Genomic DNA, 111,850 nt, shown 5'->3' with positions numbered 1-111,850 from the left:
GAGCGCGGGCCCATAGGCGAGCGCGCCGATCATCTTCGGCTGCGCGAAACCTTCGACGGTCAGCTCGCCGGCCTTGATCGACGGATCGTGCAGGAATACGCGACCTGCTTCAAACACGCGAACGCGGTCCGCCGCGCGACGGTTCAGATTCGTGCGCAACACATGAATCAGGCTGCCGAACAACGTCGTGCGCATCACCGACAGCTGGCTCGCGATCGGGTTGATCAGACGCACGGGGTTGCTGTTGCCTGCGAAGTCCTGCTCCCACTCCGCGTCGACGAAGCTGAAGTTCACCGTTTCCGCGTAGTCGCGCGCGGCGAGCGCATGACGGATCGCGTGGATGGAGCGTTGCGTCTCGTTGGTCGCGCGCATTTCGCTGGTCGCGACCGGCGGGCGCGCCGGAATCTTTTCGAAGCCGTGGATACGCGCGACCTCTTCGATCAGGTCCTCTTCGATTTCGATATCGAAGCGGTACGACGGCGGCATCACCGAGAACGTATCGCCGTCACGCTCGAACGAGAGGCCGAGGCGCGTGAAGATCTGCGCGATTTCATCGACACCGATCGCGACGCCGATGATGCGGTTCGCGCGCGAAACGCGCATCTTCACGGGCGCGCGCTTCGGGACGTTGACGATCTGATCGTCGACCGGACCCGCTTCGCCGCCGCAGATGTCGAGGATCAGCTGCGTGATGCGCTCGATATGATCGACGGTCGTCGCGTAGTCGACGCCGCGCTCGAAGCGATGGCCTGCATCGGTCGAAAAGTTGTACTTGCGCGAGCGACCACGAATGCTGTCGGGCCACCAGAAGGCGGCCTCGAGATAGATGTGGGTGGTGTCGAGCGTGACCGCGGTGCTGTCGCCGCCCATGATGCCCGCGAGGCTTTCGATATGCTGCTCGTCGGCGATCACGCCGACCGTTTCGTCGAGCTCGACCGTGTTCCCGTTCAGCAGCTTCAGCGTTTCGCCCTTGCGGCCCCAGCGTACGTCCATGCCGCCGTGGATCTTGTCGAGATCGAACACGTGCGACGGACGCCCCAGCTCGAGCATCACATAGTTCGAGATGTCGACGAGCGCGGAAATGCTGCGCTGGCCGGAGCGCTCGAGACGCTCGACCATCCATTGCGGCGACTTCGCGCGCGCATTGACGCCGCGGATCACGCGGCCCGAGAAACGGCCGCACAGATCGGGCGCGGAGATTTTCACGGGCAGCGTTTCGTTGAGCGCGACCGGAGCCGGCTTGATTTCGAGCGGACGCAGCGGCGCTCCGGTAATCGCCGACGTTTCTCGCGCGACGCCGAATACCGACAGACAGTCGGCCTTGTTCGGCGTCAGCTTGATTTCAAAAACGGTGTCGTCGAGATTGAGCGTGTCGCGGATGTCCTGGCCGATCGGCGTGTCTTCCGGCAGGATCATCAGACCGCTGTGATCTTCGGAGAGCTTCAGCTCGCGCGCCGAGCACAGCATGCCCTGGCTTTCCACGCCGCGCAGCTTCGACAGCTTGATCGCGAACGGTGCGCCGCCCTCTTCGGCCGGCGGCAGTTGCGCGCCGACCAGCGCGACCGGCACCTTGATGCCGGGCGCAACATTCGGCGCGCCGCACACGATGTTGAGCGTCGCGCCGGTGCCAGCTTCGACCTGACACACGTTGAGCTTGTCCGCATCCGGGTGCTTGACGACTTCCAGCACCTGGCCGACGACGATCTTCGAGGTCGGCGGCGCGGCCGTCCGCAGGTCTTCGACTTCGAGACCCGCCATCGTCAACGCGTGCGACAGCTCGTCGGTGGTCAGTTGCGGATCGACAAAAGTTCTGAGCCAGGATTCCGGAAATTGCATGGTTCTGTGTACGTTGTGATCAGGTTAGGTCCACGTCCGGCAGATGCTTCGTAAAGCCCGGTGGTCTTGCGCCGGTTCAGCGAGCTCTCCCGGGGACGCTCGCAGCGCGCACCAGGTGCGCTGTCGCGATTTATGCTTCGTCGCGCTCGCGCGCGCCGGGTCACGCGAATTGACGCAGGAAACGCAGGTCGTTTTCGAAAAACAGGCGCAGGTCCTGCACGCCGTAACGCAGCATCGTGAGACGCTCGAGGCCACTGCCGAAAGCGAAGCCGATGTAGCGCTCCGGGTCGAGACCCATGTTGCGGATCACAGTCGGATGCACCTGGCCGGAGCCCGAAATTTCGAGCCACTTGCCCGCGTTCTTGCCCGTTTCGAACTGCATGTCGATCTCGGCCGACGGTTCGGTGAACGGGAAATACGACGGACGAAAGCGCACGAGAATGTCGTCGCGCTCGAAGAATTTCTTCAGGAAGTCGGTATAGACGCCCTTCAGGTCCGCGAAGCTGATGTTCTCGTCAATCCACAGGCCTTCGACCTGGTTGAACATCGGCGAATGCGTCGCGTCGCTATCCACGCGATACGTGCGGCCCGGCACGATCACCTTGATCGGCGGCGTGTTGGTGCGCGCGTAGCGCACCTGCATCGGGCTCGTATGCGTGCGCAGCAGCAGCGGGCGGCCGTCGGCATCCTTGCCGTCGACGTAGAAGGTGTCCTGCATCGAACGCGCCGGATGGTTTTCCGGGCTGTTCAGCGAGGTGAAGTTGTACCAGTCGGTTTCGATCTCGGGACCGTCGGCCACGTCGAATCCGATCGTACGGAAAATCTGTTCGACGCGCTCCCAGGTGCGCATCACCGGGTGCAGGCTACCTGCATTGGCGCCGCGGCCCGGCAGCGTGACGTCGATCGCTTCAGCAGCGAGACGCTGGTTCAGAAGTGCGTCGGCGAGCGCCTGACGACGTGCCGTCAGCGCGGCCTCGACCTGTTGCTTGACGAGGTTGATCCGTGCGCCTTCGGTCTTGCGCGTTTCGGGATCGAGTTTGCCAAGGCCCTTCAACAGCTCGGTCAGCGCACCCGCCTTACCGAGAAAGCGCGCTTTCTCGTTCTCGAGGGTGGTGACGTCGGGGGCTTCTGCGAAGGCTTTTTGCGCGTCGGCGACAATCTGGTCCAGATCCATTGATCCCATCATTTCAACGTCAGTGTTCTATCGAAACAAAACTGGTTCTACCAACAAAAACGGGGCTCGGTGAGGAGCCCCGTTTTTGTTGCAGCGTCACCGAGACTACCGGATGTTCGCTGCAACGAACCACGCAGTTTTAATTGCCAGAAGCGCAATCAGGCTGCAACGGCGGCTTTCACCTGCTGAACGATCGCAGCAAAAGCAGCCTTGTCGAACACAGCCATGTCGGCCAGCACCTTACGGTCCAGTTCGATCGATGCCTTCTTCAGGCCGTTGATGAACACGCTGTACGTCATGTCGTGCTGACGCACCGCCGCGTTGATACGCGTGATCCACAGTGCGCGGAACACACGCTTCTTGTTGCGGCGGTCGCGGTAGGCGTATTGGCCTGCGCGCATGACCGCCTGCTTGGCGATGCGATAGACGTTATTGCGACGGCCGCGGTAACCCTTGGCCAGCTTGATGATCTTCTTGTGACGGGCCCGTGCGGTAACCCCACGTTTTACTCGAGGCATGTTTCGCTCCTATGAGTGTCGGTTAAGGGTTAAGCGAACGGCAGCATTGCGCGAACGGAGTTCAGATCGGAATCATGAACTGCCGTGGAGCCGCGCAGATGGCGTTTGTTCTTGGTGGTCTTCTTGGTAAGAATGTGACGCTTGAAGGCCTGACCGCGCTTGACGGTACCGCCCGGACGCACCACGAAGCGCTTTGCAGCGCTCTTCTTGGTCTTCATCTTCGGCATGACAACTCCATTATTAGATGGACATGGGTGTGCGGTCGGCCAGATGGCCATTTCCCGCCCTTCGAAACCCATTCCACTTGGTATGCAGACCGCCGATACCGCCAGCGGCCGCTTTTCGGGAACCACTGCGCACTTGCATGCGCGACGTTCCGAAACCTTCCGACACCAAGCCGGACACCCAGCACAGCATCAAACAACCTTGCGCCGCCGGAGCGCGCGCCACATGGCACGCCGTCGCTCCGGCCAACTGCTTCGCGCTTACTTCTTTTTCTTCGGAGCGAGCACCATGATCATCTGGCGCCCTTCCATTTTCGGCATCTGCTCGACCTGACCGACTTCGTCGAGGTCGGTGCGCAGGCGTTCGAGCATGCGCATGCCGATTTCCTGGTGAGCCATTTCGCGGCCCCGGAAACGCAACGTGATTTTCGTCTTGTCGCCGTCTTCGAGGAAGCGGACGAGGTTGCGCAGCTTGACGTTGTAATCACCGTCGTCGGTACCTGGGCGGAATTTGACTTCCTTGACCTGGATGACCTTCTGCTTGAGCTTGGCCTCGTGTTGCTTCTTCGCTTCCTGGTACTTGAACTTGCCGTAGTCCATCAAGCGGCAAACCGGCGGAACCGCTTGCGGAGCGATTTCGACCAGATCTACGTCCTGCTGTTCCGACATGCGGAACGCATCAGCGAGTTTCACGATGCCGAGCGGTTCGTTCTCGACGCCGACCAGTCGCACCTCGGGTGCTGTAATTTCACCGTTGATGCGGTGCGCAGACTTATCAGTAGCGATGTTACGTTTCCTCTAAAAATTAAAAAAAACGAGCCGGGTACCAAGTGGCTCAGTTGAACGACTGCACGTCCTGGCGCAGACGCTCAATGAAGGCGTCAACAGGCATTACACCCATATCGACACCACCACGGGCACGCACGGCTACCGTTTGCGCTTCACGCTCCTTGTCGCCGACCACCAACAGGTAGGGGACCTTTTCCAGCGTGTGCTCGCGTATTTTATAGCTAATCTTCTCGTTGCGCAAATCGGCCTCGACTCTAACCCCTTGTTTTTGCAACGATTGGGCTAGCGCCTGCGCGTATTCGGCCTGACTTTCCGCAATATTCATCACTACGACCTGCATCGGCGCGAGCCAAGCGGGCATTGCACCAGCATGGTGCTCGATCAGAATCCCGAGGAAACGCTCCATCGATCCGACGATCGCCCGGTGCAGCATGATCGGGCGACGGCGACTGTTGTCTTCGGCAACGTATTCGGCACCCAGCCGCTCCGGCAACACCATGTCGAGCTGCAGCGTACCGCACTGCCACGAGCGGCCGAGCGCGTCCTTGATGTGATACTCGACCTTCGGGCCGTAGAATGCACCCTCGCCGGGCAACTCTTCCCACGTGACGCCGCAGGCCGTCAGCGCATCGCGCAGTCCCTGCTCCGCGCGATCCCAAGTTTCGTCGGTGCCGGCGCGCGCATCCGGGCGCAGTGACAGCTTGATCTCGACGCTATCAAAGCCGAAGTCTCGGTAGACGCTCATTGCCAGCGTGTTGAACGCGATCGATTCGCTGATGAACTGATCTTCGGTACAGAAAATATGCGCGTCGTCCTGCACGAAGCCGCGCACACGCATCAGTCCATGCAGCGCGCCCGACGATTCGTTGCGATGGCACGAACCGAACTCCGCGTAACGCAGCGGCAGATCGCGATACGAGCGCAGACCGTGATTGAACACCTGCACGTGACCGGGGCAGTTCATCGGCTTGATCGCGTAGTCACGCTTTTCCGATTCCGTCGTGAACATGTTTTCACGATAGTTCTGCCAGTGGCCCGAAGCTTCCCACAGCGAGCGGTCCATGATCAATGGCGTCTTGATTTCTAGGTAGCCGGCGTCGTTCACGCGACGGCGCATGTACTGCTCGACTTGCTGCCACAGCGTCCAGCCGCGCGGATGCCAGAACACCATGCCCGGCGACTCGTCCTGCATGTGGAACAGGTCGAGCTGCTTACCAAGCTTGCGATGGTCGCGCTTCTCGGCTTCTTCGAGCATGTGGAGATACGCTTCCTGGTCTTCCTTCTTCGTCCAGGCCGTGCCGTAAATGCGCTGCAGTTGCTCGTTCTTCGAGTCGCCACGCCAGTACGCGCCCGCGACTTTCATCAGCTTGAAGACCTTCAGCTTGCCGGTGGACGGCACGTGGGGGCCGCGGCACAGGTCCGTGAAGCCGCCATGCGAGTACAGTTTGATTTCGTCGCTAGCGGGGATCGATTCGATGATCTCGGCCTTGTACTTTTCACCGATGCTCTTGAAGTACTCGACCGCTTCGTCGCGGGACACCACGCGACGCGACACCGGCTCATCCCTCTTCGAGAGTTCCTGCATGCATTTTTCGATCTTTTCGAGATCTTCCGGCGTGAAAGGACGGTTATAGGAGAAGTCGTAATAGAAACCGTTGTCGATGACCGGGCCGATCGTGACCTGCGCTTCCGGGTACAGATCCTTCACCGCGTACGCGAGCAGGTGCGCCGTCGAGTGGCGGATGATATCGAGACCGTCTGCGTCCTTCTCCGTGACGATGGCGAGCGCCACGTCGTGATCGATCAGCATGGACGTATCGACCAGCTCCCCGTCGATCTTGCCGCCGAGCGCGGCTTTCGCGAGACCGGGGCCGATCGAGGCGGCCACTTCGGCGACGGTCACCGGATGCTCGTACTGTCGAACAGAACCGTCAGGCAAACGTATCGAAACCATTGCGTTCTCCGTGGTGCCGACCGGCGGCGGCACATACAACCAGGGTCAAAAAGATAAAAAAAATGCGGCCCCGCTTTCGAGGGGCCGCATTCACATTTTATGCAAACTTCACTGGCGAAAGTGGTCCTCGACTAGCGTCGTTCCGAAGTGGTTTCGGTCAACGTTCGCGGTGTCATAACCGTATTCGCCTTTTTGCGCTCAAAGCGCTTACTGCAGTTTGCGAAACCCCAGCGAGGCCGGAATTTCATTTTCGTTGGTAGGCTCGATTGGACTCGAACCAACGACCCCCACCATGTCAAGGTGGTGCTCTAACCAGCTGAGCTACGAGCCTGAAGAGACGAGATTATATGGGGTATAGCGCGGCTTGGCAAGTACTTTTATGCAGCGACTTTAGTCCGTCGCGCCACTAGCGGGGCTTTTTCCAACCGCCCGCGCCTCAGTTCTTGCGCGTCGCGCGCACGACACCCGTGATCTCGCCCAGCAGCGTGCACGCGCGCTGAATCTGCGCGGAGCTCGACACCTCGACGGTAAATTGCATGAACGCGGCATTGCGGCGCGATTGCGTCTTTACGCCGATCACGTTCATCTTTTCCCGCGCGAATACTTCGGAGATATCGCGCAGCAGACCTTGCCGGTCCGTCGCCTCGATGCTGAGGTCGACCGGGTAGACGGAATGGCCGCGGCCGCTCATCACGTCCGCCGACCACGCCGTCTGAAGCACGCGCTCCGGCGCGCGCTCCGCCATCCGGCGGAACGTCGCGCAGTCGCTGCGATGAACCGACATGCCCTTGCCTCGCGTAACGAATCCGCAGATGTCGTCGGGCGGCGCCGGCCGGCAGCAGCGCGCGAGCTGGGTGAGCAACGCATCGACGCCGACCACCAGCACCCCCGTGGATGCGCCGCGCGCGACGCTCGCGCCGCTGCTGCGTTTCTCGAACTTCTCCGGCGCATCGACCTCGGGCTCGGGCGGCGGCGCATCGTGCAACGCCTGCTCGACGAGCCTCAGACTGAACTCCTCCTTGCCGACCACGGAGAACAGGTCGTCGGTGGTCTTGAAACCGAGCCGCGCGGCCAGTTGATCGAGATTGACCGAGGTCTTGCCTTCGCGCTGCAGGGTTTTTTCAACCATCGCGCGACCGTTCGCGATGTGCTCCTGTAACTCCACCGCGTTGAACCATGCGCGCACCTTCTGCCGCGCGCGCGGGCTTTGCAGATAGCCAAGTTGCGGATTAAGCCAGTCGCGCGACGGACCGCCCTCCTTCACCGCCACGATCTCGACCGTCTGGCCGTTCTGCAGCGGCGTGTTGAGCGGCACCATCGCGCCGTCGACGCGCGCGCCGCGGCAACGATGCCCAAGCTCGCTGTGCAGGTGAAACGCGAAGTCGATCGGCGTCGCGCCGTGCGGCAACGGAATCACGCGCGCCTGCGGCGTCAGCACGTAGATGTGATCGTCGTCGAGCGTGGCCTGGCGCAACTGCTCCCACGGCTGTGCCGAGCCCGCTTCGCCATGCTCGCCCTCGGAGACTTCGTCCTTCCACGCGAGCAACTGTCGCAGCCAGGCGATCTTCTCGTCGTATTTCTCGCTCGCGGTGAACGTGCCGCCATAGCCGCGCGCACCCGCTTCCTTGTAGCGCCAGTGCGCGGCCACGCCGTATTCGGCGAAGCGATGCATTTCCTGCGTGCGGATCTGCACTTCGAACGCGCGGCCGTCGTCGCCGATCACGACGGTGTGCAGCGACTTGTAGCCGTTCGGCTTCGGCCGGGAGATGTAATCGTCGAACTCCTTCGGCACCGGCTGCCACAGGTTGTGCACGATGCCGAGCACGGTGTAGCAGTCCTTGATGTCCGGCACGATCACGCGAAACGCGCGCACGTCGTACAACTCGGCGAAGTCCAGCTCCTTGCCGCGCATCTTGCGCCAGATGCTGTAGATATGCTTCGGCCGACCGCTCACTTCCGCGCGGATATGCGCGGCGGCCAGCTCCTGCTGCAGGCGTTCGATCGCCTGCGCGACATAGCTCTCGCGCTCGACGCGCTTCTCGTCGAGCAGTTTCGCGATGCGCTTGTAGGTGTCCGGCTCCTCGAAACGGAACGCGAGGTCCTCGAGCTCCCACTTCAATTGCCAGATGCCGAGGCGGTTCGCGAGCGGCGCGTAGATATCGAGCGTTTCGCGTGCGACGTCGGGCGACGGCGTGAGCTTCGCGGCCGCGTAATAACGCAGCGTTTGCAGCCGCGACGCGAGGCGGATCAGCACGACGCGAATGTCCTGCGCGAACGCGAGCAGCATTTTGCGCAGCGCCTCGACCTGCACGCGGCGCGCAGCCTGCGCGTCACGCCCGGCCTCGGGCATCGCGTTTTGCGCCGCGCGCAAACTGACCGTGCCGAGCCGCAGCAGCTTGCGTACGTCGCCGACCAGTTGGGCGACTTCTTCGCCGAAGTCGTCGGCGATCACGCGCTCCGGATCGCGCAGATGCGGTGTCAGCGCAAACAGCGCAGCGGCCAGCACCGCCGGCGGATCGACGTTGAGCTTGCGCATGATCGACGCGGTGCCCGCCGCGTGATCCGCGAGCAATTCGCCCGACGACAGCCGCACCTCGCCCGCATGTTCGCGCACGAACGCCATCGCTTCGTCGAAGGAACGATGGGGATGAGGCGCGCTCGGAACGGTATCGGTGTTCATGGTGCGACGGCCCGCCGGGCCAGACGATTCAACGGAAAATCAACCACGGTGCTGCCGGACGGCCGCGACTCAGTTGCGCTGCGCCGCGATCACGACGATTTCGACGAGGCACTTCGGATTCGCAAGCTTTGCCTCGACGGTCGCGCGCGGCGGCGTGTCGCCCTGCGCGACCCACTCGTCCCACACGGCGTTCATGCCGGCGAAATGCGCCATGTCCGAGATATAGATCTGCACCGACAGCAACAGCGACTTGTCGCTGTTCGCTTCGGCGAGCAGACGGTCGATGTGGCCGAGCACTTCGCGCGTCTGGCCGGCGATGTCCTGATCGTCGTCTTCGGCGATCTGACCCGCGAGGTACACGGTGCCGTTGTGCACGGCCATTTCCGAGAGACGCTTGCCGACGTGATAACGAATGACTGCCATGAAAAGTCCTGAGCTGAGGGGTTAATCGAACTACGTCCCACACGACACTGCCGATGAAATCGTCATGCGGAACTCAATATTATGACGCGTTCGCGGCCTGACCGATGAAGAACTCCCTCGCGAGCGCGATCTGGTCCGCCGCCAGGAACGCCGGCGCATGCCCGACGCCGGCGATCTCCACGCTCGATGCGGCACGCGCGGTCGACACCATCTTCGCGACCGTTTCACGCGACAGCAAATCCGACTGCTCGCCGCGCACCACCAGCACCGGCCCCTGGAACGACGCGAGCGAATGCCACAGCGCCGCCTCGCCGAGCTTCGCCGCTTCCTCGGTGACCGCCGCGAACGGCTGCGCGATGCGCGGGTCATAGCGCAGCACCCATGCGCCGTCCTCTTCGCGCAGCAACGGCGTATTGATTTCGCGCCATTCGTCCGGAGTCAGCGGTCCGAAGCTCTGCGCGAGCTGCGCGGCATAGTCAATGCCCTGCTGCAGCGTTTCGAAGCGTGCGGGCTTGCTAAGGTAATCGCCGATGCGCTTGACCGCGACCGACTCCAGATGCGGCCCGACGTCGTTCAGCAGCAGCTTGCGGATCGGCGTGTCCGGCAGGCCGGCGAGCCCCATGCCGATCAGGCCGCCCATCGAGGTGCCGAACCAGTCGACGGTGTCGACGTCGAGCCGCGCGATCAGTGTGACCATGTCGGCGACGTACTGCGGCACCGCGTATAAGTTGGGGTTCGCGAGCCACGACGACAAGCCCCGGCCAACCACGTCCGGGCACACCACGCGATAGGTGTCCGCGAAGTTGGCGGCGAGGCGGTCGAAATCGCGCCCCGATCGCGTGAGTCCGTGCACGCACAGCAACACGCGCGGATTGTCCGGGTCGCCCCACTCGGTATAGGCGACGCGATGCAGGCCGGCAGCGCTCGCGCACCGCACGTAACGTTGACGCGGCGCGGGCCGCCCGATGGTGGAAGCGGAAGTCGTTGCGGTCATCTGGTGTCCTTGCAAAGACGCTGCGGATTGGGCTGCGAATGATTGTAAACCGCTTCGTCGCCCGGCAAGCATCGGCCAGAAGGCTTAGGAAGGTCGATCCAACCGTCCGGCGCATCCGCCGCCGCGCGCCAAAAACAGAACGGGCGAGACTCACGTCTCGCCCGTCCGGAACACACCGTTGCCGCCGCGCGGTCGCGCCGACGCGCGCAGCGGTGTTTCAAGCCGCGTCAGCTCACCGCGCTCACATCGAGCGGCGCGCCGGTTTTCGCCTTGATTTCGTCGACGCTCACACCCGGCGCGAGTTCGGTCACTTTCAAGCCGTTTTCGGTCACTTCGATCACGCCGAGATCGGTAATGATCTCGTCGACCACACCCACGCCCGTCAGCGGCAGCGTGCATTCTTCGAGGATCTTGTGCTGATCGCCCTTCGCGACGTGCTCCATCAGCACGACCACGCGCTTGACGCCCGCGACCAGGTCCATCGCGCCGCCCATGCCCTTGATCATCTTGCCCGGGATCATCCAGTTCGCGAGATCGCCCTTCCTGCTGATCTGCATCGCACCGAGAATCGCGAGATTGATGTGGCCGCCGCGAATCATCGCGAACGAATCCGCCGAAGAGAAAATCGACGAACCGGGCAGCGTCGTCACCGTTTGCTTGCCGGCATTGATCAGGTCGGCGTCGACTTCGTCTTCGGTCGGCGACGGGCCGATACCGAGCAGACCGTTCTCCGACTGCAGCCACACTTCGACGCCCGCCGGCACGTGGTTCGCGACCAGCGTCGGCAAGCCGATGCCGAGGTTCACGTAAAAGCCGTCCTGCAGTTCCTTCGCCGCGCGCGCGGCCATTTCGTCACGAGTCCATGCCATGATCAGTCTCCTTTCGCGCGGACGACGCGTTGTTCGATGCGTTTTTCCGGATGCGCATTCAGCACGATGCGCTGCACGAAGATGCCAGGCGTATGGATCGCGTCCGGATCGAGCTCGCCCACTTCGACGATCTCTTCGACTTCCGCGACGGTGATGCGGCCCGCCATCGCGCACATCGGATTGAAGTTGCGCGCGGTGCGGCGATAGATCAGGTTGCCGGCCTTGTCGGCCTTCCATGCCTTGACGAGCGCGACATCGGCGGTCAGCGAATGTTCGAGCACGTAGTGGTTCTCGCCGAACTGGCGGGTTTCCTTGCCCTCGGCGATCTGCGTGCCGTAGCCGGTGTTCGTGAAAAACGCCGGGATGCCCGAGCCGCCCGCGCGCAGCTTCTCGGCGAGCGTGCCTTGCGGCGTGAATTCGAGCTCGAGTTCGCCGGCCAGGTACTGGCGTTCGAACTCCTTGTTTTCGCCGACGTACGACGAGATCATTTTCTTGATCTGACGCGTCTCGAGCAGCAGGCCGAGGCCGAAACCGTCGACGCCCGCGTTGTTGCTGATGCAGGTGATGCCCTGCACCTTCGAATCGCGCAGCGCTGCGATCAGCGCCTCAGGAATGCCGCACAGCCCGAAGCCGCCGACGGCGAACGTCTGCCCGTCCTTGACGATGTCCTTCAGCGCCTCGGCGGCGCCTGGATAGACCTTGTTCATCTGTATGTCCCTTCCTCTATGGAAACCCGAAACGTGTACGCAGGCCGCCGGATCATTGCGGCTGATATCGCAACGGGCGAACTTCACGTCGCCTCACGATACCGCTACGTCATTCTAGTCATCCGCGGCTTGAGCCGCGTTGTCATCCGCCCGAAAGAGTACGCTGGGCCCGCCATGCGGCACAATACGCAAAAATACATAAGTACTTGCCTCCCGCCCATGCCCGCCCTGGATTACCGCACTGCGTTTCACCTCGCGCCGATCGGACTCGTGCTGTCCCGCGAGCGGACCATCGAAGACTGCAACGACGAGCTAGCGTCGATATTCGGCTACGCGCGCGACGCGCTGATCGGTCAGTCGTTCCAGGTGTTGTATCCATCGGCGGATGAGTTCGAGCGGATCGGGGCGCGCATTCCGCCGATCATGACCGCGCAAGGCAGCTACGCGGACGACCGGATCATGAAGCGCGCGAACGGCGAGCTGTTCTGGTGTCACGTGACGGGCCGCGCGCAGCAGCGCACCGACCCGCACGCGGCGGGTGTCTGGACCTTCGAGGATTTGAGCGCAACCCGGCGGGTCGCGGTGGAACTGACGCCACGCGAGCGCGAAATCGCCGCGCAACTGGTGACGGGCAAGACCAGCAAGCAGATCGGCCGCGTGCTCGACATCAGCCCGCGCACGGTCGACGTCTACCGCGCGCGGCTCATGCGCAAATACGATACGGGCAATGCGACCGAGCTGTTGCAGCGGCTGCTCGGGGATTGAGAGAGGGCGTTTGAAGCGCGCGACAGCGCTGTCAAGCCGCGCGCTCAGGCCGCCTTGACGAGCGCCGCGCTCTCAATGGCCGCGCGCAGTACGTCAGGCACCGGCACCGACTTGCCCGCCGCGTAGTCGATCCACACGCATCGCGCGGCGCCTCGCGCATAGAGCGTATCCGGCTCATCGGCGCGCAGGAGCTCGAAAGCCGTATCGAAGCTGCTGCGCCCCGGTGTCGCCACCGACATCCGGCCGATCACGTCGCCCGGATAGTGCAGCTGCTTCAGAAACTCCATCGACGCATTGACGATCACCGGCCCCTGCCCGTGCGCGCGCTGGCCGACAAAGTCCATGTGCTCGAACCAGGAAATCCGCACCTGCTCCATGTAGCGGAAATAAACCGTGTTGTTGACGTGACCGAAGGCGTCCATGTCGCCCCAGCGGATCGGCATCGTCATTTCGAAAACTGCGTGAAAATCGCTCATTCCGTACTTCCGTTCTTCCTTTTTCTGCCTGACCTTTGAAACTTTGGACGACCCGCTCACGCGAGTCCGAAGCCGTCGTCGGCGACGATCACCGAGCCGTTGATGAACTGCGATTCATCCGCCGCGAGCAGCAGGAGCAGCCCATCGAGATCCTCCGGCTTGCCGACCCGATGACGCGGCAGCATCGCCACGAGTTTCTGGCCCTGATCGGTCGACCAGTGGTGATGGTTGATCTCGGTGTCGATATACCCGGGGCAGATCGCGTTCACATTGATGCCATGCTTGCCCCACTCGAGCGCCATCGCCTTCGTCATGTGGACGACCGCGGCCTTGCTCATCGAATACAGGCCGATTTGCGGCAGCACGCGCAAGCCCGCCATCGACGCGATGTTGATGATCCGGTACGACGGCTTCTGCGCGTTGTTGCCGCGCATGATCATGCGCTTGGCGACTTCCTGCGCCACGAAAAACGCGCCGCGCGTATTCGTGTCGAACACGTATTCGAAGTCCGCCGGCGTGACCTCGGACAGCTTCTGCGTGGTCGACACGCCCGAGTTGTTGACCAGGATATCGATGGTGCCAGCCTCGGTCTCCGCATGCGCGACCGCCGACTTGATGCTCTGATAGTCGGTCACGTCGAGCGACACGACGTGCGCGGCGCCGCCGGACGCCTCGATTTCCGCGCGCAGCTCCTTGAGCCGCTCGGTACGTCGGCTCGCCAGCACGACCTTCGCGCCCGCCTGCGACAGCACCTGCGCGAAGCGCTTGCCCAGCCCGCTCGAGGCGCCCGTAATCAGCGCGACCTTGCCTTCCAGATTGATCGAACGGCCCATTGTCTTTCCTTGTTCGGTTGTGGTGACAACTGCGGTTGACGGGTTCGGTAGGACCCGACTCAGGGTCTATACCGTATCATGAAATAGTACGGTCGTGCTAATCTGCGGATTTCGGGTTGCGGCGCGGGAATCGATCGCCCACAATACGAACCCGAAAAAAGCATTCTAACGGTAAGAGGAGCATCAATGACCCCCGCAAGTCTCATTGAGCAGTACGGCCCGCGCGAGTCGATGGAGTATGACGTCGTCATCGTCGGCGGCGGCCCTGCGGGCCTGTCGGCGGCCATTCGCCTGAAGCAGCGCGCCGCCGAACGAGGCGCTGACATTGGCGTGTGCGTACTCGAAAAAGGCTCTGAGATCGGGGCCCATATTCTGTCGGGCGCGGTGATGGACCCGCGCGCGCTGACCGAGCTGATCCCGGACTGGAAGGAAAAAGGCGCGCCGCTGACGGTCGACGTGACCGAAGACCGCTTCCTGTTCCTGACGGAAACCGGTTCGAAGAGCGTGCCGACCTGGGCGCTGCCGGACAATTTCAAGAACCACGGCAACTACGTGATCAGCCTCGCGAACGTGACGCGCTGGCTGGGTCAGCAGGCCGAGGCGCTCGGCGTCGAGATTTTCCCGGGCTTTCCGGCGGCCGAAGTGCTGTACAACGACGACGGCTCGGTCAAGGGCGTCGCGACCGGCAACCTCGGCATCGGCAAGGACGGCGAACCGACCGGGAACTTCCAGCTCGGCATGGAGCTGCACGCGAACTACACGCTGTTCTGCGAAGGCGCGCGCGGCCACCTCGGCCGCCAGCTGAACGAGAAGTTCAAGCTGCGCGACGGCGTCGATCCGCAGGTCTACGGCATCGGTATCAAGGAGCTGTGGGAGATCGATCCCGCCAGGCACAAGCCGGGTCTGGTGATGCACACGGCCGGCTGGCCGCTCGAAAACGACACCTACGGCGGCTCGTTCCTCTACCACATGGACAACAACCAGGTCGTGGTCGGCTTCGTGGTCGGCCTCGGCTATTCGAATCCGTATCTGTCGCCGTTCGAGGAATTCCAGCGCTACAAGACGCATCCGGCGATCCGCGCGATTCTCGAAGGCGGCAAGCGCGTGTCCTACGGCGCGCGCGCGATCACCGCGGGCGGCCTGATGTCGTTGCCGAAGCTGGTGTTCCCGGGCGGTGCGCTGGTCGGCGACGACGCGGGCTTCCTGAACGCGTCGCGCATCAAGGGTTCGCACGCCGCGATCAAGACCGGCATGCTCGCCGCCGATGCCGCGTTCGACGCCGTGCAGGCCGGCCGTCAGTCGGACGAACTGAGCGCCTACCCGGAAGCGTTCAAGACGTCGTGGCTCTACACCGAGCTGTATCGCGCGCGTAACTTCAAGCAGTGGATGAGCAAGGGTCTCTACCTTGGCACGCTGATGGTCGGTCTCGAGCAGAAGCTGCTCGGCGGCAACGTGCCGTGGACGCTGCATCATCAGCATTCCGATCACGAGATGCTGAAGCCGGCTTCGCAGTGCAAGCCGATTACGTATCCGAAGCCGGACGGCAAGCTGACGTTCGATCGGCTGTCCTCGGTGTTCATCTCGAACACGAATCACGAGGAAAATCAGCCGGCGCACCTGACGCTGAAGGATCCGACCGTGCCGGTCAACGTGAACTGGCAGACCTACGCGGGACCGGAGGCGCGTTATTGCCCCGCTGCAGTGTACGAGTTCGTGAAGAACGACGATGGCAGCGAGCGGCTCGTCATCAATGCGCAGAACTGCGTGCACTGCAAGACCTGCGATATCAAGGACCCGACGCAGAATATCGTGTGGGTCACGCCGGAAGGCGGTGGCGGTCCGAACTATCCGAATATGTGATGGATGTGCCGTCTGCCTGTGCGGCGCTGCGCGATAACCGGCAGCGTCGCGCAGGCAAATTCCGATAGCGCGCTCGCGCTTTCGTCTGCGCGCATTCTTGCGCGTTTCGTTGGTCCCCTTCCCTATTCTTTTTTATGGCGGCTCGTTGGCCGCCAATCGCGGGACCGCGTCAGGGTTACGGCGCGCTCGCCGCGATCTTCGGCGTGCTCACCGCCACATCGCCGCATTGCGCGCGATGGCGCAGCGCGTGATCGATCAGCACGAGCGCAAGCATCGACTCGGCGATCGGCGTCGCACGAATGCCGACGCAGGGGTCGTGCCGCCCGAAGGTCTCGACGATCGCGGGGTTCCCCGCCTTGTCGATCGAACGGCGCGGCGTGCGAATGCTCGACGTCGGCTTGATCGCGATCGACACCGTGATGTCCTGCCCCGTCGAAATACCGCCGAGCACACCGCCCGCGTGATTGCCGACGAAACCTTCCGGCGTCAGCTCGTCGCCATGCACCGAGCCGCGTTGCGCGACGCTCGCGAAGCCGGCGCCGATCTCGACGCCCTTCACCGCGTTGATGCCCATCATCGCGTGCGCGATGTCGGCGTCGAGGCGGTCGAACAGCGGCTCGCCGAGGCCGACCGGCGCACCGGAGGCAACCACGTTGATGCGCGCGCCGATCGAATCACCGTCCTTGCGCAGCGCGTCCATATACGCCTCGAGTTGCGGAACGATCTCCGCATTCGGCACGAAAAACGGGTTTTCGCGCACCTGCGCCCAATCGACGAACGGCACGTCGATCTCGCCGAGCGCGGCCATATAGCCGCGAATTTCGGTGCCGAACTTCTCGCGCAGCCACTTCTTCGCGACCGCGCCCGCCGCGACCGCCGGCGCCGTCAGCCGTGCCGACGAGCGGCCGCCACCGCGGTAATCGCGAATGCCGTACTTTTGCCAGTACGTGTAGTCGGCGTGGCCGGGGCGGAACGTTTCCGCGATGTTGCCGTAGTCCTTGCTGCGCTGGTCGGTATTGCGGATCAGCAGCGCAATTGGCGCGCCGGTGGTTTGACCTTCGAACACGCCCGAGAGGATCTCGACCTTGTCTTCTTCCTGGCGCTGCGTCACGTGGCGCGACGTGCCCGGCTTGCGGCGATCGAGTTCGAACTGGATGTCGGCTTCGTTGAGCGCCATGCCCGGCGGGCAGCCGTCGATCACGCAGCCGATAGCGGGGCCGTGCGATTCGCCGAAGGTCGTGACAGTGAAAAGCGTACCGAGCGTGTTGCCGGACATGAGCGTCGTCCAAAGAAATACGGGGAGAACGCTATTATGCCAGTCCGCTCGTCTCGAAGCCGGGCCTGGCGACGGCGATGGCCGATCGGCCAGGGCGCACTCGGCCGAAAGCGGGTGATGGTGGGCGAGCCCGCCATCTCGGCGTCCGCGCACCGGCCCACGGCTACTTGCGGGCGCCGCGCAGCTCGGTCACGATCCGCTGCAGCGTCTCCGGCGTCGCGAGCGCCGGGTCGATCGGCTCGCCGACGGCGAGGCTCAGCCGGCTCATCACACCTTTGCTGATCGGCCGCGGCCAGGTTGCGTCCACCGCGCGCGAAAACACGCTGCCCCACAGCCCGCGCAGCGCCATCGGAATGACGGGCGCCGGCGTCCGCCTGACGATCTCGGCGACGCCGTGGCGAAACGGATTCAGCTCGCCGGTACGCGTCAGCTTCCCTTCGGGAAAGATACAGACGAGCTCGCCGTCCGCGAGCGCCTGCGCGCACAGGTCGTACGCACGCGCGAGCAGCGCCGCGTCCTGATGCGCGGACGCGATCGGAATCGCCTTCGCGTGCCGGAACAGCCAGCCGACGAACGGCGAGCGGAAGATCTGGTGGTCCATCACGAAGCGGATCGGCCGCGGGCTTTCGGCCATGATGACGATCGCATCGACGAAACTGACGTGGTTGCACACGAGCACCGCCGCGCCCTGCTCCGGAATCCGCTCCGCGTGCACGAGCCGGATCCGGTAGAACGTATGCACGAGCAGCCACGCGATGAAGCGCAGCAGGAACTCCGGCACGAGCGAATAGATGTAGCCCGCGACGACCACATTCAGAAGCGCGGTGACGAGGAAGATCGCCGGAATACTGAAGCCCGCGGCGGTCAGGCCCACCGCCATCAGCGCCGACACGATCATGAACAGCGAATTGAGGATGTTGTTCGCGGCGATGATGCGCGCGCGATGGCTCGGCTGACTACGACTCTGGATCAGCGCATACAGCGGCACGCTGTAAAAGCCGCCGAACATCGCGAGCAGGAACAGATCGGCGAGCACGCGCCAATGCGCTAGCCGCGCGAGAAATTCGCCAACGCTGAGCAGATGCCCCGCCGGCGGCAGCGCGTGGCTCGCGAAAAAAAGATCGATCGCGAACACGCTCATGCCGATCGAGCCGAGCGGCACGAGGCCGACTTCGATCCGCCGCTTCGAGAGCCGTTCACACAACAGCGAGCCGATGCCGATGCCGATCGAAAACGTGGCGAGCAGCACGGTCACGACGTCGGGATCGGCGGACAGCACGTCCTTCGCGAAGTTGAAGAACGACGCGAGGAACGTCGCGCCGACGAACCACAGCCACGAAATGCCGAGCAGACCAAGAAACACCGTGCGGTTTTCGCGCGCGAGCTTCAGATTGCGCCACGTTTCGCTGACCGGGTTCCAGTTGATGCGCAACCCGGGCTGCGGCGCGGGCGTAGCCGGCACGAAGCCCGACACGGCGCGCCCGATCAGCGCGATCGCGATACACGCGCAAGCGAGCACCACCGCGCCATGCTCGGCGAACCCCGCGCCCGCGCCGCCGACGATCGTGCCGATCAGGATCGCGACGAAGGTGCCCATCTCGACCATGCCATTGCCGCCGACCAGCTCCGCCTGCGACAGATGCTGCGGCAGATACGAGTACTTGACCGGCCCGAATACCGTCGAATGCACGCCCATCAGGAACGTGCACAGGTACAGCAACGGCGCGCCATGCAGCCAGAACCCCGCGCCGCCGACCAGCATCACCGCGATCTCGAAGGTCTTGACGAGGCGCGTGAGCAACGCTTTGTCGTACTTGTCCGCGATCTGGCCGGAAGTGGCCGAAAACAGCACGAAAGGCAGAATGAAAATCGCGGAGATCAGGAACGCCGCGGTTTTCGGGTCGACGCCCGAAAACCGCGCCGCCTGATACGTGACGAGCGACGTGAAGCCGATCTTGAACACGTTGTCGTTCATCGCGCCGAGAAACTGTGTCCAGAAGAACGGCGCGAAGCGGCGCTGGCCGAGCAGGCGGAACTGGGATTCGTGCGCTTCGTGCGCGCGAGCGGCGCGGCGGGCAGCGGGCAACGGACGATCGTTCATGAAGTCAGGAGAACGGCGCGGAAAAATGGCGATGACGCGGGCGGCACGGCCGGCAAGCGGATCGCCGCGACTCGCGCACGCGGCTGCCGCAATCCGTCCGCACCAGCTCCAGACACAAAAAAAGCGCCCGCTTGCGCGCGCGCCCTGTCGGCGGATTCGCGCTCGCGGCGACGGCCGGAGCGCGACCTTCGAGCCACGCGCATCAACGCGCCGGCTGCTGGTCCTGTCCTTCCTGCTCTTCCGGCCAGTCGCGGATATAGGCCTTTAGCATGCGGTTCTCGAACCCCTGCTCCTCGACCACCGCCTTCGCGACGTCGTAAAACGAGATGACGCCCATCAGCGTGCGGCTTTCCATGACGGGCAGATAGCGCACGTGATGCTCGAGCATCATGCGGCGCACTTCGTTGACGTCGGTTTCGGGCGTGCAGGTGAGCGGATGGTCGTCCATCACCTTGCGGATCGTCGAGGTGCCGACGCTGCCGCCGTTCTCGCTCAAGGTCAGAATGATTTCGCGAAACGTCAGCATGCCGACGAGGTCGCCGTACTCCATCACGACGAGCGAGCCGATGTCGTGCTCGGCCATGGTATTGACGGCGTCATGCAGCGTGGTATCCGGCGTGACCGTAAAAAGGGTATTGCCCTTGACTTTAAGAATGTCGCTGACTCGCATGATCTATCTCCTGATACCGCCAATCTTGCAGTGCATGAAATGTTTTTTCGATCCTATCGGAAAGGCCCATAAAAGGAAAGCGGCCCGCCAGCCAAGGCGCGGCGGGCTTCGGAGACTCGAATTCGTCTGACTTCCAGATTGCGAGCATGCCCCGCTCCCGGCACGAGCCGCAGGAACCCGCGGGAAAACCGCGCTTGAAGCGGCGCGCGCCAATGGTAGGATGGCCGCCCACCCCGATCTTTCGCGAGGCCGCTCGCGGCCCGCCGCCCACGATGTCCGCCAACCGTTTCGATACGCTTGTGCTGCACGCCGGCGCAGCCCCCGACCCTGCCACCGGCGCGCGCGCGACGCCGATCTACCAGACCACGTCGTTTTCGTTCCGCGACTCGGATCATGCCGCCGCGCTGTTCAACATGGAGCGCGCCGGCCACGTCTACTCGCGCATCTCGAATCCGACCGTCGCCGTGTTCGAGGAGCGCGTCGCCGCGCTCGAAAACGGCGCCGGCGCGATCGGCACCGCGAGCGGCCAGGCCGCGCTGCATCTGGCGATCGCGACGCTGATGGGCGCGGGTTCGCACATCGTCGCGTCGAGCGCGCTGTACGGCGGCTCGCACAATCTGCTGCATTACACGCTGCGACGCTTCGGTATCGAGACGACCTTCGTCAAGCCCGGCGACCTCGACGCGTGGCGCGCCGCGCTGCGCCCCAACACGCGCCTGCTATTCGGCGAAACGCTCGGCAATCCGGGCCTCGACGTGCTCGACATCGCCGCACTCGCACAGATCGCGCACGCGCACCGCCTGCCGTTGCTGGTCGACTCGACCTTCACGACGCCCTACCTGCTGCGCCCCTTCGAGCACGGCGCCGACCTCGTCTACCACTCGGCGACCAAGTTTCTCGGCGGCCACGGCACGACGATCGGCGGGGTGCTGGTCGACGGCGGCACGTTCGACTTCGAGGCTTCCGGCCGCTTTCCCGAATTTACCGAGCCGTACGACGGTTTCCACGGCATGGTATTCGCCGAGGAAAGCACCGTCGCGCCGTTCCTGCTGCGCGCGCGTCGGGAAGGCTTGCGCGACTTCGGCGCGTGCCTGCATCCGCAGGCCGCGTGGCAGCTGCTGCAAGGCATCGAGACACTGCCGTTGCGCATGGAGCGTCACGTCGTCAACACACGGCGCGTGGTCGAGTTTCTCGCCGGTCATGCGGCGGTCGAATCGGTCGCCTATCCCGAGTTGCCGACGCATCCCGACCACGCGCTCGCCAGGCGGCTGCTACCGCGCGGCGCGGGCGCCGTGTTCAGCTTCAACCTGCGCGGCGACCGCGCGGCCGGGCGCGCCTTCATCGAAGCGCTCACGCTCTTCTCGCACCTCGCGAACGTCGGCGACGCGCGCTCGCTGGTGATTCACCCGGCATCGACGACGCACTTCCGCATGGATGCCGCCGCGCTCGCCGCGGCCGGTATCACCGAAGGCACGATCCGCCTGTCGATCGGGCTCGAAGATCCGGATGACCTGATCGACGATCTCAAGCGCGCGCTGAAGGCCGCGCAAAAAACCGCGCAAGCGGCGAGCGGCGGTCGTACCGCAACGCCGAGCAGCGCCTCGCAACAGACCGCCACTGCCGCGCCCGCCGCCACGAGCACCCCTGCCCGCCCGGAGTCCGCATGATCGTCACCGTTCAAGGCAAACCGGCCTACGCCTACACCGGCGGCAAACCCTTCGACGCGAGCCTGCCAACCGGCGTGTTCATCCACGGTGCCGAGCACGATCACAGCGTGTGGGCGCTGCAAAGCCGCTACTTCGCGCATCACGGCTTCGGCGTGCTCGCGGTCGATCTGCCGGGCCACCGACGCAGCGCCGGCCCCGCGCTCGCCAGCATCGCCGCGCTGGCCGACTGGCTCGCTGCGCTGCTCGACGCCGTGGGCGTCACGCGTGCGTTCGTCGCCGGTCACAGCATGGGCTCGCTGATCGCGCTCGACTTCGCCGGCCGCTATCCGCAGCGCGCAACGCATCTTGCGCTGCTCGCCACCGCGCTGCCGATGACGGTCTCCGACGCGCTGCTCGACGCCGCGCTCAATCGCGAGCCCGAGGCAATCGCCATGGTCAACCAGTGGTCGCATTCGACGCTCGCCGCGAAGCCCTCGTGCCCCGGCCCCGGTTTCTGGCTGCACGGCATGAACCAGCGGCTGATGGAGCACGTGTCCGCCAGCGGCGAGCCGCATCTGTTCCACACCGACTTCACCGCCTGCCATACCTATGCGGACGGCCACGCTCGCGCGGCGCAGGTGCGTTGCGCCACGCGCCTGATCGTTGGCCGGCGCGATGCGATGACGCCGCCGCGCGCGGCGAAAGCGCTTGCCGATGCGCTCGCGCAGGCGGGCACGCCGGTCGACACCGTCACGCTCGATGCGGGCCACGCGTTGATGACCGAGCAACCCGACGCGACGCTCGATGCGCTCTATGGCTTCGCTTCGCGGCCGCCGCACGAAGCGCGCTGATGGGGCGCGCGATGGCCGCTCGCCGCGCGCCTCGGTGCTCCGCGGGCGGCCGTCGGGAATGCCGTTGCGAATGCCGTTGCGAATCGCCACCGAATCACTACCGAACGACCACGATACCCACGCCGAACCCGCCGCGCCATCTGCCGAATGGCCAGGTTGCGCCAGGCAGGCGATCGCCGGAGAATGATTGAAGCTGTCTTTCTCAGCCTCGGGAGGCCGTCATGGCTCATACAGCACATACCGATCGCTTCGCGAACTTCGCGGAGTTTTATCCGTACTACCTGAGCGAGCATCGCAATCTCGTGTCGCGGCGGCTGCATTTCGTCGGCTCGCTCGGCGTCATTGGCTGCCTCGCGATGGCGCTCGCCACCGGCGACTGGCTATGGTTGCCGGCGGCCGTGGTGTGCGGCTACGGCTTCGCGTGGGTCGGCCATTTCTTCTTCGAAAAGAACCGGCCTGCCACCTTCCGTCATCCGTTTTACAGCCTGATGGGCGACTGGGTGATGTTCAAGGACATCTGCGTGGGGAAGATCTCGTTGTAGTTTTATCGGGGCGGCTCGAAGTCTGGCCGCCCTATCACGCTGCCTGGTGCGGCATCGAAGCCGCCGCGCGCTCGCCATCGCCGGGTCGCGCCGCCCGTGCCGCCGCGCGCGAGGCGAGCAACGCGGCGAGCGTCACCTTCAGCTGGTCGTTGTCGAGCGCGGCGAGCAGCATGCCGCCGTCCACGCATGTGGAGTCGAGTTCGAGCTGATACGTAAGCTCCGCGCGGTCGATCACGAACAGGTCGTACAGGCGCTGCACGGTCACCTGCGCCGGGTTCGCGAGGAGCACGAAGTGCGGGCCGGTATGGTCCTCCTCCAGCCGCGCGATCCACTCGATCTCCTCGAGACGCTGCAACAGCATCAGCGTCGTATCCTTGTCGCGGCGAAGCATCCGGGCAAGCTCGGGCATCGTGTAGCCGCGTCTGCCACCCTCACGCGCTTCGCACAGCCGCGCGAGCAATTCGAGCGAATCGAACAGATTGCTGCCATAGAACACCGGGCGGTGAAACTGACCGATGCGAATCGCCGGCAACGCCGATGCGATCATCGCGCCGGTCAGCGTGATGAACCAGCACAGGTACATCCACAACAGGAACAGCGGCACCGCTGCGAACGCGCCGTACACCGCCGTATAGGTCGGAATACGGCGCACGTAGTAGCCGAAGCCGCGCTTGGCGAGCTCGAACGCGACCGCGGCGATCACGCCGCCGACCACCGCGTCGCGCCATTCGACACGGCAGTTCGGCAGATAGACGTAAAGGATCGTGAACGCGAGCATCGTGAACGGCAGCGAGGCGCTCGCGAGCGCCCATTCGATCAGCGGTGTGATGCGCTGCGCGGCGCTAAACGACATCGATTGCGTGAACACATACGACGAGATGGACAGGCTCACGCCGATCAGGATCGGACCGAGCGTGATGATCGCCCAGTACACGAGAATGCGCTGCGCGACGGGCCGCGCCTTGCGCACGCGCCAGATCACATTGAACGCGGACTCGACGGTCATCATCGTCATCACCGCGGTGACGAACAGGATGATCATGCCGATCGTGGTCAGCCCTTTGGCCTTCGATGCGAACTGGTTCAGATACTTGAAGATCTGATCGTTCAGTTGCGCGGGCATCAGGTGGTCGGCAAGAAAAAACTGCAGCGACGCCTGGAACGAGCTGAAGATCGGAAACGCGGTGAACAGCGCAAACGCGACGGTGGCGAGCGGCACGAGCGCGAGCATCGTCGTGAACGTCAGGCTGCCCGCGACCTGCGGAATCCGGTCCTCGCCGATGCGTTGCGCCGCGAATTGCGCGAGCCGTTTGAGCGTGTCGAGATCGAAACGCACCCTAACCAACAAACCTGCCTCCTTGCTTGCTGAACCATCAGACCGGGACTGCGGGAACTCCGCGCGGCGTTTGGCCGAAGCTGCTGGCCGAACGGCTATGAGCGGCCTGTGCAACTGACCGAACCCCTATAATACCCGTTCAATGATGAGGCCTATGAAAGACATTCTCGTGCTTTATTACAGCCGTCACGGCGCCACCCGCGAGCTCGCGCTGGCGATCGCGCACGGCGTCGACAGCGTCCCCGGCATGCAGGCGCGCGTGCGCACCGTGCCGGCGGTTTCCACGGTTTGCGAGGCGAGCGAGCCGGACATTCCCGCCGAAGGACCACCGTACGTCGAGCTGCGCGATCTCGAAGAATGCGCGGGCCTCGCGCTCGGTTCGCCGACCCGCTTCGGCAACATGGCTGCCGCGCTCAAATACTTTCTCGACGGCACCACGCCGCAGTGGCTATCCGGTGCACTGTCGGGCAAGCCGGCCTGCGTGTTCACGTCGACCGGCAGCCTGCACGGCGGCCAGGAATCCACGCTGCTGTCGATGATGCTGCCGCTGCTCCATCACGGCATGCTGATCGTCGGCATTCCATACACGGAGAGCGCGCTGTCCACCACGCAGACCGGCGGCACGCCGTACGGCGCGTCGCATTACGCGCGCGCGGGCACGACCGGCCATGGCATCTCCGCCGACGAACGGACGCTGGCGATTGCGCTTGGTGCGCGCGTTGGGCGCACGGCGGCGTCGATGTCCGAAAGGCCGTGAGCGTAAAGCCGTGAACGAACCGGATCCGCAACCCACCGAACGCGACGACGCCCGTCGTGACGCGGGTGGCGCTGAACTCGCGGCCACGAATTCCGGGGGCCACGCGAACGCGGCGCCCGCAAGCCTCGCGGCCAACGCGTCGGCATCTACAATCGTCGTGCCCGTGCAACCCAAAGCTGCCGCTGCGCTCGTCGCCGCTTTCACACTGGTCTCGATGATCGTGCTTGCCGTCGCATGGGAATGGTGGCTCGCGCCGTTGCGCTCTGGCGGCTCGCTGCTCGTGCTGAAAGCGTTGCCGCTACTCTGCGCGTTGCCGGGCGTGTGGCGACGTCGGCTTTACACGATGCAATGGGCGTCGATGCTGATCCTGCTGTATTTCGCCGAAGGCGTCGTGCGTGGCTGGAGCGATCATGGCTTGAGCGCGCGGCTCGGCTGGCTTCAAGCGGCGCTCGCCATGATCTTCTTCACCTGCGCACTCGCGTATGTCGGACCGTTCAAGCGCGCGGCGAAACGAGCCGCGAAGCAGGCTGCAAAGCAAGCCGCCAGCGAACCGATCCCGCCCGCCTGACGCCCAGGCCCCAACACCGTCAACCGATCCACATGACCCACACCGCTTTTCTCGCCGCCTGCCGCGACGCCATCGGCGCGACTTACGTACTGACGGATTCGCACGACACCGCTCCCTTTCTGACCGACTGGCGCCGCCGCTACACCGGCGCGGCCTGCGCGGTGCTGTGCCCGGCCACGTCCGCGGAAGCCGCCGCGCTCGTCAGGCTCGCGGTCGAACATTGCGTCGCGCTGGTGCCGCAGGGCGGCAACACCGGCCTCGCGGGCGGCGCGACACCCGACGCGAGCGGCGCGCAGGCGGTCATCAGCCTGCGCCGCCTGAATCGCGTGCGCGACATCGATCCGCACAACAACACGATCACGGTCGAAGCCGGCGTGATCCTCGCCGACGTGCAGAAGCACGCCGAAGCGGCCGGGCGTCTGTTTGCGCTGAGCCTCGCCGCCGAAGGCAGCTGCACGATCGGCGGCAATCTGTCGACCAATGCGGGCGGCACCGGCGTGCTGCGCTATGGCAACTCGCGCGAGCTATGCCTCGGCCTCGAAGTGGTGACGCCGCAAGGCGAACTGTGGGACGGCTTGCGCGGGCTGCGCAAGGACAACACCGGCTACGATCTGCGGGACCTGTTCATCGGCGCGGAAGGCACGCTCGGCCTGATCACCGCGGCGGTGCTCAAGCTGCATCCGCAGCCGGCCGCGCGCGTCACCGCGCTCGCCGCGCTCGCATCGCCGCATGCGGCGCTCGATTTTCTCGCGCTCACGCAACGCGTCGCCGGGCCGCTCCTGACCGGCTTCGAACTGATGTCGGATTTCTGCCTGCGCCTCGTCGGCCGGCATTTCGAGCAGATGCGTTATCCGTTCGCCGAACCGCATGCGCAGGTCGTGCTGCTCGAACTGTCGGACAGCGAAAGCGAAGTGCACGCGCGCACGCTGTTCGAGGGGCTGATGGAAACCGCGCTCGAACAAGGTCTCGTGGAAGACGCCGTGGTGGCGGAAAACCTCGCGCAGTCTCGCGCGTTCTGGAATCTGCGCGAGCACATTCCTCTCGCCCAGGCCGAGGAGGGCCTGAACATCAAGCACGACATCGCGGTGCCGATTTCACGCATCGGCCACTTCATCGAAACGACCGATGCGGCAATCGCGCAAGCCGCGCCGGGCGCGCGCATGGTCACGTTCGGCCATCTCGGCGACGGCAATCTGCACTACAACGTGCAGGCGCCCGAGGGCGTCGATGCGAAGGCGTTTCTGCGGCAGTACCAGATCCCGATCAACCGGATCGTCTACGACAGCGTCGATGCGCATCGCGGCAGCATCAGCGCGGAACACGGACTCGGCCAGTTGAAGATCGACGAAGCCGCCCGCTACAAGCAGGACGTCGAGGTGCGGATGATGCGCGCGATCAAGCAGGCGCTCGATCCGCTGAACCTGATGAATCCGGGCAAGGTGCTACGCTAATATCTGAAGCCTGCGCGATCCGGCGCGCAGGCGTTTTGCAGGAGTCGCGTCCGTGAAGATTCGCGTGCTGTCCGATCTGCATCTGGAAAACGACGAGCCTGAACTGATCCCGCATGCGCAGGCGGATCTCGTGGTGCTGGCGGGCGACATCCACAATCATGCGGCCGGCCCGCGCTGGGCCGCGCAGGCGTTCGACGACGCGGTGCCGGTCGTCTACGTGCCGGGCAATCACGAGTACTACGACGGTGAATTCGGCGCGCTGGAGAGCGCGATGCTCGACGCGGCCGCGCAGGTCGACAACGTGCATCTGCTGAACAACGCCGCGCTGGTCGACAGCCAGGGCCGCTGGCGCGTGCTCGGCACGACGTTGTGGACCGACTTCGCGCTGTACGGCGCCACACCGGATGCAATCGAGGAATCGATCGTCGCCGCGCGCCGGGTCATGCTCGACTATCGCGGGCTGATCCAGATGAACTGGCCGCACGACGCGCGCGACGCCGCGCGCGACTTCACGCCCGCCGATTCGCTCGCGCTGCACCAGCATGCGCGCGCGTGGCTCGAAAGCGAGCTTGCCAAACCGTTCGCCGGCCAAACGATCGTGGTCACGCATCACGCGCCGCATCGGCTGAGCCTGGCCGGGCGTTTTGCCGAAGACCGCGTGTCGGCGGGCTTCGTCAACCATCTGCCCGAGCTCGTGCGCGCGCCTGTCGCGTTGTGGATTCATGGCCACACGCATACGTCGTTCGACTACGTGGTGGACGGCACCCGCGTCGTGTGCAATCCGCGCGGCTATTTCGACCGGCGCACGCGCGAGTGGGAAAATCCGCTGTTTGCGTGGGACAAGGTCGTCGAGATCTAGCGGGTGCGGGCCTCTTGCATCAGATCAACCCGCCGCCGCTCACCGCTCACCGCTCGCGCCGCGGCGCATCCTTTGACTCGACCTCGACCGGCACGAGCTGCGGCTGCTGTTCGCGCATGCGGCGCAGCAGATCGCGCGAGGCGGCGACGCCGATCAGTCCAAACATGACGGCCAAGCCGATCATCAGGTGCGTATCCATGGATGTGTCGTCCTTCAGTGGTTGCGAGGCGCCGAACGGCGGCGAATCCAGCGCGTCCGGCCAGAGCGGCGACGCGTGACCGACACGTTAACAAATCGGCTGCGCGGCAGAAGTAAAGAAATGTTGCGGCGCGGCGCGTGTGTAACAGGCTGTCACGCCGCGTACCCACTCCGCGTGCCCCACTCCGCGTGCCGCTCGAACGTCAATGCATGACAAGCAGATCGGTCAGGTCCGCGCGAACTGCCGCAACTCCTCCTGATCCGCCGCCAGCGTCGAAGGCAACTCGTCGCGCAGGAATTCGACCCACGTGCGGATCTTCGCATCGAGATACTGCCGCGACGGATACAGCGCATACAGATTCATCTGCTGCGACGTGTACCCGGGCATCAGCCACACCAGTTCGCCGCTGCGCAAACGGCTGATCGCCGAGTAGATCGGAATCAGCGCTACGCCCATGCCCTGGGCGACGGCCACGACCATCGCCTCGGCCACGTTCACCTGAAACGTCGCCGCGCCGAGCGAGACCACTTCCTCGCCGTTCGGGCCGTCGAAGGTCCATTTGTCCGGCGGATTCACCGGCGTCACCATCTGCAGGCAGACGTGCTGCGCGAGGTCCGCAGGCGTTTGCGGCACGCCGCGCCGTTCGAGGTACGCCGGCGACGCGCACGCAATGCTGAACGCGCTGCCAAGGCGCTGCGACACGAGCCCCGAATCCGGCAGGCCGGTCGCGAGCGTCAGCGACACGTCGAAGCCTTCGTCGAGCAGATCGGGCATGCGCTGCGCGAGCGTGAGTTCGATATGCACGTCCGGGTAGCGCTGCTGGTAACGGCCCACGGCCGGCACCACGTAGTGCTGGCCGAAGCTCGTCATCGCGTGAACCTTCAGCTTGCCGGACGGACGCGCGTGCGCGTCGCTCGCCTCGGCCTCCGCCTGATCCACGTACGCGAGAATCTGCTCGCAGCGCTGCAGATAGCGCTCGCCAGCTTCGGTCAGCGCGATGCGGCGCGTGGTCCGGTTCAAAAGCCGTGTGCGCAGATGCGCTTCCAGATCGGAAACCGCGCGCGACGCGTAGGCCGTCGTCGTATTCAGATGCTGTGCGGCGCCCGTGAAGCTGCCCGCTTCGACGACGCGGACGAAAACGCGCATGTTTTGAAGCGTGTCCATACCTATCCTCAGAAATCGGCATCGATTGTTACACGATCAGCAATGGCGATTGTCTCATGTCTGGTAAAAATGCCTTGCATCTTTACCGGTTATTCCGCAATCGATCAAAAAATATAATTGCGCACAAGCTTCTATAGTCAAATTTGGAGGAAATCGTGCAGTCTCCGGTACTCAAAGGGATCGCCGCGGCCGCGGTTCTTACGATCCTATTAACAATCGCCGGATGCGCAAGTACCGGAGGCGTCGCGCCGCAAACGCACACGATCAATCCTGCGTCGCTCGATGCGGGCAACGCAATCCGCGCCGCCAACGCCGACGCGCAGTGGCCCGCCGCCGACTGGTGGCGCGCCTATGACGATCCGCAGCTGGACCGGTGGATCGCGGACGCGCAAGCCGGCAATCCCAGTCTCGCGCTCGCCCAGGCGCGCGTGCGTGAGGCGGCGTCGATGGCCGGCGTCGCGCGCGCGGCGCTCGCGCCGCAAGTCAACGGCAGCCTGTCGATCCAGCGCCAGCAGTGGGCCGACAACGTGTACTACGGCCCGGGCCCGCTCGCCGGCGAGCAGTCGTGGAACAACACCGGCACGCTCGGCCTCGCCTATCACCTCGACTTCTGGGGCAAGGACAAGAACGCCGCCGAGCGCGCGCTCGACCTCGCGCACGCCAGCGCCGCCGACGCGCGCGCCGCGCAGCTCGAACTGCAGGCGAACGTCGTGCGCACCTATATCGAGATGTCGCTGAACTACGCGTTGCTCGACATCGCGAAGGCCACGCTGCAGCAACAGCAGCAGATCGTCGACCTCGCGAACCGGCGCCTGAAGGGCGGCATCGGCACGCAGCTCGAAGTGAGCCAGGCCGAGACACCGATGCCCGAGTACGAGCGCCAGATCGACGCGATCGAGGAGAAGATCGCGCTCGGCCGCAATCAGTTGGCCGCGCTCGCGGGCAAGGGTCCGGGCGCCGGCGACGCGATCCAGCGCCCGGCGCTGTCGCTCGCCGCGCCCGCCGGCCTGCCGGCCGCGCTGCCCGCGGATCTGATCGGCCACCGGCCGGACGTGGTCGCGGCACGCTGGACGGTCGCCGCGCAGGCGCGCGGCATCGACGTCGCCAAGGCCGGGTTCTATCCGGACATCAACCTGCTCGCGTCGATCGGCGGCTATGCGGCGATGGGGCCGCTGTTCCAGTTTCTGAAGAGTCCGTCGCATAGCTGGAGCGTGGGTCCCGCGCTGACGCTGCCGATCTTCGACGGCGGCCGGCTGCGCTCGCAGCTCGGCGCGGCGTCGGCGGGCTACGACGAGGCCATCGAGCGCTACAACCAGTCGATCGTGGGCGCGCTGAAGGACATCTCCGACCAGGTGATCCGCATCCGTTCGCTGACCACCCAGGCCGACGACGCCGACCGCTCGGTCGCCGCCGCGCGCAGGAACTACGAGCTGTCGCGCGAAGGCTACCGGCGCGGCTTGACCGACTATCTGAACGTGCTGGTCGCGCAAAACCAGTTGCTGCGCGCGCAGGAAGGTGTCGCCAAAGTGCAGGCCGAGCGGCTCGGCGCGCATGCGTCGTTGATGACGGCGCTCGGCGGCGGTCTCGACGATCCGGCCAACGGTCCGCGGGATAACGAAACGTTGCCGGCGCATGGCAAGGGCAGCGGCGAGAGCAAGAGCGGCGCGGCGAGTAGCGACACGGCAACAGCGGATGCGAACGCCAAGACCAACGCAGCCATCACCGCCACCACCGCCTCGCGCGCCCCGAACGCGCCCGCGTCCGAGTAAGGAAGGCCATGTCCTCCTCGCCCTCCCCGTCGAGCGCGCGCCCCGCCTCGTTCGCCGCGCTCTACGAAGCCGCCGCCCACTGGGCGCGCACCGACGGCCTCGTATGGATCTATCTGTTCAAGTCGCTCGCCGCGTGCTTCCTCGCGCTCGGCATCGCGATGAAGCTCGATCTGCCGCAGCCGCGCACCGCGATGACCACCGTGTTCATCGTGATGCAGCCGCAAAGCGGCGCAGTGTTCGCGAAGAGCTTCTATCGGATCTGCGGCACGCTGGTCGGTCTCGTCGTGATGCTCGCGCTGATCGGACTGTTCGCGCAGCAGCCGGAGCTGTTCCTCGTCACGACCGCGATCTGGGTCGGCATCTGCACCGCCGGCGCCGCGCGCAATCGCAACTTCCGTTCGTACGGCTTCGTGCTGGCGGGCTACACGGCCGCGCTGATCGGCATCCCCGCTTCGCAGCATCCGGACGGCGCGTTCCTGAGCGCGCTCACGCGGGTCGCGGAAGTGGTGATCGGGATCATCTGCGCGGGCGCGGTCAGCGGCCTCGTGTTTCCGCAGTTCGCCGGCCTGCAGATGCGCAGCACCGTGCGTGCGCGCTTCTCGGCGTTCGTCGAGTACGTGTCGGCGTCGCTTGCCGGGCGCAACGACCGCGCCCAGATCGAGGCGACCAATGCGCGCTTCGTCGCCGACATCGTCGGCTTCGAGGCCGCGCGCAGCATCGCCGTGTTCGAAGGCCCCGATTCGCGGATGCGCGGCGGGCGCCTCGCGCGTCTGAACAGCGAGTTCATGACCGCGTCGACGCGCTTTCACGCGCTGCATCAGCTGATGAACCGTCTGCGCGACAGCGGCACGCACGGCGCGGCGATCGCGATCGCCGCGCTCGAACCGTACTTCAAGGAGATCGCGCCGTTGCTCGCGAAGTCGGGCGAGCCGGTGCTGAGCGCGGCCGACGCCGCGCACGCCGCGGCCCAGCTCGACACCTACAGGAGCGAGTTGCCCAAACGCGTGCGCGCGACGCGCGACGAGCTCGAAACGCACCCCGACGCGCCGTTGCTCGATTTCGACACGGGCGCCGAGCTACTGTACCGCTTCATCGACGACCTGCATGCGTACGCGGCGACCTACGCGTCGCTCGCCGTCGACAGGCACGCGCGCGAACGCTGGATCGAGCGCTACGAGCCGAAAACCAACGCGATCGCGGCCGGCGTCGCGGGCCTGCGCGCGGCCATCGTGATGATGGTGCTCGGGGCGTTCTGGATCGCCACCGCGTGGCCGAGCGGCTCGACGTTGACGCTGGTCGCAGCGACCGTGTGCGCGCTCGCGTCGGCGTCGCCGGATCCGAAGCGCACCGCGTTCAAGATGGCCGGCGGCACGGTGCTCGCGACGCTGATGGGCATGATCGCGGTGTTCGGCGTGTATCCGCACATCGACGGCTTCGTGATGCTGTGCGTCGCGCTCACGCCGTTCCTGCTGCTCGGCGTGTTGATGACCACGCGTGCGACGCTCGCGGGCTACGGCGTCGGCTACTGCATCTTCTTCTGCTTCCTCGCCGGCCCCGACAACGTGATTCACTACGACCCGAGTGCGTTCATGAACGACGCGCTCGCGCTGGTGCTGTCGATGCTGGTGTCGTCGATCGCGTTCGCGGTGCTGCTGCCGCCGTCGACGCCGTGGCTGCGCAACCGTCTGCTCGTCGACCTGCGCCGCCAGGTGGTGCTGGCCGGCCGCGCGGGTCTGGCACGCGTGCGCTCGCGCTTCGAAAGCGGCGCGCGCGATCTGATGTTCCAGATCGACGCGCTGTCGCAGAACGAGCCCGAAACGAAGCGCGACACGCTGCGCTGGCTGTTTTCGGTGTTGGAGGTCGGCAACGCGGTGATCGACCTGCGCCGCGAAATCGCGACGCTGCCCAACGAGCCGCGCTACCACAAAGCGGCACCGTGGCGCGTCGCGCTGCGCGCGCTGCGCGATGCGCTCGCGGCGCTGTTCGAGCGGCCGCGGCAGCAGCACTTCGCGCGCGCGCTCGCGGCGACCGCCGATGCGATCGCGCAAGTGCAGCAGCTGATGGCCGGCTTCACGCCATCGCGTGAAGAACGCCATCAGCTGCTGCGCATCCTCAGTCAACTGCATTTCATCCGTACCGCGCTGCTCGATCCGCAGTCGCCGCTTGCCTTGGCGATCGGCGCGCGCGCGGACGCATCAGAAGAAGAAGGAGTTCCTCATGCCGCGTGATATCGCCGTGCTCGATGCCTATGTGCCGGCCATTGTGCTGCTGTTCATCGCGGGCGCCGCGCTGACCTGGCTCGTCGATCGCGTGATCGCCTATACGGGCCTCTATCGCGTGGTGTGGCACCCCTCCCTGTTCCGGGCCAGCTTGCTCGTGTCCGTGTGCGGCCTTCTCGGCCTCGCCGTTTATCGTTGATCAGAGTCGAAACATGACCATCCGAAATCTTGTGGGCTTCATCGCGACAGCCGTCATTTTCATCGTCGCGATCGTGATTGGCCGCGTGCTGTGGGTCCATTACATGGACGAACCGTGGACCCGCGACGGCCGCGTGCGCGCCGAGATCGTCAACGTCGCGCCGGACGTGTCGGGCGCGATCGTCGATCTGCCGGTCAAGGACAACCAGTTCGTGAAGAAGGGCGACCTGCTGATGCAGATCGATCCGTCGCATTACCAGATCGCGGTCGAGCAGGCGCAGGCCGCCGTTGCCGCGCGCAAGGCCGAATTGCAGATGAAGCGCGACGACGCGCAACGGCGTGCCGACATGGATTCGCAGGTGGTGTCGAAGGAAAGCCGCGAAAACGCGACGCATACCGCGTCCGCCGCCGATGCCGCCTATCAGCAGGCACTCGCCGCGCTCGACGCCGCGAAGCTGAACCTCGAGCGCACGCGCGTCGTGTCGCCGGTCGACGGCTACGTGACGAACCTGTCCGTGTTCCGCGGCGACTATGCGAGCGCCGGCGCCGCGAAGCTCGCGATCGTCGACAGTCACTCGTTCTGGGTGTATGGCTACTTCGAGGAAACCAAGCTGCCGCACGTGCGCGTCGGCGATCAGGCCGAAGTGCGGCTGATGAGCGGCGGCACGCTGCAAGGCCACGTGGAGAGCATCTCGCGCGGCATCTACGACCGCGACAATCCGCAAAGCCACGAGCTGCTCGCGGACGTGAATCCGACCTTCAACTGGGTGCGCCTCGCGCAGCGCGTGCCGGTGCGCGTGCGGATCGACTCGGTGCCGCCCGACGTGATGCTGGCGGCGGGCACGACCTGCACGGTGGTGGTGCGGCCGGGGACGGGCTCCGGCTCCTCGGCGGCCAACGCGAGCTGACGCCCGCGCCGCCTTTTATAGCCTGAACTGCCCCACCATCGCCTTCAGCCCGCGCGCCTGATCGTCGAGCGAGCGGGCCGCGGCGGTGGCCTCCTCCACCAGCGCGGCGTTCTGCTGCGTGCCCGGAGCCTATCCGCCTTTTCGTGTGCGAGTCGGTTTAAAAAATCCTACCCCCTCGCCAGCGTGAAGCGCTCGCCAAACAGGATGACAAACTGGTTCATTGCGGACTTCCAGTCGAAGGTTGCCCTTTCGGTCTCTGTGTCAAGGCAGCGGATGCTTGCTGTCATCGAGCCGTCGCGGAGGATTGGCTCCCCAACGTGCTTTTATCTGTTCCGGAGTCTCCGGAGGCCATTTCACGCCCATCTTGATGATGCGGTCCCGAATCTCGATTAGCTTTTTGTAGGTCGGGGAATTGGGCGCGAAGGTATTAATGTCATCCCATATCCCTAGTGGGAATGACTCGCCATTAATGTTGTAGGTGTTGGGGTTTGCCCCATGGTCCAGCAAGTAGTCAATTTGATCTAGCGCGCGATTTGCCAGCGCTTGATACAGCACTGAATTACGTAACGAATCGCGCCGGTTCACATCCGCGCCACGTTCCACCAGCAGCCTGAGCGAACCAGATGTCGACTCTCTTGCAACAAAGAAAATGATGGGTCTGCGGCCCTCGATCATGGTGTTGGGGTCAACCCCACCGTCCAGCATCGCGCGCAGGAATTCCGGATGGGAGCTGTTGAGCATGACCCCGAGGGGGCTGCCATAATCCGGTACTTCCTGCAAGGAATCGGCCCCGGCCCTCACCACCTCCGACGCAACCGCAAGCCGGTGCGGGTCGCGCTGCAACGCCTCCTGAAAGGCAAAAAACAGCATCGTCATGTTCTTGCGCCCAGGCGTCTTCAGGTCTGTCTTCGGGGCCAGTCGCCGGACCTGCTCCATATCACCTCGCTCGATGGCCTGCGCCAGTTCGAGTTGCGGGTCGCTAAAAAAATCAGTGGCGGGAAATTTTTTCATTGCATGAACCACAGGGGATAGCGCCAGTAACAGCACCGGCACGATAAGAATTCGGCTGAGTGTTTTCATCGCTTCTTGCCTGAAAAACAAAACCCCACGCTCCGAAAAACGTGGGGTTGGTCAGCAGTCTGAGGGCTACCCGGATGTAGCACTTTCGGTCTCGGCTTCAAGGCAGCGGAAGCTTGCTGTCATCGAGCCGTCGCGGAGGATTGGCTCCCCAACGTGCTTTTATCTGTTCCGGAGTCTCCGGAGGCCATTTCACGCCCATCCTGATGATGCGGTCTCGGATTTCGACCAGTTTGACACCTGATTCAGAGGTGGAGCCTATATGTTCTATCTGCGATTCCAATTGTCTTGGGAATGAGATTCCATTGATGTTGTAAGTGTTGGGGTTGGCTCCGTGATCGAGAAGGTAATTGACTGCCCCGGTGTCGTAGCCAGTTAGCGCTTCGTAGAGAGATGTGTTGTGCAATGAATCGCGCCGGTTCACATCCGCGCCACGCTCCACCAGCAACTTGAGCGAGCCCAATTTACGATCGCTTGCAACATCAAAAATTATCGGGGTGCCTTCTGATATCAAATTTGGATCAACACCGCCGTCCAGCATCGCACGCAGGAATTCCGGGTGCGAGCTGTTGAGCCCGACCCCGAGCGGATCGCCAAAATTCGGCACTTCCTGCAAGGGATCGGCTCCGGCCTTCACCACCTCCGACATAACCGCAAGCCGATGCGGGTCGCGCTGCAATGCCTCCTGAAACGCAAAAAACAGCATCGTCATGTTCTTGCGCCCGGGCGTGTTCAGGTCTGTCTCCGGTGCCAGTCGACGGACCTGCTCCATGTCGCCTCGCTCGATGGCCTGCGCCAGTTCGAGTTGCGGGCCGCTAAAAAAATCAGTGGCGGGAAATTTTTTCATTGCATGAACCACAGGGGATAGCGCCAGTAATAGCACCGGCACGATAAGGATGCGGCTGAGTATTTTCATCGCTTTCAGCCCCGTTATGACAATGTTTCGAGTACGGAGATGTCCTCCGCCTTCTGCTGCTCGATGCCGTCTATTGCCTGCCTGATGAAGTGCCGCGACACGGGCGAGCCGCTGCCGGGCAGCGGATAGGCAGTACCGGCTGCAGCGGGCAGCGGCGTCCACGTCTGTGCCACGGTCAGAATGTCGCCGTTCACATGGTACGCATTGATGTTCGATGGCGTGACCTGGCCGCCGTAGTGTTCGACCGTCTTCGGGTGCAGACCGGCGGCATTGAAGCTCCAGCAGTCCTTGCCGCTGGCGACGGATGCAGCCGAACACAGGCCGCCGCCCAGGGAGTGACCTGTTATGTCGATAGGTTCGGTAATCTCAGTTAGCTTGGTGCCACTCCTTACTGCCCGTGCGTAATATTCCGATTCGATATTCACGCTCTGGTTAACATTGTTCGACCAGTCGGGCAGGCTCGTCATTTCGGTTCCCTTGAAGGCAAGGGTGGGCTTCATATCGTTGCCGAAGACCGCCGCATCCGGTTCATACACCTGCGCTCCAAAATTGGAACCCTTGATTTTCAGGTCTTTCGGCTTTAAGCCATACCGATCCAGAAATTCCATATCCCCGCTGCGGTTCGCCCACCCTTCGGGCACCGGCCTGGACGGCTCGTAGACATGATCGGAGAGTCTGGCCTTCTCCACCGCGACATTGTTGCGGGCGAGCCGCTCAGCGGCTGTCCGCACGCGCCCTGACATGGCTGCATTGCCCGCCGCAATCAGCGCCTTGCGCGTCTGCCACCGCTGCGCCTTGGTCAGTGCCTGTGGTATCTCGATGCGCGGCGGTGTCGCCCGGGCTGCGCGCGCAGCGTCCAGCCGGGTTTGCCAGGTGGCCGGATCATACTGGACGGACAAAATGGGTTCGCCGTCCGGGTGACTACCTGTCCTCGCTACGGGATTCATTAACGGCGTGCTGCTGTACGGTGACGGAAACAGGCCATTACGCGGACCTTTAACGGCAAGCAGTTTGCCCCGGCGCACCTCTTCGAGCAGAGCAACGATGACCCGCCAGCCATCGGAGTCAGGATTCCGGTCCCGTACATCATGAAAAAACAGCCAGTGACTGTCGATGAGATTCTTGACCAGCTTCCGGTCCTCCTCCCACTTTCCGCGATTCAGTGTGGCGATAGCAAGAAATTCGCGGGTCTCCGCCCTGGCTCTCTGAAGGTCTGCGGCCTTGCCGAGGCACGCTTTATAGTGCCATTCGTCGCAGATGACGTACCAGGTACCCGGTGGCCGCTGGCAGAACAGCTCCACGGAGTGCATTTCAAATACGGACAGGGACATAGGTGTGTCGATGGTCTATCTGAAGTCGCTGCCAGGATTGACAGCAGTCAGATGATTACCGTGCGACAGGCAGTCCGTACATGGGCGACCGCCCAAAATCTCCACAGCTTCGATGAACCTGTCCGTGTTCCGCGGCGACTATCCGACGGCCGGCGCCGCGAAGCTCGCGATCGTCGACAGTCACTCGTTCTGGGTGTATGGCTACTTCGAGGAAACCAAGCTGCCGCACGTGCGCGTCGGCGATCAGGCCGAAGTGCGGCTGATGAGCGGCGGCACGCTGCAAGGCCACGTGGAGAGCATCTCGCGCGGCATCTACGACCGCGACAATCCGCAAAGCCACGAGCTGCTCGCGGACGTGAATCCGACCTTCAACTGGGTGCGCCTCGCGCAGCGCGTGCCGGTGCGCGTGCGGATCGACTCGGTGCCGCCCGACGTGATGCTGGCGGCGGGCACGACCTGCACGGTGGTGGTGCGGCCGGGGACGGGCTCCGGCTCCTCGGCGGCCAACGCGAGCTGACGCCCGCGCCGCCTTTTATAGCCTGAACTGCCCCACCATCGCCTTCAGCCCGCGCGCCTGATCGTCGAGCGAGCGGGCCGCGGCGGTGGCCTCCTCCACCAGCGCGGCGTTCTGCTGCGTGCCCGAGTCCATCTGCGTGACCGCGAGACTGATCGCCTCGATACCGGCGCTCTGCTCGGACGACGCCGCCGAAATCTCGCCCATGATGTCGGTCACGCGCTTCACGGCCTTGACGACTTCGTCCATCGTCTGACCGGCGTCCGCGGCGAGCGTCGAGCCGTTGCCGACGCGCTCGACCGAAGTCTGGATCAAGCCCTTGATCTCCTTCGCGGCCGCCGCGCTGCGCTGCGCGAGATTGCGCACTTCCGCCGCGACGACCGAAAAGCCGCGCCCCTCCTCGCCCGCGCGCGCCGCCTCGACGGCCGCGTTCAACGCGAGGATGTTGGTCTGAAACGCGATCCCCTCGATCACGCCGATGATGTCGCCGATGCTGCGCGCGCTGTCGTTGATGTCGTTCATCGTCGCCACCACGCGGCTCACGACCGCGCCGCCCTGCTCGGCGATCGCCGACGCGTTGTTCGCGAGCGTGCTCGCCTGCTTTGCGTTGTCGGCGTTCTGACGCACCGTCGAGGTCAGTTGCTCCATGCTGCTCGCGGTGCGCTCGAGCGCAAGCGCCTGCTGCTCGGTACGCTGCGACAGATCGAGGTTGCCCATCGAAATCTGCGCGGACGCGGTCGCGATCGCATCGGCGCTCGACGCGATGTCGGCAACCGTCGTCGCGAGTCCGCTTTGCATGTCGGACAGCGCGAACAGCATGCTCGCACGGTCCTTGCCGCCGAGCGCGATGCGATTCGACAGATCGCCCGCGGCGATGCGGCGCGCGATCTCCTTCGCGTACGCGGGCTCGCCGCCGAGCTGCGCGGTGAGCCGCCGCACGACCCACGCGGCGATGCCGATCGCGAGCACGATCAGTGCGAACGTCATCACCGCGATCATCACGAACGACGAGTGATAGATGAAACCGGACGCGTCGATCGTCGCCTTCGCGGCGGTGCCGCGCTGCGCGACGAGTTCGTCGACGAGCTTTTCGAGCTTGCCGGTTTCGACGAGCAGCGACACGTCCTGCGTGCCGACCTGCCAGTTCATCTGCGACAGATCGAGCGGCTGCGCTTTCACGAGCGTGACGAAGTCGCGCAGGTGACCGCTCCATGCCTCGACCGCCGCGGTGAACGCCTTCTGCGCGCCGACCGCCTTCGCGTCCGACTTATCGACGTACTGCTGGAGCGTGCCCAGCTGCTCGTTGAGACCCGCGAGGCCGCGCTCGATGTCGGCCCCGAGTTCGTCGCGCTCCTTCGCGGTGGTCGCGGTCAGCAGCATCTTTTGCGCGCGGCTCGCGCGCAGCATGTGGCCGCGCGCTTCCTCGGCGGCGCGGCTCGCGACGTGGCCCTGGTCGTAGATCGATTGCGCGGACGCGTTCAGCCGGCCGATCTGCAGCAGCGAAAACACGCCGATCAGCAGCGTGCCGGCGAGCAGAATCGCAAACGCGATCCGCAGCGTCGCCTTGACCGACAGGCCGTTGAACTTCGTTGCCGCTGCGCTGCGTGCCACTGCTTTCATAATCCCCGTCCCCACATGTCGACGCGCCGGACAGTCGGTTCCGGCATCACCACTTATCTCTCCGGGTCTACGGCAGCGCGCCCCGCGATCTTGAATTTCGCTTGTGCAGGCCGGGGCGGGTCGTGCGCCGCTTGCCGTTCCCGGTTCCATGTTCGACGCGCTGCTTCGTGAGCCGCGCAATCGCGAGCGCTTTATACCGTGGCCAAAAACTCGCCAAAAAAAGTTTCTTCAGGCAAAGAGCTGACGATTCGTCCTTTCACCGCCGAATGAAAAGTCATCCGCCCCCCTGTCCGATTCGCGACAAAACTTGTCCTTACAATTCGCTCCGGCCACATTAAACTTCGGCTAAATATTCAAAACGCCGGTTGCCGCGACGAAACGCCGTAGTGCTTCGCGGAACGCGCCTACGAGGCGTGCTGCCCGCACCGGTTTTCGGTGCCGATGTTTCATTCCACCGTTTTCCCGATCTTTTTTTCTAGCGTATGGAAACGAGCCTCGATAAAAGCGCCCTTGCCGGCGCATCCGCCACGGGGGCGAGCGCGTCCCCGGCCGCCGCTGCGCCGGCGGCCGCCAAGGTCCAGCGCACGGTGTATTCCGTGCTCGGTGCGATCAGCTTTTCGCACCTGCTCAACGACATGATCCAGTCGCTGATCCTCGCCATCTACCCGATGTTCAAGGACAACTTCTCGTTGTCGTTCGGGCAGATCGGTCTGATCACGCTGACCTACCAGATCACCGCGTCGCTGCTGCAGCCGCTCGTCGGCAGCTATACCGACAAACATCCGAAGCCGTACTCGCTGCCGGTCGGCATGGGCTTCACGCTGACCGGGCTGCTGCTGATGTCGGTCGCGCCGAACTTCGGCGTGCTGCTGGTCGCCGCGGCGCTGGTCGGCTGCGGATCGTCGGTGTTCCATCCGGAGTCGTCGCGAGTCGCGCGGATGGCCTCGGGTGGCCGTCACGGGCTCGCGCAGTCGTTGTTCCAGGTCGGCGGCAATGCGGGTTCGTCGCTCGGGCCGCTGCTCGCGGCGCTGATCGTGATTCCGCACGGGCAACGCAGCATCGCGTGGTTCTCGGCGGCGGCGCTCGTCGCGATCGTCGTGCTCACGCAGATCGGCCGCTGGTACAAGCGTCATCCGTCGGTCAGGAAGGCGCGCGGCCAGGGCGCGCATGTGACGCTGCCGCGTAACAAGATCATCCTGGCGATGAGCGTGCTGGTGTTGCTGGTGTTCTCCAAGTACTTCTATCTCGCCAGCATCAATAGCTATTTCACGTTCTATCTGATCGACAGGTTCCATCTGTCGGTGCAGGCCGCGCAGATCCATCTGTTCGTGTTCCTCGCGGCGGTCGCGGCGGGTACGGTGATCGGCGGGCCGATCGGCGACAGGATCGGGCGCAAGTACGTGATCTGGGTGTCGATTCTTGGCGTCGCGCCTTTTACGCTGCTGTTGCCGTATGCGAATCTGTTCTGGACTAGTGTGCTGACGGTTGTTATTGGGGTGGTGCTCGCCTCGGCGTTCTCGGCGATTCTTGTTTATGCGCAGGAGTTGATCCCTGGGAAGGTTGGGATGGTGGCTGGGTTGTTCTTTGGATTTGCCTTTGGGCTTGGGGGGGTGGGCGCCGCCGTGCTTGGGGAACTCGCTGATGCTACCAGTCTTGCGTTTGTTTATAAGGTTTGTTCGTTTTTGCCGTTGATTGGGGTGCTGACTGTTTTGTTGCCGGATGTTGAGGGGAAGCGGGTTAAAGGGTGAGCGCGTGCCGCGGGGTTGGGGCTTTTTCCTTATCGTGCGGTGTTGGCCTTTCCTTGTTGTCTTATCGGTTTATTAGCGTTGCCCCTGTGCGGGGCGGGGCTTTTTTCGTTGTTCTGGCTTTGTTGGCCTTTCCTTGCTGACTTATCGGTCTATTAGCGTTGCCCCTGTGCGGGGCGGCACCTACTTTCTTTGCTGCTGCAAAGAAAGTAGGCAAAGAAGACAGCTAAAACCGCCAGCTCTTAAGCGGGTCCCTCGGTCCGCATAAGGTAGTGGTGCATCTGGAATCCGTGCTCCCGCACATTCGGCGCCAGTGACAAGGCGGTCATTCTTCCGGCGGCGCTGCGCGCGCCGAAACCCCTTCAAAAACCACCGGTTGTTTCGGCGCATCGCCGAGGCGCAGCCGACGGCCCCCGCTGCGCGGGCCACGCCATTGGTTTCCCTGGCAGACCCGTCCGCGACGCACGTAGTGCGGAGTGGGAGGGATGATGGCTTTGTCACGAACGGGGAATGTGCGGGGGCCCGGATTCCAGATGCACCACTACTCCTTCCAAGCCAGGGGACCCGCTTAAAAGTTTGCGGTTTGTGTACCGGCTCCGGTTGTCTGGACACACTTTTGCGCTCAGGCGGCGAGCTTCATCAGCCTTGCCTGACGGGCTTCGAGGGGTGACTTGAAGCCCAGCTTTTCGAGACGCCATTCGCGATTGTATCGATCCTTGAACGCGACGGCGGCAGCCCGAACTTCCTCCAGGTTTTTGAAGATGCGCCCATGAATGGCCTGCTCCTTCAGTGTCCGGTTGAACCGCTCGGCGACGCCATTGGTCTGTGGCTCGGCGACGAAGGCGTAGCTTGCCGCAATACCCCAGAATTTGATCTGCTCGCGGAAGTCGTCCGACGTGTACTGCGAACCGTGATCCATGCGCAGCGACAACCCGCGCCCCGCGTCGGCGACCACGGAGCCGTACTCGTGCAGCAGCCCCTGCGAGATCGGCTCAAGGGCCGCGAAGCGGTCACCGATCTTCGCGGCATGAATGCCGCTACACATGCCGTCGCAGTGATCGACGGCCGAGAAGATCCACACCATGCCGTCATCCACGGTCGCGATCCGCACGCCGTCGGTGCCCCACATCTCATTCGGGCAATCGGTCGTGATCCGGCCGTCGTGAAGGTTGGGTTCGCCTTGCGCCCGCCGGTGCGGCGACAGCAGGCTGTGCTCGCGCATCAGCCGCAGCACGCGGGTCCGGGAGACCCGGATGTCGTGCACGATGCGCAACCGCGCCCAGACCTTGCGATGCCCCTCGCCGATGAATGGCGAAGCCGCCAGATCGTCGCGAATAGCCTTCAGCAGGTCGGCATCGGGCATCTTCGGCTTCGGCCCACGGCGGCCCGGCATGATCGGCACCACGTTGTCCGCCGCCCTCGCACGCACAGCATAGATCGTCGAGCGGGGGAATTCGAGCACCTGGCAGACCCGTTGCAATCCAAAGGGCCTGCTCGCACTGTCGGAGATCGCGTGGCTCATGTCAACGATCTCCGACCGGTCAAAGGGCGACGGGCCTGCAGTTCCCGTTCCTTGCGCAGGATCTCGATTTCCATCGTGAGCTCACCGACGTGGCGGACGGCGTCGTTGAGCCGGGCCTCCAGTGGATCGCTGGTCCGTGCCTTCAGGCCTGCGTCCATGCCGGCCAGCGCCAGCTCACGCCATTGCTCAAGCTCGGCGATCGTCACGCCGACTTCGCGGGACACGGCGTCGACGGGTTCACCGCGCAGCAACCGAAGGACCACGCTACGTTTGCGACCGGTCGACCAGCGTTTGATTTCGACGGCGGCGCCGGAGGCGCTTTCAGTCGCGCTACGCGCTCCTTCCAGCACCTCCGGCGCAACCCCATTCACATTCGCTTTCTTCAACATCAACAACTCCAGTTTGGGACCCACGTTTTACCCCAAATCTGTGTCCAGAAAAACTGGAGCCGCGGCAAAGTTTGCGGTTTGAGCTGTCTTCTTTGCCTACTTTCTTTGCAGCAGCAAAGAAAGTAGGTGCCGCCCCGCACAGGGGCAACGCTAATAGACCGACAAGACAACAAGGAAAGGCCAACAAAGCCAGAACAACGAAAAAAGCCCCGCCCCGCACAGGGGCAACGCCAATAGACCGATAAGTCAGCAAGGAAAGGCCAACACCGCAAAGAACACCACCCTCGCCTTAGCCCCGCATCCGCCTCCACAGCAAAAAACCCACCGCAATGACGATAACCGCAACACCGTCGACAACAGCCAGCACCGGCAAAGGATCGCTCCACTTGTCCATGTTCGTCGTGCGCGAATAATAGGGCTCGCCGCTTCCATACGCTTCGTCCAGGTTAATCACGTTAAACGCAGCAACCGCAACGACAAGGGCAAGCAGAACTACGCCAGCGAGAAAACGGGCGATGCTGGACTTGCGCATGTCAGTACCTGACCGTTAATGGAATGTAGCAATCTGGCGACGGCGTAGCCCCCTCCTTCAGGTCGCGCAGGCTGGAACGCCCGCTCTACCACGCTCATAAGCGTATCGATTGAACATGCAAGCCTCACCATCCTGGGGGAAAACGACCTGTCACGTTGATCGCCTCTACCCTACCTCGCGGTGCAGAAACAACAAATGGGCGACGGATGAAAATGACGAACAACGACTTTCTTCTGTTGCCCTTCGCCCTTACGGCGAACCCGCTTGCCCCGCCTCCCGCCCGTGGCTATGCTTGTGCGCATAACCAGCGCCGCACCGGGCGCGCAATTTGCGATTCCGTTTCATCCAACCCCGTCCACTCCCGCCGCACGAGGATCGCCGCCGATGACCCGCTACCGCGATTTCCACCGCCGCTCGATCGACCACCCCGAAGCCTTCTGGCGCGAAGAAGCCCGGCGCATTCACTGGCACACGCCATTCGGCACCGTGCTCGACCGCTCGAAGCCGCCGTTCGCGCGCTGGTTCGTCGGCGGTCGCACGAACCTCTGCCATAACGCGGTCGATCGGCATCTGGCCGAACGCGCGCAGCAGAACGCGCTCGTCTACGTATCGACCGAAACCGGCATCGAGCGGCACTACACGTATGCCGATCTGTACGCCGAAATCAACCGGATGGCCGCCGTCATGCGCTCGCTCGGCGTGAAGCGCGGCGACGTCGTGCTGATCTATCTGCCGATGATCCCCGAGGCGCTGTTCGCGATGCTCGCCTGCGCGCGGCTCGGCGCGATCCACTCGGTCGTGTTCGGCGGCTTCGCGGCGCCGAACCTCGCCACGCGTATCGACGACGCGAAGCCCGTGCTGATCGTCACGGCCGACGCCGGCGCGCGCGGCGGCAAGGTGGTCGACTACACGCCACTCGTCGACGAAGCGCTCGCGCGCGCCATGCACAAGACACCGCATGTGCTGCTGATCGACCGGCAACTCGCGCCCGCGCGACTGAACGCGCCCTACCTCGTCGCCTACGAGCCGCTGCGCGAACAGTTCTTCGACGCCCACGTCCCGTGCGAGTGGCTCGAATCGAACGAGCCGTCGTACGTGCTGTACACGTCGGGCACGACCGGCAAACCGAAGGGCGTGCAGCGCGATGTCGGCGGCTATGCGGTCGCGCTCGCGGCATCGATGGAATACATCTTCGAGGGCAAGCCCGGCGACACCATGTTCACCGCGTCCGACGTCGGCTGGGTGGTCGGCCACAGCTACATCGTGTACGCGCCGCTGATCGCGGGGCTGACCACCGTGATGTACGAAGGCACGCCGATTCGTCCGGACGGCGGCATCTGGTGGCGGCTCGTCGAACAGCACAAGATCAACCTGATGTTCACCGCGCCGACCGCGATACGCGTGCTGAAGAAGCAGGACCCGGCGCTGATGAAGGCAGCCGATCTGTCGAGCCTGCGCACGCTGTTTCTCGCCGGCGAACCACTCGACGAACCGACCGCCGAATGGATCTCCAACGCGTTGAACAAGCCGGTGATCGACAACTACTGGCAGACCGAAACCGGCTGGCCGATGCTCGCGATTCCGCGCGGCATCGAGGCACTGCCGACCAAGCTTGGTTCGCCGGGCGTGCCCTCGATCGGCTATAGCCTGACCGTGCGCGACGAGCTGACCGGCGAGCCCTGCGCGCACGGCGAGAAAGGCGTGCTGACGCTCGACTATCCGCTGCCGCCGGGCTGCATGTCGACGGTATGGGGCGACGACAAGCGCTTCGTCGGCACCTACTGGTCGAGCGTGCCGAACCAGCAGGTGTATTCGACGTTCGACTGGGGCGTGCAGGACGAGGACGGCTACGTGACGATCCTCGGCCGCACCGACGACGTCATCAACGTCGCGGGCCATCGCCTCGGCACGCGCGAGATCGAGGAGGCGCTGTCGAGCCATGCGGCTGTCGCGGAAGTCGCGGTGGTCGGTGTGACCGATCCGGTCAAGGGTCAGGCGGCGATGGCCTTCGTCGTGCTGCGCGGCGCGCAGGAAGAAGGCGACCCGAGCGAGCGCGCGCGGCTCGAAGCCGAACTGGCGATGACGGTCGACCGCCATCTCGGCTCGATTGCGCGGCCCGCGCGCGTGGTGATGGTATCGATGCTGCCGAAGACGCGCTCCGGCAAGCTATTGCGCCGCGCTATCGCGGCGCTCGCCGAAGGGCGCGAGCCGGGCGATTTGCCGACGATCGAAGATCCGGCCGCGCTGCAGCAGGTGCGCGACGCGCTCGGCGACGGCAGGAAGGAATAAGCGGGCCAAGCAGCGGGCGAACAGGCGGACGAACAAGCGGGCGCTCAGCCCGCGGTGTCTCGCGTGCCGAGAAAGCGCGCGAGAATCGCGTTCGAATACGTGCCCGCGATCCCGGTCAGGAACGACATGAACGATCCGGGCGCGTGGTCGTCGGCGGTATCGGAGATCGTGCGCACGACCGCGCACGGCACGCCGTACTCGTAGCAGACCTGCGCGATCGCCGCGCCTTCCATCTCGACCGCGAGCGCGTCGGGCAGCGCGTCGCGCAACGCCGCGAGGGCCGCCGCGCTCGCGACGAACTGATCGCCGCTGACGATCAAGCCGCGATGCACGCGCGGCGCGCGCGTGCCGAAGCGCGCCGCGCAGGCCGCGCCTTCCTCGGCGACGAACTGCTCGCATGCGGCGGTTAGACGGTCGGCGAGCGCCGCATCGGTGGTGAAGCGCGACATGCCGAGCAGCGGCACCTCGAAGCGCGGAAAAAGCGGCGACGCGTCGACATCGTGCTGCATCAGCGCGCTCGCAACGACGATATCGCCGACATGCACGTCGCCGCCGACACCGCCCGCGACACCGGTGAACACGATCGCCTCGACATCGAACGCGTGGATCAGCGCACTGACCGTCGCGGCCGCCGCGACCTTGCCGACGCGCGCGAGCGTGACGACGCACGGCGTGCCGTGCACGGTGCCGACGTGGTAGTCACGCTGGCCGTGCGTGACCGTGCGCACGCCGGACTCGGCGCGCATCGCTTCGATCAGGTCGCCGAGTTCCTGCGGCAACGCGGCCAGAACGCCGAGCGGCCGCCGCGCATCGTGGCTGAGATTCAAGGGCGTGCTCATTCGACCGCCTGCAATTTAGCCACCGCCAGCGCCAGCCACTTTTCGCCGTGCCGCTTGAAGCGGACCTGCGCTTTCGCGTCGGTGCCGTTGCCTTCGAGTGCGGTGATCGTGCCTTCGCCGAACTTGGTATGGAACACCTGCTGGCCGACGCGGAAGCCCGTGTCGGCCGCGCGTTGCTCGTTCGCGAACGCGGGCGCCGGCGCGGAGCTCACCGCCGCCGTCGACGCCGAACCGCCGCCGTACCCCGGCCGCGCGAACCAGTCGCGCCCGTAGCCGGCGTTGTCCGAGCGGCCGCCCCAGCGCGAGCCCGCCTCGACCTTCGGCGTCAGCCACTTCAGCGTTTCCTGCGGCAATTCGTCGAAGAAACGCGAGCGGATGTTGTAGCGGGTCTGGCCGTGCAGCATCCGGCTCTGCGCGAAAGACAGGTACAGCCGCTCCTTCGCGCGCGTGATCGCGACGTACATCAGACGCCGCTCCTCTTCGAGGCCGTCGGCCTCCATCGCGCTGTTCTCGTGCGGGAACAGCCCCTCTTCGAGGCCGGTGATGAACACCGCGGTGAATTCGAGCCCCTTTGCCGCGTGCACCGTCATCAGTTGCACCGCTTCCTGGCCGGCCTGCGCCTGGTTGTCGCCCGCTTCGAGCGATGCGTGCGACAGAAAGCCCGCGAGCGGCGTCATCGTGTCGGGGTTTTGCGCCGGATCGGCGACGCCCGGTGCGTCGAGGACCACCGTGGTCGGATCGTCGGTCGCGACCGCGAGTTCGGGCGCGGCGCTGGCTCCTGGGCGCAGCGGAATCGAGCGCGCGGGCGTATCGAGCCCGTAGCCTTCCTCGCTGACGAACGCGGCGGCCGCGTTGACGAGTTCCTGCAGGTTCTCGAGCCGCTCCTGGCCTTCGCGCTCGTTCTGATAGAAGTCGGCGAGACCGCTCGCGCGGACCACGTACTCGACGGTCTCCGGCAGGCTCATCTGCTGCGTGTCGGCGCGCATCTTGCCGACGAGGTTCGCGAACGCGGCGAGGCTCGAGCCGGCCTTGCCGGCGACGTAGGGAATCGCCGCGGCCATCGAGCAGTTGTACAGACGCGCCGCGTCGGCAAGCTGTTCGATCGAACGCGCGCCGATGCCGCGAGTCGGGAAATTGACGACGCGGCCGAACGCGGTGTCGTCGTTCGGGTTGTCGATCAGGCGCAGGTATGCGAGCGCGTGCTTGACTTCCTGACGTTCGAAAAAGCGCAGGCCGCCATACACGCGATACGCGATGCCCGCGTTGACGAGCGTGTGCTCGATCGTGCGCGACTGCGCGTTGCTGCGGTAGAGCACCGCGATTTCGCTGCGCGACAGGCCGGTGTTGATCAGCGCGCGAATCTCTTCGACGATCCAGCCGGCCTCCTGCGAATCGGTCGCTGATTCGTAGACGCGCACCGGTTCGCCGTGACCCGCGTCGGTACGCAGATTCTTGCCGAGGCGTCGCGAGTTGTTCGCGATCAGCTGGTTGGCGGCATCGAGAATATGGCCGTGCGAACGATAGTTCTGCTCGAGCTTGATCAGATTGCGCACGTTGAACTCGTGCTCGAAGTCGCGCATGTTGCCGACGTTCGCGCCGCGGAACGCGTAGATCGACTGGTCGTCGTCGCCGACCGCGAAGATTGCGTTGTGCTGGCCCGCGAGCAGCTTCAGCCACGCGTATTGCAGCTTGTTGGTGTCCTGAAACTCGTCGACGAGGATGTGCCTGAAGCGCGCCTGGTAATGCGCGCGCAGCGGCGGATTGTGCGCGAGCAGTTCGTAGCAGCGCAGCAGCAGCTCGGGGAAGTCGACGACGCCTTCGCGCTGGCATTGCTGATCGTAGGCTTCGTAGAGTTCGACGAACTTGCGGTTGAAATTGTCGGTGGCGTCGACGTCTTTGGGGCGCAGGCCCTGCTCTTTCGCGTTGTTGATGAAGTACTGGAGATTTTTCGCGGGGTACTTTTCGTCGTCGATGTTGAGGCCCTTCATCAGGCGCTTGATCGCCGACAGCTGGTCCGCGGTATCGAGAATCTGGAACGTGGCGGGCAGCCCGGCGTCGCGGTGATGCGCGCGCAGCATACGGTTGCACAGGCCGTGGAACGTGCCGATCCACATGCCGCGCGTGTCGATCGGCAATAGCGCCGAGAGGCGCGCCATCATTTCGCGGGCGGCTTTGTTCGTGAAGGTCACCGCGAGAACGGTCGCGGGGGACGCGAGGCCTTGCTGAATCAGCCACGCGATGCGGGTGATCAGGACGCGGGTTTTGCCGCTGCCGGCGCCCGCCAGGATCAGGGCGGGCTGATTCGGGAGCGTTACGGCGGCGTGTTGTTCGGGGTTTAGATTCGAGAGGAGGTCGGGCATTTTTTTGCTTAGGCGCAGTTCGGGGGACATTATATGCCCCGGCGGGGGCGGCGCTTTTTTTGGTTTTTTTTGTTCTTCTGGATATGGGTTGGGTTTTTTCGTTGTTCTGGCGGTGTTGGCCTTTCCTTGCTTTGTTATCGGTCTATTAGCGTTGCCCCTGTGCGGGGCGGCACCTACTTTCTTTGCTGCTGCAAAGAAAGTATCCTGTTCGGACGGATCAGAAAAAAACCGTTCAGTCCGGTTCAGTCTCTGCAAAGCCTTACCCAATAAGGGTTTGGTACAATAAACGAAGCTGAACAAGGGTTTTCCAACCTGATCTGACCTAGACTGAACTGAAGCAAAGTGTTGGATGGAATGTTGGATGGAAAACAACCCTTCCAAGGACAGGATTCCACGATGCGCACGATCAACAATCTGACTGATGCCGCCTGCCGGGCCCGCACCAAGAGCGGCAACATGAGCGATGGCGGCGGCCTGCTGCTTCAGGTCACCAAGACCGGCGGCAAAAGCTGGACCTATCGCTACCAGCTAAACAACGTACGCCGCGACAAGGGCATCGGCCCGTATCCGCTTATCACCCTGGCGGCGGCGCGCGAGCGGCGTGACGAACTCGCCCGCCTCGTGAAGTCCGGCATCGACCCGATCGAGCATCACCGTGACGCCCGCATACAGGCGGCTCAGGCGACCGCGAGGCGGGTCACCTACAAGGAGGCCTGCGCCGCCTTCACGGAAGCCCGCAGCGCGACTCTCAAAACAGAGAAGCAGGTCAAAAGCTGGACCCGCACCTTCGCGCTCGCTGGCGCGAAGCTCGACGGCCTCTATATGCACGAGGTCAGCCGTCAGGACATCATCGCCTGTCTCGAAAGGGACTGGATCACGAAGAACCCGACCGCCATCGAGAACATGATCCGCCTTCATGCCCTGTTCAAGTGGGCGATCGTGCGCTATCAACTGGCGGACACGAACCCGGCCGAGATCGACAAACTGCAACAGCTTCTGCCGAAGGTCACGAAGCAGTCGGACGACGATGACGACGAGAACAGCGGCCGGGCTTCGCTGCCGTGGGCCGACATGCCTGCCTGTATGACGAAGGTCCGCGCCGTCGGCACGATGCCCGCCCGCGCGATGGAGTACATCATCCTGACCGGCGCGCGGCTCGAAGAGGCGCTGCAACTGACATGGCGGGAGCTTGACCTGAAGGCTAAGAAGTGGACCGTTCACAAGAGCCGCATGAAAACCGGCGTGAAGCAGGAAGTGCCGTTGTCGGCTCAGGCGATCGACCTGCTTGAGGCCCTGCCGAGGTGCCAGAACGGCAACCCCGACCCCGACGCCTTCGTGTTCACCGCGCCGCGTGGTGGCAAGCTCTACGGCGACAGGCTGCTCGATCTGCTGCGCGAGATCGGCTATACACCCGAGCAGGTTACGACGCACGGCATGCGGTCGTCCCTGCGGACCTACGTGCGGGAAGTCTGCAAGGCTCCGCATGATGTCGCCGAAGCAGTCATCGCGCACGACACGCGCAAGCGGATCACGAAGACCTATGAGCGCACGCGCTTCTATGACGAGCGTGTCGGCCTCATGACGAGGTGGGCGAACTTCACGGACGAGCGGGTCCAAAGGGTCGTGAAACTCGCAAAGGACGCAGCGTAGATAAATAGCTTTCCGCAATCGTGCGCCGAAGGTCATCCGGCTCGGTTCGGCCAAAAATAGACATTGAGCGTCGCCAGCCAGATTGGCAACAATCTATCTGTTGGCCGCCGGTCTGACTGCTGGGCACAGGTCGGTGGCTCCAAAAGGCTGACCCACGAAGTGCACCATTGCAGGCTTACTAGTCCCGGGTTCGGGAGCATACCCAAAACACAAACCAAGTCTTGGAGGGGCTCCCCTGACTCGACCGGACCATGGACCTTCGCTCGGACGGTATAAATTCCAAAATTCCTCCGCTTGTCTTGGCTGGCGCGGGGCCCTACAGAAGATACCTAGTAGCATTTTCGCATGGGGACTGATGGTTAGGACGAGCCGATTGCCGGAATTTGTTTCGTGATGGCGTGCAATTTCGATCTCTACGCGCTTAGCCTTCGCGGAATGATTTCTGATTCGCGAAAGACTTAGGAGATCCTTGCGGATACCGTCTCCACCGGGAAAACCGCGAGGTGCATACTTAAGCTCAATTGCGATCAATATCCGATCGTCTTTGCAAACAAGTGTATCGATTGCAATTCGCTTCCCCCCTTTCGCGCTAAAGGAGGCGTTTTCATCCTCGGCTGTCTTTGGGAGCGTTACCGTCGCTTCCACAAAGATGACGTAGCCAATATGCTGGTTGAGATTGCTTCTTAAGTGAAAATAGAATGCCGCCTGAAGGCATCGCTCGGAATTCAGTGTCCGCGAATCATAGTCGGCACATGTAGCCTTCCACGCGTCTTCCACGACTGCCAGAACACTCTCAACTTCATCGCCGTTCAAGATCGAGACTCCATCGCGCAATGACCGATATTGTCGTGCATGCGTACAAGGCCATTTGGGAAACAATGTGACTGCGTGTGCAGCCACGCTATAGCGACTACTTCCACTCGATCTTCAAAATCACAATTTCATTGGCGTTCGGCTGTAGTCGTCGGAGTTCGCTCATGACTGCGCTCTCGGTTTGCCCGGAGCAGCGGAAAGTTTTCGTGGTCTGAGCAGTCATTGTTTTTTGCCCCTTCCCACTGTATTTGTACGTTACTGCAACGTTCGGCATAGCGGATCCTTGAGGTTGTTAGCGGTCGGAGTCGGAAGCGTTAGCGACTCGCCAAAGTCGCTGTACTCATACGGTATAACGGCCCCCGCATCTCGATCTTTAGATCCAGGCGTAGCGGACAGCTGCTGGGTGTTACGTAACACCCACTCGTTGGCGCCTACAAGTCGCATTGGGAAGGTTGCACAACTCACGTGGCAATGCAGTTTCCCGGGATCCAAGCGCCTCATCACCGCTCCCTTTGGACGACCGCTATTAAGAAACGCGGGAGACCGCTCAGGGTCGCGTGCGGCCGATCGCTGGCAGGCGGAGGTCGGCCAGGAGCGGCCAGGAGCGGCCCATCGACGTGAGCACCAGAATCGCTGGCAATCGGGCAATTCTCTCAGCATCCAATTTCAGCGAATGCCCCGACAAATTCAACTGCGCACAGCGAGAGGGAGCTAGGCAGCCAGGGCCCGGTCGGCCGCTGCCCACATTGAGGCAGGTTTTTTCCGGGCTGGCTAAGGTAGGCGTCTGAATTACGGCTAGAGTGCGCGGGGCTTGGTGGTTGGGGGCGGGGCATCTTCGCGTCGCTACGCCGCCGCCAGACCTATCGCGCTTCGCCCTTCAAGGGCAAGCGGGGCGTCGAGCCCGGCGGAAAGGTTTGCGACAAGCAGAATGAGCTAGGCTGCAGGCTTTTTGCAGGCTACGACCATGGAGCGCTCATGGGTGTGTGCCCCAGAGACCCCCCCCGAACCTCCAGAGAATCCGCCGCTGACCATTGACGCGTTTTCATCGCTTCGGTCGAGAACATCATAGCCGGACGACTTGCAGAGATCGCCGGCCGCCTGAAAGCATTTGTCCCAGCCCCGCGCGAGCCCGCTGCAGTTAAGTGTGTAGGCCTTCCGGCCGTCAGAGGAATAACTCTCGTGCACGGTAGCGCACCCCGACATTGCGGCTACAACCGTTAGGAATATAAACGTGAGTTTCATAGGTGCGTCGTTCTTTGAATTCGTAGAGCAATTTCGCTGGGCTAGCGGGGATAATCCGCAGTGGTTTTTTTTCCAAGTCTTTTTCAGACTCCCACGTCCGCACGTTGTCTAATTCATGGAAAAGAGGCGTCTTTTTCGTCCAATTCACTTGATGGCGTTCCGTCGCCGTAGTCGGGGCGCCTTGCGACCGACCTTAAGCGCTATAAACACACAAGAGACGCCTCATTTGTAGTCAGCACGAAAGCAAGCTGCCTGCCGTAAGGCTTAGAGCGGCCAGGAAGAGACGTTGGCCTCTACCGGCACGCGGACATTTGGGTGACTGCTTCGCCTTTACAGCGGACCACTGCGTGTTGACCACACCAAATCGACTGACCACGTCCAGCGTGCTTTCGTCTCCGATGCGAGCACTTCGGCGCACAGCCTACGAGGAACCTTGGGACTGTCGAAAGAGAAAAAGACATTTGAGGAAATTTCGATGCTCTTTTCGACTTCCGTTCATGGGGGCTCTATTGGCTTGCTCGCGATGACAATCATAAGTGCGGCTCAGATAGAACGAAAGCGCGGTAGACTAGCCCGTGTTCGCAGGCACATCAAGCCGATACTAAATTAGGGGAATCACCGTGACTTTCAGCGATGCTTGGATCGACTCAGTCGACGATGAGGAGTTTGCCGCTTTCTTGACACAGTCACCGCGCTTCCGCGTTCTCCCCCCGCCGTCAAGTCCCTATTGGATCAATCACGTACGGGGGTGGGCAAAGAAGGAGGGGTTAGCGATTAAATACCCAGGCGACGACGATCTGGAGATCCGTGTGCTGGTCACGAGGCGGCAATTGGTGCGGTTCTTCGATGACATGTTTGGGCCGTTGACATCAGGCGCCGATCGCTCAACCTTACACGGGTACGTGGTTGACAAGTGCCGTGACGACCGTACCTATTTGATCGCCGCCGACGAGTTTTAGGTGAACGCGCTAGGCGTCGTTGGTTTGTCGGCGAAGCACGTTCCTGCAGTGTATGAGCGCGGCGCGTCAAGCGTGCGCCGGAGTTTGATGGACGCCCTTTTCAACGTGTCAGGTATAGGTAGACTTGCTCGGTGAGCAGGTTTCCAGTCGAATAGACCGTTTTACCGAGTCGGGCAGTTGCAGCAAAGCTTCGGAAACGGTCGTTGCTGTGACCCGAGTCCGAACGGCGGTTCAGGGTCACGTGCCGCCGGACACAGCTTCCTGTGGTTCAGGCTGCGTATGCAATTCGCATGAGGCGCTCCTCGGCCACGATGCGACGTTCGCCAGACGCATCGCCCGGACGTTCAAGCGTCGAGGATGTCGGAATAGCAGCCATTCAATCGCTGTCTCAAGTTCCGCGGTCAATTACCGTAAAGACGGTATCATCACTCGATTCGAGGGTATGAGATAACGATCACGCTCGGTCGGCAGGGCTGAGACCACGCACAATGAACAAGAAATGAAAGCTATAGACTCCTTCAAAGCACAGCAAGGCGCCCTAATCGCGGAAATTGGCGAGGGCAATGCACACATGATCTGGGCGCTGGGGATGTTGACAGACGCTAGCGATCTATTCGGCTTGGCAAGCCGCGCATTGACGGATGGCGGGAATGACAAGAAGATCGATTTTTTAGAGATCGACAGCGAAAATAAGAAGATCATTCTTGGTCAGGGTTATTACGCACAAAAGGATACAGACAAAGCATCCGCAAATAAAGCTTCCGATTTGAATACGGCCGGAGCGTGGCTGATCTCCGGCGACGTCGAGAATGAGCCTACGCTCAATGAGAAGGTTCGGGGGGCTATAAGGGCCGCCCGTGAAAAAATAGACAAAGGCGAGATCGATACGATCGAAATCGTATATATCCATAACATCCAAGAGTCGATGAACGTCGACGTAGAACTGACGACCTGCGCGAGTCAGCTGGAAAAGGCGCTCCTTGGCAAAGGCATAGTCGTCACTGGGTTTGAATTTGGCCTTCTGGAGCAGGAGCGTCTCTTCGTGGAGAAGGAGACGCACATTTTTGTGAAAGATGAGATTTCAATCGGGATGCCTCATTTCCATGAGCAAGGGCCGGATTGGGATGCGCAAGTTTTTACGGTAAATGGTGACTGGCTAAGAGAGTTGTTCGTTAAGTATGGGGATCAGCTTTTCTCTGCGAACTATCGTGGATTTTTAGGGCATGGGAAGAAACGGAACAAGATTAACCGCGCAATTATGACTACTGCGGAAAAGAAGCAGGGTGACTTCTGGGCGTTCAACAACGGGGTGACCATTCTTACGCACGAAATCGTTGCCGCCGACCCTGGAAAGAAACTGCGGGGAATTTCCGTCATTAACGGCGCGCAGACGACCGGTGCGTTGGGGAGCGTCGACAAAAATGTCTCGCTCTCTGACGTGAAAGTACTTTGCCGCGCGGTTATCTGTAAAGATCCGGAGAAAGCGCGTGAAATCGTCAAGTACAACAATACTCAAAACGAGATCACCTCGTGGGACCAGTACGCAAACGACGTAGAGCAAGGTAACTTGGTTGAGCAATTCGCCAAGTTGGGGGCGTATAGATACAGCCTGAAGCGTGGATTTGACTCTACGGATTCCGATCTCGGGATTGAAATGTTGGCGCAGCCATCGCTCGCCTTTCAAGGATTTTTCGCCGACGCGAATCGCGGCAAGAACGCTGTTTTTGATAGTCCGGAGCTGTATCGGCGAGCGTTTCAAGGTCGGAATGCAAAGAAGCTCCTTCTGGCCTACTGCTTTAGCCGGGCCATCGACCACCGGCGCATTACATTGACTCAAAAAATCGAGCGGACGAGGAAGGAAGAATCGCAACTTGCGTTGTTCGGCTATCTAAGTTTCAAGAATTTCTTGCTGGCCGTGATCGGCGCAACATTAGAAGCACACTTAGGCAAGGCAGTAAACCTCTCTGAAGCCGCGTTCTCGACAGAAGCAGCGAAGCAGGGACTGGATTACCTGACGATACTTTGCGCGCCGGTAGTGAACTCGACCTTGATTTGGACGGAGGTTGCTCTGAAAGGACCTGCAAATGCCGAAAAGATTAAAGACGAGAAGGCCTTCGCCGAGGTTGCTGATAGCGTTTCCGCTGCAATCGACGCGAATTACGAAACTACCGGCACGGCGCGCGATGCAGAGCTCGTCAAATCGATTTATCGGGAGTGATTCAGAGCGAATCTAGTTGATAATAATATGATGCAGCTTTGCATATATTAAGTCGATAAACAATCCGCAACGTGTGAGTTTGCGGAAATCTCAAAAAAACATTGGATTCAAGAGATGGCATATATTGCAAATTCGTTCGAAGAACTCAAAGCAGCGCTCAAATCCGGCGCGGACGAGATCGAAGTCTATGATTCTGCGGTGGCGACGTCCATCAAGGCTGCTCTGCTCGCGAAGAAATGGGGACCAGTGACACTTGCAGCACTAACTGCGGCGATAATTGTGGCACCTTTAACCGGCGGTCTATCTCTAGGGGCTGTTGGTGCACTATCTTCCGCGGAATTAGCTGCGGCCACGACGATCGCGAGCCTCTGCATTGCCATCGGTGGGACGGTTGTTATCTCGATTTTTACAGACTGGGAAGGCGTGGAAATTAACAGGGGAGGCGTCAAGCTGACGCGAAGCAAAAAACAATAGGATGCTGCGATACCGATTGCATTCGTTCCCTCATTGGCTATGTATAGCGGCCGTTCGCCGAACGGCATTTCAGAAGGCCAGCGAACGCGACTCACGTTGAGGGCGATTGTGCCGGCGTTCCTATTGCGATCGCTGACGTGGTGCAATTTTGCCACTGTTCATCATGGAACGACTCGCCGGGGCCAGTACGCAGTCACGTACCGCGCTTCGGCGGTGGACGCCAATCCGGATTCGTCTGGTACAGCCACAAGTCCAAGCTGCACAGTGATACTTTTCTTGCCCGGAGTCTGCAAAGCGCCTGAATTCATGGGACAAACTGGCCATCATGCGAAAATAGCACGGAACCATTGCGTCGTCCTTATATGCCGGAAGAAGTCGGGACCTGATAGGCTGGACTCGGCCAAAAACAATGACTAAGGAAAAGCATGACCGTAGGGATAGACAAGACCGCCAAGCTCAAAGCTTTCACCGAGTGGGCTGCCAAGCACATCAAAGGGGACGAAAAGGGTGAGGCCCAGGTGTTTCTCGATCGCTTTTTCCAAGCTTTTGGTTGGCCTGGGCTGAAGGAGGCTGGTGCAGACTGCGAGCTGCGCGTGAAAAATACCACCGGTGGCACCTCGTTCGCTGACCTCGTGTGGAAGCCAATTGTCGTCGTCGAAATGAAGAGGCGGGGCGCCGACCTCAGCAAGCATTACAGCCAAGCGTTTACCTACTGGACGCGCCTAGTGCCCAATCGGCCGCGTTACGTCGTGCTTTGCAACTTCGACGAGTTTTGGGTGTATGACTTCGAGACTCAGCTGGACACGCCAGTCGACACCGTCAAGCTGACCGAGCTGCCGGCCAAGTTTGGCCCGCTCAACTTCATGTACCCCGGCGACGTGGTGCCCGTCTTCGGCAACCATCAGGAAACTGTGACGCGTCAGGCTGCTGACAAGCTGGCCGCCTGCTTCAACGCGATGATCAAGCGGGGGGTCGAGCAGCCCCTAGCACAGCGCTTCACGCTGCAGATGCTCATGGCCCTGTTTTCCGAGGACATCGGCCTACTTGACAAGTACCTCGTCACAAAAGTGCTCGACGAGTGTAAGACTTCTCAAGATACGCATGATCTGCTAGGCGGGTTGTTCGACGCCATGAATACCAAGGGTGGTGTAAAGGGCGGACGCTTTAAGGGCGTACCCTACTTCAATGGTGGGCTGTTTGCCGAGCCGGCCCGTGTCGAGCTAGTGGCCGAGGAGCGGACGCTGCTTAAGGCGGCGGCGCAGTTCGACTGGTCGAAGGTGCGCCCCGAGATATTCGGGACCATCTTCGAGCACTCGCTGGGTAAGGAGCAGCGCCATGCGACGGGTGCCCACTTCACCAGCGCCGTGGACATAATGAAAGTGGTCGGACCGACCATCGTCGCGCCCTGGACCGAACTCATCGAATCGGCTGACACGCTTGGGCGGCTTCGTGAGCTGCTTGCTCGCATTGAGAACTTCACCGTGCTCGACCCAGCCTGCGGCAGCGGTAACTTCCTTTACATCGCCTACCGCGAGTTGAAGCGCCTGGAGGCCCGCATCTACGAGAGGATGGCTGCTGAGTACAAAAGCGTGGACGCCAAGCAGCGCCCGTTTGGCTTTGTGTCGACGGGCAACTTCTACGGCATGGACATCAACCCCTTTGCCGTCGATATCGCGAAGGTCACTATGATGCTCGCGCACAAGCTTTCGATTGACGAGCTGCACATCAACGAGTCCGCTCTTCCTCTCGACAACCTCGACGCCAACTTCCGTGCTGGCGACGCACTCATCAACGCGGACGGGTCACGTGCCCAATGGTTCAAGGCTGATGTTATCGTTGGGAATCCACCGTTCCTAGGCGCGAAGCTGCTGAAGCCCAATTACGGCGCCGGCTACGTCAATGCCCTCCGTAAAGCATACCCTGATGTTCCCGGCATGGCGGACCTCTGCGTCCATTGGTTCCGACGTGCCCACGATGAACTCAAGCCATGCACGACTGCCGATCCCCTGGCAGGCCGTGCAGGTCTTGTTGGCACTCAGAACGTACGAAGCAACGCGTCGCGCATTGGCGGTCTCGATCACATCGCTGCGACGGGCACAATCATCGACGCGGTGGACGATCAGACGTGGTCCGGTGAAGCGAACGTGCATGTGTCGATCGCCAACTGGGTCAAGACGCAGGACAAGAAACTCCTGCCCAAGGTGCTGCGCCTCTGGTTCAAGGCGCCACCAACGCCGGGCGGGAAGAAGCGCCCGCACGGCACGGGTTCCGCGGCCAAGCAGTACGAGTTGGACATGCGTGAGGTATCACACATCAGTTCGTCCCTCTCAGACAAGGTCGATGTATCGAAGGCGCAAGTGCTCTCCGTCAATGAGACTGCGGTCGTGTGCCAGGGCATTACGCCCGGCCATGCCGGTTTCGTCTTGTCGCCGGCCGAGCGTGCTGAGCTGGTGGCGGCCGACGCCAAGAACCAGGCGGTAATCCACCCATACATGGTTGGTGACGACATCCTTGGTCCGGGTAAGGCAACAAGATGGTTAATCGATTTCGGGTCTAGATCGATTCTCGACGCTCAAGCCTACCCGCTGCCGTTTCGGCGTCTGAAGGAGGAAGTTTTGCCAGCTATGCAAGCGTCCGCGGAGGAAGACGAGTCAGAGAGGTCTTCATCCTTAAGCACGTGGTGGCAGCACTGGCGACCCCGCAAGGAGCTGCTGAGCTCTATCGGTAGCCTGCCTCGCTATCTCGTGTGCTCACGGGTCACTAAGCGTCCGCTCTTCGCATTCGTGAGCCCCATCGTGAGACCCGGCGACGCTTTGCAGGCGTTCGCGTTGTCAGACGACTACAGCTTTGGTGTCCTCCAGTCGAATGCGCACTATCTTTGGTTTCACGCGAAGTGCTCAAATATGAAGTCGGATCCGAGGTACACGTCGGAGTCGGTGTTTCACACGTTCCCGTGGCCACAAGCGCCCACCGATGCACAGGTAGACGCTATCGCTGTTGCGGGGCGTGAACTGCGGCATGTTCGAGCTGACGCTGCCAACAACCATGGCACCGGTCTTCGCGTCCTGTACCGGACCTTGGACCTTCCGGGCAAGAACCCGCTAAAAGACGCACATGACGCTCTCGACGTGGCTGTGCTTAAGGCCTATGGCTTTTCAAGCAAGAAGGACCTGCTACAGCAGGTCCTCGACTTGAACGAGAAGGTGGCCATCAGGATCGACGGCGACAAGGGCGTCGCAGGTCCTGGAGTGCCTAGCACTCACAAAACACCCGGCAGCCTGTTCACTACCGATTGCTTCGGCGTTTAAGTGTTTAAGCAGCCGTGCGCAGAACCTTGACACCGTGGGGCGCCGGGCGGGAATGACCGCTATCGCCGATCTCCTTCTGACCAGATCGAAGGCTTAAATGACCGTTCTATCCCGGAAGCATGACCGTTCTATCCCGGAAGCGGCCGATTGGGTGGCGCCTAGCCCAACGTCCATACAGGGTCGGCAAGCGCCTTTCCCCGGAAATCCGCGAAGAACCTTCCTTATCTCGGCGTGCCTTGCAGCTTTTCCTGCTTGCGGGCCTTCGCCTGTGCTGCTTTTGTGAGCACGTAGACCCGCAGGTCGTGTGTCAGGAAGTAGAAGTTGTTTTTGCCAAGCGTGAACGGTGCCGGAAAGTCCGGATCGTTCACTTCGAGCCATGTAATCGTCACGAGCGACTTGCCGAGCATCTTCGCGGCTCCCTTGCGGTCGACCATCGCGATATCTTCGTCGGTCAGTGGCGGCGGCGCGGTCACCGCGCGCGGCGGCACGTCCTCGGGCAGCACAGCAGCAGGCACAGGCGGCGGCGCGCTGACTGCATCCGGCACCGACTGCGCGTCGACGTGCTGCTTGCGCGGGCGACCCGGCCCGCGCTTCGGTACTGCGTTGATGGTGACTTCACTCATGTCGTTCCCCTGCGTTCAGGGCGCCGTGTGGATCAGATACAGGATCGCCCACAACGCCGCGGTGATCGCGAGTAGCAGCAGCACGATCACGAGCAGCGTCATCAGCAAGCCCAGCACCTGAACGAGCCGCAGGCGTGGCCTGTCATTCATCGTCGCTGGTCCCGTCTTCGCTCTGCGCGGCGCTGACGTCGAGCGTACCCCGAACCGCATGCCGCAGCACACTCATGACCTTGGCGGCTTCGTCCTCGTTCGGATGGACCTGCAAGCGCCAGATATAGCCGCAGGTCCCGCCTTCACGCGGCAGCACACGCAGCTTGTTCAGCTTGCCGTCCCTGAGTTGCACCTCGTTTTTCTTCGTGCCGAGGTGAAGCGTCAGGGAGACCGGCGCGATGCTGCCGTTCCACGACAGCGGCCCGAGTTGCGGGAATCGCAGATGCGGCAGATGCCCGTCATCCTTGCCGAGCAGGTCCGGGTCGTCGTCGCCGCAGAACAGCGATGGCCGCAGGTTCGTGTCGAGCCGGTCGAGGCTCGTGGCCGGTAGGTCGGTCTCGAGCTTCAGGTCCATCGCCAGCTTTTCGTCGTCGCCGCAGACCTCGGTCCGAACGTTGACGTGCGTGATGCGTAGCTCGTGCTGCTGGAAGTCGATCATCGTTAGTTCTCCCTCGGTTGTGGCGCGTCGACCAGTTCGAGCAGGCCAGTAAAGAAATTCGGGATGTGATGCCCGGCAATGGATGACGCAGCGCGCACGATAAGCGGACGCATATGTCGCAGGCCGTCCGTCAGTTCCGCACAGAGCACGTCGACGTTGGTCTGCAATACATCGTAATTGCCCGCAGCGACGTTATGCCTGATGGCATCGGCGAGCCGGAAGATATCCTCGAAATTCGTTAGCGCTTCGATCAGATCGTCGTCTGTCATGTCTCGCTCCATTCCGCCGAACGCTTCCCGGGCAATCTGCCTGCGTCGCTCATACTCGCGAAAGAACAGGTCGTCTTCGTCAATCCATGTCGTCAGGTCATCTAACGCCTGTGCGGTTTCAACGAGTGCCGTGCTGATCGGCGTGATCCGGTCCGCGAGGTCTTCGATGCTGCTTATGAAGCGCTCGTCGCCGCTCTCATGCCGCTGGAAGTCAGTCATGGCAGTGGCCCTCTCTCTGAAAGACGTCCGTTGATCACGAGTTGCGTGACGGCGAACGCGAACGCCTCTTCACGGATGCGGTCGAGTGCTTCGACCGCCTGCTGTTCCGGCATCTCGGCGAGCACGTCATGAATGCCGAACAGGACCAGCACGCCCGCGAAGAAGGCGCGCTGCACATCGGAGTGCTGGGCGAGGCTCGCGCCGGGCGGAATGTTCGACTTCGCGAAGCGCTCGAACTCGGTGCCGAGCACATGAGGGTCGGTCACGTTCATGATGCGGCCTCGGTCTCGCTGCCATCGAGCCGCTGCATCGCCGCTTCGAACAGCGTGTTCAGTTCGTTGCGCTGTCCTTCATCGGCGACCGAGCGGATCAGGTCCCGTGCAGCAGAAAGCGCCTCGACATCCCGACGCCGCTCGGCCGCATCAATCGCAGCTGCGACATCGGCGTAGCTCGGTGAAAACACATCGGCCTGCGGGCTTGTGCCGGACGGCGGCGCGCTGCGCGACTTCGTCTTCTCCGCGTTCAGCTTCGCCTGATAGTGCTCGCGGGCCTGCTGCTTTTCTTTCTCGTCAGTCAGCCGCCCCGCGAGATCGCCAGCAGCGGCGAGGGCCTGTGCGTCGCTCGCGCTGTCGATTGCCGCGAGCACGTCCCGCAGCTTCGGCGGCTTGCGCAACCGGCCCTTCACCGCCTCGGCGCGTGATGCCGCCCCGGCCGCTTCGTGCCGGCCGCTCACTTCGCCTGTTGCCGCATCGACCTGCTCGACCAGCCCCATGTCGATCGCTTCGCGGACAAGCTCGGCGATCGGCAGACCACGCAGCACGTCCGGAAACTGGTCACGCAGGGCGAAGCCGCGCGCCCGCATCTGCAACATGCGTTTCGGATACTTCTGCCAGACGTCCTTGCCGAGCAGGCCCGCCTGTTTCGCATCGGCGAGACTGAAGCGCGCGGTCCGGTCGGCCTTGCCGTGACGCTGTGCGATGCAGACCGCGACGGCGTCCGCCGTGTCTTCGTGCTCGTAGAACTCGATCACGTCCTTGCACGCCGGGCTGGACATCACGAGCGCAAGCACGGCGTCGCCCCATAGCGCCGGACGGTTACCGATCACGGCGATGTTCTGAAGGCTCTGCATCGGCTTCAGGCCAAGCTCGTTGCCCCACTGCATCGCGACTGCACAGGCCTCGGGCTTGCCCTGATAATCCTTCGGTGCGAGGCCGCTCGCCGCGATCATCTCGGCGAACTGCATCATCTCGCCGAAGTTGCGCGGTGACAGGTCGGCACTGTCCTGCTGGACTTCGATCACGTCATTCGTCATGGCTGGCTCCCTTTGAGAAACGGAGATCGGTGTACTGGCACGGCTCGACGGTGTAGCCTCTGCGCTGGACGATCTTCCGCCGGTATTCACCACCGGTCGCCAGCTTCCCGATCGCAGCGTCGCCCATCAGATCGAGCAGATGGGCCTTGCAGCCATCGGCGACGGCTTCGTAGTTCTTCGCCTTCGACTGTGCTTCGAGCAGCGCGCCGTGCCAGTGGACGGCTTCGTCGGGCAGGTCGATGACACCACCGCCCGTACCGGGATGCAGTTTCTTTATCAGGTCGAGCGTGGCGGGACTGTCGTAGTCGAACTCGGGCGGTTCCTCGCGCTCGACGTGCAGCCAGAAGTCGTGCTCGTGTTCGACGACGAGCTCGATCAGTTCAGGATCGCGGTCGATGTGATAGCGGCGCAGTTCGTTGCCGCCGACGCAGGCGATCAGGTCCCACGCCGGGTAGTTCACGACCGCCATGTAGTGATGGCATTGCAGAAAAAACCGCTCAGGCACGCAGTCGGACCCGTCCGGGCCCCACTCGGCGGACTGGCGCACGACCAGCCAGTCGACGTTCTTTATCTCGACACCGCGCCGCTCGCCGACGACCAGCCTGTCGATGTTCGCGCGCATCCACCTGTACTTCGGATGCACGAGTGACTGATGGCGCTGGCGAAGCTGAAGGCCATACTTCTCGGACGCCCACGCCGCGATCGCCGGTTCGATATGACGGCCTGCGGCCATCCGCTCGTTGTCTTCGACTTCGGGCAGGTGGCCGAGCTTGCGTTCCCACAACTCGCGTTGCGTGACGTGCGGGTCCACACCGAGCGCGGCTGCACAGTCAGAGCCGCCGATTCCGAGCCGACGCTCTGCCAGCCATGCGGTCCTGTCGATCCTGTTCATTGGTTGCCTCTGCAAGCGATAGGCCGTGCTCGGCGAGCACGGCTTGCAGGTTACTGACGGAGCGCAGGCCAAGACCGGGAATCTGGAGCAGGCTCGGCGCCGACTCGTCGAGCAGCCGGTCGAGGCTGCGGATGCTGGCCGCGTGCAACGCGTTGATGACCTGTTTCGGCAGGCCGAGCGCGGTGAGCGAACGCGGACGGGGTTTACGGGTGGGCTCGGCGCCGGGTTCGCTAGCCCTGGCGATAAGCTCGTCGATCAGCGACCGGGCGCTGTGTAACTGGTCGAGTGTGCTGTAGGTGCCGACCGTTACGGAAGTGCGTTTTTTCATGGACATTTTCACAAGTTCTATTCGCGCGATCGGGGCTGTCCCATTCAATACCGGCAGGGCTTTTCAGACCGCGAATCAGTGAAAGCTCTAATATGGAATTAGCGGAAAAAATCAGTGAAAACTCTAATGAAGATAATGCCTCGCATTGACGATAGGTGAATAAGCGTTAATGCAGGATTCGAAAAATAGACCTGAATCAACATAAAGGGAAGGTATTTTATTTGGACGCGAATGCAGAAGTCGCCGGGCGGGGTCGGTGCCCGCTTGTGGTGGTGTCTGAAGTGTTTCCGGTAACAAGCCGAGAGAATATCAGTTTGATGCAAACGTTTAACACAGGGTAAACACCCGTGCAAAGGCGATTTGGCTCAACGATCCGCGAAGTTATAGTGTTTACCCTTAGGCGTCGACCACCATATTTCTTTCAGTCCGTTAGGGTGTGAAGTACATAACGCAAGCCCGTTGGCGCGATTACGGGTTTTCACTTAGACGGTATTAACTCGGCTCTCAGGCTGACGGCACTTGCGTGAGATCGCCATTCACCACACTCTGGGAAAAAGCCACTGGGCGGACCATCCGGTTATTCAAAAAAAATTCTGCTTGCATTAATCACCACGGCGTATCTAATCTTTTCTTTACCCCGCCCGACCTCTCAACGCAGCCTTAATGCACGCCGAATGCAAAAAGGCTCCTGCCGGACAAGCCGCACGAGGCGCTAGCGCTTCACTTCCCGCCGACTCCTGCCATCGAGGAAACGACATGAACGCCGGACCTGTCGTATCGATCGTCACGCCGCGCCAGCAGCAATGGTGCGATGCCCATGAACGCGCCGAACAGCAGGTCGGTGACCTGTTCGTCTGGTGGTGCTCGATGCGCGCGCAAGGCCGCATCACAGAGACGGGCGAGCCGACGCTTGCCGATCAGCTTCGCAGCTTCAACGCGGTGCAGGTCACGCCGCTGCCCATGAGCGGTGACGACTGAGCCGCTGCCATGACCACCCTTCGCGAGGTGAAGCACGAAGTCGTCGACGCCCGATATGTCGCGATGTGTACTGCGATCGCCGAGTGTGCGGCGATCGACGAAGTGAAGGACCTGCGTGACAAGGCCGTCGCGCTCGAAGTCTATGCGAAGCAGGCCCAGAACTTCGACGCCGAGCGGCAGGCGCAGGAAGTCCGCGTTCGCGCAGAGCGCCGCGCCGGGGAACTGCTGAAGGCGATGACGAAGGCCAGGGGCGGCCAGCCGTATCAGGCTACCGGTCAATCCACTGGACCGGTAGGACAGACGCTTGCCGATCACGGCATCACGAAGAACCAGTCGTCACAGTGGCAGCAGCTTGCGGACGTGCCGCAGGCGCAGCGCATCTTCGACGACGCGGCATAAGGTCATCATGGCCCGCATCCGCACGATCAAGCCCGAGTTCTGGACGAACCCGCAGGTCACGCGGGTATCGTTCGCAGCCCGGCTGCTGTTCATCGGAACGTGGTCGTTCGCCGACGACCACGGCAACCTGCCGCGCGACCCCGAGAAGCTGAAAATGCAGGTCTTTCCGGGCGACACGATCGAGGTCGAGCCGCTGCTGGTTTCACTGATCGCTCAGGGATTGCTCACGGAGTACTCCGTGAGTGCTCCGGAAAATTTTGGCAGTTTTGCAGAGCGCTTTTTGCACATCCCGACGTTCACAAAACACCAGTTGATCAATCGTCCGTCGAAACCGCTGTATCCCTTGCCGGACAAGGCCGAGCAGGAACACTCACTGAGTACTCACGGACGGAAAGGGAAAGGGAAAGGAACAGAGACTGTCTCTGTCTCTGTTAACACCAAAAACCTTAAAACCAATCTCTCTAAAGACGACAACGGTAAACCTCGCGCGCGCGCACGAAGCAGCCCGAGCGGACTGTCGCCGTCACGATCGCTGTCGCGATCGCTGTCGTCGTCCGCGAGCATGCCGGTTGACGATGCACAGACCCTCACGCCGAACGCCGTGGGCACGCAGCAGCCACCGCAGGCAGTCGCCGACACGATCGCAGCGAACCTGCGTGCCCGCGATGTGCGCTACGTCACCCGCTCTGCCGAGCGCATCGGGAAGGCTGTCACAGCAGGCGCGACCGCCGCCCTGTTCGACGAAGCCTGCTCCGTCGCCATTGCGGAAAAGCATGGCCTGCCGGTCGGCGCGAACTACGTCGCCGGGATCGTCGGCAACTGGCTTCGCGAAGGCCATTCGCCGCATGCCGTCAACGGGCACCCGTCATCGAACTTCGATTCGCTGGGGAAGGAGCGCCAGGCGACCTACAAGGGGCTGACCGGACGGGACAAACGCCGGAGCGGTGTCATCGACGTGCCGATGCGGGAGGTCAGCGATGACACGAAGCATCCCTGAGCATTGGGTCGAACGGCTGTTCGATCGCATGTCGTCGATCTACGGCTCGCGATTCCTCGACCTGTGGCGCGGCATCGACATCGCAGGCGTCAAGGCGACGTGGCGCGAAGGCCTCGCGAGCGTGAGCGACGCAGGCCTGAAGCGCGGTGTCGCAGCGCTGTTCCACGAGAAGTATCCGCCGACGCTGCCGCGCTTCATCGAACTCTGTTCGATCGATCCGATGTACGTGCGGCACGAGCAAGCGGCGATCACGCACGAGCATTGCCTGACGCCGGCCGGCGAAGACAGCCTCGCGAAAATCCGCGAACTGCTCCGCCCGGTCGCCACACGCGCACGGGTCCCGACCGGCTCGACCGGGATCGAGTGGGCCTTCCGCATCCTGCGTGAAGCCGACGAACGTGTCATTCCCCTGCATAAGCTCACGTTCGCCCAGCAGGCCATCGCGAACTGGTGCGCGTCGCATCCCGTCCGCCGCGATCAGCTTGACGACTTCGGCAGGCTGTTGCCGACCGTGACCGTGCCGCACTCGCTGGTCGCCGGTGACCTGCCGCCGCGTGTACCGTCGCCGCACATCTACGGCGAGCACGGCGATCGTGAACCCGGCACCGACGACGAAGAGGTGACAGCATGAGCCACTTCGCGATCATCAGCGCACGCCGTCTGCGCAACCTGAGCGCACCGCTGACCGACCACGAACGGCTGTCGGTCGCGACGCTGATCGAGGTGCTCGATCACGACCTCGGCCGCGCACAGGACGCACTGCATCGCATCGCCCATCTGATCGGCGACATTGAACCCGGCATCGACCTGACCGTCGCGCTGCCGGTGCTGGTCGCTGCCCTTGTCGACGGAGAACGGCCATGAAGTTCGAGACTGATCGCCGTACGCGTGGTGAGCAGCGCGTGCTGGCCTGCCTGCTTCAGCGCAACCAGTCGCTGCTGCACTGCGCGGGACTGATACCGCGACACTTCTCGCACGACCAGCACGGCATGATCTTCGCCGCGATCCGCGTGCTGATCGCACAGGGTGTCGTCGCCGACCCGCAGAGCGTCCTTGCGTTCCTGTGCGATGCGTGGCCGCGCAATCACTGGAGCGCGGACTACCTGCACATGCTCGCCGATCTGCCGGTGCGCCCGAGCAATTGCGGCTACTACGCGATGGTCATGTTCGAGGAACTGCCGTGAAGACCGCCGCGCTCCTGGAGACCGCAGAGCAGCCGGTCACGCTGACGCTGCCGTATCCGGTGAGTTCGAACCGCTACTGGCGGACCTATGTCGTCGCAGGTCACGCACAGACGGTCGTGTCCGCCGAAGCGAAGGCCTATCGCCGTGAAGTCGCGTGGCTGCTGAAGCTCGCGAAGGTCCGCGAGCCGATCGACGGTCGTGTCTCGATCACGGTCGTCCTGCATCCGAAGCTGCCGCAGGATGCCGTGCAGCGCATGCGCAAGTTCGGCGACAGGTGGGAGGACGACGTCGCCTGCATCGACCTGGACAACTCGCTGAAGGTCCTGCTCGATGCGATGAAAAACCGCGTCTTTCTCGATGACCGCTTCGTGTGGAAGATCGACGCACGACGCGGCGAACCGAAGGCCGAGGCGCATGTTGTCGTGACGGTCGCGCGCCTGCCGTATCACGAACCGCAACTGCACCTGTTCGACACGATGCCGCGACAGGTGTCTGCCGAAGACCCGTTCACACCATGAAAAATCAGGAACGACTGATGACCGTTCGACTCGACGCGATCCGCCACCACCTCGCTGCCGACAATGACCGTCTGCGCGAAGCACTGCGACTGATCGCCGAGATCGCCGAAGGCAGCACGACTGCCGGTTCACTGCCGAACATCGCGCGCCTCGCACGCAATGCGCTCGTCAGCGCTGCGGCCGGGAACACGGCACTGCGGCAGCCGGCAACTGACCCGAAGGAGCAGAAAGCAGATGCACGGTGAGCCTTTCCGGGACGTGAGCGTAGCGCTGTCGACCAGCTATCGCATGGCGGTGACACCCGTGATCGACGCGGGTGCGACCCGCCGCGCGCTCATCATGATCGCTGCCGTCCGGCCGAGTCGCAGCCGCATCCAGGCCGATTGGGTCCGGCAACTGCTCGGCAGGCCGTCGCGCGTCGTCGACCTCTCGGGCCTCACGCGGCTCGAAGCCCGCGCGCAGTGCGCGCTCGTGCGGCAGGCCGTGTTGCGACTGCTCCCGGACCCCGAGGCCTATGCGGTCCTCGCGCGCTATTCCCAGACGCCCGGCGAGAAGCAGTTGGGTGTGTCCGGGCTGGTGGTGCTGCTCTCGGCCACCAGTCCGGCTCCCGCCCCGGCGACCGACTGGCTCGCCGATCCCGTGTGGGACCTGCTCTGGCGTCGCTATCTGCCGCCGCGCTACGGCGATGGCCTGTCGCTGCGGGAGATCGCCCGCCGCACGCATACCAGCCGCTCGGGACTCGCACGCCGTGCGGCCGAACTCGACACGCTGCTCGATGAACTGGAACGGCATGCGCTCGCGACGCTGGAACACGCCTTCGTGCCTGACGGTCTGTGCGAAGCGCAGACCGTGCCAACGTGACTTGAAGGCGTGGGACAAATTACCTATCCTGATGCCAGGGTGGGCGTCGTGTGCACGTCCCGCTCCAAGTCTGTTTCCTTCCGGCGAAGGAGCGGACTTTTTTTTTGGCCGGAGGACTTCCTGATGGTGACGATGGCTCAGGCCCGCGCGATGCGCGAAGGCAAAACCCTGTCCGGTGACCGCAACCAGTGCGCCGCGTGCGGTCTGCTGTTCAACTCATGCGGCGCTTTCGAGAAGCACCGCACCGGGACCTTCGGCACAGGCGACGGCCTGCCTGCTGCCCGCCGCTGCCTGACTCCGACAGAGATGCTGGCGACTGGTATGTCCCTGAATAAGTCAGGGTTTTGGGTCGCGTCCCGGATGACTGATGCCGCTCAGGACCTTCTGAAGGACGAGAAACAGCGGCGAGAAGCCGGGACCAGACAGCTAGAAGCCTCTGGTGACGGTCAGCAGGTAGTAGGACAGCCATGAAGCCTGCCAGAGGCTCCTAGCATTTTGGCCAAGTGTCATGTCTCCTTCTGCCCAGCCCCGCGTACAAACCCGTACCCGAGGCCGTGCCTGGCTCAGGATCAGACAGCGACAACTGCGGGACCATCCGCTCTGCGCGGTCTGCATGAAGCAGGGTTTCGTCACCGCCGCCGCCGAGGTCGACCACATCGTGCCGCTGTTCAGGGGCGGCACCGACGCGCCCGGCAACCTTCAGTCGCTCTGCGTGCCGTGTCACGAAGCCAAGACCCGCGACGACTTCGGCCAGCGTCAGAGCGGCTGTGACCTGTTCGGCTCGCCACTCGAATCGCGATAACGCCGCGCGCCGACCTCGGGGACCGCCGTGGGGGTCGTCCGAATGTTTTGCCCGGTTTCAGAGGAAACCCCGAGCCCTCCTTTTTTTCCATAAATTCGTTCCATCGCCGGGCTTGCCTCGATAGGAGTCTTCAATGGATCAGCCGTCAGCGCCAGCGCCTGCGCAGTGGCCTGCCGCGAAGGTGCAGCTATGGGACATCGAGCGCCTGATTCCCTACGCGCGCAACGCGAAACAGCACTCGGCGACGCAGATCGCGCAGCTTGCCGCAAGCATGAAGGAATGGGGTTTCACGGTGCCGGTACTCGCCGCTGAAGACGGCACCATCATCGCGGGACATGGCCGGGTCCTGGCCGCGCGACAACTTCAGTGGCAGAAGCTGCCGGTCATGGTCGCGAAGGGCTGGACCGACGCACAGCGCCGCGCCTACGTGCTCGCCGACAACCGTCTCGCAGAGTCACCGTGGGACGACGATCTGCTCGCCATCGAACTCGACGCGCTCGCAGCCGACAAGTTCGACCTGAGCCTGCTCGGGTTCACGAACGACGAGATGGATGCGCTCGCGAAGGCTGGCGAATTCAACCCCGGCAGCGCGGGCGAACAGGGCGACCTCTCGCGTCTGCAACCGCTGATCTGCCCGCACTGCGGCGGCGAAGTCCCGCGCTCATGAGCACGCCCGCACGCCAGTCGCCAGCACCGGTAGCGAAAACTGCCCTGCGGGTGGATTGGGCCACTGCGCAGGCGGTGGACTATGCCTGCGCGCACTGGCACTACTCGCGCTCGGTCCCGTTCGGCACGAACGTCAAGATCGGCGCGTGGGAGAACGACCGCTTCATCGGCGCGGTCCTGTTCTCTCGCGGCGCCTGCCGCTACATCGGCAGTCCGTGGGGCCTGACACAGACCGGCGTGTGCGAACTGACCCGCGTCGCCCTGCGTGACCACACGACACCCGTCTCGCGGATCGTGTCGCTGGCGATCCGGTTCCTGCGCAAGGCCTCGCCGGGCCTGCGGCTCGTAATCAGCTATGCCGACGCCGCGCAGGGACATCACGGCGGCATCTACCAGGCGATGAACTGGATCTACACCGGGGCTTCGAAGACCAGGCGCGTCGTCGTCAATGGCGAGGTGCTGCATGGCAAGTCCGCCGAGAACCGCTGGGGCAAGAACGGCAACAGCATCCCGTGGCTCAGGGCACACATCGACCCGAAGGCCGAACGCATCGACGGCGGCGACAAACACCGATACCTGCTCCCGCTGGACGACGCCATGCGTGAGCAGATTCTGCCGTTCGCACAGCCTTACCCAAAACCCATCACGCGCGAGAAGCAGGCGATGACCGGTTCCACCGGTACAGCGGCGGCGCAACACCGACCCTCGCGCTCCATCCTCAAAACGGTGACCCATGCCCGGAAGCATCCGCAAAGGTCGCGGAACCGTGCCCCGAAAGCCGACGCACCTTAGGGTGATCGAAGGCACGACGCACAAGAACCGCAACCCGTACGAGCCGAAGCCCGACCCCGCGATTCCCGACCCGCCGACGCATCTGTCGAAGTCGGCACGCGCCGAGTGGGACCGGCTATCGAAGCAGCTATTCATGCTCGGCCTGCTCACGCAACTCGATCGTGGTGCGCTCGCAGCGGTGTGCGCCGCGTACGGGCGGTGGGTCGACGCCGAGGAAGCGCTCGAGAAAATGGGTCGGCCGCTGCTCTACAAGACGACCAACGGCAACTGGATACAGCACCCGCTGATCGGCACGGCGAACCGCGCCGCGTACCAGTACGTCCACCTTGCCGCCGAGTTCGGTCTCTCACCTTCGGCACGCGCGAACATCCGCGTGAAGCCTGATGACCAGCAGGACCTCGCGAAAGCGTACTTCTGAGCCTGCCGCCGATCCGGTCACGCAGTACGCGAAGGACGTCAGCGACGGTGCGATCGTCGCCGGCCCTGACGTTCGCGCAGCCTGCCGCCGACACCTGCACGACCTGCGGCACGGCCGCGCGCGCGGCCTGACGTGGGACCTCGAAGACGCGATGCGCGTCATCAACTTCTACCCTGACGTGCTGCGTCTGAACGGCGGACAGTTCGAAGGCGTGCCCTTCGGCCTGCTGCCGTGGGAAGCCTTCGTCGTCGGCAGTCTGTTCGGCTGGAAGCGCACCGACGGTACACGACGTTTCCGCGAGGCCTATGTCGAGTCCGGGAAGGGTTCAGGCAAGTCACCGCTCGCCGCAGGCATCGGCCTGTACATGCTGGTCGCCGATGGCGAGGAACGCGCCGAGGTCTACGCCGCCGCGACGAAAAAGGAACAGGCGCAAATCCTGTTCCGTGATGCCGTCGCGATGGTCGACCTGTCGCCCGCCCTGAGCGTACGCATCACGAAGTCAGGCCGTGCCGAGCGCACGTTCAACCTCGCATATCTGCACACGGCGTCGTTCTTCCGCACGATCGCGAGTGATTCGACCGGACAGAGCGGCCCACGTCCGCACTGCGCACTGATCGACGAGATTCACGAGCACAAGGACCGCACCGTCATCGACATGATGCAGGCAGGCAAGAAAGGCCGACGCCAGCCGCTCATTTTCATGATTACGAACTCGGGCTTCGACCGGACTTCGCTCTGCTACGAGAAACACGAGTACGGCCAGAAGATCGCCGCACAGACACTCGACGACGATGCGTTCTTCGCCTTCATCTGTTCACTCGACGAGGACGAAGACCCATTCGAGGACGAGGCCTGCTGGGTGAAAGCGAATCCTTCGCTCGGGCAGACGATCCAGCACTCCTATCTCGACGAACAGGTCCGGCAGGCGCGCGGCATGCCGTCGCTCGAATCCACCGTGCGGCGGCTGAACTTCTGCCAGTGGGTCGATGCCGCTGATCCGTGGATCAGTAGCGACCTGTGGCGCAGCTGCGAAGTCGGCGCGCCGACGATCACGCAGCAGGCCGCCGCCGAGGTCGAAGGCTCGGGCCTGTGGCAGCAGGTCGTCGCCCACGCCGCATGCGAACGCGATGCCCTGATCGGCCGCATGGAGGGCCGCAATGTCTACGGCGGACTCGACCTGTCCGGCACCCGCGACCTGACCGCGCTCGCTGCGGCCTGCGTTCAGGACGATGGCAGCGTCGACGCCTTCGTCGAATTCTGGTCGCCGGAAGACACGATGCAGGAACGCTCGCGCCGTGACGCCGTGCCGTACCCGGTGTGGGTCAAGGCGGGATTCGTGCACGCCTCGAAAGGTCGGGCCGTCGACTACGGCGACGTGGTGCGGCGGCTCGCCGAACTGGAGGCGCGACTCACGATCGGGGGCATCGCCTTCGACCCGTACCGCATCAAGTACTTCGAAAAGGACCTCGACGACGCCGCGCTCGTGCTGAAGCTGGTCCCGCACGGTCAGGGCTTCCACCGCGCCGCGGAGTCCGGCCTGTGGATGCCGCGCTCGATCGAGCAGATCGAACAGCTTGTCTTCGACAACAAGCTGCGCGTCGCCTTCAATCCGTGCCTGCGCTGGAACGTGAACAGCGCCGTGATCGAGACGGACCCGAAGAACAACCGCGTCTTCACCAAACGCAAGATCGGCAAGAACAAGATCGACGGCCTCGTCGCCCTGACGATGGCTGTCGCTCTCGCACTCGACGGCGCGACCGAGCGCCAGCCCGAGTACCAGATGTTTTTCCTCTAGGGGCACCCATCATGGAACGAGCCTATTCGCTGCTGACCATCCGCAGCGCGGACGACGACGCCCGCGTGATCGAGGGCATCGCATCGACGCCCACCGCTGACCGCTATGGCGACATCGTTGAACCGCTCGGCGCGAAGTTCGCCGTTCCGATGCCACTGCTCTGGCAGCACGAGCACACCGCGCCGGTCGGCACGGTCGAGTTCGCGAAGCTCACCCAAGACGGGATTCCGTTTCGCGCGACCGTCGCGAAGGTCGACGACCCCGGCACGCTGAAAGACCGGCTCGACGAGGCCTGGCAGAGCGTGAAAGCGAAGCTCGTGCGGGCCGTGTCAATTGGCTTCCGCCCGCTCGAATACTCGTACATGGACGAAGGCGGCATCCGCTACCTGTCATGGGAGTGGATCGAGCTCTCGCTCGTCACGATTCCGGCCAATGCCGAAGCCACCATCAACACGATCCGTTCAATCGATACGACCACCCGCGCCGCGCTCGGCATTGGCGGCGGTCATGTCGTGCGACTCGATCACACCCTCGCGCGCGCCTGCGCAAAACCCTTCGTGATTCAGACCATCCATCGGAGCAACAAATGAATCTCGCAGAAATGATCGCGGCGTTCGAGGCGAAGCGCGCCGCTGCGCAGGCGCGCATGTCCGAACTGATCGAACTTGCCGCCAAAGACGGCGCGACGCTCGACGCCGCGCAACAGGAAGAGTTCGACACGCTCGAACTCGACATCAAGGCGATCGACGAACACCTTCGCCGGCTGAAGCTCGTCGAGGCGCAACAGGTCAGGACCGCGACGCCGGTCGACGGCGCAACCAGCCCGCAACGCGCATCGACGGTGCGCGCGGTCGGCGCGGGAGCCGATCCGGTCATTCGCGTCACGCCGAACCTCGCCAAGGGCACGGCGTTCACGCGCTATGCAATCGCGCTCGCCCGCTCCAAAGGCAACTTGCTGCAAGCCGCAGAGATCGCACGCGGCTGGCACGACAGCACGCCGGAAGTCGAAATCGTGCTGCGCGCTGCCGTGGCTGCGGGCACCACGACCGACCCGGCATGGGCCGGGCCGCTCGTCCAGTACCAGAACATGGCGGGCGAGTTCATCGAACTGCTGCGGCCGGCCACGATCATCGGACGCATCAGCGGCTTCCGTCGCGTGCCGTTCAACGTGAAGATGCCCGCGCAGACCACGCCATCATCGGCGCAATGGGTCGGTGAAGGTCAGGCGAAGCCCGTCAGCGCGCTCGGCTTCGAAACAATGACGCTCGGCTTTGCAAAGGTCGCCGGGATCGTGGTGATGACCGATGAACTGGTCCGATTCTCGAATCCGTCAGCCGAACCGATCGTTCAGCAGGACCTGATCGAAACGATCACGCAACTGCTCGATCACGATTTTGTCGATCCGGCAAAGGCCGAGGTTCCGGGCGTGTCTCCCGACTCGATCACGCATCAGGCGTCGTATATCGACGCGAGCGGCACGACTGGCGAGGCAGTGCGCGCGGACATTCGTGGTGTGTTCTCCGCATTCACTGCGAACAATGCTTCGGTCGCAGGCGCGTACTGGATCATGGACCCGGTGATGGCGCTCACGCTCGGCATGATGCAGAACGCGTTGGGTCAGCCCGAGTTCCCCGGCATCGACATGAACGGCGGTACGTTCTTCGGTCTGCCGGTGATCTGCTCGACCAATGTGCCGAAGGACGCGGGCGGTCTGTATCACATCATCCTTGTGCAGCCGAAGGAAGTGCTGCTCGCGGATGACGGTGGCGTGACGCTCGACGCCTCGCGCGAAGCCTCGCTTCAGATGGATTCCGCGCCGAGCGGCGGCGGAACGGGCCTTGTCAGCCTCTGGCAACAGAACATGATCGCGCTGCGGGCCGAGCGCTTCATCAACTGGAAGCCGCGCCGCGCGCTGGCCTGCGCCTACATCCGTGGCGCGAACTACGGTGCGCCGGAAGCCGCACCGCTGTAACGCTTCACGCGGTAACAGGGCGAATCCTCTCCGGGTTCGTCCTTTTTTCTTTTCAGGGGCGCGACATGAAACTGATTGCGATACGGCGCTTCGGCTATGCAGGCCGCGACCGCAAGCCGGGCGATGAATTTGACGCGAAGGACAGCGATGCGCGCGTGCTGATCGCAACGAAGGCGGCGAAGGCCGCGACCGCCAGCCCGAGCTCCAAACCGGGCACGACGCCGCGCGACGTGCGCGCCGAGGGCGGGGATTCAAACGGCGACGCGAAGCCGAAGAAAGGCCGCTATCGCCGCCGTGACCAGCGCGCCGACGACGACACTACCGGGGCATAACATGCGGATTCTCGGCCTTCAGATCACGCGCGCCGCACCGCGCGAGGTGATGCCGCAGAACGTGTCGCCTGTCAATTCGGGTGGCAATGGTGGCTGGTGGCCGCTTATTATCCGCGAGCCGTTTTCGGGTGCGTGGCAGCAGAACAGGGAACTCGCACCCGAAACCGTGCTCGCCTATCACGCGGTGTATGCGTGTATCACGCTCATCAGTGCGGACATCGGCAAGCTCGGTATCCGGCTGATGCAGAGCGATGGCGACGACATCTGGTACGTGACACAGAACGCGGCCTATTCGCCGGTCCTGCGCAAACCGAACAGCTACCAGAACCGCATCCAGTTCATCGAAAACTGGATCATGTCGAAGCTCACGCGCGGCAATGCGTACGTGCTGAAGGAACGCGACGCACGCGGCGTCGTGGTCGGCCTCTACGTGCTCGACCCGTATCGAGTGCTCCCGCTCGTGACTGATGACGGCTCGGTCTATTACCGGCTGAACTCCGACAAGCTCGCGAACCTGCCCGACGAGATCGTCGTACCGGCGTCCGAAATCATCCACGACCGGATGAACTGCCTGTTCCATCCGCTCGTCGGCACGTCGCCGCTATTCGCGTGTGCCCTGGCTGCACGTCAGGGCCTTGCGATCCAGAACAACTCGGCCTCGTTCTTCGAGAACGGCGCGCAGCCAGGGGGCGTGCTGGTCGCACCCGGTGCGATCGGTGACGACACGGCGAAGCGGCTCAAGGATAAGTGGGAGGAAAACTTTGGCGGCGTGAACCGGGGCCGGCTCGCGGTGCTCGGCGACGGCCTGAAGTACGAAGCCCTGACCATGAACGCGGTCGATGCGCAGCTAATCGAGCAACTGAAGATGACCGCCGAGATCGTCTGCTCGGTCTTCCATGTGCCGGGCTACATGGTCGGCATCGGCACCGCGCCGACCTATAACAACATCGAAGCCCTGAGCCAGAACTACTACTCGCAGTGCCTGCAATCGCTGATCGAGTCGCTGGAACTGTGCATGGACGAAGGCCTCGCGGTGCAACCGCAGTACCGCACGGAATGCGATCTGGACGGCCTGCTCCGCATGGATACGGCGACGATGGTCAAGACACTGACCGATGGCGTCGGCGGCGGCATCGTCGCGCCGAACGAAGCCCGCCGCAAGCTGAACATGAAGCCGGTCAAAGGCGGACAGACGCCGTACCTGCAACAGCAGAATTACTCGCTCGCGGCGCTCGATGAACGCGACCGCAACGCACCCTTCGCGAAGCCCGCGCCGACGCCCGCGACCACGCCCACGCCCGCACTGCCCGCCGCCGATGAACCGGCGAAGCCCGCCGACGAGCAGGACCCGCAAAAGGTCTACGCGCTGCTGATGGCGCGACTGAATGGGAGCGCACCGGATCATGGTTAAAGACCTCGACGCATGGCTTGACGTGATCGCGAAGGCGATCCGCTCACACGTCGCGACACTGTTCGGGCCGCTCGAATCCCGCGTGAAGACCCTTGAAGACCGCCCGGTCGTCAACGGCGTGGACGGGCACAAAGGCGAAGACGGCCGAAACGGTATCGACGGCAAGGATGGCCACAACGGGACTGAAGGCAAGGATGGCAGCGACGGGACTGACGGCAAGGATGGCCACAACGGGGCTGACGGCAAGGATGGCCACAACGGGACTGACGGCAAGGATGGCCGCGACGGTCGCGACGGCAAGGATGGTCGTGACGGTGCGGACGGCCGCGACGCGGCAGACCTTGATGTGCTGCCTGCGATCGACTTTGGCAGGGCCTACGCACGCGGCACGGTCGCAAGTCATCGCGGCGGGCTCTGGCGCGCGCATGCGAACACCGATGGCGAGAACGGCTGGGCCTGCATCGTCGAAGGGATAAACACGTTCGCCATTGAACGCGACGGCGAACGCGGTATCGCCTTCACGATCCAGTTCGCAAGCGGCGCGCAACAGAACGTGACCTTCGCTTTTCCGGTGATGCTCTATCGCGGTGTCTACGTGCCGGGCCGCATCTACGAGCCGGGCGATGTGGTGACGTGGGCAGGGTCGCTCTGGCATTGCGATGCGCCGACCGATGCGAAGCCCGACACGGCGCCGGACGCATGGACGCTCGCGGTGAAGCGCGGGCGCGATGGCAAGGACTTTCGCGACCTCGGCCGCGTCGCGTGATGGGAGCCGCTGATGACTGACCTCGTAACGCCTGACGAAGTGAAGGCCCGCCTGCGCATCGATGGCGAAGCAATGGACGCGGACATCGCGCTCGCGATTGCCGGTGCATCGAGCGTCGTCGTGAACTATCTGAAGCTGAAGGAAAACCCGTGGCCGACACCTGATGTCGTGCCTGCCGAAGTCAAGCAGGCGACCTTGTTGATGGTCGGCACCTTCCTGCGTGACCCGGACGGGGCCGAGTCACAGACATGGCTGCAAGGCTATCCGCCTAACGCGGTCGTCGCGATCCTGTATCCGCTTCGCGATCCGGCGCTGTCATGACACGCAGGACAACCGGCGCGGACGCAGCACGCCTTGAGCAGCGCGTGAACATCGAGCGGCCTGTCGTAACTCAGGAGCCGACCGGCGAGGCGGTCGCCGACCAGTGGGAACCCTTCGCGACAGTGTGGGCCGAGATCGTCCCGCTGAAGGGCCGCGAGTGGCTGATGTCGGCCGAGTACCGGCCCAATGTCATCTCGAAAATCCGCATCCGCTGGCTCGAAGGCGTTGATGCGTCGATGCGGGTCGTCTTCGGTACGAAGGTCTACGGCATCGATGTCGTGCTCCCGACCGTGCTCGGCAAGCCTGAAATGTGGCTCATGTGTACCGATGGCAGCGTCACCGAAGGGGGACAGCCGTGAACGTGAACGTCAATGAAGTGCGGGGACTCAGGGAACTGGATGAATTTTTGCGCACGCTGCCCGAGCAGATGCAGCGAAAGATGCTCTATTCGTCACTGATGACCGCTGCGAAGCCGATCATGGATCAGGCGAAGCAGAACGTCGAGCGGCAGTTCGGCGGAAGCGTGCATTACACCGGCACGCTGGCGAAAGGGATCACGCGGGGCCGCATGAAGAAAACCGGGCTCGCGGCGCGCGTCGACGTGAAGCTGAAGCGCCCGAAGAACCAGGCGAAGACCCGCAAGGGAAAGGTCATCAAGCCGTACGGTGACGACCCGTTCTATGGTCGCTTTCTCGAGTTCGGAACGTCGAAGATGAACAGCAAGCCCTGGCTGCGTCCCGCTGCAATGGCGAAGCAGGACGAGGCCGGTCGCAAGCTCAACGAGGCGCTGCAAAAACAGGTGGCGAAGTGGTGCAAGGCCAACGGCGTGACCTACAAGCCGGGGACGCCATGACCGAATCCGAAATCTACGCCGTACTCGACGAAGCCCTTCCCGGAAGGGCTTTTTTAATGGTCGTGCCGATGGACGTGCGCGAACCCTATGTCGTGTTCCAGCGCATCTCACAGACGCCGCAAAACACGATGGACGGCTACGCGCAGACCGACCTCGTGCGCTACCAGATCGACAGCTATGCGCGCACCCATCGCGACGCGCTCATGAACATGGAAGCGGTGCTCGCGGCCCTGCGTGCATGTCCTGACCCGCCGAACGTCGAGAACGAGCAGGACCTGTACGAGCAGGACACCCGAATTCATCGAACGACCATCGACATTTCAACGTGGTATGAACCCGAGAAGGTGACGCAATGAAGAAGGCGATCAGCGCGCAGAAGACGAAGATGTATCTCGAAGACCTGACCGCCGCTGATGCGGCGACGGGTTCCCTGACGAACGCGAGCAAGTCTGCGCCTTGCGTCGCCGTCTTCGATGACGTGGGCAAGCTCACGAACGGCGTGCCGGTCCTCGTCACCGGCACCGGCTGGTCAAGTCTCGACGGGCAGACGTTCGTGCTTCAGAACATCGACGCCGAAACGAAAACGGCGACGCTCGCGAACAGCGACACGTCGCGCGAGACCACGGACCTCAACGCCACGAACGCGCACTATGTGCTGCATGCGTTCATCGACGTGTGTGCGGTCTCCTACCAGATCAACCAGAACGCCGCCGCGCAGATCGACACCACGACGCTGTGCGATGACGAAAAATCCTATCTGATCGGCTTCACCGATCCCGGCACGCTGACGTTCGATTTTTTCATCGACCCGACCGACCCCGACTATCAGGCCCTCATCGAAGCGCAGAAAGACGGCCTTGAACGCATGTTCGAGATCATCTATCGCAATGGCGCGATGCGCACGCTGCCGGTCATCGTGCAGTCCATCAACGAATCGGGTGGTGTCGATCAGGCCGTACAGGGCGCCGCGACGCTGAAGGTCACGGGTGCATCTATCCTCACCATGCCGCCCGGTCAGATGACCGACTCGTACGTGCTGCTGCCGGTTGCAAGTCCGGCCTCGGGCACCGCGCCGCTCGCTGTGACGCTGACGCTCAACGAGTCAGGCGGACACGCGACGAAGTACTCGGTCGACTGGAAAGATGGAACCCCGCCCGAGGCAGTCACGACCAACGTCGCGGAGCACACCTACAACGCGGCCGGATCGTATCAGCCTGCGGTCGTCGCGACCATCGCAGGCAGCGACACCGCGCCCTTCAAGTCACAGAACACCGTGACCGTGAGCGCAGCGCCTTACTCAATGACGGCCAGCGTTGCGCCGCTGACGGGAGCCGCGCCGCTCACCGTGACGTTGACGCTCAGTGAAACGGGCGGTGCGGCCGATTCGTTCGAAGTCGATTGGGGCGACGGCACGAGCGGCGAAACGATTCCGGGCGGCACGCTGACTGGCAATCACGACTATCAGGCGTTGGGCTCGTACACGGCCGCTGTCACGCCGACTGTCGGCGGCGTTGCTCAAAGTCCTGTGAGCGCCCAGGCCGTCACCGTCAGCTAACAGGGGGAACGGATGAACGACATGAGCAAGCCACCCGCACCGATGTTCGCGATTCCGAAGCCGCTGTCGGAGAAGGTCAGGACGCGGCACTTCGGAACGGTCACGTTGACAGCCGCCGCGCCTGCGGACATCGAGCGCATTGTCGGCACGGTCGAGAAGTCGAAGGATGCGGACATTCCGTATCGCGCGCTGGTGGCGCTGTGCGCGACGGGCGAGCACGGCGAGCGCTTCACGTCCGAACTGCTCTCCCAACTGCCGGGCCAATGCTACGTCGACTGGCTCGATCTGCGCGCCGCAGCGGTGCGCGTCTGCGGTCTGAGTCGGGAGAACGTGGGAAACACCTGACGAACCCCGTAACGCGCCTTGTCTTTGCAGTGGCTTCGCATCTGCATATGACGGCGGGGGACGTGAGGGCGCGCATGGATTCACACGAACTTTTCTGCTGGTCGTATCTGCTCTTTCCGCCCGAGGTGGACGAGAACGCGGCGGAACTGCTCGACGTCGACGATGAAATAGCCGCATGGGGGTAACGCATGGCTTCCGCTGGTTCGCTGATCTTTGAGCTCGCCGCCGATGTGTCGCGTCTGCGCACCGACATGCAGAAGGCGCAGACCGAAATCAAGTCATCACTCGACACGATTGCAAAGGCGACTTCGGCGTCCGCTGTGCTGGCCGGCGCGCAGTGGGCGCAGGGCTTCGCGCAGGGCTTCGCGGACAAGATCAAGGCCGCTATCGACAACGCCGATGCGCTCGGCAAGCTCTCACAACGCATCGGGACCACGACCGAAGCGCTCTCCGCGCTGCAATACGCGGGCGCGTTCGCAGGCGTCACGACCGATGACCTCACGACCGCATTCAAGGGGTTGAACAAGGCGTTACTCGAAGCGCGCGATCCGCTCTCCGATTCGGCCGCTGCGATCAAGGCGCTTGGGCTCGATGTCAACACGCTTCGCAATGAAGACCCGGCAAAGGCGTTCGAAGACATTGCGGAAGCGATGTCGCAGTTCAAGGATGGCGCGGAAAAAGCGGCGGTCGCCACGCAGCTATTCGGCAAACAGGGCCAGGCGCTGATCCCGTTGCTTGACGGTGGACGCGACGGCCTGATTGCCGCACGTCAGGAAGCGGAATCGCTCGGGCTGATTATTTCAGGCACCACCGCGCAGGCAATGGCGGACCTGAATGATGACCTCACGCGCCTGCACAATGCGACCGAAGGCGCGTTCGCGATCATCGCGCAGCAGCTAACGCCCGCCATCGATACGCTGGTCCGCTCGATCACGCAGGCGCATCAGGAAGGCGATGTATGGCATCAGGTGCTGGTCGGAATCGGCACGATCATTAGCGATCTGATTCTGGATGTCGCTTCGCTGGCGGGCGAGATTGCGATTGCATGGAAGGAGCTCCAGGGCTACGGCGCGGCGGCGAAACAGTTCTTTGCGGGAGACTTCAAGGCGGCACTCGATACGGCGCGCTCCGCGATGGACGAATCGAATGCGTCGATGGATGAACTCACCGGCCGCATGACGAAGGCGAAGGCGCTACAGCGTGAGATGGCCGACAACCCGCTCGACCTCGGCAATCCGACTGCGGGCTGGGACGAAAAGCCGGTCGTGAAGTTTACGGCGACGCTCGATGCAAACGCTGCGGCAGGCAAGCGCGCGAAGCAAGGCGTCGATGAGTATGCGCAGATGCTTCAGACGCTATCGGAACAGCTTCGCAAGGCCGCTGCGGATGGCGACGCGATGCAGGAACTGCTCACCGATCCGAAGTTCCAGAAGTTCACGAAGGTACAGCAGGCCCAACTGGTCGAACTGCAACAGGCGTATCAAACGCTGACCGCCGCACAGCAGCAGCAGAAGCAGGCACAGGAGAACGAACAGAAGGCACGCGACGATGCAGACAAGGCGCTGATCCAGCAACGTGAATCGCTGAAGGACTTCGCGGCGACGCAACTCGACGCCATCGACCCGACGCGTGCATACATCCGCACGGTCGAAGAACTTCAGCAGGCATTGGCAGATCAGTTGATGACCGCCGATCAGGTCGCAGCGGCGACCGAGGCCGCAGCGAAGCGCATGACCGACGCGATCCAGAAGACCGACCCGATGAAGGACCAGCTTAAGTCGATCCAGCAGGCAATCGAAGGGTTCGGCAAAAAGTCGTCCGATGCACTGGTCGACTTCGTGTTCAGCACGAAGGATGCGAGCGTGTCGTTCTCCGAAATGGTGACGTCGATGCTGAAGGACATCGCGAAGCTGCTTGTCTACAAGAACGTGTTCGAACCGCTGGTGAGTTCGATTAGTGGCGGCATGTCGGGCGGCGGCTGGATGTCTTCACTTGCCGGAATCTTCGGCGGCGCTCGCATGGCGGGCGGTTTTGTCTCGCCCGGCCAGTTCTATCGCGTGAATGAAACACCGCTGCACGCCGAGTACTTCGCGCCGAACGTGCCGGGCAAGGTCGTTACCGGTGACACCTCAGGCGGCGGCGTGACCGTGAACGTGAACATCAACCGGAACAGCGAGAGCGAAGACTCGAAGGGCGACGACCAGAAGGCGCTTGAGCTCGGCAAGCGCATCAGCGCGGTCGTGCGTCAGGTCATCGCCACCGAGAAGCGCACTGGCGGGATGCTCGCATCATGATCGAAGAATCCGACATCGACTTTGCGCACCTCGCGCCTCCGACAGACCGCGCCGCTGGCGCGGTTTTTTACTGGTGCGTGACCGACGCGAGTTACGACCTTGAGCCTCGCGTCATGAAGGCACAGTTTGGCGACAGCTATGCGCAACGCCGCCCGGACGGGATCAACACGCAGGATCGTGTGTGGTCGGTGCAGATGCGCAACCAGGCGGCGAGCGTCGCCGACGCCGTGATCGCCTTCCTTGAAGCCCGCAACGGTGTCGATGTCTTCAACTGGACACCGCCGCGCACCGCGAGCGCCGAAGACGTGATCTGCCCGAAGTGGTCGCTGGCGTATGGCGATCAGGTCGCGGACGGCTCCCGGCTCATGAACATCACCATGACGTTCGAACAGGTGCATCAATGACGCTGCGCGGAGACATTCAGGGCCTGTCGCCGGGCGCGGTCGTGATCCTGTTCCAGCTTGACCTCTCACGCTTTAACGCACCGACGCCGGTCGTCTGTTTTCACGCGGGCACGAACGAACTCGACAGCGACGTGATCTGGCAGGGCCTCACATACCAGCGCTATCCGGTACAGGCGACAGGCTTCGAGTGGAAAAGTCAGGGCACGTTGCCGCGTCCGCATTTCATCGTGTCGAACGTGCCCGGCATCATGTCCGCCCTCTGCCGTCTCTATCGCGACATGGTCGGCGCGAAAGTCACGCGCAAGCGGACACTCGCGCGCTATCTCGATGCGGTGAACTTCGCGGACGGCAACCCGACTGCGGACCCGAACGAACAGTTCGCCGATGACGTGTTCTTTGTGAATCAGAAGGTTCACGAGAGCGCACAGGCGGTCGAGCTCGAACTCGCGGTCGCGTTCGACGTGGAAGGCGAACAGCTACCGCGTCGGCAGGTCATCTGCAACTCGTGTCCGTGGAAGTATCGCGGCGACGGTTGCGGCTATGCAGGCCCGCCTGTTGCCGACATCAACGACAGGCCAACCAGCGACCCGGCCGTCGACCAGTGCGGCAAGCGCCTCGCGTCGTGCAGGCTGCGCTATCCCTCGGGCACGATGCCCTACGGCGCGTTCCCCGGTGCAGGCCAGTACAGGTGAAGTGATGGACGCGCACAACCTCGAAGCCGTTGTTCCGTTCGTGCTGATCCACGCGCAGGCAGAAGCGCCGCGTGAGTGCTGCGGCGCGATCATCGCGCAGGTGGACGGTTCACCGCTCTACGTTGCCTGCCGCAATATCGCTGCGACTGCGGAACACTTCGTGATCGAGCCGCGCGACCTCGTACGTGCTGAGGAAACCGGACAGGTCATCGGCTTCGCGCATTCACATCCGTACACCGAGCCGACGCCGACTGAAGCGGACCTCGCAGGCATCGAGCGGACCGGCGTGCCCTGGCTGATCGTGAACTATCCGACTGGCTCCTTCACGCTCACGCATCCCTCGGGGTATGTCGCGCCGCTCATCGGCCGGCCGTTCGTGCATGGCGTCCACGACTGCTATGCGCTGGTGCGTGACTACTACGCGACACAGGGTATCGAACTCAGCGACTACCGCCGCTCGTGGGGCTGGTGGGAAGGCGCGAACGGTCCCGACCTCTATCGCGACAACTTCGAAAAGGAAGGGTTCGTCGAAGTGCCACGCGAGACCTTGCGCGAGCACGACCTGATCCTGATGCAGATTCGTGCGCCGCGTGAAAACCATATGGCGGTCTATCTCGGCGGCGGTGTGATCCTTCACCACCTGATCGGACAGCTATCACGCCGCGAGGCCTGGCAGGAGTTCTACCAGAAGCGCACGACTACCGTGCTTCGTCATCACGCGTTCATGAAGGAGCCGCCATGCTCGAAGTGAAGTTCTACGGTGACCTCGGCCAGCGCTTCGGCCGCTCCTTCCGCCTTGATGTGCATTCGCCCGGCGAAGCGCTTCACGCCTTGCAGGTCATGGTGCCGGGCCTGCGTGCCTACTTCCGCCAGTACGCGACGCGCGCCTTCCGGGTCCGTGGGCCGCATCAGGACTATGACGGGAGCGACATCAGCTATCCACTTTCGAGAGGCGTGCTGAAAGTCGTTCCGCTGGTCGAAGGTGCGGGCGCATGGGGCAAGGTTCTCGCCGGTATCGGCATCGTCGCGATCGGCGTCCTGTCAGGCGGCACCCTCATGCCTGCGCTCGTCAGTATCGGCCTGTCGCTCGCGCTGTCCGGCGTCGCACAGATGCTCGCGCCGCGCGCCGCTGCCACCGCCACGCCCGAGAAGGCCGACAACCAGCCGTCGCTGGCATTCGACGGTGCGGTCAACACGACCGGCCAGGGCGGACCAGTGCCACTTGGTTACGGTCGCATGCTGATCGGCTCACAGATCATCAGCGTCGGCTTCTCGACCAACAACGAAATCATCGTGTCATGAAAACGCCTCTCGCGGTCCCGGTCATCGGCGCAGGCGGCGGCGGTGGCAAGGGCGGCGGGAGCGGTTCGTCGAGCTCACCCACCGAAGCACCGGATTCGCTGCGCTCGATCCAGTACGCCCGTGTCATCAACCTGCTCTGTGAAGGCGAGATCGAGGGCATCGTCGGCGACGCACAGGGCATCTACGTCGACGACACGCCGCTCGCGAATGCGGACGGCACATGGAACCTCACGGGCGCCGGTATCGAATGGCGAAGCGGCACGCCGTACCAGCCGCCTATCGCGGGCTTCCCTGCGACCGAGAGCGAATCAACGATAGGCGTGATCGTGACCGCCGCCGCGCCGGTCGTGCGCAGCGTGACGAACCCGAACCTGAACGCCATCCGCATAACGCTCGGCTTCTCGCAGATGACCGAGCAGGACACCACCAACGGCAACCTGTATGGCTCAACCGTACAGGTCGCGATCGACATTCAGCGCAACGGCGCGGGCTTCCAGCAGATGATCGTCGACACGATCACCGGCAAGACGACCAGCCGCTACCAGCGCAGTTACCGGCTTGGCCTGTCACGCTTCGGCACGGCGGGCGGCACCTACGACATCCGCGTGCGCCGCCTCACGCCTGACTCGACCTCGACGTACATCGTGAATGCCTTCCAGTGGGAGACCATGACCGAGATCGTCGACTCCCAACTGAACTATCCCTACTCGGCGGTGGTCGGCGTGCAGGTCGACGCCTCGACGTTCAAGCAGATTCCGAAGCTGTCGTTCGACACGAAGCTCCGCCGCATTCAGGTCCCATCGAACTACGACCCGGCCACACGGACCTATACGGGCATCTGGGACGGAACCTTTAAAACGGCATGGTCTGACAATCCCGCATGGGTCCTCTACGACCTCGCGACGACAGAGCGCTTCGGGCTCGGTGCGTATCTCTCACCCGAGCAGGTCGACAAGTGGACCCTGTATGACATCGGGCAGTACTGCGACGGCACAGTAAGCGACGGTCTCGGCGGGGTCGAACCGCGCTATACCTGCAACATCTACATCCAGACTCGCGCCGACGCGATCACGCTGCTACAGCAGATCGCCAGCATCTTCAATGCGATGCTGTTCTGGTCGGGCGGCATGCTCACGGTGACGGCCGACAAGCCCGCCGATGCGGTCATGATCTTCACACCCGCAAACGTGGTCGACGGGCTCTTTACCTATGTCGGTACGCCGCTGAACCAGCGGCACACGACCGCGCTCGTGACGTGGAATGATCCGGCCAACCGCTACCAGCAGGCGATCGAGTATGTCGAAGATCGCGACGCGATCAGCCAGTGGGGCGTCCGCGAACTTCAGATCAACGCATTAGGGTGTACCTCGCGCGGCCAGGCACATCGGGTCGGCCGCTGGGCCCTGCTCACCGAGCAGATGCTGTCCGAGACCGTCAGCTTCGCGACCGGCATCAATGCGGCGTTCACGCGCCCCGGCGAGGTCTTCACGACGACCGACCGCGCACGCGCAGGCATGCGCGCAGGCGGTCGCATCCTTGATGCTACGGCTTCGACGTTGACACTCGATGCGGAAGTGGAGCTCGTGGGCGGCGAGACCAATACCGTTACGGTCACCCTTCCTGACGGCACGATCCAGACCAGCAATGTGCTCAGCGGTGCGGGCACGACCACGACGCTTGTGGTCTCTCCCGACTTCACGGTGATTCCATCACGCATGGCGGTCTGGTCGCTCTCCTCGTCGGCCGCACAGAACGAGCAGTGGCGCTGCATCAGCAACACCGAAGACGAAAGCGGCAACTATGCCATCGCCGGTATCGCCTATCGTGCCGACAAGTTCGCTGCGATCGAGAATGACCTGACGCTTGAGCCGATCCCGACCGGCATTATCGACCCGTTCCATATCGCGCCATGCACCGAACTGAACGTGACCGAGAGCCTGTACCTCATCTCGCCGGTCGTCGTCGGTGCGCGGGCCACGTTCTCATGGCTCGCACCGCTCGGCGCGGTGCGCTACGCCGTTGCGTGGCAATTTGAAAGCAACTCGCCGCAGTATGCCGATGCGTTCATGAGCAGCATTGACATCGAGCCCACGCAGGAAGGCATGTGGACCTTCACCGTATGGGCGATCAACTCTCTCGGCATCCGCAGCGGCCCCGCAACGATCACCGTGCAACTGCGGGCACTCAACCAGCCGCCTGAAGACGTGCAGGGGTTCCAGCTTGATATCTACAACGACGCGGCGAACCTTACCTGGCGTCCGGCCGAGAATCTTGACGTTATCGTTGGCGGTCAGGTCATCATTCGCTACTCGACGGCGATGTCCACTTCGGTGACGTGGGAAGAGGCAAACGAGATCGGCCGCTTCGCAGGCGGTCAATCAAACGGCTTCGCGCCGCTGATGAAGGGAACCTATCTCGCCAAGTTCGTGAACTCGTCTGGTGCGTATTCAATGAATGCCGCCTATGTCGTGAGCACGACCGGGCCACTGCGCGATTACAACCTGATCGCAGACATCGCGCAGCAGCCGGACTTCGCAGGCGATAAAGTCAATACCGAAGTGCGGACCGGCGTGCTGTATATCTCGCAGGACGAAGACCGCTATGCCGTGTCCACCGATGCCGGGTATTACTTCGATCATGTTGTGGACATGGGCAAGGTCTATACGGTGCGATGCACCTCGTATCTCGACGGCTCGGTCTACGACCTGTTCGATGACGTGGATACGTGGCCGGATTGGGATGCACGCCCCGATGTCGACGGATCGAAGATTGACGAAGGGGGCGGGCTTGTTCTCGCGTCGCTCACAAACGTTGATCCCGCGACCGCCGCGGACGATGATTGGGGGCCGTGGACACGCCTCGTCGCTGCGGACCTCACGTTCCGCGCGGCGCGCTTCGCACTGGCCTTGCATGTGAAGGACACGACATACGGCATCGGCGTGACCGAACTCGGCGCGACGGTCGATGTGCCTGATCGCATCGAAAGCCGCAATAACGTGCCCGTCGCCGCAGGCGGAACGGTGGTGAACTTCAATGTGCCGTTCAGGGACGCACCCGCAATCAGCATCGTGGCGCAAGGGCTTGCGACCGGCGACAAATGGCTGATCGACCAGCAGGGCGCAACGGGCTTCCGCATCCAGTTCCAGGACTCGACGGGCGCAAGTATCGCGAAGACGTGCGACTGGATCGCGCGCGGCTACGGCTATGAACATACCGACCTCGACGGGATCGGCTACAGCGCGTTGATGTCAATTGATCTGCCGGCGCTGACCGCGAGGCGCGCACGCATCGGTCCGAAATTACAGAAAGGGGTATGAGTCATGACGCAGCCAGTCAGCTATCAGGTTCCCGCGCATCCGTCAGGTCTGGACATGCGCACGCAGTTGAATGTGATCGTGCTCGCGCTGCTCGGTGACAACGTGGGACCGCTTGATCCGCCCGAGATGTATCCCGGCATGATGTGGGGCGACACGACCGCGATGCGCCTGAAGCGCCGCACCAACGCGAACGATGCATGGATCGACATTGGCCCGCTCGATGACTTCCTCGGAGACCTCCGCTCGCAGATCGCGGCCGAGGCGGGCAAGTGTGTACTGAAGACGGGCGACACGATGACGGGCGCACTCACGATGGCGAATCAAGCCGCTATCAACCTCGGTTATGGCGGTGGCGCAACGTTTCTGCGTGGCGATACGGGTATGCCTGGGTGTGGCTTCGTCAACAGTTCCGGCGCCAGCTGGAACATGATGATCTATGACGATGGTCGGGTCACGCTGCGCAATACGTTGAACATCAACGCAGGCGGCATCAATCTGACCGGGCGGCTTAACTGTCGCCAGCCTGGTGCCTATGGCGAGATCGGCATGTTTTCCGCTGATGGTACCGTGATGTATATGCGTGGTCGTCTTAGTGCCGGCGGCATGGAGTGGGTCAATAACGCCTATAACTCGGTCGTCGCCAGCATGGACGATGTGGCAAACATGACCGTGGAGAGCATTAGAACACGCGGTAGTGCCTACATAGGTGGCGGCATAGTCTCGACGGACGGCAACCTCTATATGACATGGGCTGGTGACTGGCTCAGTAATGTGCTCGGTGGCAAGGCGGGCGCGGGAGCACAGGTCCATCATAATAGTGGCTTATGGGAGTTCGGCCAGGCGTCCGGTGGCGCGGCCGATACCACCGTGGTTTCCGGTGATCCCTGGGTGATGGTCGGCATCAGGACCACTACCGGACCCGGGTGGCTGTACCTGCAAGCGGTCTGGTTAAGGAATCAATGATCATGAAGAACCTTGTCGTCAATGGCCTTTACTCGCATGACCTGATGTATATGGTGATGCAGGATCTTTACCCGGAACTGAAGACCGGGAGAGACTACACGATTGGTCATCCTATCGATCCGGCCACGGGTGAACAGATTGGGGACCCTGACTTTATGTCCTGGGCGCTCGATGAAAAGCTCAAGCCGGATATCGCTGATCTGAAGGCACACTTTCAGGCGAACGAAGCCAGTTACCGCGCCACCTTCGCGCGCAAGTATCGTGATGCCTGCCTTGATGCCAGCGATGGCCGCGCCACTGTGACGGATGCACCAGCAGGGTCCAAAGCGGCCAACATGGCGCAGGCATGGCACGACTACCGGCAGGCACTGCGCGACGTGCCGCAGCAGCCGGGGTTCCCGCTCGACATCGACTGGCCGGAGCGGCCGGAGTGATCCGTCTGCGTGCCGCGATGGTGGTTGTCCTGACGATCGAAAGTGGGTGTACCTGCGTGCGCATCACAGGCGATCACAACGTCCTGACGGACATCGGCGGCAACGTTGGACTTGTCACGACGCCGCGCGCCTGCCTGCCGTTCCCACAGGACGCCGACAGCAGACCCGAGCGGCCGTGCGTGCAACCGCTTTTCCACCAGCAGCAACAGCAAGGGAGCAACCAGCGATGAAAGTCAGGATCGAGAATCAGGGCGACGCAGACGTGCGCGTCATCACGGACAACGACATCGTCAGCGACACGGTGCTCGAAGCAGGCGCGACAGAGGTCTTCGAGGCAGACGACGAAGGCGTCATCGAACTGCGGGAGATCGATGACGACGAAGAGGAAGGAGACGAAGGTGGGCCGGGAGCGGCGAGGCCCTAGCAGGTCAGCACGAGAAAAAGCCCGCGCTCAGGCGGGCTGGTCAATCTTTGCGCCAGTCATCGTGGCGCCACTTCACTCCTTCAATAGCAGTAGTACCCGTAGCAGCGGCGGACCGGTACGACGACGACAGGCTCGACATAGACAGGGCGCGAGGCCTGATAGGCGGCAGCGGCGCCAAGGGCGGCTATACCGCCAGCCGCAATGCTCGCGCTGACTGCGTTGGCCTTGTTGATGCAGCCAATATCGTTGGAGTCGCAGAAGGCGGCACAGCCGCTCAGGGAAACGGCCAGCAGGCCGGTAAGCAAAAACGTCTTCATCACTTCACTTCTAAAAAAATGCCCGCAGGTCGGCGGGCGCTTAATTGCTCTTGGGGTCCATCAGGTGGCGAATCAGTTTGTTCCTCAGATAGCCCATTTTCTTTTTCAGCCGGAACAGCATGTCGTCCGTGTACGAGTCGTCAGGATCAGCCGCACACTTCTCGCTTTCCGCCAGCCAGCTAACGTTGTACTTGCAGCGTTCAAGCCACTGCTCGTGCTCCCTTTGCGTGAACGCTCGCCGGACCGCGCCCTTCGTGCCGTACAGGAAGCGGCGCATCATCGTGTCGTATGCCTTCGTGCAGGCTTCGGGGTCCTTTGAGTACAGATACTCGTCGAGCAGCGCGTTCGCCCGTTGCTCAGTCCAGACTTAGGCATCACTTCACCCTCGCGTGGTTTGCTACGCAGACGGCCGTCCGATTCTCGCGGCGCACGGCGTAGCAGATATAGAGCAGCCCCGGCACAAGCCAGAAGCACGACAGGATGAGCGCCAGCAGGAACGACATCGGCTCATAGGCGTGCGGTGTGTTCGTGCCGCATAGCTGGCAGTACTGCGACCGGAACTTCAAGCCGAGAGGCGGCGCAACGGGTGCGGCTGAACGGTGCCGCGTGCTCGTGCTTGTATAGCGGATGCCTGTGCCGGGAAGGCTCACGGTGGTCCGGCCGCGCGTGTTGTAGGTGAATCCTTTGCCGCCGACAGACATGCTTGTCCCGCTCTTGCTCAGGTTGATCCGCACGCCGGGTGCGACCTTGATCGATCTTCTAAAGCTCCATCCCATGATGGTTAACTCCTTGCAGGTAAGCCAGTTGCGGCAAGCTCGCCGCGTGCTGTCTCGGTCCATGAGTCGGACAGTTTCATGATGTCCGCGTGATCTTGAAGCAGCGGAAGTTGCCGCCGGTTGCGTCGTGCTTCATGCCGTAGCAGAGCGTCAGGTCGAAAGCGGCTCCCGCTTCGTGCTGGCTCGCCTGGGTCATCGCGCGCATGCAGTGCTTGCGGATGTGCTCGTGAGCATCCGATTCGAGCAGGAACTCACCTGGCTTCAGCCGGGTCAGCCGCCAGGCGAGTGAGCCTGTGTGCAACGTGCCCAGCACCTCGCGAACGGTCTCTCTACTCATTGCCAGCCTCATCGTGTTAGCAACCACTGGATGTGTGCCCGGACGTACTCGATGCTCATCTCGGGGCTCGTGTCATTCCCTGAAGGCGTGCTGCCGACCCACAGGCCCTTGCCTGCGAGCGGCTGATGCGGATACAGGGTGCAGAAAAAGTAGGCCTGATCGGCACGGTCGAGACCGTTGTCGTCGACATAGAGCGCATCGGAACCGGAGTTCTCCGGGTAGACGGCGGTAACGCAGTCGCAGGCGATCAGGTCGTAAATCTCCCTGAGAGACCCGCCGTTGCTGCGACCGCCTGAGGGCCGCTGGACCTCTGTAACGGTCCACGTGAACGGGTCAATCACATAGGCCTTGATGGGGTTCGTCATGGTCTGCTCCTTCACTTCCATCCGAGACTTTCGGCGGCCTCGCCGGACAGATACCCGAGTTGCTGACCTTCACCGAGATAGACCACGAACCCGTCATCAGTCACAAGCTCGGCGATGTCACCGATCGAGTATTCAAACGGCCAGTTCGGTTGCTGTGCGAGGCGGACCTCTGCGTGCGGGGGAAGGCCTTCGAGCACTTCCATCAGTTCTTCAACTCTCATGTTTTCGCCTGTATGTAGACTTGCCTCGCTGTCTTTCAGGTCTGAAAGCACAGGGCAGGACTCCATACTATTTGCCCCATCAGATGGGGTAAACGGGGCAAACTTGGCGAACCGCTCTAATCCATCAAAGCCTTATGCCACAGGGGTTTGATAGACGCGTTATGAGGCCGGAAGGTCACCGAAGTTGGCTATCTGATCAGACAGCGAGATAACTTCGGATTGCACATAATCAAACGTGCGATAGGTACTGAACAAAGGGCCTGCGAAGTCGGGGCCGCGTTGCAGATACCCGCTGCCGAGCAGGACCTGATGCAAGCCCGGCGAGTAGTCACCGGCATGGCCGCAGTCGAAGCCAAAGAACCACAGGTCGGGCCACGACGACAGCCTACCGGAAAAGCTCAGGCCGCCGTGCGCGCTCAGGACCATCGCGAGCGGTGCGTGCGACTCTGGTATCTCGTTGCGCGCGTCGCGGAACATCGACAGAAACACATTCACGATGCCCTGCTCGTCGGGCAGGACATGACGATCGCGCCACGTCTCGGGGAACGGCACGAGGTCAAGACGATCGAGCTCGTAGAGAACGTGTGAAGCGGGTACGCCGACATAGCCGCACCAGACCTGCATGTCGTTGCGCATCATGAAGCATTGCAGGCCGTTCGCGATGAACGCAGCTTCGTGCGGCTCGGTCTCCCACGGTCGATCACTCATGCCGACCTCTAACCAATGTCGTGCCCTGTGCCGTGTGCGTCACTGCCTTGGTGCTGTGTGCTCGGGTCATCACTGCACTCGCTGACGGGCGGCAAGGTCGCCCGTGCATAGCCGCTCATAAACGCGAGCAGGAGTGCAGCACGCTTCATCAGGCCGACTGTGACCATCACAGGGGCATCGTCAGGCTCGCCGTCAGGGATCAGCACGTCGAGCATGTTGCCGACCTCTGCGGCCCTGTCAAAGGTCGCTGTCAGGTCATTGCGTTCAGATAGCTTCATGGTCGCTCTCATTCATCATGTTTCGCTACAGGCGCGCGACACCACCACGACTGCGCATAGACCGTCTGCCCGATGAACTCGATACCGGTCAGCAGGAACCCGTTCGATCCCATCCAGCTTAGTTCGACATCGTGCAGCGGCGGCAGCGGCGGCTCGTCACTCGCGCCCGCCATCAGGAAGCTCGCGATCTTCGTGGCACGTCCGTACGCTTCGGAGTGCTCGTGGGTAATCAGCATGTCGCCGCTGACACCCTGCGCATGCTCGATGTCACGCTTCGGGCGTTGCTGGCCGCGCTCGCGCATCGGGGTTGCGATGACGTACATCCTTAATCTCTCAGGTTCAAGGGCGTGAAGCGGGGACGGCCGGATCGACGCATGGCTCAGGTCCTCATGGCTGGTAGTACTCGCGTGCCGGGTCGCCATTCTCGCGCCGCCGGCCGCTCTGCGGGTGACGGAACCAGCCAGCCGGTTCGGGACCCTTGCGCCACTGTTCAAGGGCCTGCTCCGCCTGCTCGTGGCTGCGGTAGTAGAACGCATCTTGCTGCCCGAACGCATGGATGCCGACTGCGACCGCAACGATACTCGAGTTGATTATCATGATCGCCGCGACACGACCATCGGCGAGTACCCGGAACGGCCGCTTGTAGCCAGCCCGGAGCAGGTCTGCGTCGGACGGCTCGCCGAAGAACGCAGGCGTCAGCAGGTCGAGCATGTCCTTCAGATGCTGGTCGTCCTTCAGGGTGCGGAAGACTTCGAAGCGGGCGATACCTTCACTGAACGACAGCAGGACTTCGTCCCACACGCCCATCGAGTCACGGTAGACGAGGCGGCGCCCCGGCGTGAGCAGATAGCCAAGGTCGTGCGCAACGACGCGTTCAATGTCGTTCGTGACCGAGCGGCAACCGGTCTCGTCGCGGTCAATCAGGCAGACGAACCGGTCGGCGATGAAAAATTCGTAGCGGGCGTTCATGCCAGAACTTTCACAGGCGCATTCGCGGGCATCGTCGCGACGCTCACGTTGTCGGGCTTCCCTGGCTGGCGGCTGCTGACTTCCACATAGCCGCCGGTGTGGCCGATCGGCGTCACGGCGAAGACCTCATGCTGCTGCATTCCGGAGAGCAGTAGCACATCGCCGACCCGCAAATCCTTCGCTTCCTTCGTCATCGTATTCACGCGTGTGCCCTCATGACCTGTTTGATGCGGCGGCTTTCCGGGGATTCGTCCCGCTCGCGTATTGTCAGGCCCTCGGGTCGCAAAAGCTGTTCGGGTTTGCACTTCAGGATGGGACACAGCTTAGCGATTGACTTCGGCCGCAGGAAGGTCGCCGCTTCCATCTGTCTGATATTGCCGGGGCTCGATCCGTAGCGCTCGCCAAGCTGCGACAGCGTGAGGCCGCGGAACAGGCGCCAGGCGGTCAGCGGTGCCTTGCCGTCGAGCAGATGCGCGAGCACGGCGTCCGGGTAGTCGGTTTCCTCGGGCGAGGTCGGTTCCGGCCTGAGCTCCTTCGGGGCCTGCGGCACGTCAGGATTGGAGATCAGCGTCAGCCACGGCTGCGTATTGCTGTCGGGCCGGACGGTCAGCTGCTCGACCGGGCAATCGAAAATATCGGCGAAGCGTGCGAGCGTGATGGCGGTCGGCCGCGTGTAGCCGTTCTCGTGCCAGTTAATCGTGTCGACCGTCTTGCCCATTAACTCGGCGACGTCCTTCCGGGTCAGCTTCCGATAATCGCGCCACGCATGGAGAAAATAGACACCTTTATTAATCGCCTGAATCACTTCCTCAGGCGGCGGGCTTATAAACTCCCGGGCGAAAAATGTCTGCCGCATATGCGCAGGCTTCCGCTTTATATCGCGGGACTCATTCGGCGTAATGACTTCGGACGGTGAATCGGGAGTGGCGGAAGCAGGCAAACGGTCGAGCAAGGCGGACCATCTCAGGTCGGACTTCGAGGACGGCGGTGTGGTCGTCGGTATCTCGAAGCCCGCTGGCAGCAGGCCTGCGAGCGAGGTCCGGAACATGCCGGGCCTCGCGCTCGCCTCGATGTCGGCGGTCTGCGCACGGCGCGCAGCGCACCAGAATTCTACGAGGCTGGATAGCATGGTCGTCGGCACGACTGCCTTAATCCGGTTTCCGTCGCGATCAGTCAGATATTCGATCACGTCAAGATCAAGTCCATACATTTTTGTGTCCCTTCGTAACAAGATAAATCAGAGGGCATTTTCATATCAGCCTTGCGAGTCGGAATCCTAGACAACGGATTTTGCTAACGCAACCTGAACGAGATAATGCGCAACTGATTTTATACGGGTATGGAAAGGACCAAGGCCCGCCCGATAAGGCTGTGCAAGCCGCTGCTCGGGGAAAGCTCCAGGCAAGCGTCCGGCAGGCTCAGGCAGACTGTGAAGGCCCCGTTGTGCAGGGTTTCTGGCAGACTCCGGGAAGCCGAAGGCTGTCAGGCGCCGGACTGTTGGATGGACTGTTGGATGGAAAAGCAGGAATTTTCCTGTAAATCCCTCTGCATAAGGGTTTCAGGCTCAAATCCGTCTTTGCAGCAGCAAAGAAAGTAGGCAAAGAAGACAGCTAAAACCGCCAACTCTTAAGCGGGTCCCTCGGTCCGCGTGAGGTAGTGGTGCATCTGGAATCCGTGCTCCCGCACATTCCGCGCTAGTGACAAGGCAGTCATTCTTCCGGCGGCGCTACGCGCGCCGAATCCCCGCTCAAAAACCACTGGTTGTTTCGGCGCGTCGCCGAGGCGCAGCCGACGGCCCCCGCTGCGCGGGCAAAACCATTGGTTTCCCAGGCAGACCCGTCCGCGACGCACGTAGTGCGGAGTGGGAGGGATGACGGCTTTGTCACGAACGGGGAATGTGCGGGGGCACGGATTCCAGACGCACCACTACCCCCTCCAAGCCAGGGGACCCGCTTAAGAGCTGGCGGTTTGAGCTGTCTTCTTTGCCTACTTTCTTTGCAGCAGCAAAGAAAGTAGGTGCCGCCCCGCACAGGGGCAACGCTAATAGACCGATAACAAAGCAAGGAAAGGCCAACAAAGCCAGAACAACGAAAAAAGCCCCGCCCCGCACAGGGGCAACGCTAATAGACCGATAAGACAACAAGGAAAGGCCAACAAAGCCAGAACAACGAAAAAAGCATAACCCCTGTCCACACCGGCCGCCGGCCGGCAAAAAACCTCCTCCAGCTATAATCAACCCTTCCCCGCCTCCAAAATCCTGCCTTTAACAGAAACATGAGCGACACCCCGAGCGACCCGACCTCGACGCTTGCAAAAAGCTTCGAACCCCACACCATCGAAGCCCACTGGGGCCCTGAATGGGAAAAGCGCACCTACGCCGCGCCCTCCTTCGACGCGAACCGCAAGGATTTCTCGATCCAGCTGCCGCCGCCGAACGTCACGGGCACGCTGCACATGGGCCACGCGTTCAACCAGACCATCATGGACGGCCTGACCCGCTATCACCGCATGCTCGGCGAGAACACGCTGTGGGTGCCGGGCACCGACCACGCAGGCATCGCCACGCAGATCGTCGTCGAACGCCAGCTCGACGCGCAGGGCGTGTCGCGCCACGACCTCGGCCGCGAGAAGTTCGTCGAGCGCGTGTGGGAGTGGAAGCAGCAATCCGGCTCCACGATCACGAATCAGGTGCGTCGTCTCGGTGCATCGATCGACTGGTCGCGCGAATACTTCACGATGGACGACAAGACGTCGGCCACCGTGCGCGACGTGTTCGTGCGTCTGTATGAACAGGGCCTGATCTATCGCGGCAAGCGCCTCGTGAACTGGGACCCGGTACTGCTCACCGCCGTATCCGACCTCGAAGTGGTCAGCGAAGAAGAAAACGGCCACCTGTGGCACATCCACTATCCGTTGACCGACGGCTCGGGCCATCTGACCGTCGCCACCACCCGTCCGGAAACCATGCTCGGCGACACCGCCGTGATGGTGCACCCGGAAGACGAGCGCTACGCCCACCTGATCGGCAAGACCATCACGCTGCCGCTGTCGAACCGCGAAGTGCCGATCATCGCCGACGATTACGTCGACCGCGAATTCGGCACAGGCGTCGTCAAGGTCACGCCCGCGCATGATTTCAACGATTATCAGGTCGGCCTGCGCCACCAGCTGCCGCAAATCGAAATCCTCACGCTCGACGCGAAGATCAACGACAACGCGCCCGAAAAATACCGCGGCCTCGACCGTTTCGAAGCCCGCAAGCTGGTGGTCGCCGATCTCGAGGCGCTCGGTGCGCTCGAATCGGTCAAGCCGCACAAGCTGATGGTGCCGCGCGGCGACCGCACCGGCGTCGTGATCGAGCCGATGCTGACCGACCAGTGGTTCGTCGCGATGAGCAAGCCGGCGCCCGAAGGCACGTTCAATCCGGGCAAGTCGATCACCGAAACCGCGCTCGACGTCGTGCGCAACGGCCAGATCAAATTCGTGCCGGAAAACTGGACCACCACGTACTACCAGTGGCTCGAAAACATCCAGGACTGGTGCATCTCGCGTCAGCTGTGGTGGGGTCATCAGATTCCGGCGTGGTACGGCGAGAACGGCGAAGTGTTCGTCGCCAAGACCGAAGAGGACGCGCGCGCGAAGGCCGTCGCGGCCGGCTACACCGGCGCATTGAAGCGCGACGAAGACGTGCTCGACACGTGGTTCTCGTCCGCTCTGGTGCCGTTCTCGTCGCTCGGCTGGCCGAACGAAACCGAAGAGCTGAAGCACTTCATGCCGTCGTCGGTGCTCGTCACCGGCTTCGACATCATCTTCTTCTGGGTCGCGCGCATGGTCATGATGACCACGCACTTCACGGGCAAGGTGCCGTTCGAAACGGTCTATATGCACGGTCTCGTGCGCGACGCCGAAGGCCAGAAGATGTCGAAGAGCAAGGGCAACACGCTCGACCCGATCGACATCGTCGATGGCATCGACCTCGACGCGCTCGTCGCGAAGCGCACCACCGGCCTGATGAATCCGAAGCTGGCCGCGTCGATCGAGAAGAAGACCCGCAAGGAGTTTCCGGACGGCATTGCGGCGTTCGGCACCGACGCGCTGCGCTTCACGATGGCGTCGATGGCCACGCTCGGCCGCAACGTCAATTTCGACCTCGCGCGCTGCGAAGGCTATCGCAACTTCTGCAACAAGCTGTGGAACGCCACGCGCTTCGTGCTGATGAACTGCGAAGGCCACGACTGCGGTGTCGGCCAGCCGGCGCAATGTGGCGAATGCGGGCCAGAAGGCAATCTGCATTTCTCGCAGGCCGACCGCTGGATCGTGTCGCAACTGCAGCGCGTGGAAGCGGAAGTCGTCAAGGGTTTTTCCGACTATCGTTTTGACAATGTGGCCAACGCCATATACAAGTTCGTATGGGACGAATATTGTGACTGGTACGTCGAACTCGCCAAAGTGCAGATCCAGACGGGGCAGCCGAACCAGCAGCGTGCCACGCGGCGGACGCTTTTGCGTGTGCTCGAAACGGTGCTGCGCCTCGCGCATCCGGTGATCCCGTTCATCACCGAAGCGCTGTGGCAGAAAGTGGCGCCGCTCGCGGGACGCTACCCGGAAGGCAAGGCCGAGGGCGAGGCGTCCATCATGGTGCAGCAGTACCCCGTCGCGGAGCCGTCGAAGCTCGATGAAGACGCCGAGCGGTGGGCGACCGACCTCAAAGCGGTGATCGATGCATGCCGTAATCTGCGCGGTGAAATGAACCTGTCGCCGGCGGTGAAGGTGCCGTTGCTCGCCACCGGCAATGCGGAGCGTCTTCGTACTTTCGCGCCTTACGCTCAGGCACTTGCGCGTCTGTCGGAGGTGCAGATCATCGCCGACGAGGCCGCGCTCGACGCCCAGGCGGATGGCGCGCCGATTGCTATCGTAGGAACGGACAAGCTCGTGTTGAAGGTCGAAATCGACGCAGCGGTCGAACGCGAACGCCTGTCGAAAGAGATCACGCGGTTGAGCGCCGAAATCGTCAAGTGCAACGGTAAGCTACAGAATCAGGCCTTCGTTGCGAAGGCGCCGGCGGCGGTCGTGGAACAGGAGCAGAAGCGGCTGGCCGATTTCGAAGCCACCGTCGGCAAGCTGAAAGCCCAACTGGCCCGCTTGCCGGCCTGACCGACGCGCCCGCCCCCCTCAACGGCGGGCAAGGATTTAACCAGAGGACTCAGGGTATTCACATGCTAAAAGTTACGAAGGCGGTCTTTCCGGTAGCCGGTCTTGGCACCCGCTTCCTCCCCGCCACGAAGGCTAGCCCGAAGGAGATGCTGCCGATCGTCGACAAGCCGCTGATTCAGTACGCGGTCGAAGAGGCGATGGCGGCCGGCATCACCGAAATGATCTTCGTCACGGGCCGCAGCAAGCGCGCGATCGAAGACCATTTCGACAAGTCCTATGAGATCGAGGCCGAACTCGAGGCGCGCGGCAAGGACAAGCTGCTCGAACTCGTGCGCAGCATCAAGCCGAGCCACGTCGACTGCTTCTACGTGCGCCAGGCCGAGGCGCTGGGCCTCGGCCACGCCGTGCTGTGCGCCGAGAAGCTGGTCGGCGACAACCCTTTCGCCGTGATTCTCGCGGACGACCTGTTGTACGGCACGCCGCCCGTGATGACGCAGATGATCGAGGTGTTCGATCACTATCACAGCTCGGTGATCGGCGTCGAAGAGATCCCGCCGCAAGATACGAAATCGTACGGCATCGTCGACGGCAAGGAATGGGAAGACTCGATCATCAAGATGTCGGGCATCGTCGAAAAGCCGGAGCCGGGCGTGGCGCCGTCGAACCTCGGCGTGGTGGGCCGTTATGTGCTGAAGCCGCGCATCTTCGATCACCTGCGCTCCATCAAGCCGGGCGCGGGCGGTGAATTGCAACTGACGGACGCGATCCAGTCGCTGCTCGCCGACGAACAGGTGCTCGCGTACAAGTATCACGGCACACGTTTCGACTGCGGCAGCAAGCTGGGCTACCTGAAGGCGACCGTCGAGTTCGCCCTGCGTCACCCGGAAGTAGCCGCCGATTTCGAAGAATATCTGCGTACCCGCTCACCGGTTCTCGAAGGCTGACGTCGAAAGTCCGGCTGAAACGAAGAAGGCGCTGTACCCCGAATAATGGGGACAGCGCCTTCTTTTTTACATCGGACCGACAGTTTTACCGAATGCAGCTCATCGACGCCGCATCAGAAACGTAAATACTTTGTCATGCACCGAGCTTTCGACGATCTCGTTGCCGGTCTGCTTCGCGAACGCGGCGAAATCGCGCTGCGAGCCGGGATCGGTGGCGAGCACCTTGAGAATCTGGCCGCTTTCCATGTCGGCGAGTGCCTTTTTGGCGCGCAGGATGGGCAGCGGGCACATGAGCCCGCGCGCATCGACTTCCTTGTGAATCTGAATTTGCATCGACGATGACCTTCGGGACGGGGCGTCGCTGACGACGCCGGACAGAGGGTCAAATTCTACAGCAGGCGGAGCAGCGGCGCCGGGCATCGCCACGACGCCCATTTCCACGCGCGAGCCGTGCCGCGCGCCGTTACAGCGTCACCGCCCCGCCGCTTTGCAGCGACTCGCGCAGCGCCACGCCGATACGCGTCGCTTCGAGCGCATCGGCGAGCGTCGCGCCACGCTGTGCCGCATCGCCCTTCCCCGGCCCTTTTTGCACCGATGCGACAAACGCGCGTGCCTCGTGCAGAAACGCGTCCTCGAACCGGTCGAAAAAGTTCGGCGTGCACTCGTTGCGAATGCCGGTCGCATCGTAGATCTCGACGCGGTTCGCACGCGGATTGCGGCCGATCGTCAGCGCGCCCGCCGTGCCGATCACTTCGCTGTGCGTATCGTTGCCGTGCGCCTGGGTGCGCGACGCGTAGAACATCGCGAGCTTGCCGCCCTCGAATTCGCAGATCGCGACACCGTTGTCGACGTCGCCGAATTCGCGCAGACCCTCGTGCAGCGCGACCGTGCCCGCCGCGAACACGCGCGTCGCGCGCGGCTTGCCGAGCAGCCAGCGGGCGACGTCGATGTCGTGCACCGTGCAGTCGAGAAAGATGCCGCCCGAGGTCGCCGCGAAGCGCACGAAGAAACCGTCGTCGTCGTTTTTATCGGTGGTTTGCGAGCGCACGAGGAACGGCCGGCCGATCTGGCCGGCGGCGATTTTATCGAACGCGTCGCGGTAGCTCGGATCGAAGCGGCGCATGAAGCCGATCGTCGCCTGCAGGTGCGGATAGCGCGCCGCTTCGGCCAGCACGCGCTCGCATTCGGCGACATCGAGCGACAGCGGCTTTTCGCAGAACACATGCTTGCCGGCGCGCAATGCGTCGACGATCTGCTGCGCGTGCAGCGACGACGGCGTGACGAGCCATACCGCGTCGACGCGCGGATCGGCGAGCAGGTCCGCGTAATCGGTGTAGAGACGCGGTGCGGGTAGTGCATCACGCGCCCATGCCAGTTCATCTTCGAGCGGACTGCACGCGGCCGTGAGCGTCGCGCCCGGCACGCGATACGCGAGATTCTCCGCATGCCGCTTGCCAAGCCGCCCAAGGCCGACCACGCCGATCCGCAAGCGCTCCATGGCGGGCTTCATCACGCTGCCTCGCCGAGTTTGACCGCGCGGCCCTCGCGCCACGACCGCGTCGCGGCTTCCGCGAGTTCGAGCGCTTTCAGGCCATCCGCGACGGTCGTGCGCACCGGCTTGCCATGCGTGACCGCGTCGAAGAAATGCGCGATTTCGAGCGCGTAGGCCGCGCGATAGCGTTCGAGAAAGAACGCCTCGGGCACGTCGGTCGACACTTCCGTCTTCGAGTAAGCGGTGACCTCGGTCGGCCGCACGTTGCCCGCCTGCAGCATGCCGGTGCTGCCGAGCACTTCGAAGCGCTGGTCGTAGCCGTAGGCAGCGCGCCGCGCGGTGTTGATCTGGCACAGCCGCCCGCGCTTCGTGCGGATCGTCACCGCGGTCGAATCGATGTCGCCCGCGTCGGCGATCGCGGGGTCGGTGAGGCAACTGCCGGTGGCGTGCAGCGTGTCGGCTTCGTCGTCGAGAATCCAGCGACAGATGTCGAAGTCGTGAATCAGCATGTCCTTGAAGATGCCGCCCGAGTGCCGGATGTACTCGACCGGCGGCGCGCCCGGATCGCGGCTCGTGACGACGAGCATTTCCGGCGTGCCGATCTCGCCCGCGTCGAGACGCGCTTTCAACGCGGAAAACGTCGGATCGAAGCGTCGCTGAAAACCGATCATGCACACGACACCGGCGCGCTCCACCGCTTCTGCGCACATCCGCGCGCGCTCCAACGTGAGATCGACCGGCTTCTCGCAGAACACGTGCTTGTTCTGCGCGGCCGATTTGACGATCAGGTCCGCATGCGTGTCGGTGCTCGAACAGATCACGGTCGCGCCGATCGATGCATCGCCGATCGCGCCGTCGCTATCCGCAACCTGCGCGCCATGCTGCGCGGCGAGCGCGGCGGCCGCCTCGCGATTCACGTCGACCACGTATTTGAGCCGCACGCCGGGCTGCCGCGCGAGATTCGCCGCATGGATCTTGCCGATGCGCCCCGCGCCGAATACGGCGACGTCGATCGTGTTTACCGCGTCAGTCATCGTAGCCTCCAGTGTCGTTGGATTCTTCAACGTTCAGTTCGAGCTTGTACGCGAGCGCGATGAAGAGCGCCTGGCACAGGCAGATCGTGCTGGTCAGCGAGCGGAACGCGAACGCGCTGCCCTCTTTCACGTACAGCTGCGTGCTGGCGTAGCGTGCGAGCGGCGATAGTTGGCTATCCGTAATGACGAGCGTCTTCGCCTGAAGATGATGCGCGACGCGCAGACAGTACTGCGTCTCCTTGCCGTACGGCGCGAAGCTGATCGCAATCACCACGTCGCCCTTCCTGACACTGCGGATCTGCTCGCGATACATGCCGCCGAAGCCAGACACCAGATGCACGCGCTTGTGCGTGTGCTGCAACGCATAGACGATGTAGCTCGCGACCGGAAACGAGCGCCGCACCCCGATCACGTAGATGTTGTCGGCCTGCTGCAGCATCTTCACGGCGGCATCGAACTGCTTGTCGTCGAGGCCCGCTTCGAGTTCTTCGAGGCCGCCGCGCGACGCGGCGATGAACTCGCGCGCGACCGCGCCGCCCGACAAGGTGCCGGGCTTCTCGTCGATCAGCTTGCGGATGCGCTGCTGATAGCTCGACGACGACACGCCCTGCCCCGTATACGCCTGACGAAACACCGCCTGCAGATCCGAAAACCCGGAAAAGCCGAAGCGCTGCGCAAAGCGCACGACCGCCGACGGATGCACGCCGCAGCTCGCGGCGATATCGCTCGTGCGATCCATCATCACGCTCGCGCGATGCTGCTCGATGTACGTCGCGACGCTTTTCAACTGCCGCGGCAGCGACTCGTAGGTATCCGCGATGCGCTGCATCAATTCGTCGACGCTCGGCACCGCTTCTTCGGTGATCTGTTCCGCCATGACAGCCTCTCGGGGTTTCCTGCAATGCGGCAGACGCGCCCGCGGCCCGCCGCAACGTGCATCCGACGTTGCCGAGTATAGGCGGCCGCCCCGTCAAATGGAACGTATTTTCCATTTTTATTTGTCATGAAATTTTCTTTGCAAGGCTTCGGAAGATGACCTACTCTTGGTCGTGAGCGATGGCGCTTCGGCCTCGTTGTGTGGGTCATCGGAATGGAAAGCCGCCCGCCAGTCGCTCCCTCAATAACGAACGACAGACCGAGAAAGGTGGAGACAATGAGACTTTGCAGAGGCAAGGCAACGCTCAGGATTCTGGTGACGGCGTTGACGTTGGCGACGGGATTCGGCGCGACCTCGGCCGCCCGCGCGGCGGACGCGCACTTCGTGCTGATCAGCCACGCGCCGGATTCGGATTCGTGGTGGAACACGATCAAGAACGCGATCAAGCAGGCCGACGAGGACTTCAACGTTCAGACCGACTACCGCAACCCGCCGAACGGCGACATCGCCGACATGGCGCGTCTCGTCGAGCAGGCGGCCGCGCGCAACTACGACGGCGTGATCGTGTCGATCGCCGACTTCGACGTGCTGAAGAGCTCGATCGCGAAGGTCACCGAGAAGCACATTCCGCTCGTCACGATCAATTCGGGCACCGAGGAGCAAAGCGCGAAGCTCGGCGCGATCATGCACGTCGGCCAGCCCGAGTTCGCGGCCGGCAAAGCCGCCGGAGAAAAGGCCAAGGCCGCCGGCATCAAGTCGTTCCTGTGCGTGAACCACTACGCGACGAACCCGGCTTCGTTCGAACGCTGCCGCGGTTTCGCCGAAGCGATCGGCGCCAACTTCAAAACCTCGACGCTCGACACGGGTCAGGACCCGACCGGCGTGCAGTCGAAGGTCAGCGCGTTCCTGCGCAATCATCCGGATACCCAGGCGGTGCTGACGCTCGGTCCGCTGTCGGCCGATCCGACGCTGAAGGCGCTGCAGCAGATGGGCCTCGCCGGCAAGATCTGGTTCGCGACGTTCGACTTCGACAGCGACATCGCGAAGGGCATCCAGGACGGCACGATCCAGTTCGCGATCGACCAGCAACCGTACTTGCAGGGCTATATCCCGGTTGCCGTACTCGCGATCGTGAAGAAGGACCACACCACCGATCCGGCCAAAATCCGCGAGATCCTGCAGGCGAATCCGAAGTTCAAGGAGCGTCTTGCCACTTATGGGCTCACGCCGTCCTACGGGCCGCGCAATATCGGCTCGGGCCCGGGCTTCATCACGAAGGCCAACGTCGACAAGGTGCTGAAGTACGCGGGTCAGTACCGCTGAACGCACGGCAACGCATCGCATCGCATCGCGCGCCTAAGCCGCCGCGCCGGCGGCAAGGTTAAAAGGCAGTGACCGGCGGGACGCATGGCGTCTTGCCGGCGCCCGCCCGCTCAGCGGATTCGCAAACGCCCACGGCATTGCGCCGAGCCGCCGGTCGCGGGCGTATCAAGGAGAGCTTCAATGGGTGTCGCCGACCTGTTTCATCCCCATCACCGCAAGCAACCGCCGCCTGATCCGCAGGACCCGGCGAAGTCCGCTGCGACGACCGCCTCGCAATCCGCTGCCGTCGACGAACGCGTGCGCGAGGAATCCTGGTTCCGCCATCTGCTCGGCCGACCGGAATTCGCGGCGCTCGCCGGCACCGTGATGGTGTTCATCGTGTTCGGCGTGGCGGCCGGCAACTCGGGGATGTTCAACCTCGACGGCGTGATGAACTGGTCGCAGGTCGCCGCCTATCTCGGTCTGATCTCGGTCGGCGCGTGCCTGCTGATGATCGCCGGCGAGTTCGATCTGTCGATCGGTTCGATGATCGGCTTTGCCGGCATGATGGTCGCGCTGCCGACCATGTACTTCCACTGGCCGATCTGGCTGGCGATCCTGTTCGCGTTCGTCGGCTCGATGCTGCTCGGCGCGCTCAACGGCTATCTGGTGATACGCACGCGCCTGCCGTCGTTCATCGTCACGCTCGCGTTCCTGTTCATACTGCGCGGTCTCACGCTCGCGCTATCGGTGATGTTCGCCGATCGCACCATCATCTCCGGCGTCGGCGACGTCGCGCGTCAGGACTGGTTCGCGCACACGCTCTTCCAGGGCGTCGCGTTCAAAGGTCTGTTCGTGTGGCTCGGCCACCTCGGCCTCGTGAAGCTGCTCGACAACGGCACGCCGCTCGTGCCGGGCATTCCGAAGGTGCTGCTGTGGTGGCTCGTGCTCGCCGTGGTCTGCGCGTTCACGCTCGCCAAGACGCGCTTCGGCAACTGGATTTTCGCGGTCGGCGGCGATGCCAACGCGGCCAAGAACGTCGGCGTGCCGGTGCGTCGCGTGAAGATTTCGCTGTTCGTGCTGACCGCGTTCTGCTCGGCCCTGTATGCGGTACTTCAGGTGTGCGACATCGGTTCGGCCGCGGCCGACCGCGGTTTGCAGGCGGAGTTCGAGGCGATCATCGCCGCGGTGATCGGCGGCACGCTGCTGACAGGCGGCTACGGCTCGGTGATCGGCGCATGCTTCGGTGCGCTGATCTTCGGCGTCGTGCAGATCGGCATCACGTACACCAACGTCGATTCCGACTGGTTCCGCGTGTTCCTCGGCGTGATGCTGCTGTTCGCCGTGCTGTTCAACCACTACGTGCGCGGCCGCGTCGCGGCATCGCGCTAGACGGAGGTTCACGATGAGCACCCCCGAACAGAACACCGACGACATCATTTTGTCGCTGGAAAACGTCAGCCGTTATTTCGGCAACATCATCGCGCTGAACGACATCACGCTGCGCCTCATACGCGGCGAAGTGCATTGCCTGCTCGGCGACAACGGCGCCGGCAAGTCGACGCTGATCAAGACGCTCGCGGGCGTGTATCAGCCGAGCAAAGGCACCTACCGGGTGGACGGCAAACCGGTGCACTTCACGTCGCCGAAAGACGCGCTCGATCTCGGTATCGCAACCGTCTACCAGGATCTCGCGCTGGTGCCGCTGCTATCGGTCGCGCGCAATTTTTTCATGGGCCGCGAGCCGCAGAAAAAGCTGTTCGGCCTTCTGAACGTGATGGACCTCGAAACCTGCGCAACCACCGCGCGCGACAAGCTCGCCGAAATGGGCATCAACGTGCGCGACCCGCATCAGCCGATCGGCACGATGTCGGGCGGCGAGCGTCAATGTCTGGCGATTGCGCGTGCGATCCACTTCGGCGCGCGCGTGCTGATTCTCGACGAACCGACCGCCGCGCTCGGCGTCAAGCAGAGCTTCAACGTGCTGAAGCTGATCCACAAGGCGCGCGCCAAAGGCATCTCGGTGATCTTCATCACGCACAACGTGCACCACGCGTATCCGATCGGCGATTCGTTCACGCTGCTCAATCGCGGCCGCTCGCTCGGCACGTTCACCAAACAGACGATCAGCAAGAACGAAGTGCTCGACATGATGGCCGGCGGCGCCGAGATGCAGAAGATGATCGGCGAACTCGAAGGCGCGACGATCTGACCGATTCGCGCGGCACGTCCAGCCTCGGCGCGTTTCGCCCGGCTGGCCGACGCGCACCTACCGCGCACTGTTACTCAGGACTATTCATGGCTCACTCCAGCACCTCCAGCGGTAACGCAGCGGACAGCCGGTTCGCGCCGGGGCGCGCCCGCGACATCGTGTGCCTCGGCCGGCTGGCCGTCGATCTGTACGCGCAGCAGGTCGGCGCACGGCTCGAAGACGTGTCGAGCTTCGCGAAGTATCTCGGCGGCTCGTCGGCGAACATCGCGTTCGGCTGCGCGCGGCTCGGGCTTGCCGCGGCCATGCTGGCACGCGTCGGCAACGATCACATGGGGCGCTTCCTGACGGAGACGCTCACGAAGGAAGGCTGCGACGTGAGTCGCGTGCGCATCGATCACGATCGGCTGACCGCGCTCGTGCTGCTCGGCCTGAAGGACCGTGACACCTTTCCGCTGATCTTCTACCGCGAGAACTGCGCGGACATGGCGGTCGACGAGGCCGACTTCGACGAGGCCTTCATCGCGTCGTCGAAAGCGCTGCTGATCACCGGCACGCATTTCTCGACCGAGCAGGTCAATCGCGCGAGCCGTCGCGCGCTCGACTACGCGCGCCGCAACGACGTGCGCACCGTGCTCGACATCGACTACCGCCCGGTGCTGTGGGGACTCACGGGCAAGGCCGACGGCGAGACGCGTTTCGTGGCGAGCGAAGGCGTCAGCGCGCATTTGCAGCGGATTCTGCCGCTGTTCGATCTGGTGATCGGCACCGAGGAAGAGTTTCGCATCGCCGGCGGCAAGGCCGACCTCGCCGACGCGCTCGCGATGGTGCGCGCGGTGACGCCGGCCACGCTCGTGCTGAAACGCGGGCCGCTCGGCTGTCAGATCATCGACGGCGAGGTGCCTGCATCGCTCGACGATGCGCCGGTTCATGGCGGCGTCGAAGTCGAAGTGCTGAACGTGCTCGGCGCGGGCGACGCGTTCGCTTCCGGCTTCCTGTCCGGCTGGCTGCGCGATCAGCCGCTCGACGCCTGCGCGCGCGCCGCGAATGCGAGCGGCGCGCTGGTCGTGTCCCGGCACGGCTGCGCCCCGGCGATGCCGACACCGGCCGAACTCGACTACTTCCTGCGCGAAGCGCAGGCCGATCCGCAACGCATGCGCCGCCCCGATCGCGATGCGAAGCTCGCAAGACTGCATCGCGTGTCGCCGGCGCGCAAAGCGTGGCACGAGGTGCTCGGCTTCGCTTTCGATCATCGCAACCCGTTCTTCGAACTCGCGCAGCAGACCGGTGCCGACGAAGCGCGCATTGCCCGGTTGAAGGGCTTGTTCGTCGAAGCGGTCGCGCAAACCGAACGTGCATTGAACTTGCAGGGACGCATCGGCGTACTGATCGACGACCGCTATGGTCAGGACGCGCTGAATGCCGCGACCGGTCGCGGCTGGTGGATCGGCCGCCCGGTCGAACTGCCCGGCTCCGTGCCGCTCGTGTTCGATCATGGTCGTTCGATCGGCACCACGTTGATCGCGTGGCCGCAGGAACACGTCGTCAAATGCCTCGTGCAGTTTCATCCCGACGAGCCGATCGAGCAGCGGCTCGAACAGGAAGCGCAACTGCGCACGCTGTATGACGCGACCCAGGCAAGCGGCCACGAATTGCTGCTCGAAGTGATTCCACCGAAGCAGGCGTCGCTGCCGCAGGGGCCGGATATCGTGTATCGCGCGTTAAAGCGCATCTACAACCTCGGCATCTACCCCGAGTGGTGGAAGCTCGAACCGATGGACGCCGCGCAATGGCAGGCCATCGACGCGCTGATCGCCGAGCGCGATCCGTATTGCCGTGGCGTCGTGCTGCTCGGTTTATCGGCGGCGGTCGAGCAATTGAGCGAGGGCTTTCGCGCGGCCGCGCAAGCGGCGACGTGCCGCGGCTTCACGGTCGGCCGCACGATCTTTCACGAACCGAGCCATGCGTGGCTCGCCGGTGAAATCGGCGACGACGAACTGATCGCGCGCGTGCGCCTCACGTTCGAAACGCTGATCGCCGCGTGGCGCGGTGCGCGCGGCGAACCGGCGGCGCAAGGCACACCTCATCACGCTCATCAGGAGCAGGCCGCATGAACGAGCGCATCATGGATGACGACACCCCATCCGCCAGCGGCGCGACGCAAGCGCACGCGCCTGCGCGCACCGGCGGCACGATTCGCCTGACGATGGCGCAGGCGCTCGTGCGCTATCTGGCCGCGCAACGCGTCGCCAGCGAAGACGGCACCAACGTCGAACCGCTGTTCGGCGGCGTGTTCGCGATTTTCGGTCACGGCAACGTCGCGGGCATCGGCGAGGCGCTGTATCAGCATCGCGACGCGCTGCCGACCTTGCGCGCGCACAACGAGCAGGCGATGGCGCACAGTGCGATCGCCTACGCGAAGGCGCACTTTCGCCGCCGCATGATGGCCGTGACGACGTCGATCGGCCCAGGTGCCACCAATCTGCTGACCGCGGCCGCGCTCGCGCACGTGAACCGTTTGCCGGTGCTGCTGTTGCCCGGCGACATCTTCGTGTCGCGCGCGCCCGATCCGGTCTTGCAGCAGGTCGAGGATTTCAACGATGGCGGCGTGTCCGCGAATGACGCGTTCAAGCCGCTGTCGCGCTACTTCGACCGCATCGTGCATCCTGCGCAATTGCTGAGCGCGCTGCCGCGCGCGATCCGCGTGCTCACCGATGCCGCGTTGTGCGGCCCCGTCACGCTGGCGCTGCCGCAGGACGTGCAGGCGCAGGCGTGGGACTTCCCGGAGGACTTTTTCACGCAGCGTGTCGTGCGCTTTCATGCACCCGCGCCGCGTAGCGACGATATCGACGCCGCGTGCGCGCGCTTGCGGCACGCGAAGCGTCCGTTGATCGTCGCGGGCGGCGGCGTGCTGTACAGCCGCGCGGCAGATGCGCTGCACCGCCTCGCGAGCGCGCATGGCGTGCCGGTCGCGGAAACGCAGGCCGGCAAAAGCTCGCTCGCGTGGAACGATCCGCTGAATGCCGGCGCGCTCGGGGTGACCGGCTCAGTGGCTGCCAACGCGCTTGCGCATGACGCCGACTGCGTGCTCGCGCTCGGCACGCGGCTGCAGGACTTCACGACCGGCTCGAACACGCTGTTCACGCAAGCCGACGTGATCGCGATCAACGCGAACGGATTCGACGCGCTCAAGCATCGCGGCTTCGTCGTCGAAGCCGATGTGAAACTCGCGCTCGATGCGCTAACGGGGCCGCTGCATGGCTGGCACGCCGAGCGCAGCTGGACCGCGCGCGCACACAAGCTCGCGGCGAGCTGGCGCGACACCGTGCAAACGCTCACCCATGCGCCGCAACGCGACGCGGTACT

At 63.1% G+C, this 111,850-nt stretch carries 116 protein-coding genes, 1 tRNA gene and 1 pseudogene (2 of these 118 cut by a window edge); 64 read left to right on the top strand and 54 right to left on the bottom strand.

What is annotated here, in order from left to right; all coding sequences use genetic code 11:
- The 12 genes from pheT to OKW35_RS33605 all read right to left on the bottom strand — a co-directional run.
- Positions 1–1,836, bottom strand: the 5' portion of a protein-coding gene (gene pheT, locus OKW35_RS33660) for a phenylalanine--tRNA ligase subunit beta (protein WP_429554358.1). 600 nt of this gene lie to the left of the window's left edge; only the first 1,836 of its 2,436 coding nucleotides appear in the window; its start codon is at positions 1,834–1,836; the stop codon falls past the left edge of the window.
- A 160-nt stretch (positions 1,837–1,996) separates the two neighbouring features.
- The gene (gene pheS, locus OKW35_RS33655) at positions 1,997–3,010 is read right to left on the bottom strand and encodes a phenylalanine--tRNA ligase subunit alpha (RefSeq protein WP_008918800.1); all 1,014 of its coding nucleotides are present in this window, start codon (positions 3,008–3,010) and stop codon (positions 1,997–1,999) included.
- A gap of 158 nt (positions 3,011–3,168) precedes the next feature.
- Positions 3,169–3,528, bottom strand: coding sequence for a 50S ribosomal protein L20 (gene rplT, locus OKW35_RS33650; protein WP_006052502.1), 360 nt, complete (start codon positions 3,526–3,528; stop codon positions 3,169–3,171).
- A gap of 29 nt (positions 3,529–3,557) precedes the next feature.
- Complete coding sequence (rpmI, locus tag OKW35_RS33645; RefSeq protein ID WP_006052501.1) at positions 3,558–3,755, bottom strand: 50S ribosomal protein L35; 198 nt, start codon at positions 3,753–3,755, stop codon at positions 3,558–3,560.
- Positions 3,756–4,013: 258 nt separating this feature from the next.
- Positions 4,014–4,538, bottom strand: a complete 525-nt coding sequence (infC, locus tag OKW35_RS33640; protein WP_075643713.1) for a translation initiation factor IF-3 — start codon at positions 4,536–4,538, stop codon at positions 4,014–4,016.
- A gap of 49 nt (positions 4,539–4,587) precedes the next feature.
- Complete coding sequence (gene thrS, locus OKW35_RS33635) at positions 4,588–6,495, bottom strand: threonine--tRNA ligase (protein WP_429554357.1); 1,908 nt, start codon at positions 6,493–6,495, stop codon at positions 4,588–4,590.
- Between the two features lie 254 nt (positions 6,496–6,749).
- Positions 6,750–6,826, bottom strand: a tRNA-Val gene (locus OKW35_RS33630).
- Between the two features lie 105 nt (positions 6,827–6,931).
- The gene (locus OKW35_RS33625) at positions 6,932–9,175 is read right to left on the bottom strand and encodes a RelA/SpoT family protein (protein ID WP_184063682.1); all 2,244 of its coding nucleotides are present in this window, start codon (positions 9,173–9,175) and stop codon (positions 6,932–6,934) included.
- A 69-nt stretch (positions 9,176–9,244) separates the two neighbouring features.
- Positions 9,245–9,598 carry a RidA family protein gene (locus tag OKW35_RS33620; RefSeq protein WP_184021856.1) on the bottom strand — a complete coding sequence of 118 codons (354 nt, stop codon included), beginning with the start codon at positions 9,596–9,598 and terminating at the stop codon, positions 9,245–9,247.
- 79 nt (positions 9,599–9,677) lie between these two features.
- Positions 9,678–10,592 (bottom strand): alpha/beta fold hydrolase, encoded by a 915-nt coding sequence (locus OKW35_RS33615; RefSeq protein ID WP_429554356.1) that lies wholly within the window; start codon positions 10,590–10,592, stop codon positions 9,678–9,680.
- Between the two features lie 227 nt (positions 10,593–10,819).
- Positions 10,820–11,461 carry a CoA transferase subunit B gene (locus tag OKW35_RS33610; RefSeq protein WP_184021841.1) on the bottom strand — a complete coding sequence of 214 codons (642 nt, stop codon included), beginning with the start codon at positions 11,459–11,461 and terminating at the stop codon, positions 10,820–10,822.
- Positions 11,462–11,463: 2 nt separating this feature from the next.
- Positions 11,464–12,168, bottom strand: a complete 705-nt coding sequence (locus OKW35_RS33605) for a CoA transferase subunit A (protein ID WP_090800989.1) — start codon at positions 12,166–12,168, stop codon at positions 11,464–11,466.
- A gap of 219 nt (positions 12,169–12,387) precedes the next feature.
- Here OKW35_RS33605 and OKW35_RS33600 point away from each other — a divergent pair, with 219 nt between their 5' ends.
- Positions 12,388–12,933, top strand: coding sequence for a LuxR C-terminal-related transcriptional regulator (locus OKW35_RS33600; protein WP_018421157.1), 546 nt, complete (start codon positions 12,388–12,390; stop codon positions 12,931–12,933).
- 44 nt (positions 12,934–12,977) lie between these two features.
- Here OKW35_RS33600 and OKW35_RS33595 read toward each other — a convergent pair whose 3' ends face one another.
- Complete coding sequence (locus tag OKW35_RS33595) at positions 12,978–13,409, bottom strand: acyl-CoA thioesterase (RefSeq protein WP_090800991.1); 432 nt, start codon at positions 13,407–13,409, stop codon at positions 12,978–12,980.
- A gap of 56 nt (positions 13,410–13,465) precedes the next feature.
- On the bottom strand, positions 13,466–14,242 hold the full coding sequence (locus OKW35_RS33590) for an SDR family oxidoreductase (protein ID WP_018421159.1): 777 nt from the start codon (positions 14,240–14,242) through the stop codon (positions 13,466–13,468).
- Between the two features lie 186 nt (positions 14,243–14,428).
- Here OKW35_RS33590 and OKW35_RS33585 point away from each other — a divergent pair, with 186 nt between their 5' ends.
- Positions 14,429–16,102: an electron transfer flavoprotein-ubiquinone oxidoreductase gene (locus OKW35_RS33585; RefSeq protein ID WP_429554355.1), complete on the top strand. Its 1,674-nt coding sequence runs from the start codon at positions 14,429–14,431 to the stop codon at positions 16,100–16,102.
- A gap of 175 nt (positions 16,103–16,277) precedes the next feature.
- Here the strand turns inward: OKW35_RS33585 and aroC are convergent, their stop codons facing one another.
- The 3 genes from aroC to OKW35_RS33570 form a co-directional block, all read right to left on the bottom strand.
- Complete coding sequence (aroC, locus tag OKW35_RS33580; protein ID WP_429405047.1) at positions 16,278–17,378, bottom strand: chorismate synthase; 1,101 nt, start codon at positions 17,376–17,378, stop codon at positions 16,278–16,280.
- 163 nt (positions 17,379–17,541) lie between these two features.
- Entirely contained in the window at positions 17,542–19,479 is a 1,938-nt protein-coding gene (locus OKW35_RS33575) for an MFS transporter (protein ID WP_429405045.1), read from the bottom strand.
- A 202-nt stretch (positions 19,480–19,681) separates the two neighbouring features.
- Positions 19,682–20,149: a CBS domain-containing protein gene (locus tag OKW35_RS33570; protein WP_018421164.1), complete on the bottom strand. Its 468-nt coding sequence runs from the start codon at positions 20,147–20,149 to the stop codon at positions 19,682–19,684.
- A 272-nt stretch (positions 20,150–20,421) separates the two neighbouring features.
- Here OKW35_RS33570 and OKW35_RS33565 point away from each other — a divergent pair, with 272 nt between their 5' ends.
- The 3 genes from OKW35_RS33565 (at position 20,422) to OKW35_RS33555 (ending at position 23,188) form a co-directional block, all read left to right on the top strand.
- Entirely contained in the window at positions 20,422–21,816 is a 1,395-nt protein-coding gene (locus tag OKW35_RS33565; RefSeq protein WP_429554354.1) for an O-acetylhomoserine aminocarboxypropyltransferase, read from the top strand.
- Positions 21,813–22,646: an alpha/beta fold hydrolase gene (locus tag OKW35_RS33560; protein WP_429554353.1), complete on the top strand. Its 834-nt coding sequence runs from the start codon at positions 21,813–21,815 to the stop codon at positions 22,644–22,646. Before OKW35_RS33565 ends, OKW35_RS33560 begins: the two co-directional genes overlap by 4 nt.
- Before the next feature lie 221 nt (positions 22,647–22,867).
- Positions 22,868–23,188, top strand: a complete 321-nt coding sequence (locus tag OKW35_RS33555; protein ID WP_429554352.1) for an Mpo1-like protein — start codon at positions 22,868–22,870, stop codon at positions 23,186–23,188.
- Between the two features lie 34 nt (positions 23,189–23,222).
- Here the strand turns inward: OKW35_RS33555 and OKW35_RS33550 are convergent, their stop codons facing one another.
- Positions 23,223–24,536: a YihY family inner membrane protein gene (locus tag OKW35_RS33550; RefSeq protein ID WP_429554351.1), complete on the bottom strand. Its 1,314-nt coding sequence runs from the start codon at positions 24,534–24,536 to the stop codon at positions 23,223–23,225.
- 142 nt (positions 24,537–24,678) lie between these two features.
- On the opposite strand from OKW35_RS33550, the gene wrbA reads away from it, so the two are divergent.
- Genes wrbA through OKW35_RS33530 form a run of 4 tightly spaced genes read left to right on the top strand, consistent with a single transcriptional unit; the run spans position 24,679 to position 28,159 of the window.
- Complete coding sequence (gene wrbA / locus OKW35_RS33545) at positions 24,679–25,281, top strand: NAD(P)H:quinone oxidoreductase (RefSeq protein WP_184063646.1); 603 nt, start codon at positions 24,679–24,681, stop codon at positions 25,279–25,281.
- Positions 25,282–25,291: 10 nt separating this feature from the next.
- Positions 25,292–25,849 (top strand): DUF2069 domain-containing protein, encoded by a 558-nt coding sequence (locus OKW35_RS33540; RefSeq protein ID WP_429554350.1) that lies wholly within the window; start codon positions 25,292–25,294, stop codon positions 25,847–25,849.
- Positions 25,850–25,881: 32 nt separating this feature from the next.
- Complete coding sequence (locus OKW35_RS33535) at positions 25,882–27,300, top strand: FAD-binding oxidoreductase (RefSeq protein WP_429554349.1); 1,419 nt, start codon at positions 25,882–25,884, stop codon at positions 27,298–27,300.
- A gap of 52 nt (positions 27,301–27,352) precedes the next feature.
- Positions 27,353–28,159 carry a metallophosphoesterase gene (locus OKW35_RS33530; RefSeq protein WP_429554348.1) on the top strand — a complete coding sequence of 269 codons (807 nt, stop codon included), beginning with the start codon at positions 27,353–27,355 and terminating at the stop codon, positions 28,157–28,159.
- A 46-nt stretch (positions 28,160–28,205) separates the two neighbouring features.
- On the opposite strand, the gene OKW35_RS33525 is transcribed toward OKW35_RS33530, so the two are convergent.
- The gene (locus OKW35_RS33525; RefSeq protein WP_429355851.1) at positions 28,206–28,358 is read right to left on the bottom strand and encodes a hypothetical protein; all 153 of its coding nucleotides are present in this window, start codon (positions 28,356–28,358) and stop codon (positions 28,206–28,208) included.
- Positions 28,359–28,583: 225 nt separating this feature from the next.
- Positions 28,584–29,522: a LysR family transcriptional regulator gene (locus OKW35_RS33520; protein ID WP_429405035.1), complete on the bottom strand. Its 939-nt coding sequence runs from the start codon at positions 29,520–29,522 to the stop codon at positions 28,584–28,586.
- A gap of 155 nt (positions 29,523–29,677) precedes the next feature.
- Between OKW35_RS33520 and OKW35_RS33515 the strand changes: the two genes are divergently transcribed.
- Genes OKW35_RS33515 through OKW35_RS33500 form a run of 4 tightly spaced genes read left to right on the top strand, consistent with a single transcriptional unit; the run spans position 29,678 to position 34,616 of the window.
- The gene (locus OKW35_RS33515; protein WP_429554347.1) at positions 29,678–31,291 is read left to right on the top strand and encodes an efflux transporter outer membrane subunit; all 1,614 of its coding nucleotides are present in this window, start codon (positions 29,678–29,680) and stop codon (positions 31,289–31,291) included.
- Positions 31,292–31,299: 8 nt separating this feature from the next.
- Positions 31,300–33,519, top strand: coding sequence for an FUSC family protein (locus OKW35_RS33510; RefSeq protein WP_429554346.1), 2,220 nt, complete (start codon positions 31,300–31,302; stop codon positions 33,517–33,519).
- Entirely contained in the window at positions 33,509–33,709 is a 201-nt protein-coding gene (locus tag OKW35_RS33505) for a DUF1656 domain-containing protein (protein ID WP_018421177.1), read from the top strand. The genes OKW35_RS33510 and OKW35_RS33505 overlap by 11 nt, the downstream gene beginning before the upstream one ends.
- 13 nt (positions 33,710–33,722) lie before the next feature.
- Positions 33,723–34,616, top strand: coding sequence for an efflux RND transporter periplasmic adaptor subunit (locus OKW35_RS33500; RefSeq protein WP_187610881.1), 894 nt, complete (start codon positions 33,723–33,725; stop codon positions 34,614–34,616).
- Between the two features lie 261 nt (positions 34,617–34,877).
- Here OKW35_RS33500 and OKW35_RS33495 read toward each other — a convergent pair whose 3' ends face one another.
- From OKW35_RS33495 to OKW35_RS33485, 3 genes are all read right to left on the bottom strand, one after another.
- The gene (locus OKW35_RS33495; RefSeq protein ID WP_184063622.1) at positions 34,878–35,696 is read right to left on the bottom strand and encodes an ankyrin repeat domain-containing protein; all 819 of its coding nucleotides are present in this window, start codon (positions 35,694–35,696) and stop codon (positions 34,878–34,880) included.
- A 97-nt stretch (positions 35,697–35,793) separates the two neighbouring features.
- Positions 35,794–36,609 (bottom strand): ankyrin repeat domain-containing protein, encoded by an 816-nt coding sequence (locus OKW35_RS33490; RefSeq protein ID WP_429554345.1) that lies wholly within the window; start codon positions 36,607–36,609, stop codon positions 35,794–35,796.
- 14 nt (positions 36,610–36,623) lie between these two features.
- Positions 36,624–37,940 (bottom strand): hypothetical protein, encoded by a 1,317-nt coding sequence (locus OKW35_RS33485; protein ID WP_429554344.1) that lies wholly within the window; start codon positions 37,938–37,940, stop codon positions 36,624–36,626.
- A 115-nt stretch (positions 37,941–38,055) separates the two neighbouring features.
- Here OKW35_RS33485 and OKW35_RS33480 point away from each other — a divergent pair.
- Positions 38,056–38,457: pseudogene (locus OKW35_RS33480) on the top strand (HlyD family efflux transporter periplasmic adaptor subunit); the annotation flags it as partial.
- 15 nt (positions 38,458–38,472) lie between these two features.
- Here the strand turns inward: OKW35_RS33480 and OKW35_RS33475 are convergent.
- Entirely contained in the window at positions 38,473–40,074 is a 1,602-nt protein-coding gene (locus tag OKW35_RS33475; RefSeq protein ID WP_429554343.1) for a methyl-accepting chemotaxis protein, read from the bottom strand.
- A gap of 482 nt (positions 40,075–40,556) precedes the next feature.
- On the opposite strand from OKW35_RS33475, the gene OKW35_RS33470 reads away from it, so the two are divergent.
- Positions 40,557–41,822, top strand: a complete 1,266-nt coding sequence (locus tag OKW35_RS33470; protein WP_429554342.1) for an MFS transporter — start codon at positions 40,557–40,559, stop codon at positions 41,820–41,822.
- A 619-nt stretch (positions 41,823–42,441) separates the two neighbouring features.
- On the opposite strand, the gene OKW35_RS33465 is transcribed toward OKW35_RS33470, so the two are convergent.
- The 3 genes from OKW35_RS33465 to OKW35_RS33455 form a co-directional block, all read right to left on the bottom strand.
- The gene (locus OKW35_RS33465; RefSeq protein ID WP_429554341.1) at positions 42,442–43,341 is read right to left on the bottom strand and encodes a transposase; all 900 of its coding nucleotides are present in this window, start codon (positions 43,339–43,341) and stop codon (positions 42,442–42,444) included.
- Positions 43,338–43,730: a transposase gene (locus OKW35_RS33460; protein ID WP_429554340.1), complete on the bottom strand. Its 393-nt coding sequence runs from the start codon at positions 43,728–43,730 to the stop codon at positions 43,338–43,340. The genes OKW35_RS33465 and OKW35_RS33460 overlap by 4 nt, the downstream gene beginning before the upstream one ends.
- A 289-nt stretch (positions 43,731–44,019) precedes the next feature.
- Positions 44,020–44,262, bottom strand: a complete 243-nt coding sequence (locus tag OKW35_RS33455) for a hypothetical protein (protein ID WP_184063607.1) — start codon at positions 44,260–44,262, stop codon at positions 44,020–44,022.
- A 384-nt stretch (positions 44,263–44,646) separates the two neighbouring features.
- Here OKW35_RS33455 and OKW35_RS33450 point away from each other — a divergent pair, with 384 nt between their 5' ends.
- Positions 44,647–46,551, top strand: coding sequence for a propionate--CoA ligase (locus tag OKW35_RS33450; protein ID WP_429554339.1), 1,905 nt, complete (start codon positions 44,647–44,649; stop codon positions 46,549–46,551).
- 44 nt (positions 46,552–46,595) lie between these two features.
- On the opposite strand, the gene OKW35_RS33445 is transcribed toward OKW35_RS33450, so the two are convergent.
- Positions 46,596–47,390, bottom strand: a complete 795-nt coding sequence (locus OKW35_RS33445) for a 5'-methylthioadenosine/adenosylhomocysteine nucleosidase (protein ID WP_184063590.1) — start codon at positions 47,388–47,390, stop codon at positions 46,596–46,598.
- A complete protein-coding gene (locus OKW35_RS33440) occupies positions 47,387–49,750 on the bottom strand; it encodes a UvrD-helicase domain-containing protein (RefSeq protein ID WP_429554338.1) in 2,364 nt (787 codons plus the stop codon). The genes OKW35_RS33445 and OKW35_RS33440 overlap by 4 nt, the downstream gene beginning before the upstream one ends.
- Positions 49,751–50,146: 396 nt before the next feature.
- Between OKW35_RS33440 and OKW35_RS33435 the strand changes: the two genes are divergently transcribed.
- Positions 50,147–51,400: a tyrosine-type recombinase/integrase gene (locus tag OKW35_RS33435; protein WP_429554337.1), complete on the top strand. Its 1,254-nt coding sequence runs from the start codon at positions 50,147–50,149 to the stop codon at positions 51,398–51,400.
- 1,975 nt (positions 51,401–53,375) lie between these two features.
- On the opposite strand, the gene OKW35_RS33430 is transcribed toward OKW35_RS33435, so the two are convergent.
- Positions 53,376–53,603, bottom strand: a complete 228-nt coding sequence (locus OKW35_RS33430; protein ID WP_429554336.1) for a hypothetical protein — start codon at positions 53,601–53,603, stop codon at positions 53,376–53,378.
- Between the two features lie 472 nt (positions 53,604–54,075).
- Between OKW35_RS33430 and OKW35_RS33425 the strand changes: the two genes are divergently transcribed.
- The 4 genes from OKW35_RS33425 (at position 54,076) to OKW35_RS33410 (ending at position 60,414) form a co-directional block, all read left to right on the top strand.
- On the top strand, positions 54,076–54,414 hold the full coding sequence (locus tag OKW35_RS33425; RefSeq protein ID WP_429554335.1) for a hypothetical protein: 339 nt from the start codon (positions 54,076–54,078) through the stop codon (positions 54,412–54,414).
- Positions 54,415–54,913: 499 nt separating this feature from the next.
- Entirely contained in the window at positions 54,914–56,632 is a 1,719-nt protein-coding gene (locus OKW35_RS33420) for an AIPR family protein (protein ID WP_429554334.1), read from the top strand.
- Positions 56,633–56,746: 114 nt separating this feature from the next.
- Positions 56,747–57,106 carry a hypothetical protein gene (locus tag OKW35_RS33415; protein ID WP_429554333.1) on the top strand — a complete coding sequence of 120 codons (360 nt, stop codon included), beginning with the start codon at positions 56,747–56,749 and terminating at the stop codon, positions 57,104–57,106.
- A 425-nt stretch (positions 57,107–57,531) separates the two neighbouring features.
- Positions 57,532–60,414, top strand: a complete 2,883-nt coding sequence (locus tag OKW35_RS33410) for a DNA methyltransferase (protein ID WP_429554332.1) — start codon at positions 57,532–57,534, stop codon at positions 60,412–60,414.
- 221 nt (positions 60,415–60,635) lie between these two features.
- Here OKW35_RS33410 and OKW35_RS33405 read toward each other — a convergent pair whose 3' ends face one another.
- Genes OKW35_RS33405 through OKW35_RS33370 form a run of 8 tightly spaced genes read right to left on the bottom strand, consistent with a single transcriptional unit; the run spans position 60,636 to position 64,706 of the window.
- A complete protein-coding gene (locus OKW35_RS33405) occupies positions 60,636–61,037 on the bottom strand; it encodes a hypothetical protein (protein WP_429554331.1) in 402 nt (133 codons plus the stop codon).
- A 15-nt stretch (positions 61,038–61,052) separates the two neighbouring features.
- Positions 61,053–61,187, bottom strand: a complete 135-nt coding sequence (locus tag OKW35_RS33400) for a hypothetical protein (protein WP_429554330.1) — start codon at positions 61,185–61,187, stop codon at positions 61,053–61,055.
- Positions 61,180–61,686: a hypothetical protein gene (locus OKW35_RS33395; RefSeq protein WP_429554329.1), complete on the bottom strand. Its 507-nt coding sequence runs from the start codon at positions 61,684–61,686 to the stop codon at positions 61,180–61,182. The genes OKW35_RS33400 and OKW35_RS33395 overlap by 8 nt, the downstream gene beginning before the upstream one ends.
- Before the next feature lie 2 nt (positions 61,687–61,688).
- Entirely contained in the window at positions 61,689–62,174 is a 486-nt protein-coding gene (locus tag OKW35_RS33390) for a hypothetical protein (protein WP_429554328.1), read from the bottom strand.
- Entirely contained in the window at positions 62,171–62,446 is a 276-nt protein-coding gene (locus OKW35_RS33385; RefSeq protein ID WP_429554327.1) for a hypothetical protein, read from the bottom strand. Before OKW35_RS33385 ends, OKW35_RS33390 begins: the two co-directional genes overlap by 4 nt.
- On the bottom strand, positions 62,443–63,486 hold the full coding sequence (locus tag OKW35_RS33380) for a hypothetical protein (RefSeq protein WP_429554326.1): 1,044 nt from the start codon (positions 63,484–63,486) through the stop codon (positions 62,443–62,445). Before OKW35_RS33380 ends, OKW35_RS33385 begins: the two co-directional genes overlap by 4 nt.
- Positions 63,476–64,378 (bottom strand): YqaJ viral recombinase family protein, encoded by a 903-nt coding sequence (locus tag OKW35_RS33375; protein WP_429554325.1) that lies wholly within the window; start codon positions 64,376–64,378, stop codon positions 63,476–63,478. The genes OKW35_RS33380 and OKW35_RS33375 overlap by 11 nt, the downstream gene beginning before the upstream one ends.
- A complete protein-coding gene (locus OKW35_RS33370) occupies positions 64,317–64,706 on the bottom strand; it encodes a DNA-directed RNA polymerase subunit alpha C-terminal domain-containing protein (RefSeq protein ID WP_429554324.1) in 390 nt (129 codons plus the stop codon). The genes OKW35_RS33375 and OKW35_RS33370 overlap by 62 nt, the downstream gene beginning before the upstream one ends.
- 756 nt (positions 64,707–65,462) lie before the next feature.
- Between OKW35_RS33370 and OKW35_RS33365 the strand changes: the two genes are divergently transcribed.
- From OKW35_RS33365 to OKW35_RS33190, 36 genes are all read left to right on the top strand, one after another.
- A complete protein-coding gene (locus OKW35_RS33365) occupies positions 65,463–65,684 on the top strand; it encodes a hypothetical protein (RefSeq protein WP_429554323.1) in 222 nt (73 codons plus the stop codon).
- A gap of 9 nt (positions 65,685–65,693) precedes the next feature.
- Positions 65,694–66,083 carry a hypothetical protein gene (locus tag OKW35_RS33360; protein ID WP_429554322.1) on the top strand — a complete coding sequence of 130 codons (390 nt, stop codon included), beginning with the start codon at positions 65,694–65,696 and terminating at the stop codon, positions 66,081–66,083.
- A gap of 7 nt (positions 66,084–66,090) precedes the next feature.
- On the top strand, positions 66,091–67,080 hold the full coding sequence (locus OKW35_RS33355; RefSeq protein ID WP_429554321.1) for a hypothetical protein: 990 nt from the start codon (positions 66,091–66,093) through the stop codon (positions 67,078–67,080).
- Positions 67,061–67,711, top strand: coding sequence for a hypothetical protein (locus OKW35_RS33350; protein WP_429554320.1), 651 nt, complete (start codon positions 67,061–67,063; stop codon positions 67,709–67,711). Before OKW35_RS33355 ends, OKW35_RS33350 begins: the two co-directional genes overlap by 20 nt.
- A complete protein-coding gene (locus OKW35_RS33345) occupies positions 67,708–67,944 on the top strand; it encodes a hypothetical protein (RefSeq protein WP_429554319.1) in 237 nt (78 codons plus the stop codon). The genes OKW35_RS33350 and OKW35_RS33345 overlap by 4 nt, the downstream gene beginning before the upstream one ends.
- Positions 67,941–68,264, top strand: coding sequence for a DnaB-like helicase N-terminal domain-containing protein (locus tag OKW35_RS33340; RefSeq protein WP_429554318.1), 324 nt, complete (start codon positions 67,941–67,943; stop codon positions 68,262–68,264). The genes OKW35_RS33345 and OKW35_RS33340 overlap by 4 nt, the downstream gene beginning before the upstream one ends.
- Complete coding sequence (locus tag OKW35_RS33335) at positions 68,261–68,782, top strand: RusA family crossover junction endodeoxyribonuclease (RefSeq protein WP_429554317.1); 522 nt, start codon at positions 68,261–68,263, stop codon at positions 68,780–68,782. Before OKW35_RS33340 ends, OKW35_RS33335 begins: the two co-directional genes overlap by 4 nt.
- Positions 68,783–68,799: 17 nt before the next feature.
- Positions 68,800–69,027: a hypothetical protein gene (locus OKW35_RS33330; protein WP_429554316.1), complete on the top strand. Its 228-nt coding sequence runs from the start codon at positions 68,800–68,802 to the stop codon at positions 69,025–69,027.
- Positions 69,017–69,643 carry a hypothetical protein gene (locus tag OKW35_RS33325; RefSeq protein ID WP_429554315.1) on the top strand — a complete coding sequence of 209 codons (627 nt, stop codon included), beginning with the start codon at positions 69,017–69,019 and terminating at the stop codon, positions 69,641–69,643. Before OKW35_RS33330 ends, OKW35_RS33325 begins: the two co-directional genes overlap by 11 nt.
- A 123-nt stretch (positions 69,644–69,766) precedes the next feature.
- Positions 69,767–70,114: a hypothetical protein gene (locus OKW35_RS33320; RefSeq protein ID WP_429554314.1), complete on the top strand. Its 348-nt coding sequence runs from the start codon at positions 69,767–69,769 to the stop codon at positions 70,112–70,114.
- Positions 70,115–70,256: 142 nt separating this feature from the next.
- The gene (locus tag OKW35_RS33315) at positions 70,257–70,445 is read left to right on the top strand and encodes an HNH endonuclease (RefSeq protein WP_429554313.1); all 189 of its coding nucleotides are present in this window, start codon (positions 70,257–70,259) and stop codon (positions 70,443–70,445) included.
- 133 nt (positions 70,446–70,578) lie between these two features.
- Complete coding sequence (locus OKW35_RS33310) at positions 70,579–71,112, top strand: ParB/Srx family N-terminal domain-containing protein (RefSeq protein WP_429554312.1); 534 nt, start codon at positions 70,579–70,581, stop codon at positions 71,110–71,112.
- Complete coding sequence (locus tag OKW35_RS33305) at positions 71,109–71,903, top strand: hypothetical protein (RefSeq protein ID WP_429554311.1); 795 nt, start codon at positions 71,109–71,111, stop codon at positions 71,901–71,903. Before OKW35_RS33310 ends, OKW35_RS33305 begins: the two co-directional genes overlap by 4 nt.
- On the top strand, positions 71,878–72,321 hold the full coding sequence (locus OKW35_RS33300; RefSeq protein WP_429554310.1) for a phage terminase small subunit P27 family: 444 nt from the start codon (positions 71,878–71,880) through the stop codon (positions 72,319–72,321). The genes OKW35_RS33305 and OKW35_RS33300 overlap by 26 nt, the downstream gene beginning before the upstream one ends.
- Complete coding sequence (locus tag OKW35_RS33295; protein WP_429554309.1) at positions 72,287–74,116, top strand: terminase large subunit; 1,830 nt, start codon at positions 72,287–72,289, stop codon at positions 74,114–74,116. Before OKW35_RS33300 ends, OKW35_RS33295 begins: the two co-directional genes overlap by 35 nt.
- Before the next feature lie 11 nt (positions 74,117–74,127).
- On the top strand, positions 74,128–74,706 hold the full coding sequence (locus tag OKW35_RS33290) for an HK97 family phage prohead protease (RefSeq protein WP_429554308.1): 579 nt from the start codon (positions 74,128–74,130) through the stop codon (positions 74,704–74,706).
- Positions 74,703–76,088 (top strand): phage major capsid protein, encoded by a 1,386-nt coding sequence (locus OKW35_RS33285; protein ID WP_429554307.1) that lies wholly within the window; start codon positions 74,703–74,705, stop codon positions 76,086–76,088. The genes OKW35_RS33290 and OKW35_RS33285 overlap by 4 nt, the downstream gene beginning before the upstream one ends.
- 65 nt (positions 76,089–76,153) lie before the next feature.
- Positions 76,154–76,420 (top strand): hypothetical protein, encoded by a 267-nt coding sequence (locus OKW35_RS33280; RefSeq protein WP_429554306.1) that lies wholly within the window; start codon positions 76,154–76,156, stop codon positions 76,418–76,420.
- A gap of 1 nt (position 76,421) precedes the next feature.
- The gene (locus OKW35_RS33275) at positions 76,422–77,831 is read left to right on the top strand and encodes a phage portal protein (protein WP_429554305.1); all 1,410 of its coding nucleotides are present in this window, start codon (positions 76,422–76,424) and stop codon (positions 77,829–77,831) included.
- Positions 77,824–78,597 (top strand): hypothetical protein, encoded by a 774-nt coding sequence (locus OKW35_RS33270; protein ID WP_429554304.1) that lies wholly within the window; start codon positions 77,824–77,826, stop codon positions 78,595–78,597. Before OKW35_RS33275 ends, OKW35_RS33270 begins: the two co-directional genes overlap by 8 nt.
- A 12-nt stretch (positions 78,598–78,609) precedes the next feature.
- Positions 78,610–78,918, top strand: coding sequence for a head-tail connector protein (locus OKW35_RS33265; RefSeq protein ID WP_429554303.1), 309 nt, complete (start codon positions 78,610–78,612; stop codon positions 78,916–78,918).
- Positions 78,915–79,277 (top strand): phage head closure protein, encoded by a 363-nt coding sequence (locus OKW35_RS33260; protein ID WP_429554302.1) that lies wholly within the window; start codon positions 78,915–78,917, stop codon positions 79,275–79,277. The genes OKW35_RS33265 and OKW35_RS33260 overlap by 4 nt, the downstream gene beginning before the upstream one ends.
- On the top strand, positions 79,274–79,771 hold the full coding sequence (locus tag OKW35_RS33255) for an HK97-gp10 family putative phage morphogenesis protein (RefSeq protein WP_429554301.1): 498 nt from the start codon (positions 79,274–79,276) through the stop codon (positions 79,769–79,771). Before OKW35_RS33260 ends, OKW35_RS33255 begins: the two co-directional genes overlap by 4 nt.
- A complete protein-coding gene (gene gp17, locus OKW35_RS33250) occupies positions 79,768–80,127 on the top strand; it encodes a tail completion protein gp17 (protein ID WP_429554300.1) in 360 nt (119 codons plus the stop codon). The genes OKW35_RS33255 and gp17 overlap by 4 nt, the downstream gene beginning before the upstream one ends.
- Positions 80,124–81,326 carry a phage tail tube protein gene (locus OKW35_RS33245; RefSeq protein ID WP_429554299.1) on the top strand — a complete coding sequence of 401 codons (1,203 nt, stop codon included), beginning with the start codon at positions 80,124–80,126 and terminating at the stop codon, positions 81,324–81,326. Before gp17 ends, OKW35_RS33245 begins: the two co-directional genes overlap by 4 nt.
- A 21-nt stretch (positions 81,327–81,347) precedes the next feature.
- Positions 81,348–81,671, top strand: coding sequence for a hypothetical protein (locus OKW35_RS33240; protein ID WP_429554298.1), 324 nt, complete (start codon positions 81,348–81,350; stop codon positions 81,669–81,671).
- A gap of 188 nt (positions 81,672–81,859) precedes the next feature.
- Positions 81,860–83,965 carry a hypothetical protein gene (locus OKW35_RS33235; protein WP_429554297.1) on the top strand — a complete coding sequence of 702 codons (2,106 nt, stop codon included), beginning with the start codon at positions 81,860–81,862 and terminating at the stop codon, positions 83,963–83,965.
- Positions 83,962–84,369 (top strand): phage tail protein, encoded by a 408-nt coding sequence (locus OKW35_RS33230; protein ID WP_429554296.1) that lies wholly within the window; start codon positions 83,962–83,964, stop codon positions 84,367–84,369. Before OKW35_RS33235 ends, OKW35_RS33230 begins: the two co-directional genes overlap by 4 nt.
- Positions 84,366–85,061 (top strand): phage minor tail protein L, encoded by a 696-nt coding sequence (locus OKW35_RS33225; protein WP_429554295.1) that lies wholly within the window; start codon positions 84,366–84,368, stop codon positions 85,059–85,061. Before OKW35_RS33230 ends, OKW35_RS33225 begins: the two co-directional genes overlap by 4 nt.
- Positions 85,062–85,065: 4 nt before the next feature.
- On the top strand, positions 85,066–85,812 hold the full coding sequence (locus OKW35_RS33220; protein WP_429554294.1) for a C40 family peptidase: 747 nt from the start codon (positions 85,066–85,068) through the stop codon (positions 85,810–85,812).
- Positions 85,800–86,363, top strand: coding sequence for a tail assembly protein (locus tag OKW35_RS33215; RefSeq protein WP_429554293.1), 564 nt, complete (start codon positions 85,800–85,802; stop codon positions 86,361–86,363). The genes OKW35_RS33220 and OKW35_RS33215 overlap by 13 nt, the downstream gene beginning before the upstream one ends.
- Positions 86,360–89,680, top strand: coding sequence for a host specificity protein J (locus tag OKW35_RS33210; protein ID WP_429554292.1), 3,321 nt, complete (start codon positions 86,360–86,362; stop codon positions 89,678–89,680). The genes OKW35_RS33215 and OKW35_RS33210 overlap by 4 nt, the downstream gene beginning before the upstream one ends.
- Before the next feature lie 3 nt (positions 89,681–89,683).
- Positions 89,684–90,643, top strand: a complete 960-nt coding sequence (locus OKW35_RS33205; protein WP_429554291.1) for a hypothetical protein — start codon at positions 89,684–89,686, stop codon at positions 90,641–90,643.
- A gap of 2 nt (positions 90,644–90,645) precedes the next feature.
- Entirely contained in the window at positions 90,646–91,077 is a 432-nt protein-coding gene (locus OKW35_RS33200) for a tail fiber assembly protein (RefSeq protein WP_429554290.1), read from the top strand.
- Positions 91,074–91,307 (top strand): hypothetical protein, encoded by a 234-nt coding sequence (locus tag OKW35_RS33195; RefSeq protein WP_429554289.1) that lies wholly within the window; start codon positions 91,074–91,076, stop codon positions 91,305–91,307. Before OKW35_RS33200 ends, OKW35_RS33195 begins: the two co-directional genes overlap by 4 nt.
- Complete coding sequence (locus tag OKW35_RS33190; RefSeq protein ID WP_429554288.1) at positions 91,304–91,501, top strand: hypothetical protein; 198 nt, start codon at positions 91,304–91,306, stop codon at positions 91,499–91,501. Before OKW35_RS33195 ends, OKW35_RS33190 begins: the two co-directional genes overlap by 4 nt.
- An 80-nt stretch (positions 91,502–91,581) precedes the next feature.
- On the opposite strand, the gene OKW35_RS33185 is transcribed toward OKW35_RS33190, so the two are convergent.
- From OKW35_RS33185 to OKW35_RS33130, 12 genes are all read right to left on the bottom strand, one after another.
- Positions 91,582–91,818, bottom strand: coding sequence for a hypothetical protein (locus tag OKW35_RS33185; protein ID WP_429554287.1), 237 nt, complete (start codon positions 91,816–91,818; stop codon positions 91,582–91,584).
- 40 nt (positions 91,819–91,858) lie between these two features.
- Complete coding sequence (locus OKW35_RS33180) at positions 91,859–92,098, bottom strand: hypothetical protein (RefSeq protein ID WP_429554286.1); 240 nt, start codon at positions 92,096–92,098, stop codon at positions 91,859–91,861.
- 94 nt (positions 92,099–92,192) lie between these two features.
- Positions 92,193–92,594 carry a DUF4236 domain-containing protein gene (locus OKW35_RS33175; protein ID WP_429554285.1) on the bottom strand — a complete coding sequence of 134 codons (402 nt, stop codon included), beginning with the start codon at positions 92,592–92,594 and terminating at the stop codon, positions 92,193–92,195.
- Positions 92,595–92,670: 76 nt separating this feature from the next.
- Positions 92,671–92,931 (bottom strand): hypothetical protein, encoded by a 261-nt coding sequence (locus tag OKW35_RS33170; protein ID WP_429554284.1) that lies wholly within the window; start codon positions 92,929–92,931, stop codon positions 92,671–92,673.
- 8 nt (positions 92,932–92,939) lie between these two features.
- Positions 92,940–93,296 carry a DUF3846 domain-containing protein gene (locus tag OKW35_RS33165; RefSeq protein ID WP_429554283.1) on the bottom strand — a complete coding sequence of 119 codons (357 nt, stop codon included), beginning with the start codon at positions 93,294–93,296 and terminating at the stop codon, positions 92,940–92,942.
- 11 nt (positions 93,297–93,307) lie between these two features.
- Positions 93,308–93,517, bottom strand: a complete 210-nt coding sequence (locus OKW35_RS33160; RefSeq protein WP_429554282.1) for a hypothetical protein — start codon at positions 93,515–93,517, stop codon at positions 93,308–93,310.
- A gap of 159 nt (positions 93,518–93,676) precedes the next feature.
- A complete protein-coding gene (locus tag OKW35_RS33155) occupies positions 93,677–94,225 on the bottom strand; it encodes a hypothetical protein (protein WP_429554281.1) in 549 nt (182 codons plus the stop codon).
- A gap of 8 nt (positions 94,226–94,233) precedes the next feature.
- Positions 94,234–94,503: a hypothetical protein gene (locus OKW35_RS33150; RefSeq protein WP_429554280.1), complete on the bottom strand. Its 270-nt coding sequence runs from the start codon at positions 94,501–94,503 to the stop codon at positions 94,234–94,236.
- A gap of 8 nt (positions 94,504–94,511) precedes the next feature.
- Positions 94,512–94,826 (bottom strand): hypothetical protein, encoded by a 315-nt coding sequence (locus OKW35_RS33145; RefSeq protein ID WP_429554279.1) that lies wholly within the window; start codon positions 94,824–94,826, stop codon positions 94,512–94,514.
- Between the two features lie 64 nt (positions 94,827–94,890).
- Positions 94,891–95,472: a hypothetical protein gene (locus tag OKW35_RS33140; protein ID WP_429554278.1), complete on the bottom strand. Its 582-nt coding sequence runs from the start codon at positions 95,470–95,472 to the stop codon at positions 94,891–94,893.
- The gene (locus OKW35_RS33135; RefSeq protein WP_429554277.1) at positions 95,469–95,666 is read right to left on the bottom strand and encodes a hypothetical protein; all 198 of its coding nucleotides are present in this window, start codon (positions 95,664–95,666) and stop codon (positions 95,469–95,471) included. The genes OKW35_RS33140 and OKW35_RS33135 overlap by 4 nt, the downstream gene beginning before the upstream one ends.
- Positions 95,667–95,671: 5 nt before the next feature.
- On the bottom strand, positions 95,672–96,661 hold the full coding sequence (locus OKW35_RS33130) for a helix-turn-helix transcriptional regulator (RefSeq protein WP_429554276.1): 990 nt from the start codon (positions 96,659–96,661) through the stop codon (positions 95,672–95,674).
- 1,085 nt (positions 96,662–97,746) lie between these two features.
- Here OKW35_RS33130 and OKW35_RS33125 point away from each other — a divergent pair.
- Both OKW35_RS33125 and galU read left to right on the top strand, forming a co-directional pair.
- Entirely contained in the window at positions 97,747–100,626 is a 2,880-nt protein-coding gene (locus tag OKW35_RS33125; RefSeq protein ID WP_429554275.1) for a valine--tRNA ligase, read from the top strand.
- Between the two features lie 62 nt (positions 100,627–100,688).
- Entirely contained in the window at positions 100,689–101,570 is an 882-nt protein-coding gene (gene galU, locus OKW35_RS33120; protein ID WP_090801031.1) for a UTP--glucose-1-phosphate uridylyltransferase GalU, read from the top strand.
- 99 nt (positions 101,571–101,669) lie between these two features.
- Here the strand turns inward: galU and OKW35_RS33115 are convergent, their stop codons facing one another.
- From OKW35_RS33115 to OKW35_RS33100, 4 genes are all read right to left on the bottom strand, one after another.
- A complete protein-coding gene (locus OKW35_RS33115; RefSeq protein WP_429555109.1) occupies positions 101,670–101,897 on the bottom strand; it encodes a sulfurtransferase TusA family protein in 228 nt (75 codons plus the stop codon).
- A gap of 136 nt (positions 101,898–102,033) precedes the next feature.
- Entirely contained in the window at positions 102,034–103,080 is a 1,047-nt protein-coding gene (locus OKW35_RS33110) for a Gfo/Idh/MocA family oxidoreductase (protein ID WP_429554274.1), read from the bottom strand.
- On the bottom strand, positions 103,080–104,096 hold the full coding sequence (iolG, locus tag OKW35_RS33105; RefSeq protein ID WP_429355863.1) for an inositol 2-dehydrogenase: 1,017 nt from the start codon (positions 104,094–104,096) through the stop codon (positions 103,080–103,082). The genes OKW35_RS33110 and iolG overlap by 1 nt, the downstream gene beginning before the upstream one ends.
- Positions 104,089–104,973 carry a MurR/RpiR family transcriptional regulator gene (locus tag OKW35_RS33100; protein ID WP_184061480.1) on the bottom strand — a complete coding sequence of 295 codons (885 nt, stop codon included), beginning with the start codon at positions 104,971–104,973 and terminating at the stop codon, positions 104,089–104,091. Before OKW35_RS33100 ends, iolG begins: the two co-directional genes overlap by 8 nt.
- A 276-nt stretch (positions 104,974–105,249) precedes the next feature.
- Between OKW35_RS33100 and OKW35_RS33095 the strand changes: the two genes are divergently transcribed.
- From OKW35_RS33095 to iolD, 5 genes are all read left to right on the top strand, one after another.
- Positions 105,250–106,296, top strand: a complete 1,047-nt coding sequence (locus OKW35_RS33095) for a sugar ABC transporter substrate-binding protein (protein ID WP_429293577.1) — start codon at positions 105,250–105,252, stop codon at positions 106,294–106,296.
- 180 nt (positions 106,297–106,476) lie between these two features.
- Complete coding sequence (locus tag OKW35_RS33090; RefSeq protein ID WP_429554273.1) at positions 106,477–107,667, top strand: ABC transporter permease; 1,191 nt, start codon at positions 106,477–106,479, stop codon at positions 107,665–107,667.
- 13 nt (positions 107,668–107,680) lie between these two features.
- Positions 107,681–108,487, top strand: a complete 807-nt coding sequence (locus OKW35_RS33085) for an ATP-binding cassette domain-containing protein (RefSeq protein WP_090801043.1) — start codon at positions 107,681–107,683, stop codon at positions 108,485–108,487.
- An 86-nt stretch (positions 108,488–108,573) separates the two neighbouring features.
- A complete protein-coding gene (locus tag OKW35_RS33080; protein ID WP_429554272.1) occupies positions 108,574–110,598 on the top strand; it encodes a bifunctional 5-dehydro-2-deoxygluconokinase/5-dehydro-2-deoxyphosphogluconate aldolase in 2,025 nt (674 codons plus the stop codon).
- Positions 110,595–111,850: the 5' portion of a 3D-(3,5/4)-trihydroxycyclohexane-1,2-dione acylhydrolase (decyclizing) gene (gene iolD / locus OKW35_RS33075; RefSeq protein WP_429554271.1), read on the top strand. 724 nt of this gene lie beyond the right edge of the window; only the first 1,256 of its 1,980 coding nucleotides appear in the window; it begins with the start codon at positions 110,595–110,597; its stop codon lies off the right edge, out of view. Before OKW35_RS33080 ends, iolD begins: the two co-directional genes overlap by 4 nt.

This window comes from Paraburkholderia sp. MM5477-R1 (genome assembly GCF_050436385.1).
Taxonomy (GTDB): domain Bacteria; phylum Pseudomonadota; class Gammaproteobacteria; order Burkholderiales; family Burkholderiaceae; genus Paraburkholderia; species Paraburkholderia tuberum.
The sequence above is the reverse complement of the archived record's forward strand: the minus strand, read 5'-3'. Positions and strand labels throughout refer to the sequence as shown.

Excerpts from the sequence above, each read along its gene's own strand:
- OKW35_RS33290 (WP_429554308.1), top strand. The coding sequence starts at position 74,128 with ATGGAACGAGCCTATTCGCTGCTGACCATCCGCAGCGCGGACGACGAC.
- OKW35_RS33080 (WP_429554272.1), top strand. The coding sequence starts at position 108,574 with ATGGCTCACTCCAGCACCTCCAGCGGTAACGCAGCGGACAGCCGGTTC.
- OKW35_RS33500 (WP_187610881.1), top strand. The coding sequence starts at position 33,723 with ATGACCATCCGAAATCTTGTGGGCTTCATCGCGACAGCCGTCATTTTC.
- OKW35_RS33490 (WP_429554345.1), bottom strand. The coding sequence starts at position 36,609 with ATGAAAATACTCAGCCGCATCCTTATCGTGCCGGTGCTATTACTGGCG.
- OKW35_RS33420 (WP_429554334.1), top strand. The coding sequence starts at position 54,914 with ATGAAAGCTATAGACTCCTTCAAAGCACAGCAAGGCGCCCTAATCGCG.
- OKW35_RS33225 (WP_429554295.1), top strand. The coding sequence starts at position 84,366 with ATGACGCTGCGCGGAGACATTCAGGGCCTGTCGCCGGGCGCGGTCGTG.
- OKW35_RS33310 (WP_429554312.1), top strand. The coding sequence starts at position 70,579 with ATGGATCAGCCGTCAGCGCCAGCGCCTGCGCAGTGGCCTGCCGCGAAG.
- OKW35_RS33190 (WP_429554288.1), top strand. The coding sequence starts at position 91,304 with ATGAAAGTCAGGATCGAGAATCAGGGCGACGCAGACGTGCGCGTCATC.
- OKW35_RS33265 (WP_429554303.1), top strand. The coding sequence starts at position 78,610 with ATGACTGACCTCGTAACGCCTGACGAAGTGAAGGCCCGCCTGCGCATC.
- OKW35_RS33405 (WP_429554331.1), bottom strand. The coding sequence starts at position 61,037 with ATGAGTGAAGTCACCATCAACGCAGTACCGAAGCGCGGGCCGGGTCGC.
- OKW35_RS33620 (WP_184021856.1), bottom strand. The coding sequence starts at position 9,598 with ATGGCAGTCATTCGTTATCACGTCGGCAAGCGTCTCTCGGAAATGGCC.
- OKW35_RS33180 (WP_429554286.1), bottom strand. The coding sequence starts at position 92,098 with ATGATGCGCCGCTTCCTGTACGGCACGAAGGGCGCGGTCCGGCGAGCG.
- OKW35_RS33230 (WP_429554296.1), top strand. The coding sequence starts at position 83,962 with ATGATCGAAGAATCCGACATCGACTTTGCGCACCTCGCGCCTCCGACA.
- rplT (WP_006052502.1), bottom strand. The coding sequence starts at position 3,528 with ATGCCTCGAGTAAAACGTGGGGTTACCGCACGGGCCCGTCACAAGAAG.
- OKW35_RS33135 (WP_429554277.1), bottom strand. The coding sequence starts at position 95,666 with ATGACGAAGGAAGCGAAGGATTTGCGGGTCGGCGATGTGCTACTGCTC.
- OKW35_RS33455 (WP_184063607.1), bottom strand. The coding sequence starts at position 44,262 with ATGCGCAAGTCCAGCATCGCCCGTTTTCTCGCTGGCGTAGTTCTGCTT.
- OKW35_RS33095 (WP_429293577.1), top strand. The coding sequence starts at position 105,250 with ATGAGACTTTGCAGAGGCAAGGCAACGCTCAGGATTCTGGTGACGGCG.
- OKW35_RS33555 (WP_429554352.1), top strand. The coding sequence starts at position 22,868 with ATGGCTCATACAGCACATACCGATCGCTTCGCGAACTTCGCGGAGTTT.
- OKW35_RS33245 (WP_429554299.1), top strand. The coding sequence starts at position 80,124 with ATGAAGAAGGCGATCAGCGCGCAGAAGACGAAGATGTATCTCGAAGAC.
- OKW35_RS33460 (WP_429554340.1), bottom strand. The coding sequence starts at position 43,730 with ATGTTGAAGAAAGCGAATGTGAATGGGGTTGCGCCGGAGGTGCTGGAA.
- OKW35_RS33605 (WP_090800989.1), bottom strand. The coding sequence starts at position 12,168 with ATGAACAAGGTCTATCCAGGCGCCGCCGAGGCGCTGAAGGACATCGTC.
- OKW35_RS33385 (WP_429554327.1), bottom strand. The coding sequence starts at position 62,446 with ATGAACGTGACCGACCCTCATGTGCTCGGCACCGAGTTCGAGCGCTTC.
- OKW35_RS33565 (WP_429554354.1), top strand. The coding sequence starts at position 20,422 with ATGTCCGCCAACCGTTTCGATACGCTTGTGCTGCACGCCGGCGCAGCC.
- OKW35_RS33275 (WP_429554305.1), top strand. The coding sequence starts at position 76,422 with ATGCGGATTCTCGGCCTTCAGATCACGCGCGCCGCACCGCGCGAGGTG.
- OKW35_RS33100 (WP_184061480.1), bottom strand. The coding sequence starts at position 104,973 with ATGGCGGAACAGATCACCGAAGAAGCGGTGCCGAGCGTCGACGAATTG.
- OKW35_RS33220 (WP_429554294.1), top strand. The coding sequence starts at position 85,066 with ATGGACGCGCACAACCTCGAAGCCGTTGTTCCGTTCGTGCTGATCCAC.
- OKW35_RS33610 (WP_184021841.1), bottom strand. The coding sequence starts at position 11,461 with ATGGCATGGACTCGTGACGAAATGGCCGCGCGCGCGGCGAAGGAACTG.
- OKW35_RS33140 (WP_429554278.1), bottom strand. The coding sequence starts at position 95,472 with ATGAACGCCCGCTACGAATTTTTCATCGCCGACCGGTTCGTCTGCCTG.
- OKW35_RS33240 (WP_429554298.1), top strand. The coding sequence starts at position 81,348 with ATGAGCAAGCCACCCGCACCGATGTTCGCGATTCCGAAGCCGCTGTCG.
- OKW35_RS33330 (WP_429554316.1), top strand. The coding sequence starts at position 68,800 with ATGACCGTTCGACTCGACGCGATCCGCCACCACCTCGCTGCCGACAAT.
- OKW35_RS33485 (WP_429554344.1), bottom strand. The coding sequence starts at position 37,940 with ATGTCCCTGTCCGTATTTGAAATGCACTCCGTGGAGCTGTTCTGCCAG.
- OKW35_RS33465 (WP_429554341.1), bottom strand. The coding sequence starts at position 43,341 with ATGAGCCACGCGATCTCCGACAGTGCGAGCAGGCCCTTTGGATTGCAA.
- OKW35_RS33260 (WP_429554302.1), top strand. The coding sequence starts at position 78,915 with ATGACACGCAGGACAACCGGCGCGGACGCAGCACGCCTTGAGCAGCGC.
- OKW35_RS33160 (WP_429554282.1), bottom strand. The coding sequence starts at position 93,517 with ATGAGAGTTGAAGAACTGATGGAAGTGCTCGAAGGCCTTCCCCCGCAC.
- OKW35_RS33570 (WP_018421164.1), bottom strand. The coding sequence starts at position 20,149 with ATGCGAGTCAGCGACATTCTTAAAGTCAAGGGCAATACCCTTTTTACG.
- OKW35_RS33365 (WP_429554323.1), top strand. The coding sequence starts at position 65,463 with ATGAACGCCGGACCTGTCGTATCGATCGTCACGCCGCGCCAGCAGCAA.
- OKW35_RS33470 (WP_429554342.1), top strand. The coding sequence starts at position 40,557 with ATGGAAACGAGCCTCGATAAAAGCGCCCTTGCCGGCGCATCCGCCACG.
- aroC (WP_429405047.1), bottom strand. The coding sequence starts at position 17,378 with ATGTCCGGCAACACGCTCGGTACGCTTTTCACTGTCACGACCTTCGGC.
- OKW35_RS33575 (WP_429405045.1), bottom strand. The coding sequence starts at position 19,479 with ATGAACGATCGTCCGTTGCCCGCTGCCCGCCGCGCCGCTCGCGCGCAC.
- OKW35_RS33590 (WP_018421159.1), bottom strand. The coding sequence starts at position 14,242 with ATGGGCCGTTCGATCAATCTGGAAGGCAAGGTCGCGCTGATTACGGGC.
- OKW35_RS33410 (WP_429554332.1), top strand. The coding sequence starts at position 57,532 with ATGACCGTAGGGATAGACAAGACCGCCAAGCTCAAAGCTTTCACCGAG.
- OKW35_RS33535 (WP_429554349.1), top strand. The coding sequence starts at position 25,882 with ATGACCCACACCGCTTTTCTCGCCGCCTGCCGCGACGCCATCGGCGCG.
- OKW35_RS33350 (WP_429554320.1), top strand. The coding sequence starts at position 67,061 with ATGACACGAAGCATCCCTGAGCATTGGGTCGAACGGCTGTTCGATCGC.
- OKW35_RS33325 (WP_429554315.1), top strand. The coding sequence starts at position 69,017 with ATGCACGGTGAGCCTTTCCGGGACGTGAGCGTAGCGCTGTCGACCAGC.
- OKW35_RS33210 (WP_429554292.1), top strand. The coding sequence starts at position 86,360 with ATGAAAACGCCTCTCGCGGTCCCGGTCATCGGCGCAGGCGGCGGCGGT.
- OKW35_RS33320 (WP_429554314.1), top strand. The coding sequence starts at position 69,767 with ATGGTGACGATGGCTCAGGCCCGCGCGATGCGCGAAGGCAAAACCCTG.
- OKW35_RS33360 (WP_429554322.1), top strand. The coding sequence starts at position 65,694 with ATGACCACCCTTCGCGAGGTGAAGCACGAAGTCGTCGACGCCCGATAT.
- OKW35_RS33505 (WP_018421177.1), top strand. The coding sequence starts at position 33,509 with ATGCCGCGTGATATCGCCGTGCTCGATGCCTATGTGCCGGCCATTGTG.
- OKW35_RS33390 (WP_429554328.1), bottom strand. The coding sequence starts at position 62,174 with ATGACTGACTTCCAGCGGCATGAGAGCGGCGACGAGCGCTTCATAAGC.
- OKW35_RS33625 (WP_184063682.1), bottom strand. The coding sequence starts at position 9,175 with ATGAACACCGATACCGTTCCGAGCGCGCCTCATCCCCATCGTTCCTTC.
- OKW35_RS33400 (WP_429554330.1), bottom strand. The coding sequence starts at position 61,187 with ATGAATGACAGGCCACGCCTGCGGCTCGTTCAGGTGCTGGGCTTGCTG.
- OKW35_RS33355 (WP_429554321.1), top strand. The coding sequence starts at position 66,091 with ATGGCCCGCATCCGCACGATCAAGCCCGAGTTCTGGACGAACCCGCAG.
- OKW35_RS33440 (WP_429554338.1), bottom strand. The coding sequence starts at position 49,750 with ATGCCCGACCTCCTCTCGAATCTAAACCCCGAACAACACGCCGCCGTA.
- OKW35_RS33475 (WP_429554343.1), bottom strand. The coding sequence starts at position 40,074 with ATGAAAGCAGTGGCACGCAGCGCAGCGGCAACGAAGTTCAACGGCCTG.
- wrbA (WP_184063646.1), top strand. The coding sequence starts at position 24,679 with ATGAAAGACATTCTCGTGCTTTATTACAGCCGTCACGGCGCCACCCGC.
- OKW35_RS33525 (WP_429355851.1), bottom strand. The coding sequence starts at position 28,358 with ATGGATACGCACCTGATGATCGGCTTGGCCGTCATGTTTGGACTGATC.
- OKW35_RS33615 (WP_429554356.1), bottom strand. The coding sequence starts at position 10,592 with ATGACCGCAACGACTTCCGCTTCCACCATCGGGCGGCCCGCGCCGCGT.
- thrS (WP_429554357.1), bottom strand. The coding sequence starts at position 6,495 with ATGGTTTCGATACGTTTGCCTGACGGTTCTGTTCGACAGTACGAGCAT.
- OKW35_RS33495 (WP_184063622.1), bottom strand. The coding sequence starts at position 35,696 with ATGAAAACACTCAGCCGAATTCTTATCGTGCCGGTGCTGTTACTGGCG.
- OKW35_RS33145 (WP_429554279.1), bottom strand. The coding sequence starts at position 94,826 with ATGTACGTCATCGCAACCCCGATGCGCGAGCGCGGCCAGCAACGCCCG.
- OKW35_RS33110 (WP_429554274.1), bottom strand. The coding sequence starts at position 103,080 with ATGAAGCCCGCCATGGAGCGCTTGCGGATCGGCGTGGTCGGCCTTGGG.
- OKW35_RS33280 (WP_429554306.1), top strand. The coding sequence starts at position 76,154 with ATGAAACTGATTGCGATACGGCGCTTCGGCTATGCAGGCCGCGACCGC.
- OKW35_RS33235 (WP_429554297.1), top strand. The coding sequence starts at position 81,860 with ATGGCTTCCGCTGGTTCGCTGATCTTTGAGCTCGCCGCCGATGTGTCG.
- OKW35_RS33170 (WP_429554284.1), bottom strand. The coding sequence starts at position 92,931 with ATGAGTAGAGAGACCGTTCGCGAGGTGCTGGGCACGTTGCACACAGGC.
- OKW35_RS33380 (WP_429554326.1), bottom strand. The coding sequence starts at position 63,486 with ATGACGAATGACGTGATCGAAGTCCAGCAGGACAGTGCCGACCTGTCA.
- OKW35_RS33155 (WP_429554281.1), bottom strand. The coding sequence starts at position 94,225 with ATGAGTGATCGACCGTGGGAGACCGAGCCGCACGAAGCTGCGTTCATC.
- OKW35_RS33345 (WP_429554319.1), top strand. The coding sequence starts at position 67,708 with ATGAGCCACTTCGCGATCATCAGCGCACGCCGTCTGCGCAACCTGAGC.
- OKW35_RS33175 (WP_429554285.1), bottom strand. The coding sequence starts at position 92,594 with ATGGGATGGAGCTTTAGAAGATCGATCAAGGTCGCACCCGGCGTGCGG.
- OKW35_RS33200 (WP_429554290.1), top strand. The coding sequence starts at position 90,646 with ATGAAGAACCTTGTCGTCAATGGCCTTTACTCGCATGACCTGATGTAT.
- OKW35_RS33205 (WP_429554291.1), top strand. The coding sequence starts at position 89,684 with ATGACGCAGCCAGTCAGCTATCAGGTTCCCGCGCATCCGTCAGGTCTG.
- OKW35_RS33085 (WP_090801043.1), top strand. The coding sequence starts at position 107,681 with ATGAGCACCCCCGAACAGAACACCGACGACATCATTTTGTCGCTGGAA.
- OKW35_RS33305 (WP_429554311.1), top strand. The coding sequence starts at position 71,109 with ATGAGCACGCCCGCACGCCAGTCGCCAGCACCGGTAGCGAAAACTGCC.
- OKW35_RS33585 (WP_429554355.1), top strand. The coding sequence starts at position 14,429 with ATGACCCCCGCAAGTCTCATTGAGCAGTACGGCCCGCGCGAGTCGATG.
- OKW35_RS33520 (WP_429405035.1), bottom strand. The coding sequence starts at position 29,522 with ATGGACACGCTTCAAAACATGCGCGTTTTCGTCCGCGTCGTCGAAGCG.
- OKW35_RS33090 (WP_429554273.1), top strand. The coding sequence starts at position 106,477 with ATGGGTGTCGCCGACCTGTTTCATCCCCATCACCGCAAGCAACCGCCG.
- OKW35_RS33270 (WP_429554304.1), top strand. The coding sequence starts at position 77,824 with ATGGTTAAAGACCTCGACGCATGGCTTGACGTGATCGCGAAGGCGATC.
- OKW35_RS33165 (WP_429554283.1), bottom strand. The coding sequence starts at position 93,296 with ATGACGAACCCCATCAAGGCCTATGTGATTGACCCGTTCACGTGGACC.
- pheS (WP_008918800.1), bottom strand. The coding sequence starts at position 3,010 with ATGGATCTGGACCAGATTGTCGCCGACGCGCAAAAAGCCTTCGCAGAA.
- OKW35_RS33285 (WP_429554307.1), top strand. The coding sequence starts at position 74,703 with ATGAATCTCGCAGAAATGATCGCGGCGTTCGAGGCGAAGCGCGCCGCT.
- OKW35_RS33415 (WP_429554333.1), top strand. The coding sequence starts at position 56,747 with ATGGCATATATTGCAAATTCGTTCGAAGAACTCAAAGCAGCGCTCAAA.
- OKW35_RS33295 (WP_429554309.1), top strand. The coding sequence starts at position 72,287 with ATGACCAGCAGGACCTCGCGAAAGCGTACTTCTGAGCCTGCCGCCGAT.
- OKW35_RS33340 (WP_429554318.1), top strand. The coding sequence starts at position 67,941 with ATGAAGTTCGAGACTGATCGCCGTACGCGTGGTGAGCAGCGCGTGCTG.
- OKW35_RS33450 (WP_429554339.1), top strand. The coding sequence starts at position 44,647 with ATGACCCGCTACCGCGATTTCCACCGCCGCTCGATCGACCACCCCGAA.
- OKW35_RS33435 (WP_429554337.1), top strand. The coding sequence starts at position 50,147 with ATGCGCACGATCAACAATCTGACTGATGCCGCCTGCCGGGCCCGCACC.
- OKW35_RS33595 (WP_090800991.1), bottom strand. The coding sequence starts at position 13,409 with ATGAGCGATTTTCACGCAGTTTTCGAAATGACGATGCCGATCCGCTGG.
- OKW35_RS33315 (WP_429554313.1), top strand. The coding sequence starts at position 70,257 with ATGAAGCAGGGTTTCGTCACCGCCGCCGCCGAGGTCGACCACATCGTG.
- OKW35_RS33370 (WP_429554324.1), bottom strand. The coding sequence starts at position 64,706 with ATGAAAAAACGCACTTCCGTAACGGTCGGCACCTACAGCACACTCGAC.
- rpmI (WP_006052501.1), bottom strand. The coding sequence starts at position 3,755 with ATGCCGAAGATGAAGACCAAGAAGAGCGCTGCAAAGCGCTTCGTGGTG.
- OKW35_RS33375 (WP_429554325.1), bottom strand. The coding sequence starts at position 64,378 with ATGAACAGGATCGACAGGACCGCATGGCTGGCAGAGCGTCGGCTCGGA.
- OKW35_RS33215 (WP_429554293.1), top strand. The coding sequence starts at position 85,800 with ATGCTCGAAGTGAAGTTCTACGGTGACCTCGGCCAGCGCTTCGGCCGC.
- iolG (WP_429355863.1), bottom strand. The coding sequence starts at position 104,096 with ATGACTGACGCGGTAAACACGATCGACGTCGCCGTATTCGGCGCGGGG.
- OKW35_RS33510 (WP_429554346.1), top strand. The coding sequence starts at position 31,300 with ATGTCCTCCTCGCCCTCCCCGTCGAGCGCGCGCCCCGCCTCGTTCGCC.
- OKW35_RS33560 (WP_429554353.1), top strand. The coding sequence starts at position 21,813 with ATGATCGTCACCGTTCAAGGCAAACCGGCCTACGCCTACACCGGCGGC.
- gp17 (WP_429554300.1), top strand. The coding sequence starts at position 79,768 with ATGACCGAATCCGAAATCTACGCCGTACTCGACGAAGCCCTTCCCGGA.
- OKW35_RS33600 (WP_018421157.1), top strand. The coding sequence starts at position 12,388 with ATGCCCGCCCTGGATTACCGCACTGCGTTTCACCTCGCGCCGATCGGA.
- OKW35_RS33445 (WP_184063590.1), bottom strand. The coding sequence starts at position 47,390 with ATGAGCACGCCCTTGAATCTCAGCCACGATGCGCGGCGGCCGCTCGGC.
- galU (WP_090801031.1), top strand. The coding sequence starts at position 100,689 with ATGCTAAAAGTTACGAAGGCGGTCTTTCCGGTAGCCGGTCTTGGCACC.
- OKW35_RS33125 (WP_429554275.1), top strand. The coding sequence starts at position 97,747 with ATGAGCGACACCCCGAGCGACCCGACCTCGACGCTTGCAAAAAGCTTC.
- OKW35_RS33395 (WP_429554329.1), bottom strand. The coding sequence starts at position 61,686 with ATGATCGACTTCCAGCAGCACGAGCTACGCATCACGCACGTCAACGTT.
- OKW35_RS33150 (WP_429554280.1), bottom strand. The coding sequence starts at position 94,503 with ATGAAGCTATCTGAACGCAATGACCTGACAGCGACCTTTGACAGGGCC.
- OKW35_RS33185 (WP_429554287.1), bottom strand. The coding sequence starts at position 91,818 with ATGAAGACGTTTTTGCTTACCGGCCTGCTGGCCGTTTCCCTGAGCGGC.